Annotated in this window: 120 protein-coding genes and 2 pseudogenes; 72 read left to right on the top strand and 50 right to left on the bottom strand. The window is 58.8% G+C overall.

All coding sequences use genetic code 11. The features are described 5' to 3' along the window. Positions 1–156: 156 nt before the first annotated feature. Positions 157–399 carry a hypothetical protein gene (locus AAE029_RS00005; protein WP_371070731.1) on the bottom strand — a complete coding sequence of 81 codons (243 nt, stop codon included), beginning with the start codon at positions 397–399 and terminating at the stop codon, positions 157–159. Between the two features lie 813 nt (positions 400–1,212). On the opposite strand from AAE029_RS00005, the gene AAE029_RS00010 reads away from it, so the two are divergent. From AAE029_RS00010 to AAE029_RS00025, 4 genes are read left to right on the top strand one after another with little or no spacing between them, the layout of a single operon-like run. Further along, a complete protein-coding gene (locus AAE029_RS00010) occupies positions 1,213–2,805 on the top strand; it encodes a hypothetical protein (protein WP_371070732.1) in 1,593 nt (530 codons plus the stop codon). Positions 2,806–2,851: 46 nt separating this feature from the next. Next, a complete protein-coding gene (locus AAE029_RS00015) occupies positions 2,852–3,070 on the top strand; it encodes a hypothetical protein (protein ID WP_371070733.1) in 219 nt (72 codons plus the stop codon). A 14-nt stretch (positions 3,071–3,084) separates the two neighbouring features. Continuing rightward, positions 3,085–4,269, top strand: a complete 1,185-nt coding sequence (locus tag AAE029_RS00020) for a YcaO-like family protein (protein ID WP_371070734.1) — start codon at positions 3,085–3,087, stop codon at positions 4,267–4,269. Further along, positions 4,266–5,006 (top strand): TfuA-like protein, encoded by a 741-nt coding sequence (locus tag AAE029_RS00025; RefSeq protein ID WP_371070735.1) that lies wholly within the window; start codon positions 4,266–4,268, stop codon positions 5,004–5,006. The genes AAE029_RS00020 and AAE029_RS00025 overlap by 4 nt, the downstream gene beginning before the upstream one ends. Before the next feature lie 86 nt (positions 5,007–5,092). Here AAE029_RS00025 and AAE029_RS00030 read toward each other — a convergent pair whose 3' ends face one another. From AAE029_RS00030 to AAE029_RS00045, 4 genes are all read right to left on the bottom strand, one after another. Continuing rightward, positions 5,093–5,878: a sugar phosphate isomerase/epimerase family protein gene (locus tag AAE029_RS00030; protein ID WP_371070736.1), complete on the bottom strand. Its 786-nt coding sequence runs from the start codon at positions 5,876–5,878 to the stop codon at positions 5,093–5,095. Then, entirely contained in the window at positions 5,875–6,885 is a 1,011-nt protein-coding gene (locus AAE029_RS00035; RefSeq protein WP_371070737.1) for a hydroxyacid dehydrogenase, read from the bottom strand. The genes AAE029_RS00030 and AAE029_RS00035 overlap by 4 nt, the downstream gene beginning before the upstream one ends. After that, positions 6,882–8,738, bottom strand: a complete 1,857-nt coding sequence (locus AAE029_RS00040; protein WP_371070738.1) for a DUF2264 domain-containing protein — start codon at positions 8,736–8,738, stop codon at positions 6,882–6,884. Before AAE029_RS00040 ends, AAE029_RS00035 begins: the two co-directional genes overlap by 4 nt. 131 nt (positions 8,739–8,869) lie before the next feature. After that, a complete protein-coding gene (locus AAE029_RS00045) occupies positions 8,870–9,892 on the bottom strand; it encodes a LacI family DNA-binding transcriptional regulator (RefSeq protein WP_371070739.1) in 1,023 nt (340 codons plus the stop codon). A gap of 152 nt (positions 9,893–10,044) precedes the next feature. On the opposite strand from AAE029_RS00045, the gene AAE029_RS00050 reads away from it, so the two are divergent. Next, complete coding sequence (locus AAE029_RS00050; RefSeq protein ID WP_371070740.1) at positions 10,045–11,340, top strand: ABC transporter substrate-binding protein; 1,296 nt, start codon at positions 10,045–10,047, stop codon at positions 11,338–11,340. A 125-nt stretch (positions 11,341–11,465) separates the two neighbouring features. Here the strand turns inward: AAE029_RS00050 and AAE029_RS00055 are convergent, their stop codons facing one another. Beyond that, positions 11,466–12,164: a BON domain-containing protein gene (locus AAE029_RS00055; protein WP_371070741.1), complete on the bottom strand. Its 699-nt coding sequence runs from the start codon at positions 12,162–12,164 to the stop codon at positions 11,466–11,468. A 531-nt stretch (positions 12,165–12,695) separates the two neighbouring features. Here AAE029_RS00055 and AAE029_RS00060 point away from each other — a divergent pair. The 5 genes from AAE029_RS00060 (at position 12,696) to AAE029_RS00080 (ending at position 15,640) form a co-directional block, all read left to right on the top strand. Continuing rightward, positions 12,696–12,884 carry a hypothetical protein gene (locus AAE029_RS00060; protein ID WP_371070742.1) on the top strand — a complete coding sequence of 63 codons (189 nt, stop codon included), beginning with the start codon at positions 12,696–12,698 and terminating at the stop codon, positions 12,882–12,884. A 153-nt stretch (positions 12,885–13,037) separates the two neighbouring features. Beyond that, the gene (locus AAE029_RS00065; protein ID WP_371070743.1) at positions 13,038–13,202 is read left to right on the top strand and encodes a hypothetical protein; all 165 of its coding nucleotides are present in this window, start codon (positions 13,038–13,040) and stop codon (positions 13,200–13,202) included. Between the two features lie 434 nt (positions 13,203–13,636). After that, complete coding sequence (locus AAE029_RS00070; RefSeq protein WP_371070744.1) at positions 13,637–14,215, top strand: nutrient deprivation-induced protein; 579 nt, start codon at positions 13,637–13,639, stop codon at positions 14,213–14,215. After that, entirely contained in the window at positions 14,208–14,627 is a 420-nt protein-coding gene (locus AAE029_RS00075) for a phage holin family protein (protein ID WP_371070745.1), read from the top strand. Before AAE029_RS00070 ends, AAE029_RS00075 begins: the two co-directional genes overlap by 8 nt. After that, the gene (locus AAE029_RS00080; RefSeq protein ID WP_371070746.1) at positions 14,624–15,640 is read left to right on the top strand and encodes a nutrient deprivation-induced protein; all 1,017 of its coding nucleotides are present in this window, start codon (positions 14,624–14,626) and stop codon (positions 15,638–15,640) included. The genes AAE029_RS00075 and AAE029_RS00080 overlap by 4 nt, the downstream gene beginning before the upstream one ends. 202 nt (positions 15,641–15,842) lie before the next feature. Here the strand turns inward: AAE029_RS00080 and AAE029_RS00085 are convergent, their stop codons facing one another. Both AAE029_RS00085 and AAE029_RS00090 read right to left on the bottom strand, forming a co-directional pair. After that, the gene (locus tag AAE029_RS00085; protein WP_371070747.1) at positions 15,843–16,046 is read right to left on the bottom strand and encodes a hypothetical protein; all 204 of its coding nucleotides are present in this window, start codon (positions 16,044–16,046) and stop codon (positions 15,843–15,845) included. Positions 16,047–16,055: 9 nt separating this feature from the next. After that, positions 16,056–16,238, bottom strand: coding sequence for a hypothetical protein (locus AAE029_RS00090; RefSeq protein ID WP_371070748.1), 183 nt, complete (start codon positions 16,236–16,238; stop codon positions 16,056–16,058). 577 nt (positions 16,239–16,815) lie between these two features. Between AAE029_RS00090 and AAE029_RS00095 the strand changes: the two genes are divergently transcribed. Together AAE029_RS00095 and AAE029_RS00100 are read left to right on the top strand one after the other, a co-directional pair. Beyond that, positions 16,816–18,108: an SDR family oxidoreductase gene (locus AAE029_RS00095; protein ID WP_371071512.1), complete on the top strand. Its 1,293-nt coding sequence runs from the start codon at positions 16,816–16,818 to the stop codon at positions 18,106–18,108. Beyond that, positions 18,108–18,575: a DUF2269 family protein gene (locus tag AAE029_RS00100; RefSeq protein WP_371070749.1), complete on the top strand. Its 468-nt coding sequence runs from the start codon at positions 18,108–18,110 to the stop codon at positions 18,573–18,575. The genes AAE029_RS00095 and AAE029_RS00100 overlap by 1 nt, the downstream gene beginning before the upstream one ends. Positions 18,576–18,619: 44 nt before the next feature. On the opposite strand, the gene AAE029_RS00105 is transcribed toward AAE029_RS00100, so the two are convergent. The 3 genes from AAE029_RS00105 to AAE029_RS00115 all read right to left on the bottom strand — a co-directional run bounded on the left by AAE029_RS00105 (position 18,620) and on the right by AAE029_RS00115 (position 19,892). After that, the gene (locus AAE029_RS00105) at positions 18,620–19,072 is read right to left on the bottom strand and encodes a hypothetical protein (RefSeq protein ID WP_371070750.1); all 453 of its coding nucleotides are present in this window, start codon (positions 19,070–19,072) and stop codon (positions 18,620–18,622) included. Between the two features lie 270 nt (positions 19,073–19,342). Next, positions 19,343–19,645 (bottom strand): hypothetical protein, encoded by a 303-nt coding sequence (locus AAE029_RS00110; RefSeq protein WP_371070751.1) that lies wholly within the window; start codon positions 19,643–19,645, stop codon positions 19,343–19,345. 115 nt (positions 19,646–19,760) lie between these two features. Continuing rightward, entirely contained in the window at positions 19,761–19,892 is a 132-nt protein-coding gene (locus tag AAE029_RS00115; protein WP_371070752.1) for a hypothetical protein, read from the bottom strand. Positions 19,893–20,297: 405 nt separating this feature from the next. Here AAE029_RS00115 and AAE029_RS00120 point away from each other — a divergent pair, with 405 nt between their 5' ends. The 8 genes from AAE029_RS00120 (at position 20,298) to AAE029_RS00155 (ending at position 28,389) form a co-directional block, all read left to right on the top strand. Next, positions 20,298–22,700, top strand: coding sequence for an FdhF/YdeP family oxidoreductase (locus AAE029_RS00120; RefSeq protein ID WP_371070753.1), 2,403 nt, complete (start codon positions 20,298–20,300; stop codon positions 22,698–22,700). A gap of 86 nt (positions 22,701–22,786) precedes the next feature. Beyond that, positions 22,787–23,329, top strand: coding sequence for a cytochrome c (locus AAE029_RS00125; protein ID WP_371071513.1), 543 nt, complete (start codon positions 22,787–22,789; stop codon positions 23,327–23,329). Then, the gene (gene coxB / locus AAE029_RS00130; protein WP_371070754.1) at positions 23,326–24,312 is read left to right on the top strand and encodes a cytochrome c oxidase subunit II; all 987 of its coding nucleotides are present in this window, start codon (positions 23,326–23,328) and stop codon (positions 24,310–24,312) included. Before AAE029_RS00125 ends, coxB (AAE029_RS00130) begins: the two co-directional genes overlap by 4 nt. 23 nt (positions 24,313–24,335) lie before the next feature. Beyond that, positions 24,336–26,219, top strand: a complete 1,884-nt coding sequence (gene ctaD, locus AAE029_RS00135; protein WP_371071514.1) for a cytochrome c oxidase subunit I — start codon at positions 24,336–24,338, stop codon at positions 26,217–26,219. Beyond that, positions 26,216–26,818, top strand: coding sequence for a heme-copper oxidase subunit III (locus tag AAE029_RS00140; RefSeq protein ID WP_371070755.1), 603 nt, complete (start codon positions 26,216–26,218; stop codon positions 26,816–26,818). Before ctaD ends, AAE029_RS00140 begins: the two co-directional genes overlap by 4 nt. Next, positions 26,815–27,123, top strand: a complete 309-nt coding sequence (locus AAE029_RS00145; protein ID WP_371070756.1) for a hypothetical protein — start codon at positions 26,815–26,817, stop codon at positions 27,121–27,123. Before AAE029_RS00140 ends, AAE029_RS00145 begins: the two co-directional genes overlap by 4 nt. Beyond that, positions 27,111–28,004, top strand: a complete 894-nt coding sequence (locus AAE029_RS00150) for a cytochrome c oxidase assembly protein (protein WP_371070757.1) — start codon at positions 27,111–27,113, stop codon at positions 28,002–28,004. Before AAE029_RS00145 ends, AAE029_RS00150 begins: the two co-directional genes overlap by 13 nt. Further along, on the top strand, positions 27,979–28,389 hold the full coding sequence (locus tag AAE029_RS00155) for a cytochrome c family protein (RefSeq protein WP_371070758.1): 411 nt from the start codon (positions 27,979–27,981) through the stop codon (positions 28,387–28,389). The genes AAE029_RS00150 and AAE029_RS00155 overlap by 26 nt, the downstream gene beginning before the upstream one ends. 106 nt (positions 28,390–28,495) lie before the next feature. Here the strand turns inward: AAE029_RS00155 and AAE029_RS00160 are convergent, their stop codons facing one another. Beyond that, positions 28,496–29,404 (bottom strand): c-type cytochrome, encoded by a 909-nt coding sequence (locus tag AAE029_RS00160; RefSeq protein ID WP_371071515.1) that lies wholly within the window; start codon positions 29,402–29,404, stop codon positions 28,496–28,498. A 61-nt stretch (positions 29,405–29,465) separates the two neighbouring features. Here AAE029_RS00160 and AAE029_RS00165 point away from each other — a divergent pair, with 61 nt between their 5' ends. Further along, the gene (locus AAE029_RS00165; RefSeq protein WP_371070759.1) at positions 29,466–29,762 is read left to right on the top strand and encodes a hypothetical protein; all 297 of its coding nucleotides are present in this window, start codon (positions 29,466–29,468) and stop codon (positions 29,760–29,762) included. A gap of 526 nt (positions 29,763–30,288) precedes the next feature. On the opposite strand, the gene AAE029_RS00170 is transcribed toward AAE029_RS00165, so the two are convergent. Next, entirely contained in the window at positions 30,289–30,705 is a 417-nt protein-coding gene (locus AAE029_RS00170) for a hypothetical protein (RefSeq protein ID WP_371070760.1), read from the bottom strand. Between the two features lie 253 nt (positions 30,706–30,958). Here AAE029_RS00170 and AAE029_RS00175 point away from each other — a divergent pair, with 253 nt between their 5' ends. Further along, positions 30,959–31,840 carry an MBL fold metallo-hydrolase gene (locus tag AAE029_RS00175; protein WP_371070761.1) on the top strand — a complete coding sequence of 294 codons (882 nt, stop codon included), beginning with the start codon at positions 30,959–30,961 and terminating at the stop codon, positions 31,838–31,840. Positions 31,841–32,104: 264 nt separating this feature from the next. Continuing rightward, positions 32,105–32,611 (top strand): NUDIX hydrolase, encoded by a 507-nt coding sequence (locus AAE029_RS00180; protein WP_371070762.1) that lies wholly within the window; start codon positions 32,105–32,107, stop codon positions 32,609–32,611. Between the two features lie 23 nt (positions 32,612–32,634). Here AAE029_RS00180 and AAE029_RS00185 read toward each other — a convergent pair whose 3' ends face one another. Both AAE029_RS00185 and AAE029_RS00190 read right to left on the bottom strand, forming a co-directional pair. Next, positions 32,635–32,838, bottom strand: coding sequence for a hypothetical protein (locus tag AAE029_RS00185; protein WP_371070763.1), 204 nt, complete (start codon positions 32,836–32,838; stop codon positions 32,635–32,637). Between the two features lie 131 nt (positions 32,839–32,969). After that, a complete protein-coding gene (locus AAE029_RS00190; protein WP_371070764.1) occupies positions 32,970–33,143 on the bottom strand; it encodes a hypothetical protein in 174 nt (57 codons plus the stop codon). Between the two features lie 733 nt (positions 33,144–33,876). On the opposite strand from AAE029_RS00190, the gene AAE029_RS00195 reads away from it, so the two are divergent. Beyond that, entirely contained in the window at positions 33,877–34,920 is a 1,044-nt protein-coding gene (locus AAE029_RS00195; RefSeq protein WP_371070765.1) for a cytochrome P450, read from the top strand. A gap of 101 nt (positions 34,921–35,021) precedes the next feature. On the opposite strand, the gene AAE029_RS00200 is transcribed toward AAE029_RS00195, so the two are convergent. Together AAE029_RS00200 and AAE029_RS00205 are read right to left on the bottom strand one after the other, a co-directional pair. Next, on the bottom strand, positions 35,022–35,879 hold the full coding sequence (locus AAE029_RS00200) for an SDR family oxidoreductase (RefSeq protein WP_371070766.1): 858 nt from the start codon (positions 35,877–35,879) through the stop codon (positions 35,022–35,024). A 17-nt stretch (positions 35,880–35,896) separates the two neighbouring features. Beyond that, the gene (locus AAE029_RS00205) at positions 35,897–36,424 is read right to left on the bottom strand and encodes a DUF4142 domain-containing protein (protein ID WP_371070767.1); all 528 of its coding nucleotides are present in this window, start codon (positions 36,422–36,424) and stop codon (positions 35,897–35,899) included. A 204-nt stretch (positions 36,425–36,628) separates the two neighbouring features. Here AAE029_RS00205 and AAE029_RS00210 point away from each other — a divergent pair, with 204 nt between their 5' ends. Then, positions 36,629–37,153, top strand: a complete 525-nt coding sequence (locus AAE029_RS00210) for a sigma-70 family RNA polymerase sigma factor (RefSeq protein ID WP_371070768.1) — start codon at positions 36,629–36,631, stop codon at positions 37,151–37,153. Between the two features lie 180 nt (positions 37,154–37,333). On the opposite strand, the gene AAE029_RS00215 is transcribed toward AAE029_RS00210, so the two are convergent. The 4 genes from AAE029_RS00215 to AAE029_RS00230 all read right to left on the bottom strand — a co-directional run bounded on the left by AAE029_RS00215 (position 37,334) and on the right by AAE029_RS00230 (position 40,731). Beyond that, positions 37,334–37,729 carry a response regulator gene (locus AAE029_RS00215; protein ID WP_371070769.1) on the bottom strand — a complete coding sequence of 132 codons (396 nt, stop codon included), beginning with the start codon at positions 37,727–37,729 and terminating at the stop codon, positions 37,334–37,336. 411 nt (positions 37,730–38,140) lie between these two features. Then, positions 38,141–38,374, bottom strand: a complete 234-nt coding sequence (locus AAE029_RS00220; RefSeq protein ID WP_371070770.1) for a DUF2934 domain-containing protein — start codon at positions 38,372–38,374, stop codon at positions 38,141–38,143. Between the two features lie 279 nt (positions 38,375–38,653). Next, positions 38,654–39,745: a Gfo/Idh/MocA family protein gene (locus AAE029_RS00225; RefSeq protein WP_371070771.1), complete on the bottom strand. Its 1,092-nt coding sequence runs from the start codon at positions 39,743–39,745 to the stop codon at positions 38,654–38,656. Then, entirely contained in the window at positions 39,742–40,731 is a 990-nt protein-coding gene (locus AAE029_RS00230; RefSeq protein WP_371070772.1) for a zinc-binding dehydrogenase, read from the bottom strand. The genes AAE029_RS00225 and AAE029_RS00230 overlap by 4 nt, the downstream gene beginning before the upstream one ends. Before the next feature lie 188 nt (positions 40,732–40,919). On the opposite strand from AAE029_RS00230, the gene AAE029_RS00235 reads away from it, so the two are divergent. The 11 genes from AAE029_RS00235 (at position 40,920) to AAE029_RS00285 (ending at position 53,150) form a co-directional block, all read left to right on the top strand. After that, positions 40,920–42,026, top strand: a complete 1,107-nt coding sequence (locus AAE029_RS00235; protein ID WP_371070773.1) for an NAD-dependent epimerase/dehydratase family protein — start codon at positions 40,920–40,922, stop codon at positions 42,024–42,026. Then, positions 42,023–44,050: an NAD-dependent epimerase/dehydratase family protein gene (locus AAE029_RS00240; protein WP_371070774.1), complete on the top strand. Its 2,028-nt coding sequence runs from the start codon at positions 42,023–42,025 to the stop codon at positions 44,048–44,050. Before AAE029_RS00235 ends, AAE029_RS00240 begins: the two co-directional genes overlap by 4 nt. Then, entirely contained in the window at positions 44,047–45,213 is a 1,167-nt protein-coding gene (locus AAE029_RS00245) for a glycosyltransferase family 4 protein (protein WP_371070775.1), read from the top strand. Before AAE029_RS00240 ends, AAE029_RS00245 begins: the two co-directional genes overlap by 4 nt. A gap of 3 nt (positions 45,214–45,216) precedes the next feature. Then, a complete protein-coding gene (locus AAE029_RS00250) occupies positions 45,217–46,329 on the top strand; it encodes a glycosyltransferase (RefSeq protein WP_371070776.1) in 1,113 nt (370 codons plus the stop codon). Further along, positions 46,326–47,414, top strand: a complete 1,089-nt coding sequence (locus tag AAE029_RS00255) for a glycosyltransferase (protein WP_371070777.1) — start codon at positions 46,326–46,328, stop codon at positions 47,412–47,414. Before AAE029_RS00250 ends, AAE029_RS00255 begins: the two co-directional genes overlap by 4 nt. Next, positions 47,411–48,514, top strand: a complete 1,104-nt coding sequence (locus AAE029_RS00260; RefSeq protein WP_371070778.1) for a glycosyltransferase — start codon at positions 47,411–47,413, stop codon at positions 48,512–48,514. Before AAE029_RS00255 ends, AAE029_RS00260 begins: the two co-directional genes overlap by 4 nt. Before the next feature lie 21 nt (positions 48,515–48,535). Beyond that, positions 48,536–49,564: a UDP-glucuronic acid decarboxylase family protein gene (locus AAE029_RS00265; protein ID WP_371070779.1), complete on the top strand. Its 1,029-nt coding sequence runs from the start codon at positions 48,536–48,538 to the stop codon at positions 49,562–49,564. Beyond that, positions 49,561–50,319 carry a TIGR04290 family methyltransferase gene (locus tag AAE029_RS00270; protein ID WP_371070780.1) on the top strand — a complete coding sequence of 253 codons (759 nt, stop codon included), beginning with the start codon at positions 49,561–49,563 and terminating at the stop codon, positions 50,317–50,319. Before AAE029_RS00265 ends, AAE029_RS00270 begins: the two co-directional genes overlap by 4 nt. 33 nt (positions 50,320–50,352) lie before the next feature. After that, positions 50,353–51,642 (top strand): Nramp family divalent metal transporter, encoded by a 1,290-nt coding sequence (locus tag AAE029_RS00275; RefSeq protein WP_371070781.1) that lies wholly within the window; start codon positions 50,353–50,355, stop codon positions 51,640–51,642. Between the two features lie 299 nt (positions 51,643–51,941). Then, positions 51,942–52,151, top strand: coding sequence for a DUF982 domain-containing protein (locus AAE029_RS00280; protein WP_371071516.1), 210 nt, complete (start codon positions 51,942–51,944; stop codon positions 52,149–52,151). Between the two features lie 138 nt (positions 52,152–52,289). Further along, entirely contained in the window at positions 52,290–53,150 is an 861-nt protein-coding gene (locus tag AAE029_RS00285) for a sigma-70 family RNA polymerase sigma factor (RefSeq protein WP_371071517.1), read from the top strand. A 168-nt stretch (positions 53,151–53,318) separates the two neighbouring features. Here the strand turns inward: AAE029_RS00285 and AAE029_RS00290 are convergent, their stop codons facing one another. Continuing rightward, positions 53,319–54,308 (bottom strand): alpha/beta fold hydrolase, encoded by a 990-nt coding sequence (locus tag AAE029_RS00290; protein ID WP_371070782.1) that lies wholly within the window; start codon positions 54,306–54,308, stop codon positions 53,319–53,321. Positions 54,309–54,522: 214 nt separating this feature from the next. Here AAE029_RS00290 and AAE029_RS00295 point away from each other — a divergent pair, with 214 nt between their 5' ends. Both AAE029_RS00295 and AAE029_RS00300 read left to right on the top strand, forming a co-directional pair. After that, entirely contained in the window at positions 54,523–55,404 is an 882-nt protein-coding gene (locus AAE029_RS00295; RefSeq protein WP_371070783.1) for an alpha/beta fold hydrolase, read from the top strand. A gap of 211 nt (positions 55,405–55,615) precedes the next feature. Then, a complete protein-coding gene (locus AAE029_RS00300) occupies positions 55,616–55,942 on the top strand; it encodes a DUF5335 family protein (RefSeq protein WP_371070784.1) in 327 nt (108 codons plus the stop codon). Here the strand turns inward: AAE029_RS00300 and AAE029_RS00305 are convergent. After that, positions 55,923–56,063 carry a DUF3775 domain-containing protein gene (locus tag AAE029_RS00305; RefSeq protein WP_371070785.1) on the bottom strand — a complete coding sequence of 47 codons (141 nt, stop codon included), beginning with the start codon at positions 56,061–56,063 and terminating at the stop codon, positions 55,923–55,925. The two genes, AAE029_RS00300 and AAE029_RS00305, sit on opposite strands and share 20 nt — an antisense overlap. Here AAE029_RS00305 and AAE029_RS00310 point away from each other — a divergent pair. Further along, complete coding sequence (locus AAE029_RS00310; protein ID WP_371070786.1) at positions 56,034–57,272, top strand: CapA family protein; 1,239 nt, start codon at positions 56,034–56,036, stop codon at positions 57,270–57,272. The genes AAE029_RS00305 and AAE029_RS00310 overlap by 30 nt on opposite strands. A gap of 110 nt (positions 57,273–57,382) precedes the next feature. Here AAE029_RS00310 and AAE029_RS00315 read toward each other — a convergent pair whose 3' ends face one another. After that, entirely contained in the window at positions 57,383–57,874 is a 492-nt protein-coding gene (locus tag AAE029_RS00315) for a DUF305 domain-containing protein (protein WP_371070787.1), read from the bottom strand. Positions 57,875–57,998: 124 nt separating this feature from the next. After that, a pseudogene (locus AAE029_RS00320) lies at positions 57,999–58,196 on the bottom strand (hypothetical protein); the annotation flags it as partial. Between the two features lie 406 nt (positions 58,197–58,602). On the opposite strand from AAE029_RS00320, the gene AAE029_RS00325 reads away from it, so the two are divergent. From AAE029_RS00325 to AAE029_RS00345, 5 genes are all read left to right on the top strand, one after another. Then, on the top strand, positions 58,603–59,160 hold the full coding sequence (locus tag AAE029_RS00325; RefSeq protein WP_371070788.1) for a hypothetical protein: 558 nt from the start codon (positions 58,603–58,605) through the stop codon (positions 59,158–59,160). A 95-nt stretch (positions 59,161–59,255) separates the two neighbouring features. Beyond that, entirely contained in the window at positions 59,256–59,774 is a 519-nt protein-coding gene (locus AAE029_RS00330; RefSeq protein ID WP_371070789.1) for a DUF6790 family protein, read from the top strand. Between the two features lie 10 nt (positions 59,775–59,784). Further along, positions 59,785–60,150 (top strand): hypothetical protein, encoded by a 366-nt coding sequence (locus AAE029_RS00335; RefSeq protein ID WP_371070790.1) that lies wholly within the window; start codon positions 59,785–59,787, stop codon positions 60,148–60,150. A gap of 109 nt (positions 60,151–60,259) precedes the next feature. After that, the gene (locus tag AAE029_RS00340; protein ID WP_371070791.1) at positions 60,260–60,415 is read left to right on the top strand and encodes a hypothetical protein; all 156 of its coding nucleotides are present in this window, start codon (positions 60,260–60,262) and stop codon (positions 60,413–60,415) included. 135 nt (positions 60,416–60,550) lie between these two features. Then, on the top strand, positions 60,551–62,071 hold the full coding sequence (locus tag AAE029_RS00345; protein WP_371070792.1) for an FAD-dependent monooxygenase: 1,521 nt from the start codon (positions 60,551–60,553) through the stop codon (positions 62,069–62,071). Between the two features lie 308 nt (positions 62,072–62,379). Here AAE029_RS00345 and AAE029_RS00350 read toward each other — a convergent pair whose 3' ends face one another. From AAE029_RS00350 to AAE029_RS00365, 4 genes are all read right to left on the bottom strand, one after another. Next, entirely contained in the window at positions 62,380–62,661 is a 282-nt protein-coding gene (locus tag AAE029_RS00350) for a hypothetical protein (RefSeq protein WP_371070793.1), read from the bottom strand. 150 nt (positions 62,662–62,811) lie between these two features. Then, positions 62,812–63,372 carry a 4-oxalocrotonate tautomerase gene (locus AAE029_RS00355; RefSeq protein ID WP_371070794.1) on the bottom strand — a complete coding sequence of 187 codons (561 nt, stop codon included), beginning with the start codon at positions 63,370–63,372 and terminating at the stop codon, positions 62,812–62,814. Between the two features lie 185 nt (positions 63,373–63,557). After that, the gene (locus AAE029_RS00360) at positions 63,558–64,367 is read right to left on the bottom strand and encodes a pirin family protein (RefSeq protein WP_371070795.1); all 810 of its coding nucleotides are present in this window, start codon (positions 64,365–64,367) and stop codon (positions 63,558–63,560) included. Positions 64,368–64,393: 26 nt separating this feature from the next. Then, positions 64,394–64,612, bottom strand: coding sequence for a rubredoxin (locus tag AAE029_RS00365; RefSeq protein ID WP_371070796.1), 219 nt, complete (start codon positions 64,610–64,612; stop codon positions 64,394–64,396). A gap of 507 nt (positions 64,613–65,119) precedes the next feature. Between AAE029_RS00365 and AAE029_RS00370 the strand changes: the two genes are divergently transcribed. Continuing rightward, positions 65,120–65,650, top strand: a complete 531-nt coding sequence (locus tag AAE029_RS00370; RefSeq protein WP_371070797.1) for a dihydrofolate reductase family protein — start codon at positions 65,120–65,122, stop codon at positions 65,648–65,650. Positions 65,651–65,729: 79 nt separating this feature from the next. Here AAE029_RS00370 and AAE029_RS00375 read toward each other — a convergent pair whose 3' ends face one another. The 3 genes from AAE029_RS00375 to AAE029_RS00385 form a co-directional block, all read right to left on the bottom strand. Next, positions 65,730–66,707: a L,D-transpeptidase gene (locus AAE029_RS00375; RefSeq protein ID WP_371070798.1), complete on the bottom strand. Its 978-nt coding sequence runs from the start codon at positions 66,705–66,707 to the stop codon at positions 65,730–65,732. A gap of 131 nt (positions 66,708–66,838) precedes the next feature. Beyond that, entirely contained in the window at positions 66,839–68,044 is a 1,206-nt protein-coding gene (locus AAE029_RS00380) for an MFS transporter (RefSeq protein ID WP_371070799.1), read from the bottom strand. Positions 68,045–68,259: 215 nt separating this feature from the next. Further along, positions 68,260–68,706 (bottom strand): CBS domain-containing protein, encoded by a 447-nt coding sequence (locus AAE029_RS00385; protein ID WP_371070800.1) that lies wholly within the window; start codon positions 68,704–68,706, stop codon positions 68,260–68,262. Between the two features lie 407 nt (positions 68,707–69,113). Between AAE029_RS00385 and AAE029_RS00390 the strand changes: the two genes are divergently transcribed. Both AAE029_RS00390 and AAE029_RS00395 read left to right on the top strand, forming a co-directional pair. Then, positions 69,114–70,163 carry a YihY/virulence factor BrkB family protein gene (locus tag AAE029_RS00390; RefSeq protein WP_371070801.1) on the top strand — a complete coding sequence of 350 codons (1,050 nt, stop codon included), beginning with the start codon at positions 69,114–69,116 and terminating at the stop codon, positions 70,161–70,163. A gap of 42 nt (positions 70,164–70,205) precedes the next feature. Continuing rightward, on the top strand, positions 70,206–71,063 hold the full coding sequence (locus AAE029_RS00395) for a hypothetical protein (RefSeq protein ID WP_371070802.1): 858 nt from the start codon (positions 70,206–70,208) through the stop codon (positions 71,061–71,063). A 43-nt stretch (positions 71,064–71,106) separates the two neighbouring features. On the opposite strand, the gene AAE029_RS00400 is transcribed toward AAE029_RS00395, so the two are convergent. The 4 genes from AAE029_RS00400 to AAE029_RS00415 form a co-directional block, all read right to left on the bottom strand. Next, positions 71,107–72,207: a flavodoxin family protein gene (locus AAE029_RS00400; RefSeq protein ID WP_371070803.1), complete on the bottom strand. Its 1,101-nt coding sequence runs from the start codon at positions 72,205–72,207 to the stop codon at positions 71,107–71,109. Between the two features lie 152 nt (positions 72,208–72,359). After that, on the bottom strand, positions 72,360–74,621 hold the full coding sequence (locus tag AAE029_RS00405) for a xanthine dehydrogenase family protein molybdopterin-binding subunit (protein WP_371070804.1): 2,262 nt from the start codon (positions 74,619–74,621) through the stop codon (positions 72,360–72,362). An 18-nt stretch (positions 74,622–74,639) separates the two neighbouring features. Further along, positions 74,640–75,656 (bottom strand): xanthine dehydrogenase family protein subunit M, encoded by a 1,017-nt coding sequence (locus tag AAE029_RS00410; protein WP_371070805.1) that lies wholly within the window; start codon positions 75,654–75,656, stop codon positions 74,640–74,642. Continuing rightward, the gene (locus AAE029_RS00415; RefSeq protein WP_371070806.1) at positions 75,653–76,168 is read right to left on the bottom strand and encodes a (2Fe-2S)-binding protein; all 516 of its coding nucleotides are present in this window, start codon (positions 76,166–76,168) and stop codon (positions 75,653–75,655) included. Before AAE029_RS00415 ends, AAE029_RS00410 begins: the two co-directional genes overlap by 4 nt. 330 nt (positions 76,169–76,498) lie before the next feature. On the opposite strand from AAE029_RS00415, the gene AAE029_RS00420 reads away from it, so the two are divergent. The 16 genes from AAE029_RS00420 to AAE029_RS00495 all read left to right on the top strand — a co-directional run bounded on the left by AAE029_RS00420 (position 76,499) and on the right by AAE029_RS00495 (position 91,197). After that, positions 76,499–77,167, top strand: a complete 669-nt coding sequence (locus tag AAE029_RS00420; protein WP_371070807.1) for a cytochrome c3 family protein — start codon at positions 76,499–76,501, stop codon at positions 77,165–77,167. Between the two features lie 4 nt (positions 77,168–77,171). Then, entirely contained in the window at positions 77,172–80,123 is a 2,952-nt protein-coding gene (locus AAE029_RS00425) for a TAT-variant-translocated molybdopterin oxidoreductase (protein WP_371070808.1), read from the top strand. Then, entirely contained in the window at positions 80,120–81,457 is a 1,338-nt protein-coding gene (gene nrfD, locus AAE029_RS00430; RefSeq protein WP_371070809.1) for an NrfD/PsrC family molybdoenzyme membrane anchor subunit, read from the top strand. Before AAE029_RS00425 ends, nrfD begins: the two co-directional genes overlap by 4 nt. Beyond that, positions 81,450–82,010: a DUF3341 domain-containing protein gene (locus AAE029_RS00435; RefSeq protein ID WP_371070810.1), complete on the top strand. Its 561-nt coding sequence runs from the start codon at positions 81,450–81,452 to the stop codon at positions 82,008–82,010. The genes nrfD and AAE029_RS00435 overlap by 8 nt, the downstream gene beginning before the upstream one ends. Next, positions 82,007–82,540: a cytochrome c gene (locus AAE029_RS00440; RefSeq protein ID WP_371070811.1), complete on the top strand. Its 534-nt coding sequence runs from the start codon at positions 82,007–82,009 to the stop codon at positions 82,538–82,540. The genes AAE029_RS00435 and AAE029_RS00440 overlap by 4 nt, the downstream gene beginning before the upstream one ends. After that, complete coding sequence (locus tag AAE029_RS00445) at positions 82,537–83,601, top strand: hypothetical protein (RefSeq protein WP_371070812.1); 1,065 nt, start codon at positions 82,537–82,539, stop codon at positions 83,599–83,601. The genes AAE029_RS00440 and AAE029_RS00445 overlap by 4 nt, the downstream gene beginning before the upstream one ends. A 53-nt stretch (positions 83,602–83,654) precedes the next feature. Beyond that, entirely contained in the window at positions 83,655–83,999 is a 345-nt protein-coding gene (locus AAE029_RS00450; RefSeq protein ID WP_371070813.1) for a hypothetical protein, read from the top strand. Further along, positions 83,996–84,805 (top strand): SCO family protein, encoded by an 810-nt coding sequence (locus AAE029_RS00455; RefSeq protein ID WP_371070814.1) that lies wholly within the window; start codon positions 83,996–83,998, stop codon positions 84,803–84,805. The genes AAE029_RS00450 and AAE029_RS00455 overlap by 4 nt, the downstream gene beginning before the upstream one ends. Next, positions 84,802–85,746 (top strand): cytochrome c oxidase subunit II, encoded by a 945-nt coding sequence (coxB, locus tag AAE029_RS00460; RefSeq protein ID WP_371070815.1) that lies wholly within the window; start codon positions 84,802–84,804, stop codon positions 85,744–85,746. Before AAE029_RS00455 ends, coxB (AAE029_RS00460) begins: the two co-directional genes overlap by 4 nt. Further along, positions 85,743–87,404, top strand: a complete 1,662-nt coding sequence (locus AAE029_RS00465) for a cbb3-type cytochrome c oxidase subunit I (protein WP_371070816.1) — start codon at positions 85,743–85,745, stop codon at positions 87,402–87,404. The genes coxB (AAE029_RS00460) and AAE029_RS00465 overlap by 4 nt, the downstream gene beginning before the upstream one ends. Next, complete coding sequence (locus AAE029_RS00470; protein ID WP_371070817.1) at positions 87,397–88,032, top strand: cytochrome c oxidase subunit 3; 636 nt, start codon at positions 87,397–87,399, stop codon at positions 88,030–88,032. Before AAE029_RS00465 ends, AAE029_RS00470 begins: the two co-directional genes overlap by 8 nt. Positions 88,033–88,035: 3 nt before the next feature. Further along, positions 88,036–88,299, top strand: a complete 264-nt coding sequence (locus AAE029_RS00475) for a cytochrome C oxidase subunit IV family protein (RefSeq protein WP_371070818.1) — start codon at positions 88,036–88,038, stop codon at positions 88,297–88,299. 71 nt (positions 88,300–88,370) lie between these two features. Then, positions 88,371–88,817 carry a DUF2231 domain-containing protein gene (locus tag AAE029_RS00480; RefSeq protein ID WP_371070819.1) on the top strand — a complete coding sequence of 149 codons (447 nt, stop codon included), beginning with the start codon at positions 88,371–88,373 and terminating at the stop codon, positions 88,815–88,817. Next, a complete protein-coding gene (locus AAE029_RS00485) occupies positions 88,814–90,160 on the top strand; it encodes a sorbosone dehydrogenase family protein (RefSeq protein ID WP_371070820.1) in 1,347 nt (448 codons plus the stop codon). The genes AAE029_RS00480 and AAE029_RS00485 overlap by 4 nt, the downstream gene beginning before the upstream one ends. Before the next feature lie 146 nt (positions 90,161–90,306). After that, entirely contained in the window at positions 90,307–90,468 is a 162-nt protein-coding gene (locus AAE029_RS00490) for a hypothetical protein (RefSeq protein ID WP_371070821.1), read from the top strand. A 66-nt stretch (positions 90,469–90,534) separates the two neighbouring features. Beyond that, complete coding sequence (locus tag AAE029_RS00495) at positions 90,535–91,197, top strand: hypothetical protein (RefSeq protein ID WP_371070822.1); 663 nt, start codon at positions 90,535–90,537, stop codon at positions 91,195–91,197. 189 nt (positions 91,198–91,386) lie between these two features. Here AAE029_RS00495 and vapC read toward each other — a convergent pair. Continuing rightward, a pseudogene (gene vapC / locus AAE029_RS00500) lies at positions 91,387–91,784 on the bottom strand (tRNA(fMet)-specific endonuclease VapC). Beyond that, positions 91,784–92,017 (bottom strand): type II toxin-antitoxin system VapB family antitoxin, encoded by a 234-nt coding sequence (gene vapB / locus AAE029_RS00505; RefSeq protein ID WP_371070823.1) that lies wholly within the window; start codon positions 92,015–92,017, stop codon positions 91,784–91,786. The pseudogene vapC and the gene vapB overlap by 1 nt, the downstream one beginning before the upstream one ends. Before the next feature lie 134 nt (positions 92,018–92,151). Here vapB and AAE029_RS00510 point away from each other — a divergent pair, with 134 nt between their 5' ends. Then, positions 92,152–92,919, top strand: a complete 768-nt coding sequence (locus AAE029_RS00510) for a sugar phosphate isomerase/epimerase family protein (protein ID WP_371070824.1) — start codon at positions 92,152–92,154, stop codon at positions 92,917–92,919. Positions 92,920–92,976: 57 nt separating this feature from the next. Here the strand turns inward: AAE029_RS00510 and AAE029_RS00515 are convergent, their stop codons facing one another. After that, positions 92,977–93,789 carry an SDR family NAD(P)-dependent oxidoreductase gene (locus AAE029_RS00515; RefSeq protein ID WP_371070825.1) on the bottom strand — a complete coding sequence of 271 codons (813 nt, stop codon included), beginning with the start codon at positions 93,787–93,789 and terminating at the stop codon, positions 92,977–92,979. A 575-nt stretch (positions 93,790–94,364) separates the two neighbouring features. Here AAE029_RS00515 and AAE029_RS00520 point away from each other — a divergent pair. After that, positions 94,365–95,594, top strand: a complete 1,230-nt coding sequence (locus tag AAE029_RS00520) for a flavin-dependent oxidoreductase (protein ID WP_371070826.1) — start codon at positions 94,365–94,367, stop codon at positions 95,592–95,594. A 339-nt stretch (positions 95,595–95,933) separates the two neighbouring features. After that, the gene (locus tag AAE029_RS00525) at positions 95,934–98,051 is read left to right on the top strand and encodes a carboxy terminal-processing peptidase (RefSeq protein ID WP_371070827.1); all 2,118 of its coding nucleotides are present in this window, start codon (positions 95,934–95,936) and stop codon (positions 98,049–98,051) included. A gap of 248 nt (positions 98,052–98,299) precedes the next feature. On the opposite strand, the gene AAE029_RS00530 is transcribed toward AAE029_RS00525, so the two are convergent. From AAE029_RS00530 to AAE029_RS00545, 4 genes are all read right to left on the bottom strand, one after another. After that, a complete protein-coding gene (locus AAE029_RS00530; RefSeq protein ID WP_371070828.1) occupies positions 98,300–98,515 on the bottom strand; it encodes a hypothetical protein in 216 nt (71 codons plus the stop codon). A 218-nt stretch (positions 98,516–98,733) separates the two neighbouring features. After that, positions 98,734–99,183: a DUF2267 domain-containing protein gene (locus AAE029_RS00535; protein WP_371070829.1), complete on the bottom strand. Its 450-nt coding sequence runs from the start codon at positions 99,181–99,183 to the stop codon at positions 98,734–98,736. Between the two features lie 414 nt (positions 99,184–99,597). Then, a complete protein-coding gene (locus AAE029_RS00540; protein WP_371070830.1) occupies positions 99,598–99,867 on the bottom strand; it encodes a hypothetical protein in 270 nt (89 codons plus the stop codon). A gap of 72 nt (positions 99,868–99,939) precedes the next feature. After that, entirely contained in the window at positions 99,940–101,727 is a 1,788-nt protein-coding gene (locus AAE029_RS00545) for a thiamine pyrophosphate-requiring protein (protein WP_371070831.1), read from the bottom strand. A gap of 214 nt (positions 101,728–101,941) precedes the next feature. On the opposite strand from AAE029_RS00545, the gene AAE029_RS00550 reads away from it, so the two are divergent. The 3 genes from AAE029_RS00550 (at position 101,942) to AAE029_RS00560 (ending at position 104,082) form a co-directional block, all read left to right on the top strand. Continuing rightward, positions 101,942–102,148: a hypothetical protein gene (locus AAE029_RS00550; RefSeq protein WP_371070832.1), complete on the top strand. Its 207-nt coding sequence runs from the start codon at positions 101,942–101,944 to the stop codon at positions 102,146–102,148. A gap of 157 nt (positions 102,149–102,305) precedes the next feature. Continuing rightward, positions 102,306–103,379, top strand: a complete 1,074-nt coding sequence (locus AAE029_RS00555) for an ROK family protein (RefSeq protein WP_371070833.1) — start codon at positions 102,306–102,308, stop codon at positions 103,377–103,379. A gap of 46 nt (positions 103,380–103,425) precedes the next feature. Further along, on the top strand, positions 103,426–104,082 hold the full coding sequence (locus AAE029_RS00560) for a LysE family translocator (RefSeq protein WP_371070834.1): 657 nt from the start codon (positions 103,426–103,428) through the stop codon (positions 104,080–104,082). 47 nt (positions 104,083–104,129) lie between these two features. Here the strand turns inward: AAE029_RS00560 and AAE029_RS00565 are convergent, their stop codons facing one another. From AAE029_RS00565 to AAE029_RS00585, 5 genes are read right to left on the bottom strand one after another with little or no spacing between them, the layout of a single operon-like run. Beyond that, entirely contained in the window at positions 104,130–104,459 is a 330-nt protein-coding gene (locus AAE029_RS00565; RefSeq protein ID WP_371070835.1) for a PRC-barrel domain-containing protein, read from the bottom strand. Then, positions 104,456–104,800, bottom strand: a complete 345-nt coding sequence (locus AAE029_RS00570) for a hypothetical protein (RefSeq protein WP_371070836.1) — start codon at positions 104,798–104,800, stop codon at positions 104,456–104,458. Before AAE029_RS00570 ends, AAE029_RS00565 begins: the two co-directional genes overlap by 4 nt. A gap of 1 nt (position 104,801) precedes the next feature. Beyond that, positions 104,802–106,019, bottom strand: coding sequence for an Nramp family divalent metal transporter (locus AAE029_RS00575; RefSeq protein ID WP_371070837.1), 1,218 nt, complete (start codon positions 106,017–106,019; stop codon positions 104,802–104,804). Further along, positions 106,016–106,387: a hypothetical protein gene (locus AAE029_RS00580; protein ID WP_371070838.1), complete on the bottom strand. Its 372-nt coding sequence runs from the start codon at positions 106,385–106,387 to the stop codon at positions 106,016–106,018. Before AAE029_RS00580 ends, AAE029_RS00575 begins: the two co-directional genes overlap by 4 nt. A 36-nt stretch (positions 106,388–106,423) precedes the next feature. Continuing rightward, on the bottom strand, positions 106,424–106,600 hold the full coding sequence (locus AAE029_RS00585; protein ID WP_371070839.1) for a hypothetical protein: 177 nt from the start codon (positions 106,598–106,600) through the stop codon (positions 106,424–106,426). A 242-nt stretch (positions 106,601–106,842) separates the two neighbouring features. Between AAE029_RS00585 and AAE029_RS00590 the strand changes: the two genes are divergently transcribed. From AAE029_RS00590 to AAE029_RS00600, 3 genes are all read left to right on the top strand, one after another. Next, positions 106,843–108,243, top strand: a complete 1,401-nt coding sequence (locus tag AAE029_RS00590) for a cytochrome B6 (protein ID WP_371070840.1) — start codon at positions 106,843–106,845, stop codon at positions 108,241–108,243. Between the two features lie 19 nt (positions 108,244–108,262). Beyond that, complete coding sequence (locus AAE029_RS00595) at positions 108,263–108,886, top strand: DUF4142 domain-containing protein (RefSeq protein WP_371070841.1); 624 nt, start codon at positions 108,263–108,265, stop codon at positions 108,884–108,886. A 105-nt stretch (positions 108,887–108,991) separates the two neighbouring features. Beyond that, positions 108,992–109,513, top strand: coding sequence for an NADH-quinone oxidoreductase subunit B family protein (locus tag AAE029_RS00600; RefSeq protein ID WP_371070842.1), 522 nt, complete (start codon positions 108,992–108,994; stop codon positions 109,511–109,513). Positions 109,514–109,557: 44 nt separating this feature from the next. Here the strand turns inward: AAE029_RS00600 and AAE029_RS00605 are convergent, their stop codons facing one another. Together AAE029_RS00605 and AAE029_RS00610 are read right to left on the bottom strand one after the other, a co-directional pair. Further along, positions 109,558–110,019 (bottom strand): NUDIX hydrolase, encoded by a 462-nt coding sequence (locus AAE029_RS00605; RefSeq protein ID WP_371070843.1) that lies wholly within the window; start codon positions 110,017–110,019, stop codon positions 109,558–109,560. Between the two features lie 117 nt (positions 110,020–110,136). Next, positions 110,137–111,141 (bottom strand): substrate-binding domain-containing protein, encoded by a 1,005-nt coding sequence (locus AAE029_RS00610; RefSeq protein ID WP_371070844.1) that lies wholly within the window; start codon positions 111,139–111,141, stop codon positions 110,137–110,139. Positions 111,142–111,208 lie beyond the last annotated feature (67 nt).

Below are 111,208 nucleotides of genomic sequence, written 5' to 3' on the forward strand. Positions count from 1 at the left end.
CCGTGCGTCCGCACGGCGAAAAGACTCCTTCATACCGATTGCCTGAAGCCCAATCTATGTGAGCGTGGGATCGGCGGAATGTGCCCTGCATATTCACCTTCACGGAATTCCACCTCGCCATCAATATGGACAACCTCGTGGTCGAGGCGGGGAGGTTCACTCCATATCTGGGTCCAATTTTGGTCGCGCAAACACCTGAGAGGACTCGGGGAACATCGACTTCCAGAAGCTCGTTGCGTTAAAAGCCCAGCTGAATTCAGGGTTAAGGCGGCGATCCGGCATCTTGACGACTGCTTCGATAAGCAGTTCGGCATCACGCAGCTTCAGATTGACGTTGTTCGCGCGCAGGATCTCCAGCACCGCCGATGCGCGATCGGGGGCGTCAATCGAAGACCTCACGATCTGCTTATAGCTGCGGGCCTTGAAAAAGATCGCCTTTGCGGCTGCGTATTGTCCTTGCGGTAGCATTTGAGCCGAAGGAAGGGGCCTCCTCTGTAGGATGTCATGGGATGTAAGTCGCGCGGTCAATTTGTAAGAAATCTATTCATTCCAATCAGCGCCTGAAATCTACCACAACGTTTGTGTGGCACAAGCATAAACGCCGATGTTGAATTTCTGGACATATTCGGACAAACTGCGCTTCGAATTGCACTCAGCAGCTTCTATTATCACGGGCGCGTGTCAGGTCGCAGTTCTGTTGCATGAGTATCTTATGGGCGAGGATGCTGATCGATCTTGTGGGGCACTCAACGGATAAAATGACTTTCTTTCTGGAAACCTTCGGACGCTTGCGGCTAAAGACTCGAAGGTTTGAAAATATTCTGTTCCTCGTCATGTCAATGACTGGCGAGCGGAACACCTATATGAATATGAATAACTGAGGCGGGTGCAGTTTATTAGAGTGACGCCCTTACGGAAGCACTCCCGGCGGAATGGCTGATGACATATAAGTTAATAACTTTCGGACAGTTGAGGCTTGTCGACGAGGTCGGACAGGCTGCGTCCTTTCCGGACAAAGCTCTCCTTATTTTATGCCATGCCCGTGCCAATCGTTGGGTACAAAAATCCAGAGCCGAGATCGCGCGTTTTTTCTGGGGGGACATCGATCAGGCGAGAGCCTATGCCAATCTGCGAAAAGCCGTTACTCGCATTTTGGCGAGACAGGCGGACCTCGGTATATCGTTTTTGCAATTCTCAAGAGACACTATCAGTGTGTCTCCGAACACTTATGCCTCCGATATGGACAATCTGCAGCCAATCGAAAAGGTTGCGCCGCTGGAGCTTTTTCTTCAGATCGCCGGCACGCTGGAAAGCGATTTCCTCGTTGATATGACGTTTGAGAGCCAGGGTCTGGCGAGTTGGGTCGAACATCAGCGCGAGGGACATTTGTTGCTGTTGCGCGACGCCTTGCTGAAGGTAAATGATCTGGACGAGCCAGCTCACAAAACGACTTTCAAATCGGCTGCGTTGAAGATTCTCGATCGGTATCCCGCCGATGAAGCTGTACGGGAAGCTTTCACAAAGGTCTATGGCGATCTGGGTTCCATCCGGAGACGTGCGGCGGCAGCTATTCCGAAGAGGGTTCCCGCAGCAGCCCTTTCGACATTATCCCCCTCCGTAGAGGTTCCGGCATCGATCAATGACGTGACCGATCGGCCACCGCGAATAGTGTTGTTGCCGCCGGCCGCCTCGACCCACCCCGCGGCAATTTATGCGACCGCGTTGATCGAGGATGTAACGGTTGGGCTGTGTGCATTTCGGTCAGTTTCCGTCCTCGCGCCTTACACGGCTGCGCAGATCAGCCAGCGAACGGACAAGCCTCTTGCATACGAGCGCTATTCGATCAGCTATGTTCTTGATACGCGTCTCATGGAGGAAGGTAGCGGGTGCTCGTTGTTTGCGCAGCTCATCTTCTTCGGCAGCGACGAGATCATCTGGGCAGAACGCTTCGACGTTTCAGATGCCTCGCTGATGCATTCACGCCGAGAACTGGCGATCAGGATCGCGTCGGCAATTTCCGACCAGATCATCGGCAATGAATTCCAACGCATCTTTTTCGAAGAAAATGGTACTGCCTACAGGAATTTCCTGCTGGGGCAGCACACACTCAACCGGCTCGATCTTCCTCAGGTACGGCGAGCTCGGAAGCACTTTCGGGAGGCGTTACGAGAAAACGGGCACTTTGCGCCGGCACTCAGTGGCGTCGCCCGCAGCTTCTTCTTCGAATGGCTTTTGACCGCGCGCGGCGACAGTGAACTGCTGACGACGGCAGAGCAGCATGCAAAGGATGCGATTGCAGCCAATACGTCTCTGGCGGCGGGCTATCGGGAGCTCGGCGTCGTCAAGCTCTATCAGCGACGATACGACGAAAGCATCGAATTCCTGCAACAGGCTGAGAGCCTCAGCCCGCACTATGCCAATGTCATCGCCAGTCATGCGGACACGCTTGTGCAGGCGTCCCGCCCAGGAGAGGGTCTCGAGAAGATCAAGCTGGCGCTCGATCTCAACCCATTGGCACCAGACGAATATTTTTGGACCGCGGCCGGAGCCAGTTATTCGCTCGGCGAATATGAGCAGGCGCTGGGCTACATCGATCAAATGAAAGATAAGCTACCGGCAGATCGCTTGGCTGCGGCAAGTTGGGGCATGCTTGGCAACACGCGAAAGGCTAAGCAATTCGTTTCCCGGACATTCGAAGTTCATCCGGGATTTGACCTCGAGAAATGGATGGCGATCGTGCCGTTCAAGGAAGATTGGCAAAAAAAGCATTATTTCGAAGGGCTACGGAAGGCCGGTTTTCGGTAGCAAGGCAGCAAGCCGGCAAATCGCAAAGAAAGGGAATAGAATTATCATGGCTAAGGTTTTGGTTATTGGCATTGCTGGAGAAGATGGTCTTTATCTCGCCGATCTCGACGCCGGGACGATTTCAAAGATCCCCGCTCCAACGCAGGGGGCGCTTGCTTCTGCCGACCAACTTCGGGCTTCCGGCGCTGTCATTACGAAGGGCGTCAACCTCGCAGTCACGGCACAGTCGACCGCATCCGTTTCCGGCGGTTTCATGGACGGCTGACCCGGTCGCGTTCAATGGACGATTATTCAGATCGTTCCTGTCAAGCAGAGGAGACATTCCGCCGGATTGAGCCCTATCTCGCCCAGGCGGGCGTCACCCGCCTGGGCCGGCTGACCGGACTGGATCGGATCGGCATCCCTGTTTGGAATGCGATTTCGCCGAACGCCCGCTCGATCGTGATCAACCAGGGCAAGGGTATCACGGACATTGATGCCAAGGTTTCCGCCGCCATGGAAGCGTTGGAGCGTTCATTTGCATGTTCACCGGCGATCGCTCGACGATCGTCTTCGCTTGGCGAACTTGCGAACGCTGGCGAACGTTCACAAACGCTTACCTGCCTTCTTAGCAGTGGGAAGCAAGAACCCACCGAAGACGAGACCCTAGAGTGGGTCAGCGGCTTTGACATTCTCAACAATGAGCCGGTCTGGGTCCCATTTGACGCGGTAGTCCTGGACCGAACACGCTTGGACAGCCGCTACTGGCAGTCATCCGATGGGCTCGCCTCCGGCAATACCGAAACTGAAGCGATTCTGCACGGATTGCTTGAGCGTATCGAACGCGATGCCTATGTCTTGTGGAGCGTCGCGCCGACAGGTTTTAGAGAGCGGCTATGCGTTAATCCCCGCTCGTTCTCAGACCCCGTCATCGACAGTTTGGCAACGAGGATTGACGATGCAGGGCTTCAATTGAAACTCTTCGACATCACCAGTGATGTTGGCGTTCCGAGCTATTCGGCATTCCTCGCGGCGCACGATATTCTCCAGCGCCCGACACCTCGATTTCACGACATAACGGTCGGACATGGTACACATCCAATCCCGTATCGAGCGGTGATAAGGGCCCTCACAGAAGCGGCACAGTCCCGGCTCACCTATATTAGTGGCGCACGCGATGATGTCTTTCATGAGACGTACAAACGGCCGCTTGCACCCGAGACTCTCGCTCTTTTCAACGCCGCCGCGCAGGATGCCCAGCCTCAGGCCGGTCCCAGATTCCAAAGCTTGCAGCAACTGCTAGCCTTTGTCAGCAATAGACTTGCGGCCCGCGGGATCCGGTCGGCAATTTCCGTTCCTCTCGCGGGAGGCGATGTCCCGTTTTCCGTTGTGAAGATGCTGGTCCCTGATCTCGAAAATCCGGAAGGTCTGCGGAAGTATCGGTTCGGGCAACGCGCTTTGTCGCGCAGTCTGGAGTTTACATGAAGGTCGTCTTTGTCGGGCCAAGCTTACCAGATGCTGCGACCTTCGTCGAAACCGGCATAGAGATTCGGCCGCCCGCAGTACAAGGAGACATTCTGGACGCTGTGAAATCGGGCGTTTGCGCTATTGGTCTGATCGACGGCAATTTCGAGTTTGTCGCTCCCGTCTGGCACAAGGAAATCTTGTTTGCTCTTTCCATGGGCGTTCGAGTGTTGGGTGCGGCGAGTATGGGAGCTCTTCGCGCTTGCGAATGTGCCGCATTTGGAATGGTAGGAGTTGGAAAGATCTACGAGGATTATGTCAGCGGGCGCTTGGTCGACGACGCTGACGTCGCTCTCCTGCATGGGCCACGCGAGCTTGGCTGGATTCCACTGACAATTCCGATCGTCAATGTCACAGCGACCCTTGATTGGCTATGGGCCCGGAATATGCTTACGCCTGACGAGGTCGCCGCTCTGTCTAATGCAGCAGGGCAAATTTTCTACAAGGACCGTACGTGGGCCAACATTGTTGAAAGGGCGGACCTGCCCGCCTCAACCGAACGGATCCATGTGCTCCAAATGCTTCGCTCGGCGGCCGTCAATGCTAAGGCATCCGACGCTCGCCTGCTTCTCGATCACTTGGCTGCGGCACCGTTGCAGCGCTCAACTGTACAGCCAGTCTGGGAATTCCACGCAACCAGCATGTGGCACGCTCTAGGTGTGAGCTCTCAGGAGGTTGTTCATTCGGAGCGGATTTAGGAGACCAGGCGATCTGTCGGCGCAAAAGTGGGCGCGGTCATTGATCTATCTCAAGCACGTGGGCGACGGATATCAAGGGCAATAAACTAGCCCCGCAGGAGCCGCCTTAGCGTGGCAGCGTCGGCCAGGAACGCATCGGGATCGTCGCCGGTGACGAATTCGAGCATGGCGAAACGCGGCCCCTTCCAGCGCGAGTCCGGCATGGCGGCAAGAATGCTCCGCCAGTAGTCGGCGGCGTTTGACAGCGGAAAGCGGTTGCGATTGCCGTCCCAGGCAAAGACGTGGATATGAGAGACGTGCGGACCGACGCGCGCGATTTCCGTGAGTGCTTCGTCGAGCGGCAGGCCAGGACGGGGCTGCCAATAGAGATAGACATTCTCATGCGCGACGGCCTCGATCAGGCTGAGGGCTGAAGAGGTCTCGTCGGTCAGCGAGTTCGGATGATATTCGAGGGATACCGTAATGCCGAACTCTGATGCCGCCTCACCCATCTCACGGATGAGGGAGACAGCGACCCGTCTTTCGGCATCGCTGTAGTCACCGGAATCGCGCCCGCGCGTGCCCGGCCAGATGCGAATGTTCGACGCGCCGAGAAGTTTGGCTGTTGCAAGCGCTTTGGAGAAGACTGCGAGGTCATCGCTCGGTGGCGCCACATATGATCCGTAGGAGATCGCCATGCGAGCGTCACGGGTCAGACGACCAACGTTCTGGGCAGCGACTTCGTCGCCCGGCGGGACGTGAACATCGCCGGCCCATTCGATCGCGGCGAGCCTTGCCTCCAAGGCGAGGGGAACGATCGCCGCCGGCCTCAGGCCACGAAACGTGACGGTGCATAGAGCAGGTTTGAAGGGCGCCGGTCTGGATCCTGTCATGCAATATGCTCCAGATCGTGTCTGCGGATTTCATAGAGCAGGGGCTCACCCGCAACGAAGCGGGCGACTTCATCGACGGCCATCTCGCCGAGACGGGCCCGCTCGAGACCGACGGCGCCGGCGATATGCGGCGTCAGGAACACGTTCGGCAGATCGTAGAAAGGTGACGTCCGCTCTGGAATTTCGGGATCGGTCACATCGAGGATCGCATCGATATGGCCGATCTGGAGGATATCGAGCAGCGCGGCTTCATCCACCAGCGCGCCGCGCGCCGTATTGATCAGGGTTGCTCCCTTCTTCATCCGGGCAAGCCGGCCGGCATTGATCATGTGCCGTGTTGCGGGAAGCGAGGGCGCATGGAGAGAAACTATGTCGGCGCTTCTCATGAGCTGATCGAGATCGGCTTTTTCCGCGCCAAGCGCCTGGGCCTCCCGTCCGTCGACCATCGGGTCGTAAAGCAGGATCCGATAATCGAACGGGCGCAGCAGCTCCATCACGCGCCGCCCGATCCGCGAGGCTCCGACAATGCCGACAGTCCGGTGGTAGTTGCCGATCGCTTCCGCCTGTAGCGGATAGGTGCGGTTACGATCCCGGTCGGCCACATAGAGATCGCGGAAGCGGAAGACCTGCTTGCCGGCAAAGATGATGGCCGCAAGCGTAAATTCGGCAACCGGCAAGGCATTCGCCTGCGCCGCATGGCTCACCCTGATCCCTGCTTCGAAGACGGAATTGTCGAGCAGCTCCTTCACCGTGCCGGCAGCATGGGCCACCAGCTTCAGATGGGGGGCGTGGGCAAGTGTGTCGGACGTGACAGGCGGAGCGCCCCAGCCGGTGACGAGGATTTCCGTCTCGCCGAGCAGTCGCCGCGCGCGCTCATCGTCGAAACGCTCCATCGGGTCCGTATCCAGGACACGCCCGATCGTCTCCAGACGCCTGATAAGCGCTGGCGGCAAGACATGCTGCGTCCGCTCCGGCTGCATGGCAAAGGCGATGGCCGGACCCGTCATGGCATCTGCCCCGGGGCTTGAATGGCGCTGACGGCGACGCCGAATTTTTCCGTCATGACCCTCAGTGAATTGAGATTTGGTGCCGTTGGCGGCTTGGCCCACAGGTCCGACAATGCGGAGGTTCCCCGCAGCGCCAGCACGGCGCAGGAAAGAACAGTCTCTCCCGCCGGTATCCGGCCCCGCAATTGTGGAATCAGCGTCTTGGCCACGATCACATTGGTATTTGGCGGCGCCTTCTGGACGAGCCCGTCCCGTTTGATCGTGGAATCGAGATCAAGAATACCGCTGAAATCCTCCAACCCGACAGCATAGGCCAGCCCCTTCGCCGAGACGAGCGTGTCGGCATCGAGATCGCGTCTGGCGATAGCGAAACCCCCTTCGGCCGTCTGCAGCGGCCTCGGGGTCACGATCCGGTGGACCCGAATGTGCCAGTCGTTCGCAGGAACGAGCCAGGTTTCGATGCTGACATCCGGCCACGGAGACCATTTCGAATAAAGAGTTTCGCCGGCGAGCTTGGCCTCTTCATTCGTTTCCCGGACCCGATAGTGAATGCCGTCATCGCTGAGAGCGAGCATGGAATCGAAAGCGCCGCCCGCAAACCCACGCTCATCGCTCTCGACGCTGAAGCCGTAACGCGCCGAATAGGCGAATTTGGCGTATTTCTCCGAGCCGAAGCGCATCTGCAGGTTTTCCTGGCCCGACGAGAGCGCGATGGCATCGTCCTTCCCTCGTATCACAACCATTCCTGGATGGCGTTGTGCGATAACTGCGCGCTCGTCGCCCAAGTGTTTTTCATCCGCAGTCCAGAAAGGGTGATCCTCTGCGAGGGCGAGCGGAAGGAACGCCTTGAACGCCCAATAGGGCGAGCCGGCCGAATTGTAGCTTTCCGACATCAGGAGGTTCGGATAGCCGAATCCGATCGAGAGAACGCCGTCGCGGTTGGCAATCGGCTTGTCCGCCCACCATCGGAGGTGCCGCAGGCAAAGGCCCTTGATCTCGCCCCAGGGCAGGGCCTCGAGATCTGCGAAGGCGAGCGCCGACCAGAATCCGGCACAGGCGAAGCGATAGGTGAGGCTCCGTCCGAAGGGAATGGTTGCGCCATCCTCGGCAAACCAGTGGCGGAAATCTGCGGCAAAAAGCGCCGCGCGCTCGCGATAGCGTCGCGCATGATCGTCGTCGACAAGCTTCGAATAGATCAGTCCGTAAAAATGCATCGCGAAGGGGATGTAATGGTCGATACGTCGGACATTGCCGTCGCGGTACCAGCCGTCGGCGATATAGAAGCCATCGAGCTCCTTGAGATAGGCTTCAGTCAGGCTGCGATCGAAATCGACACCGAGACGATCAAGCGCGATATCGACGAAGATCCGGAAGAATTTCCAGTTATTGTCCGCATAGTCGAAGCGCCGCGTGTGCTTCAGATAGGCGACAAGATTGTCGCGTGCGCGTCCATCGAGCGGTTCCCAGATCTTTTCCGGCACCAGTGCGAGCGCGAAGCCGAGTGCGGCAAGCTCGACCATGCGCTGGTCGCGCCCGTTGACGGCACCCCAATATTCCGGATGGGTCGGATCAGTGCCGTTGGCGAGCCCCTCGGCGTAACGGTCCCAATGGGCGAAATTGCCGCCGCCGGCGCCAAAGGGTGCCAGGCCCCAGAGCGGACGGGCGAAACCTTCGAGATCGGCGGCCGCGCGGTCGAAATGCGCCGCCGCCGCGTCGAGACGCACACGGGCATTGCCTTGCGAGAAATAGGGCAGGAGAGGATCGAACAGGTCGATCAGCGCCCGCCGCATGTCGGTGCGGCTTTGCAGGGGATTGCCGGCAAGAGGGTTGGCGCTGGCGGGATCATAGGTCATCGACTGGGCTCTTCTCTAGAGCAATTCCAGGAAAACTGCGAAGCGGTTTTCCGTCCGAATTACGTAAAAACAAAGGGTTAGAGCGGTTCTGCGATTCAAAGAAAAGCTGAACCGCTCTACGGGAGGCGGGATCAGCTCTCATTCGGAAGGGTGCCTCCGGGCACGGGCACGACCGCATGGCAGATCTGGCGGGCGGGCGCGCTCCTGTCGCGGAAACGGGAGATCATCAGGCCGACCGCTTCCCGCCCGAGGGCGGCGCGGTCGACGCGCATCGTGGCAAGGCGTGGGTTCGTCATCAGAGCGCAGGGCAGATCATCGAAGCCGACGATCGCAAAATCCTCCGGAACGCGCCGTCCGATCTCGCTGACCGCGTCGAGCACGCCGACCGCTATGAAGTCGTTCATGCAGAAAGCCGCAGTGAAGCCCGGATTCTCGGCGAGCGCTTTCAGGGTCGCGGCGTGTGCTTCCTGGCTGGCGCTGCCGTGAAAGGAGAGGCGCACGAGACGGCCTTCTCCGCCTTCGACGGACGCCACCGCCGTTTCGAAGCCACGTACACGCTCGCGGATCGTATGCCGGTGCGAACCGGTCACATGCAGGATGCGCCGATGGCCTGCGGCGATCAGCCGGTTCGTCGCTTCATAGGCACCGAAGAAATTCGAGGGCGACACGCCGTCGAACCGCAACTTCGGATCTGTGCCGTTGACGAGGACGACAGGAGTGCTGCTCTCCTCCAGCCATGCCCGCAGCTCATCCGACGGATCGATCCCGACGAGGAAGAGGCCATCGGCTTCGGCGGTTCGCAAATAGTCCTGGACGTTTTCTGACGACATCCTGGCTTCGCGGACGAGCCTCACGTCAAACGGCATTCCGCGTTCCACCGAGCCGGTGCGCAAGCCATCCAGGATGCCTTCGTAAAAGACGCTCAGTCCGCCGGTGGCGCTGTCACTTGCGATCAGGGCAAGCGCTCCTGATGTCGCAGCCTGTGCGGATTTCAGCGGATAACCAAGTTCGGCTGCGACCTTGAAGATCTGCTGCCGGATTGCGTCGCTGATTCCCGGCTCGTTTGCGAGAACACGCGAGACCGTCGACACGGAAACTCCGGCTTTGGCGGCAATGTCGGCCTGGCGAAGGCGTTTTGTCGATGTCTCGTTCATGCGGCAAAGATTATGCAAATTATGCAAATTTGCAAGAAAAGAATAATTTGTTGCAAGCGGAAATTTTTGTGCGTAATCTGCCGGCATGTGTCCGCTAAAACGAGACGTGGAGGAGCGTCCCGGACAGGGTCAGCAAGAGGAGGAGGAAACTCATGCGACTGAATCGCCGCTCATTCATGATCGGAACCGCCGGCGCCGCAGCTGGTATCGCCTTTGGAGCAGCCGGTTCGCTACCGGCGTTCGCGGCCGAGACCCAGTTGCGGGCGATGTGGTGGGGATCGAACGACCGCAACAAACGCACGGTCGACGTTGCGAAGCTGTTCCACGAAAAGAACCCGGATATCACTGTTGTCGGCGAGACCATCAGTGGCGACGGCTACTGGACGAAGCTTGCCACGCAGATGGCGAGCCGGGATATTTCCGACGTCTTCCAGCTCGAGCCGAGCACGATATCGGATTATTCGAAGCGGGGTGCATGCCTTCAGCTCGACCAGTTCGTTCCGTCGACGCTCAAGGTCGATTCTTTCGGCAAGGACATGCTCAAGCTGACGACGGTCGGTGACCATCTCTGGGGCGTGGGCCTTGGGCTGAATTCGTTCACGCTCTTCCTCGACACGACCGTCTTTGACAAGCTGGGCATCAAGGTGCCCGGCCCGGACATGACCTGGCAGGAATATGCCGATTTGGCCGTCGAATTGACCAAGGCGTCGGGCAGAAACAACTATTGGGGCGGGCCCTATGGGGCACGCTACAATTATGTCTTCGATGCCTGGCTGCGCCAGCGCGGCAAGAGCCTTTATTCGGCCGAGGGCGGCCTCGGATTCGGCGTCGACGACGCCAAGGAATGGTTTACCTTCTGGGAGGACCTGCGCCAGCGTGGCGGCACCGTTCCGGCCGATGTCCAGACGGTCGACCAGAACACGATCGAAAGCAATTGCTTTGCGATGGGCAAATCTGCCATGGGCATGGCCTACTCGAATCAGTTGATCGGCTATCAGCTTCTGTCGAAGAACAAGCTCGCGATCACCATGCTTCCGCGTGCGCAAAAAGGCGGGCCTTCCGGCCACTACTATCGCCCGGCGCTGATCTGGAGTATCGGGGCGACGACTGAAAACGGAGAGGCCGCCGCCAAGTTCATCGACTTCTTCGTCAATGATGTTGATGCCGGCAAGATTCTGGGGGTCGAGCGCGGCGTGCCGATGTCGCCGAAAGTGCGCGAAGCAATTCTGCCCACGCTCAACCCGACGGAACAGGCAACGATTGAGTATATCAACCTGCTCAAGAACCAGGTTGGCGACTATCCCTCTCCGGCTCCTGTTGGCTCCACCGAGTTCGATCAGAAGGTCCTGCGGCCGACCGCCGATGAACTCGCCTTCGGACGCACGAAGGTTGCCGAAGCTGCGGAAAAGCTGGTCGAGCAGGGCAAGGCAAAGCTGCGGAAGGGCTGAGGGACGGCTGTGCGGAGCATGATGTCGGGTTAATGACAGCTGAAGCCCCTGGCTGATAACTGACGGCCAGGGGCCATATGCCTGAGCCGAGTTGCCCGGCAGGCCGAGCCGAAGCTCCTCCAGATTTAAGTAGCAAGATCTCCGACGTTCTCAGTGCCGGACCTTACCCGCAGATTGTTCTGCACGTGCGAGACGCCGAAGACGTCATCGACAATGTCTTCGGCACGCCGTTTGTCCTGGCGGCTGGACACAAAGCCGCCGAGCGTGACTTCACCGCCGGTGACCGAGACTTCGATGTCGGACGCATCCAGGAAGGGGGCGTCGGTCAGGCGATCATTAACGTCTTCGAGAATCCGCTCATCCGCGCGCTTATAGCCTTTTGGGCCTTTGCCCCGGAATTTGTCCATCTCGCGGCGGCGGGCCGCCTGGTCGTCGCCAAACCAGGACGAGACTTCATCGCTGGCCCGATCCATAAAATCTCGCTGCGAACGTTGGCCGCGGTAGGGGCGGTCAAAATTGTACTGACGCGCATATCCGCGCTCCCGATCATCGAACGAATTATCGGCATAGGCGCGACGATAACCGCGATCCGAATAGCCATAGTCTGAATATCCCAGGTCATCGGTCGTCCAGTCATCGCGATCGTTGGCGAAGTAGCGATCTGGCTCATCATAGCGCGAACGACCGATATCGCGATTGGAGCCGTAGCGGTCCCAGTCCGCATATCCGCGCTCACGGCCGCCATAGCCGCGATAGTCTCGGTCCGTGTTGCGGCCACTACCGCTTCCATATCGGTTATTGCGGGTTTCATAGCCGTTTGTCATCGGTATTCCTCCTTTGTCTCTCGTTACTCTTGAGATGCTGGATCTTGGACATTGGCCGAACATCATGGACCGCCTGGGCCGCAAAGTGCTCCAACCTGCCCGATCGAAAAAAGTAGCTTCCTGCGGGGCGATCAGAACGCAGTTTAAGGCCTGTGCACCGCTGTTCTAGTGGTGCTTGCTTTGTTGACCGACGCCCGTGAGGATCGACCGTCATGGCTCGCCTCGTCCGTTCGAGGAAATGAAAATCGAACCAGGAGCGGATGCAAAAGTTCCGTGTCTGGACAGCAGTCTTTTGATTTTTCACTTCATCGGGAAGGCGGCGGTGGAACCGTGTTGCAGTGCTGGAGCGAGCCAACCGTAGTTGCAAAGGAGATGGAGACTGAAACTTTCGCCCGGGAGGATAGTTCGCTTCCAAAGTAGTAGATGAAAAGGCTCTCAAACGAGCTATGTCAGAGGATCGAGACCCCGAAACAGAAGCCGAGTTTTACGCCGAAGCGCGCGCATCCTCGGGAGTGCCCAGAACTATTCGCCGTGGCCTTTGACCAGCCAAACCGCTGGAACAACCGCAAGCCCGGCAAGGGTAGATTTCCGGGATACGGTATCGTGCGGATGTTTGGTCCGCACCTGATCCAGCTCGCGTTGCATGATCCCAAGCTCAGTTCGACTTTTCATTCGACGGATGCCGCCTTGGCAGCACTTCGCTCGGTACAGAAGCAGTAGTGCGTTTCCTTGACCAATCGGTCCGGATTTCGTGAGCCGGTGAAAACTCGGCCGATCGCGGTGGAAGCAGTGCGTTGCCCTGGAACTTTGATGGAGGACGCTGGTTTGGATAAGCCGTCGCGTTGATGGTTCCAGTCCAAGGAGCGAAAATCCATGGCAGCGAAAGCAGGAGAAAAGGCCCAAGCCACCGGCGACTTCCGATGTGCGAAATGTCACCATCAGACACACGTCGCCAGGGGTGAGACCATTCCCAAATGCCCCAACTGCGGCAACGACACATTCGACACCCGATATCACGAGCCGGGTAACAGGAGCTGATTGGAGATCGGAGCGACTCCACCTCGGGAGCAGCGGCGATACGACTCCGCTCTTCAAGCCTCATTCAGCGGGTATGGCATGAGTGATGCCGCAACCCGGTCAGCGCGCCAGTCCCAATCGGTATGCGGGTTACAGCAGACGTTTGCAGTTTGCCCTTTGATCTCGAACACGACGCCGGCTGGGACCTGCTCATCTTAGTGCATTTCCCGTGGAACCCGCGTCTTTACGCTAACCGTTCGGACGCCGCTGGAAACGGCTGTACCGCAGGCGAGCCCCAACCGTCGGCGACAGAAGTTCTCGTGAGGGCGGCAGGCAAAAACGATGACTGCCACGCCGGGAACAAAGAGTTTCATCCTGAGTTTGATCACTGATCTGCAGAGCATCGCTGCGATGCGGGATCCAAACACGAGAACCACAAAAAGGGGAGAACGACGATGAGCGAAACAGATGTCGGCCACAATATGGGACCGCAAACGGGAAGCGGAAGCGACCGTCCTGGGGGCGACAGCCAGACGTCGAGCACCGAAAGCCGCAACATCAAGGAGCTTCTGCAGGAGGACTTCAGTGATCTGAAACAGGCGGCCGAGGACAAGACGACGGAGATTTCACAAGCTGCGACGCGTGCCGCGGCCGAGCAGAAGAATTTTGCCGCCCGCCACGTCAGCAATGTTGCCGTCGCAATGAAAAAAATCGGCACGGAACTCGAACAGTCCGACGAGGCGGAGATCGGTCGATACGCTCGCCAAATGGGTGATTCCGTCGAGCGATTCGCCCGCGACATCAAGGATCGAAAAATCGGGGAAATCGCCAGCATGGCAGAGGATTTCGGGCGCAGGCAACCCGTTGCATTCCTTGGCATCGCGGCGATGGCCGGCTTTGCCGCAAGCCGCTTTCTCGGCGCATCGGCCGGGCGGGCGCGTCGCGCAACGACTTCCGAAACGGCATCGATCGAATCGAACACGTCGCTTGCCAGCTCATCGGACTATAGCTTGGAGGATCGCAACAATGGCTAATCATCGTGATGACCGCCCGCTTTCCGACCTGGTCGCAGGGTTGGTCTCGGATATTTCCGGCCTTTTCCGCAAGGAGATCGAGCTCGCCAAAACTGAGGCATCGGAAAAGATGTCCCATGCCATTGGGGGGATCGAAATGCTGCTGATTGGTCTCGTTTTCGCAATCGGCGCGATCGGCGTTCTCCTGGCCGCTGCGGTCAGCGGACTGTCTGCCTTTCTCATCGCTCGGGGGATTGTGGAGCCGACTGCCGACGCGTTGTCGTCGATCCTCATCGGCGCTCTCGTCGCCATTCTGGCAGGGGCCTTGATCTCGCGCGGTCTGACAATCTTGCGCGGCAGCAATCTGAAGCTTGATCGTACCGTAACGTCGTTGCGTCAAGACGCCAATGTTATCAGGGAGACGAAACCATGACTCGCGAAAACCAGACTTCGACAGATCTGCAGCGCGAGATCGACGCGGATCGTGTCCGTATCGAAGAAAAGCTCCACGCGATACAGGAACGCATGTCGGCGGGACAGATGATCGATGAGCTGATCGCCTACGCCCGCGACAGCGGTGGCGCCGACTATCTCCGGAATCTTGGCTCGGCACTGAAGACGAACCCCATCCCCGTCGCTCTCATGGGCGTCAGCATGGCATGGTTAATGGCAAATCCGGGCAAGGGCTCCGCCGGCGGTGAACCGAGCGCTGCCGACAAAGCGGAGGAATATCCACTCGCAACCATCACCGGCTCGGTTCGCCGCGTGTCTCCGGTGCAGGAAGATTTCGGCCAGCGCTACAGCCATTTTACTGACGAAGCGGGCTCTCGCTTCCGCGCGCTGACGGATGAGATGGGACGTCGTGCCGGCCATTTCGTCGACCAGAGCGGCAAGATCTACCGAGGCTTCGCCGATACCACAGGGAAACAAGTCCAAGACATTCGTGACGAGGCAGGCACCTTGTTCGACGAAGCCTCAGGCTGGGCCGCGGCATCCTGGCGTCAGCTAAGCAGCTCGGCGGATAAGCTACAGACTACCGTCGCCGATACCGGGCGAAAACTGGCGGAAGGATCAATGACGGCAGGCCGGACCGTACGTGACCAGAGTGTAAGGCTGAACGAGACGCTTTCGAAGCTGTTCCATGATCAGCCGCTGGTGGGTGGCGCGCTCGCATTCGCAGCTGGTGCTGCGGTCGGCGCCACCCTGCCCCATACCCCATCCGAGGATGAGGCCATGGGCGAGGCCTCGGACGCGATCCGCGGCAGTGTCGCCGCAAAGGCCGGTGAAGCGGTCGACCAAGCCAGCAGCGTGGCGGCGGACGTTTACGAGAAAGCTGGCGCCGTGGTGTCGGATGTCCACGACGCCGCCAAGGAGCGCATCGTGGAGGAAGCGCAAACCTATCAGCGCACTGACGATAGCAAGCAACCCACATCGCGGCAACATTAACCGATCCGGCTTGCACCTTCGGGAGCGGCACAATCCTGTGCCATTCCCCAGAAAACATGGTTCCGGCGGCCGAAGACAGATAGTGAGAGGCTGCGCGGGGCAGATCGGCCCTATTGATGATGAACAGCTGAACGCGGCATTTCGCCAGCGATGGGGTTGCGATCTCGATGGCGAACAGCGAATGGGATTGCAGGCAGTTATCTCAAGGCAATTGGCCGCCCTTTTTGCCCGGACTGTGGGTATGATGACTACCGCGCTCGCCGCCGCCCCCAGACACGCGGCTTTTCGTTCGGGCATTGTCATCGCCAGGCGGCTTTTTGATTTCGAGCGGGGCCTTGGCATTCTCATGTGAGGCGCCAGGTCCTCCTTGGCGGATACTTGCTGGCGTCTTGCCAGAGGTAGACATGGAGCTCTCCTATCGGTCCTGCTGATAACCTTGGTTGATGGTGTTGACCTTTGTGTTGCCCTGCTGGCCTTGTTTATCGGGGTTCGATTTGCTGCGGGCCGATGCGTCATTCTCATCGGTGTCATGGCGTTGCTCGCCAGGACCCTTGTGGCTGCGATTATCTGGGGGAGTTGGTGGAACTTTGCTGTTCATGGTAAGTGACTCCTCACTGATGCTGATCTATCCAACTGCGCATCATGTCTTAAGTTCCCGAGAATTAATTCGAGCTTCGCTGCGACGAACGTAGACGTCCCATGCCGCGTGCCTCGCAAGGGATGAGCATAGGGTGAAGCTGGTGTCTCCTGGTTGTGTGCAATCAACGACCGTCACTGCAAGCGCCGGCTTCGGGTCACGGACAGCACCGCATCGCGGCAGGTTATATGGCTTCATGGAACTGTGTGTCCTTGCAGCGGTTTAAGTTCGAACCTTCCGCTTAGATGGGCAGTGCGGAGAGGAGGAATAGATGGGCCGCACAGACATTTTGACAGGAGTCGCGCAACGACGATTCTGATCATCTCAATGCGTGGCCGCGCAAAGATTTGGCGACCAGCAATCGGTTTCGCTCGTAGCGAAGATGCGAAAACCGCAGAAAGCGGCCCGACTGAATGTTCGGATACTTACTGCTAACCGGATTGCCTGTACTGCCGTGGTTGCTTCCGCGAGGAGCCTGAAATGGCGGCGTGTCATATGCGGGAGGGCCCAAGCAGGCAGTCGAAGCAAGAGGCCGCTTCTGATGAGAATTCTTGTAGCCGGCGCAACAGGGTTGATCGGTTCTTCAATCTGTAGCCGCCTTATCACTGAAGGATATGACGTCACTGCTCTTGTTCGGCCAGGCGGCGGCCCTTTGCCAATGGGTGTCGCCACGATCGTCCGCCTCGACGTCTCTTCTGCTGTCGAGATCAGCGACTGGACCGTGATCCTCGAAGGCATTGATGCCGTGGTCAATTGCGTCGGCGCTCTCCAAGAAAGCTACCAGGACCGCATTACGGGTATCCATGTTTCCGGACCTGCGGCGCTCTTCCAAGCTTGCGAGCAGCTGGGCATCAGGCGAGTCATTCATTTTTCAGCCATCGGCGTCGATCGGGAGCAACCGACGGCATTCTCCGATACAAAAATTCGGGGGGACGATATTTTGATGGCTCGGGACTTGGATTGGGTAATCTTAAGACCCTCCGTCGTTTTAGGCTACCCTGCGTTCGGCGCAAGCGCGCTCATGAGAGGGTTGGCTGCAGTGCCGCTGATGCCTGCAATGCCTGAAACCGGTCCTCTCCAGGCCGTTCAACTTGATGACGTGGTGGCGACAGTCCTGAGGCTGCTTGCGCCGGAAGCACCTTCGAAACTTGTCCTTGAACTGGCGGGCCCTCAACAATTACAGTTCGAAGAAATCATTGACATGTTCCGTCAATGGCTCGGTTGGCCGCGAGCGCGGATAGTTGTTTTGCCTGCACCCCTTGCCTCCTTCCTCTATTTCCTGGGGGACCTCGCCGGCCGCCTAGGCTGGCGCCCGCCCATTCGAACGACGGCAAAACGCGAGATCATCCGCGGTGCGGTTGGCGATCCGCTACCGTGGCGTCAGGTGACCGGGATAGAGCCTCGTTCGCTGCATGAGGCGCTGCAGTCAAGACCACCAAGCGTGCAGGAGAGATGGTTCTCGAAGCTCTATTTCCTGAAGCCGCTGATCTTCGTGATCCTGGCCCTGTTCTGGATCATAACCGGCGTCATATCAATCACGGTGGGTTACGACCAGGGACTGGCCTTGATGAACGAGGCCGAGGCAACAATGTACGCCGCTCCAGTTGTTATTGCAGGCGGGCTAGCTGACATTGCCATCGGTGCGGCGATAGCTGTGCGCAGAACGAGCCGTTGGGGCCTATGGGGCGCGGTCATTCTTTCACTCTTTTACGCGGCTGCGGGCACATTTTTGCTTCCCAAGCTTTGGATTGAGCCCCTCGGTCCGCTTATGAAGATCTGGCCAATCCTAGTTCTTCACCTCGTTGCGCTGGCAATCCTCCAGGAGCGGTGATGATCTATTTCCTGTTGAAGTTCATCCATATCATAGGTGCTTGTGTTTTACTTGGAACGGGGGCCGGGATTGCGTTCTTTCTGCTTGTGGCGCATCGCACTGGAAAAGCTTCGACGGTCGCGCCTGTCGCGCGCATTGTCGTCTTGGCCGATTTTGTCTTCACGGCTACCGCAGTCGTACTTCAGCCGGTTTCGGGTCTCGCGCTCGCTTGGCATGTCGGCTATTCCTTGACCGAAAGTTGGATTGTGGTCTCGATCTTGCTTTATGTGCTGACTGGTGCCTTCTGGCTCCCGGTCGTCTGGATGCAGCTCGCGATGAGGGACCTGGCAATCGCGGCGGCTGAATCAGGGGAGGCCTTGCCTCAACGATACCACGACCTCTTCCGGCGCTGGTTCCTTTTTGGGTTTCCTGCCTTCGCCGCGGTTCTTGCCATAGTGTGGTTGATGATCACGCGGCCCAGCTGGTGATCAGTCTGAATGAAACAGGAAGCTGTAAAACAACCCGCGTTTAGCTAATCGATCTGGACAGGCAGGATCGTATTTACAGCCACTGTCCCCTCGATCACACCGCGTTCCAAATCGCGGCGGCCGTGTTCGATTTCAGTCACCTTGTAAAGTTTGTCATCTCGGAACGAGCTTGCATTCAACGTGGTCACGTCCTCCGCCGGAGCGGCGTCCACCTCCATGAAATCAAGTTCGCGGCCCGCCGCCACGATCCGGGCGTCTCCGGCTGTCCGTGCTGCCACGATAATGACACCATGGTTCTGGGCATTGTCCCAACGAGGGTCGTCGGCACGCGCGATCGGTTCCAGGCGGTAGACGTTCAGAGATTCGCCTGAAGCTATGGGTGCCGCTTCAGCTGCGGCATCCGCAGTCTGAGCCGCACTTTCAACCGAACGCCCAAAGGTGGTGGAGCTCGTCGCATTGTTGGGATCGTGACCACCATTTCTAACGACATTTGACATTGTTTTCGTCCTCCTTAAGCATCCAACGAGGGTCTTGCGTTCCGGTTCCATTCTAATTACCGGTGCGCCGCCATCTGAGGACGGCATCGCTTAGTGATTGCAGTGCCGGTCCACGTCGAATCCTCTTACAGCCTTATGGGGAGCTGCTGTGGCGCGAGCAATCCAGGCGGCGCTAAGCTGCAAGCCGATGATGAGCAATGCCATCACCGGCGATTGTGAGTCGTTTGAAAAGTGTCCAATGTGGTATTGGAGCCCGCACCAAGCCGACGGCTACTTGCAGCCCTGTCCTTGGGTTTCGTGGGAGCCGGTGGAGCCCTGAGCATTGGTTTGAGCCTGATCCATGCATTTCGTCGAATCGGGGGCTGTGCCACCCGTCGTGCTACCGGTCGTGTTCGGATCGGCCTTCATCGGGGAATTGCCGTCTGTTGAATTGCCCATCGGCATTTGCGTTCCGGTGCTGCTGTTGTTGCCCGGATCGTTCGGCTGTTTGGTGGTGTCTGAGGATGTTTGAGCAAGGGCACCGGCGGCCAAGCCCAACGTCAGAACGGCAGTTGCAAGAGTTCGGGAAAACATGAGCTTCTCCTGTTTGGATGTTTCAACACGTTGCAAACCTTGCGGCTAACTCATTGTTCCCAACAAAACTGGGTTCCCAACAAATCTGGCTGGTATTCGATTTGATCGAAGCTCCCTACTTGGACTGATCGATCGCATGGGGAGATGATTGGCCTGACCACTGATCAGCGGAGGGATGGGTTCCGACGAGCAACATCAAAGCGATCACCAGGACGACTGCTGCGACCACGACATAGCGCATCTTCATATCCGAGCTCCTTTCGGCCGCCTAACCGAATGTCAGACGCAAAGTTCCTGTAGCGGCGCCATGATCCCCGAAATGAATTGCGTCGGCGAGTTCGTCATCCCCGTGCGGGCCGCCAGAGGAAGCCGACTGCGTTGCCGTTCGATTTCTTGTCGGAGGGAGCTGTCCAGACCCATTGCTTTTCGCGCCAGCCTCCTTGAATTTATATCGGATCACGACAGATACGAGCGTAGGGCACGTGATAAGCCCCGAGTTGTCACTCATGGCCGAACAAGACGGCTTCCGAAATCTCAGGCCAAGAACTTCAGAAAACTGACGACATGACTATTCGGCGATTTCTTCGTCGAGAGGCTTTACATGAACCGGAAGGCCGGTTCCGCGTTATCCGCAAAACAGGCGGACAATCCCATGACATCAAGTAGACATCAAAACCCAACGGAAGGAGTTCGCGGCGGACCCGCCGGGGGATGGAGTTCGGCGAGGTCGGTCGGCAAGGTGCTCCTGCGCGAGCATGTCCCCTTATCCGGTCCCTCTCTCTTGGCCCACCAGAACAAGCCGGATGGATACATGTGCGTCAGCTGCGCATGGGCCAAACCCGCCAAGACGCACCCGCTGGAATTCTGTGAGAACGGAGCTAAGGCCACGGCTTGGGAGATCACCAATCGCCGCGCCGACCGTCCTTTCTTCGAAGCTCATACGCTATCCGAGCTCGAGGGTTGGAGTGACCATGACCTTGAAGAGCAGGGACGCCTGACGCATCCCATGCGCTGGGATCCCAATTCCGACAAATATCAGCCGGTGAGCTGGGCCGTCGCTTTCGAGGAAATCGGCCGCGAATTGCGCGCCATGACACCCGAAACGGTGGAATTCTACACGTCAGGCCGCGCCTCGCTCGAAGCTTCCTATATGTACCAGCTTTTCGCACGGATCTTCGGCAGCAACAATCTTCCTGATTCATCCAACATGTGCCACGAGAGCTCTTCGGTTGCTCTGCCGGAAAGCATCGGCGCATCCGTCGGAACGGCGATCCTCTCAGATTTCGAGAACTGCGACTGTATCTTTTATATGGCCCAGAATGTAGCGACCTCGGCGCCGCGGATGCTTCATGATCTCCAGGACGCAGTCGATCGCGGCGTGAAGATCGTGACCTTCAATCCGCTTCGCGAGCCGGGGCTGGAAAGATTCGTCAATCCTCAGGCACCGAGCCAGATGCTGACCGGTAGGGAGACAAAGATCTCCTCCAACTACTATCAAGTTCGCAACGGCGGGGATGTCGCCGCCCTGTTCGGGATCTGCAAGGCGCTCATCGAGGCTGACGATATCCTTCGCAGCGCCCATATCAGCAAGGTTTCTGGAAATGACGCAGAGCCGGAAAATCCATCGGACGCCGCTACGGTCGCCTTCGCAGCCTCGATTGCGGCCGCGGACAAGAAACATGTTCTCGATCACGATTTCATTGCCGAGCATACAAAGGGCTTTGAGACATTCGCACAGGCGGCGCGAGGACACAAATGGGATGAACTGGAGCGTGTGTCGGGACTAAGCCGTCAACAGATGATGGAAGCGGCTGGCATCTATGCTAACGCCAATGCGGTCCTCATGGTTTATGGGATGGGTTTGACCCAGCATCTGATGGGCGTTGAGAACGTCCATATGGTCGTCAATCTCGCCCTTCTGCGAGGCAATATCGGAAAACCGGGCGCCAATATCTGCGCGGTCAGGGGGCACTCGAACGTCCAAGGTCAGCGCACGGTCGGCATCACCGAAAAGCCCGGGCTGGTGCCGCTCGACAAACTGGCCGAGCTTTATCATTTCGAGCCGCCACGCTGGCAGGGTCACACGACAGTCGATAGCTGTCAGGCGATCATCGAGGGAAAAACGCAGGCCTTTATCAGCCTTGGAGGAAATTTCCTCAGAGCGGCGCCGGAAACGGTTGCGATGGAAGCCGCGTGGCGCAAGCTCCGTCTCACGGTGCAGATCGCCACCAAGCTCAATCGCAGCCATCTGATCCATGGGCAGGTTGCCTATCTGCTTCCCTGCCTGGGCCGTATCGAGATCGACCAGCAGGCAACCGGCCCACAGGCCGTCTCCATGGAAAGTTCGGTTGCCCATTTTCATGGTTCGCGCGGGAGGGCGAAGCCGGCAAGTGCGGAACTCCTGTCGGAGCCGGCGATCATTGCCGGAATGGCAAAGGCAACCCTGACCAGGGGCAGCGTGCCCTGGGACAGCTGGGTCGACGACTACTCGCAGATTCGCGAGGCGATCGAGCAAACCCATCCGGAAACATTCAAGGATTTGAACAAGCGGATGTTTTCGCCAGGCGGCATACCGCGTCCCTTGCCGGCCAGAGAGAGGAAATGGGTCACGACCAGCGGCAAGGCGAATTTCATAACTCCAGACCGCCTGTTTCCGGAGTTTCCCGCCGATGCCATGAGCGAGGGCGTTCTCCATCTGGCAACCTTTCGGTCGAACGATCAGTTCAATACGACCATCTACGGATACAATGACCGCTACCGCGGGATCGACGGGACCCGGAAGGTCCTGTTCATGAATGCTGCCGATATCGGGCGGCTCGGCTTTGCAGCCGGAGACGTGGTGGACTTGATCACGGCGATCGATCCGCAAACGCCGCGGACCGTACGTGGCTTGAAGATCGTCGCCTACAACATTCCGACGGGATGTTGCGGCGCCTATTACCCGGAGACCAACCCGCTGTTTCCGCTGAATCACCATAGCCCACAGGCAAAAACGCCATCCTATAAGCTCCTGCCGGTTCGTCTCGCCCGATCGAGCCAGATGCATGTCACCTGAAAAGCGTCGGGAGGGATGGACCGATGTCGCCGACTGGCTCAGGTAAAGGTTCCACGCTGGTCCCCCTGATCGGCTCCGTCGCAGTAATGGTCGGCGCCGCGGCCGTCATCGGTCTTTCACGCCAGCCCCGCCAATATCGCACCGATCCGCCGGTCTCAGCGGCTCTCGAGGAACTGAGATTGATGCCGAACGGCATCGGCGGCGCTCCGCCGGAAGTCTATTTCGCGCTCGATATGCCTTACGAAAGGACTGCCTATGACCTCGGCCAAGGCAAGCGCCTCTACTCGTGGTTCGGCTGCCCGTCCTGTCATGGCGACGGGCAAGGTGGTAAAGGGCCATCCTTTCTGGACGGATGGTGGCTCTACGGACCTTCGATGGTCTCCATCGCCGCTTCTATTCGCGACGGGCGCCCCCATGGGATGCCGGCATTCGGCGGCAGGATGACCATCGATCAGATCTGGCAGCTCGCAGGTTATGTCAAAGCCATGGGAGCCTATTCGCCAAGGACGACAGCGCCAAGCAGAAACGACGACCGCCACACCCGGCCGGCGGAAAATCGGGCGCCGGCTTCGATCCTCTTCGAGGAGGGACCGGTTCCTCTTCATCCGGAGCAGGGGCCTTCGCCTTGAGCAGAGCCTCGATCCTGTTCCCGGTCCTGATCGCGCTGTTCGGATGCAGCAGCAGCCAGTCCGTGCTGAATGCACAAGGCCAATCCGCCATTCTCCTCAAAGATCTCATTCTATGGATCGTTGCGATCTGCGCGGCTGTCTGGATCGCCGTGATGGTCGCCCTCATCTGGCCTCTTGTCCGTCGCAGGCAGGGCGTCGATGCTGAAGTCTTGGATCGAAGAATGCGGCTCGCGGTTTCAGGAGCCGTCGCTCTCACAGTGTGCATTATCACCGGCATGACAATCATGAGCTTCTATGCGACACGCGGCCTCGACCAGGCCCAGGACGCCGACCTGACGGTCCATGTCCGCGCCCAGCAATGGTGGTGGCAGTTCATCTATGTGAATCCGGACCAGGCGCCGTCTTTCCAGACCGCCAACGAGCTCCATATTCCTGTCGGAAAAAACGTGCGGGTGCGGCTTGAAAGCACCGATGTCATTCATTCCTTCTGGGTGCCGAGCCTTGCGGGCAAACAGGATCTGATCCCTGGGCGAATGAATACGCTCGTCTTTCGTGCGGAGCGGCCGGGCGTCTATCGGGGTCAATGCGCCGAATTCTGCGGTCTCCAGCACAGTCACATGGCTTTTTTCGTCATCGCGGAGGACGAGGAAAGCTACCTGGAATGGGCGGATGCGCAGCGCAAAGCGGGGTTAGAGCCACAGGACCCGGACGCGGTCGCAGGCAAGGCGGTATTCATGACGAGACAATGTGCGGCCTGTCACACGATCCGTGGTACCGAAGCCTCCGGCACGACCGGTCCCGACCTTACCCATATCGGCAGCCGTCGGACAATTGCAGCAGGACTGCTGGAGAACACGCGTGGTTCGATCTCCGCATGGATTGCTGACCCGCAAACGCTCAAGCCCGGAAACAACATGCCTCTCGTTGCGCTCTCCGGTGACGAATTGCGGCAGCTTTCGGCTTATATGGAAAGTCTTAAATGACGATCGAGCAGAGATCGAGAGCGATGGATGTCGATCTGGACGATGCGGGACTTGACCGGCAACTGGCGCGGACATGGTCCTCCCGGCGAGGTTTCTGGGGCGCCGTCGCGACGGTCGATCACAAGGTGATTGCGCGACGCTATATTATCACGGCGTTTGTATTTTTCATTCTCGGCGGCGTTCTCGCGATTGCAATGCGCCTTCAGCTGGCGCAGCCGGAATCGCGCTTCATAGGCCCTGATCGCTATAACCAGGTTTTCACGATGCACGGCTCGAACATGATGTTCCTGTTCGCGGTGCCGGTGATGGAGGCGATGGCCGTCTATCTTGTGCCTTTGATGGTTGGCACGCGAAACATCGCCTTTCCGCGGCTGAACGCTTTCTCCTATTGGATATTTCTGGCCGGCGGCCTGTTGCTTTGGGTTTCCTTTGTGCTCGACACGGCGCCGGATGTCGGCTGGTTCGCCTATGTGCCACTCTCGGGACCCGAATATGGTTCCGGCAAGCGTGCAGATCTTTGGGCCCAGATGATCACTTTCACCGAATTGTCGGCCCTGGCGGTCGCAGTCGAGATCGTGGTGACCGTCTTCAAGCAGCGCGCGCCGGGCATGTCGCTCGACCGGATACCTCTCCTGGTCTGGTCCATGCTGGTCATGGCCTTCCTCGTCATCATGGCGATGCCGGCGATCATGGTGGCCAGCTCGACCCTCATCATGGATCGCCTTGTGGAGACACAGTTCTACAATCCGGCAGAGGGCGGTGATGCGCTTTTGTGGCAGCACCTGTTCTGGTTCTTCGGTCATCCGGAGGTTTACATCATATTCCTGCCAGCAGTCGGCATGGTTTCGACGATCCTTCCGACCTTCGTCCAGCGTCCGGTCTTCGGCTATCTGCCGCTGGTGATGGCGCTGATCGCCACGGGCGTGCTGTCCTTCGGGCTATGGGTGCATCACATGTTTGTGGTCGGGCTGCCACGGCTCGGAGAAAGCTTCTTTACCGCTTCCAGCATGTCGATCGCGGTTCCGGCGGGCATTCAGATCTTCTGCTGGCTTGCAACGTTGTGGGCGGGGCGGCCAATATTCAAGACGCCTCTTTTGTTCGTCATCGGCTTCATTGTCACATTTGTGATTGGCGGCCTCACGGGGGTCATGGTCGCCTCGGTTCCATTCGACACACAGGTGCATGACACTTATTTCGTCGTGGCACATTTTCATTACGTGCTGATCGGCGGGGCCGTCTTCCCGCTGGTGGGGGCCGTCTACTATTGGTTTCCCAAAATGACGGGGAAGATGATGAGCGAAAGGCTGGGCCGGTGGGCATTTTGGCTCATCTTCTCCGGCTTTCACCTCACGTTCTTCCCGATGCACATCCTTGGCCTGCTGGGCATGCCGCGGCGCATCTACACCTATCAACCGGATCTGCCCTGGAGCGGCCTCAACCTTTTTGTCAGCCTGAGTGCGCTCATTCTGGCGTCCGGCTTTGTTGTTTTCTTCGTCGACGCCGTTCGCAGTTGGCGCTCCGGGCAGGCTGCAGGGCAAAATCCGTGGAATGCTGCGACGCTCGAATGGGCGACGTGCTCGCCGCCACCTCCATACAACTTCCGCCGGATTCCGGTCGTTGGTGCCTCTGATCCACTCTGGTCGGAGGAGGATGCCCTCCCGGTGGCGTCGGGGCTGCGAACCGATCGCCGCGAAATCTTGATCACGAGCGTTGTCGAGGCCTTGCCGGAGGCGCGCGAGTCATCGCCGCGGGACTCGGTCTGGCCGTTCTGGGCAGCCTTGGCGACGTCAGCGATGCTCATCTGGTCCATCTTTTCGCCATGGGCTGTGGTGTGGGGCCCGATCCCCATCGCGATCGCCTTGATCGGATGGTTCTGGCCAAAGGGTGAGGCGGAGGACGAGTCATGAAGGAACGTATGGTCCTCGACGTTTCAAAACTGCCCTTGCACGGCATGGGGATCAAAAGTCCGACCTGGTGGGGCACCTGTGCCTTCATGCTCATCGAAGGAACGGGCTTTGCCTTGGCGATCGCCGTTTATTTCTACCTGATGAGCCTTGCACCGCATTGGCCGATCGACGCGCCTCCTCCGGATCTGGCGGCGGGAGCGATACTGACGGTGCTGCTGATTGGGAGCGTCGTGCCGAACATGCTGCTGGTTCACTGGGCACAGCAGCGAAACCTGAAGCGCGTAAGGATAGGGCTGATCGTGATGTCGCTCCTGGGAGCCGCGCCCTTGGTGATACGCATTTTCGAGTTTTCCGCCTTGCACGTGCGCTGGGACGAAAGTGCCTATGGCTCCATTGTCTGGACAATGCTCGGGCTACACACAACGCATCTCATCACCGATCTGATAGACACGGTCGTCCTGGCCTGCCTGATGTTCTCCCGCCATGGCGACAACACCCGTCGCTATGGTGATGTGGAAGATAACGGCCTTTATTGGAACTTTGTCGTCCTCACCTGGCTTCCAATATATGCCTGCATCTATTGGGTACCACGGCTATGAAACCTGATGCGACCAAATCTGGCGGATTGTTTGTCGCGCCGGCCATTTGGGCAATCAACACGCAGCTCGGTCTGATGCTTCCCTATGCCGATTGCGGCTCGGCGACGTACGGCTCGATTATCTCCACATTCACCGCATTCCTCATGGCAGCCGCCTCCGCATCGATCTCCTTCCGAGGTCACGCCCATGCATCGCGTACAAGCCTGTTCATCATGCGGCTGAGTGTTCTTGTCGGGCTGGCATTCGCATTCGCACTTATACTTCAGGGGGCGGCAACGCTGCTGATAAGCCCATGCGAACACTAAGTGTCATCATGCTGCTTTTGATGAGCGTGGATCAAGCGGCGGCGCACGAAGCAAGGCTGCATATCGGCGTCTCCCCATGGACCTTCGATCCCTGGATTGTCGTACCCATTGCCATTGCCGGCGCTCTTTTCGCCATTGGTTCGATGAGGCTGTTGCCACGGTTGAACAATCACCGCTTTCTTGTCCACTCCGGCATCGCCTATTGGACGGGATGGCTCGTGCTCGTGGCAGCGCTGATCTCGCCCCTGCACTTTTTGGGCGAGCATCTGTTCACGTTTCATATGATCGAGCATGAGCTCGTCATGGCCGTTTCCGCTCCTTTGCTTGTGGTGGCACGTCCAATCGCGGTGCTGCTCTGGGGCCTGCCGCGGTCGATGCGACAGCTGGTGCACAGAACCATGAAAACGGCGTTCGTCGCCAGGACATGGGCAACCGTCAGCGCCGCGTCCACCGCAACGATCCTGCATGGAGTTGCAATATGGGCCTGGCATGCGCCAGTCCTGTTCGATGCAACGGTGACAGACATCCTGCTTCACCGCCTGCAGCACCTGAGCTTCTTCCTGACGGCGGTTGTGTTCTGGTGGGCGATGATCTGGCGAAGCGATCGGGGTGTGGCAGCCTGGCACCTGTTTCTTACCATGCTTCATACCAGTCTTCTCGGCGCTTTGATCGCATTGTCTCCCGAGGTCGCCTACGTTTCCCAGACGCACGCTGCGCCCGACTGGCATCTGACGCCGCTTGAGGATCAGCAATTGGCCGGGCTTGTGATGTGGGTGCCGGGAGGCATCATCTATGCCGGTGCTGCGCTGTTGATGCTGACCCTGTGGATTGCCCACTCGAGCAGGGGAGGTCTCCATGCAAGCCGCTATCCCGCGCCTTAGAATTTCAGCCAGTCTGTTGCTTGCAACTTTGGCCTTGCTGGTCGGGGTCGGAACGAGTGTCCTCAAGGACAGACAGCAGCGCCACGCGGTGGCGATAGCGATGACAGGCGGTGATCCATCATTGGCGCCGGCGATCTTCCGCAGATATGGATGCGGAGGATGCCACATGATCGCGGGAATTCCAGGTGCGGACGGGAAGGTCGGCCCACCACTCGTCAATCTACGTCAGCGGGTCTATGTCGGCGGAGTGATCAACAATACGCCGCAGAACCTCATCGGCTGGATCGTCTCGCCGCAACATTTCTCACCGAAGACCGCCATGCCGCCAACGGGAATTTCCGAACAGGAGGCGCGGCATCTGGCGGCCTATCTCTACGCGCAGTGATGCTGAAGCCTGTCGCGTGAAGGTAGGCTCACGCGATAGGCTTCAGCTTGTTGTTTTCATGCATGTCGTTGCCGCAAAACCGCTGCGCACTTTTGCGCGACATGCATTAAGGGTGCGGCGTTGGCCGAGGCGGAAGCAACTTGATGTAGCGCGCCACAGCGTCGCGATCGCTTTGCGGCAGCAATGCGAAATTTGCCACGACATCCGCCATTGATGACCCGACGCGACCGTGCTGCGGCGTCGCACCGGTCTTCAGCATCGTTGCGATTTCCGCCTCGGACCAGTCGCCTATGCCAGCGGGCGTGATGTTGGGAACGAAGCCCGACCCCTCGGGATCCGGTCCTCCCGCAAAACGTGTCCCGCGTCTTATAGCGCCAAACAGATTACGGGTCGAATGGCACTCGGCGCAATGTCCGAGCGTCTCAACCAGATAGGCGCCGCGATCGTGAACGGGATCGCCGTTGAGGGCGGCCTCGGACCGTCCCTCGTCGAAGAACAACAGCTTCCACAGGCCGAGGAGCCGCCGAAAGCGAAACAGCAGCGGCAGATCGTGCGGCGGGGGTCGACCGGAAACGGCCGGCAATGTCCGCAGATAGGCATAGAGATCCTCGATGTCTTCGAGGCGCATTGCGGTATAGCTGGGATAGGGAAAGGCCGGATAGTAGTGCCGGCCCGCGGGAGATATCCCGGAGATCAGCGCATTTGCCAGGTCGATGGCAGACCATTTGCCTATTCCGTCGACGGGGTCGGGCGAGATATTTGGGACCCTCATCGTTCCAAAAGGTGATTCAAGCGCCAGCCCTCCGCCGAGTTTCAGCCTGTCAGGCTGGCCAGGCGTCGCGTGACAGGAGGCGCAGTCTGCGGCAGCGAAGACGAGTTGGCCACGGGCCGCATCGCCTGCCCGCAATGCAGCGCTACTGCTTTCATATCGCGGAAAAGGCTGGGTGACATACCAGAAGGTCAAGATCAACAGGCAAGCCACGGCGAATGCAATCAGCCAAACGCGTTTTTGCAAAACCAGGCCAAAATGGTGAAGTACGGTTGCCAGAAAATCGCGGTCGGATGAAAGCAGGTTCATGGTGCCTTCCGATCGATGGCGGCGTTCGCAAACGAAGTCGGCGGTGTTTTCAATACGGCAAATTTCTCAAATCGAACATAAGGTGGCACTGCAAGAGCAGTTTTCCTGGCAGCGTGCTATGATGGCGTTAGTGAAAGCGCGGCAGGTCGGGAAGCGAAGCAAATTCACGTTCGACGATCTCAGCCAGGGCTACAATTATTTCCTTGCGGCTAAAGCCGGCCACTTCGTACTGCTCGATGACGACGAGAAGTTCGAGGTCCAGTTCCTGACGGCAGCAATCGACGCGCTCGCGTGATACAAGAAGAAATTCTTCAGGGGTCATTTTTACGCTCCACCCATTTTTACCGGACTCGCGGGCACCTTGCGGTTTCGGCTTTAGTTCCATCCGGACTCACGCCTGTCGAATGCCTCTTATGATGATCAATCATGCCTTTCCCGGATGCAGGACCTATCCCCCGAACTATCGGCAGCGAAGAAAGTTTCATGTCGGACGAAGGACTCTGTAAGCGGATGCCTTGTCACAGGCGGTCGATGTATGCCGATCCACGGCATCCAGGTCGTCATGGCTCGGCAATGGCGTGCGCGGCTGTGATCGGTCGTGCCTGTCGTGCATCCAAGTGAGGCGATCTCGTGTCACATCCCATAAAAAATCCCGCAGGCTGCGGGAAACGATACGTCATCAAGATTAAGGTGGACCGTCGCTCCGCTGCTAAACCTGGAGGGCATCATGGAGCCACGGTGGTGTCAGCCGTGACTAATGCGGCGGTCCGAGACCATAACGCTCTTACGACGGGATTTGTTCCCTTGAGTTCAGCCTGCGTTTAACGCGTCGCTCCCCACATATAGGCGAGCGCAGCGACGACGCCGAGCACAACCAGAGGCCTTTGCCGGATCCAGTTCTCGATGTCGCGTGTAAACTCGCTCTCATCCGCCTTGGCCATCTCTGAGCGCGGGCCCTTAATCTCGGCACGGTTGAGCCGCCGCGCACGGAGGGCATCGTCGACAAGCGGGTACTCCTCGTCGAGCGTCTGAAGATCCGGCTGAACTTTTACCTGTTCAGCCGCCCGGGCGTCGGCTCTTCCGGACGGAATCGCAGTATGTGTCATGGAAACGGGATCGGACGCAGGAAAGGTGTCTTCAAGTCCCTTATCTAGTTCGTCCTTTGAAGGACGGTTGCTCCGGGCGGCCTGCTCGCGTTTCATCGACTGGACGGCCGGTGATTCATGTGGTCGCGGCATGTTGGGAATCCTCCTTTTCCTTGCAATAATCCTGAACGTCACCGGAAGTTCCATCGGCCGCGATCGTTCAACATCCACAAAGCCCAGCGGTTTTCTTCGAGAGTATTGACGATCGTCCACTGCCGCGTGGAACCATGTGCGCACGGGCTATTTTGACGCCAGCACAATCTTCCAAAAAAGTGGAACGGCACCTGCGAATAAGGAACTTTGAAATCGCATCGAAGTTTGCTGCATGTCGTTCAAGGAGACTGCCATGACCGTTCAGCTCGCGCTCTCAGATGAGGATTTGGCCGAAACCACAGAGGCCGGTTCCGAAACACTGGTGTTTGCACCGGATCTTGCCTATCGCCGGTTTTCGATCGTCAATGCGATCTTTTACGGTGCCCCGGCGCAGGGCCGTCACTGGGTGCTGATCGACACCGGCCTTCCGACATCGGCCAACGCTATTATCGAGTCCGCGACGCACCGTTTCGGGCGGGATATGCGTCCTTTGGCGATTATCGTGACCCACGGTCATTTCGACCATGCGGGATCACTGGAGACTTTGGTGCGGCGCTGGGACGTGCCGGTCTATGCGCATCCTCTGGAGTTTCCGTATCTCAATGGCCAAGCCTCATATCCACCTGCCGATCCTTTCGTCGGCGGCGGCGCGATGGCGCTTCTGTCGCCGCTTTTCCCACGCTCACCGATCGACGTCAGTCCATGGCTCGAAGCGCTTCCGCCTGATCAAACGGTGCCTGGGATGCCGGACTGGAGATGGCTGCATACGCCGGGGCACGCGCCCGGTCATATCTCGCTTTGGCATGAAAGCGACCGGACGCTGATCGCTGGCGATGCCATCATCACGACAGGGCAGGAGTCGATCTACGAGGTCATTACGCAGAAGCCGGAGATGCACGGTCCGCCGCGTTACCTGACTCCGGACTGGGAAGAGGCCGAGCGATCCGTCGCTTTGTTGGCCGCGCTGGAGCCCGATCTCGTCATAACCGGGCACGGCAGGCCGGTGAAAGGGCCTCACATGGGCGCACAACTTCATCGGCTCGCCAAGGACTTCCGATCGATCGCCGTTCCGGAAGGCCAGCATTACAACCTTAACGCAGCCAAGCCTGATAAGAACAACAGTGCCCACAGGTAATGGCTGTGATGCGGGACAGGGTGATTGCAGTGCCAATTTGGCTCGTCGGCAATTGCCGGAGCAACGCGGAAACACGACCGATTTGTGTGAGGCGCCGGCGGTACGTCAAAGCAGCTACTAGGTGTGTCCTTGCTGAGCAACCGGCGAGATCAAACCCGCTCGGCATCGGCTGCCTTCGCGAAGCCGCCTAGGCCACTGGCGGGCATGGAACAAGCTTCCTGATCTGCGGTTAGACGGGAGTGATCGAACGCACGGAATAAACCCATGACGGCAAAGATAGTTGTGCCGGAAGTGAATGCTGTAGAAGCAAAAAGAGGGCCGGTAGCGGACGAGGAGGCTGTCGCAGCCGACGAGTCCGTGCAGCAGTTTGGGGCCCTTTGCGTTCGGGCCGGTCCGGAGGGATCAGATCAGGTGTTGATCATTACAACGCGGCAGACACGCCGCTGGACGATACCCAAGGGTTGGCCAATCAAGGGAGTCCACGCCCATCGGGTCGCAGAACGGGAAGCCTGGGAGGAGGCGGGGGTAAAGGGCAGGGCGAAGAAAAAGCCCGTTGGGCACTTCACCTATCGGAAAATCCTGGCGGACGGACGAGCGGTCGTCGCTCGGGTGATGGTCCATCCTGTCACGGTCAACAAGGTCCGTGCGAAGTTCCCGGAGCACAAGGAGCGCAAAACCGCATGGGTCTCTCCCGAAGAGGCGGCATTGCGCGTTTTGGAGCCCGAGCTGAAGGGACTTCTCGAGCGTCTGATCAAGCCCTCCGAGGACTGAACCGTTTGTCAAGAGCGTGCTATTCAGTCGTCTCCCTTCTGTTTCAAGGCATCGGAAACTCTTCTGACCTTTGGGTCATTCAGGTTTTCCGAATTCGCGTCGCGGCTTTTCTCGACATCGTCCTTGGCACGCAAGTAGCCAGCCGGCTTGGAGCCCTGCGGTCCCTCCCAGCGCGGCCACTGATCCGTGGTGCCGGGAGCGCCATCTTTGGGTTGCTTATGCTTCATTGGTCTTTACTCCTTTGTCGAAGATGGACGAGAATGTGTCTCGGGCCTTCCTGTTATCGGTGCCACTCGGCTTGACGTGTAGCGGTCCGGCATGGGCTTAAAGGTGTCCCAACTCGGGAGCTCTGATCGTCTCACCCGCTATGCGCGGTCATGAACACGTTCAAGATCAGGTAGAGACTGAATGCGGTCACGGCGACAATCACCAACAGCACAATGATCAGCCGGCCGGCGTTCAATCGCTTCCTGCGCTCCGGTTGCGACGTTGCCTGCGCCTGGATTGGATCTTTCCTGGAATCACTGGTCATTATGGCTCATCAAGATGTCGCAAACCGTCGTTTGCGATGTTCGTTCGTAATGGTGGTGGCACAAATCCGTACCAGGGCTTAACTCATCCCGCTTTCGGTTGTTCCAGAAGTCAGGGAACTTTCGGGACCCTGGCCAAGGCAGGAAATTCATGCGGAACTTTCATTTGGGTGATTGCGAAAGCTGCACCGCACGGCGCCGAGGCGTTGTGCCCCACCTTAACCGCTTAATCCGGCATGGAAGACGATGATGCCACTGCGGCCGCGGGTCCTTCAACCGATAAGTGCTTGGCCTTAGGTTGTTCCATTCCAGATCGCAGCTGATCACGGGGATTCTTGAAGTCTGCAATCGGTTCTGCGAGGGCCATGCCCGGTGGAACCAATATCTCGACAGCGAGTTCGGGCTTCAGGACGGCACGCCTGCTCGGCTACCGGAAGCACGGATCTCGGCCGAGCGTCCAGGTGCGACGGCCGGCATCCGCCAAGCCGGTGATGGAGCCTGACAATGTGGAAAGTAGGATCAAACCGCCCAACGAGCGACGGTATACCTCATGCCGCGTTCGACAGTTCCCTTTTGTTTCTTCGGGAAGGCTACACCTTCATCTCCAGCGTCTGTGACCGGCTCGGTGTGGATGCGTTCAGCACCCGAATAATGCTTTCACCCGTCATTTGCATGCGCGGGGCCGACGCGGCAGAGGTCTTCTACGGAGGCAGCCGCTTTTCACGCAAGAATGCAATGCCGAGATCTGTCCTTCATCTCCTGCAGGATGAGGGTAGCGTTCAGGCCCTTGATGGTGCCGAACACCGCAAGCGCAAACTGATGTTCATGAGGATGATGGGTGCAGCTTCCTTGCAGCGAGCGGTTGAGATCTTCTCCCATCAATTCGAAGCTGCGGCGGACGCCTGGAAGACAGTTCCCCAGATCCGTTTCCACGACGAAATCCGAAGGGTGCTGACCCGGACCGCTCTTGCCTGGGCGGGTGTGCCGCTTCCCGAGAACGAGATCGGCGATCGAACCCTTGAATTTGCAGCAATGGTCGATGACGCGAGAAGCTTGGGGCCGGCCAACTGGCGGGCGCGACGTCTTCGTAACCGGAGCGAAGCCTGGGCGCGTTCAGTTGTGAAACAGGCGAGGGAGGGTCAGCCTTCCGCTCAGGAAGCCAGCCCTTTATCGATCATCGCTCACCATCGCGATATTGATGGAAAGGAGCTCGATCTTGCCGAGGCCGCCGTTGAGCTTCTGAATGTCCTGCGACCGACCGTGGCGATCGACCGGTTCGCTGTCTTTGCGGCCCTTGCTCTCCATCAGCAGCCCGCCTGGGTCGAGCGGATCCGCGCCGGCGATGCGGAAGATGTCGAAAGTTTCGTGTTAGAGGTCCGTCGCTTCTATCCGTTTTTTCCGGTTATCGGCGGCAGGGTCGCGGAGGAATTCGACTGGAAGGCTCACCACTTCAAGATTGGCCAATGGGTGATCCTTGATCTGTATGGGACAAACCATCACGCCGCAAGCTGGGAAAACCCGGATGAATTCAGGCCGGAGCGCTTCCTTTCCTGGAAAGGTGATCCCTATGAGTACGTCGCGCAGGGAGCTGGCAGCTTTGAGGACAATCATCGTTGTCCCGGCGAATGGCTGACGATCGCCCTTCTCAAGGAAACGGTCCGACTGCTGTGCACCAGGCTGCGTTATGACGTTCCGTTGCAGGACTTGAGCATCGATCTCAGCCGAATGCCTGCACTGCCAGAAAGCGGAATGGTCATGCGCGACATCCGGTCTGGTTGAATGACCCTGTGCACGTCGCATAAAGAGATTTCAGGTCGATTCGACCTGAAATCATCCGGCTCTAAAGCGGATCGCGTCAATCGCTGTTCATGCAAAAAGCTTTAGAGCAATGGTTTGCCTCCCGTAACCGCGATCATCGTGCCGGAGACATAGCTCGACAGCGGGTCGGCGAGCATGACGTAGACGGTAGCAAGCTCCGCGGGCTGGCCCGGCCGCTTCATTGGAACCTGCTTACCGAAGTTGGTGACGGAATCTTCAGGTAAAGTCGACGGGATGAGAGGCGTCCAGATCGGTCCCGGAGCGACAGCGTTTGCACGAATCCCCTTTTCAGCAAGAAGCTGGGCAAGGCCCGCCGTGAAATTCTGTATAGCGCCCTTCGTCGTTGCGTAGGCAAGCAGCGTCGGATTGGGATTGTCGGAATTGATCGATGCCGTGTTTATGATTGCGCTGCCTGGTTTCATATGTGGCACCGCCGCCTTGGTAAGGTAAAACATCGCGTGGATGTTGACCTTGAACGTCAGTTCCCATTCCTCATCGGTGATCTCGTCGATGCTATTGAAAACTGCCTGATGGGCGGCATTGTTGACGAGAATGTCTATTCCGCCGAATTCCTTGACAGCAGTATCGACGATCGCCCGGCAATGCGTCGGATCCTGGATGTCGCCGCTGATGAGGACCGCCCTTCTGCCGGCTTCCTCGATCAGCCGTTTCGTATCCTCGGCGTCTTCATCTTCATTCAGATAGGAGATGACAATATCGGCGCCTTCACGGGCATAAGCGATGGCAACAGCGCGACCGATGCCACTGTCGGCTCCGGTAATGATGGCGCACTTGCCGTCCAGTCTTCCCGATCCGCGGTAGCTGTCTTCACCATGATCGGGAAGCGGATCCATCTTGGCCGTATGTCCGGGCATCGGCTGCTTCTGTGACGGGAAGGGCGGAGAAGGATAGTCGCTCATGGCTTCTCTCCTTGCGTTTATTTGTTGAGCTCTTCGGCCATCTGCAGATGATGCTCGAGCGCAGGCCGCGTCGATGCCGCCCAGGCCTTGAGATCAGCGTTCTCTCCCTCCTCGCCATAGCGCTTGAAGAGATCGACAGCATCCTCATGTGCCTCCTCCTGATCCGAGCGATATTGCTTGGTGAAATCATCACCTTTTAGGCCCTGCAGCTTCTTGAGCATGTCTTGCTGCGAGGACGTCATGTCGGTCGGCAATGTCGCCTGCACCTTGCCGTTGTCGACGAGCCCTTTCAGTTCCTCGCTGGTTTTCTGATGATCGGTAATCATCTGCTGGGCAAAGGTTTTGGTCGCATCGTCCGAACGCTCGAGGGCAAGCTTGCTCGATGCGATTTCGAACATGTCGCTGGTAGCAGCCTCCTGAACAAAGTCCTGCGTCTTGGGCGCAGCACCGATCAGAGAATTCACGCCTGATTTTTCTGCCGCGGACTGGCCGAACGCTGGGGTTGCGAGCATCAGGGCAATGGAAGCTATGGCGAGGTGTCTCATTGGTTGTCTCCTTGGTCGCTCCGCTCCGTAGAACTTCGCATCGTAGAACTACGCATCGGATGATGTGTTCCCAAACAGCCGCCAGAATCAGATCTTTCGGCGACGCGTCCGGTCCTGTGGCGCCGAATTATTTCCCGTCTTCATTTTCCCGGCGGAACATTTGCGGTCGCCGGGAGTCAGGCACTGACATCTCAGGAGAAGATCATGTCCGATCAATTGTCCGGTCGATCGTGCCTTGCCGATGAAATAACAGCACATATACCCGCATTGCGAACTTTCGCGCGCCGGTTCGAACGAAATGAAGCGGATGCCGATGACCTGGTTCAGGAGACGGTCGTCAAGGCACTCAGCCACCTCGATCAGTTCCAAGAGGGCACGAGGCTGAAATCCTGGCTTTTCACCATACTGCGCAATACTTTCATCACCAGCTACCAGCGTCGCAAACGCGAGGCTATCAGTATGCTCGTCGATACCGGATCGTTCGATATTCCTGTTCGATCGACACAGATGACATCATTGCATGCCCAAGACGTCGAGGTTGCGGTGCGTCATCTTTCGCCGACGCACCGTATCGCGATCGAGCTTGTTGCCACCGGCAGCAGCTACGAAGAAATCGCCGAAATCTGCTGTTGTGAGATAGGAACCGTGAAGAGTCGAATCAGTCGGGCTCGCGCCCACCTTCTGGAACTGCTGCAGGAGGACCATGAAGCCGAGGCGAGCCGAAGCTAAAGCAACTCCGGGCAAAGCGCACAGCGCTTTTCCGTTCAAGCCGAATTGACCTGAAATCTGAACCGCCTCTAAATCAAAGAGTTAGAGTGGGATGTCGCCCGAAAACCGCGCACGCTTTTCGGCATGCATGAAACAACAATCTAAAGCCTGTCGCGTGAATCTCTTTTCACGCGACAGGCTTTAGTGGCTCTTCCTTTCGCTTCGCCCAAAGAGCGCCTCCGCGATGTGTTCAAGATCGATCGGCTTTTCACTAAGAATGAAACCGGAAAAATGCGCCGGAACGACCGAGGGATCGTACCCGGTCGCAAACACATAGGGGATAGCCAGTTCCTCGAGCTTTTCCGCCACAGGAAACACAAGTTCGCCATCAAGAAAAATGTCGAGAATGGCTGCATCCACCTTCTGATCGATGATCAAAGCCATTGCCTCCTGGACGTCGCCGGCCGGACCGAGAACCATGGCACCAAGGCGCTGCAACTGGCGTCGTGTCTCATCGGCAAGAAGATATTCGTCCTCCACGACAAGCACGCGCTTGCCTGAAAAGTGAGCGGAGAATGTTTGGTTCTTCTTGATCATGATAGGCCCTGGCCACACAGCCTTATACCAAACTCCTGAACATGGCCTGAACATCTTGCTTAGCCTATAGTTTCGCCATACCCCGGATCGTCATGCGGGGCGCTACGCGGTCACACGCGACTTAAGGAGCGCGCGCAGGCGGATCACGTAATCATACGGCCGGATGCCGACCGACCCTGGCACCGTCAGCCCACATTGGTTGCTGTCGCCGCCGTGGCGGTCATCGGCGTCGTCTTACTGCCGGCAGGCAGCCTCGCCTGCATCGGCGATCCCGGTATGGATCTTGGAAGTTGGGCACAGATGGGGTGAGAGGCCAAAGGCCATTCTGAGCGCGAGGCAGCTAGGCTGTCCATGATCGCGCCCTGACGGACCGGAAAGGGCCTGTGCCCACGCCCCGCGAAAGAAATTCGGTCAGGCAATCTTTCGCCGACTTCCATAGACTGTGCCAACAGGGGCAGATCGTTGTCTGCCGGGGAAGCGCAGCAGCACCTCGCTGCCGTCAAGGGATGCGCGTGTGCGCTCCATCAGCTCGCGCTCGACTGATGCCTCAAACCAGTGTTGCTGGTCGCACCCATCCGGACGCCCTGCCGCCTCCCAAAGAGCATAGGCGCGCATCCTGATCCATTCGGTCCGCTCGTCTTTCATGGTGATCCTCCCGTAAGCGAGCATCTAACACGGGACGGGGCCTTCCGGTTCCCAAGGCCGAAAGATATTTTCGTTCATTATGCTCACAGACAAGAGGAGGTGTGTCGGTCTCGCGTGCTTCCACTTTGTGCTGGTTGCGGAAGGTCGGCTTGAGACCGCGCAGGTGGAAATCTGGCCGGTAATATGCCTTGTGGTGCTGGTGGCTTCTCCACATTGCCTATCTGCGGCTGTTTATCCTTTTGCCATGGGTGTGGTCACTGCAACACAGGGTGGGAGATATCATCGGCCGCTCGTGGACTGCGAGATTCTGACCAACTTCGGCGCTTGCGGGTCGAGTCCTTCAAGGGTGCGCCCGTAGATGCCATCGAGGACCGCCGCCGTGGCAAGGAGCTTTTCGCTTTGGTGGTCGTAGGTTTGGCCGGTGGCAACGCGCGCCGCCCAGTCGACTGCCGCCCGCCCGCCCCACGCATCGGGCGGCTCGGCCAGCATCTGCGTCCGTGTTCCAAGGTAGTGCTCGGCGACAAAGTCATAGAAGGATCCGTTCACATTGCGTAGCGCCGCTCCGCCGAGATCGCCGTAGAAGCTTGCCGCGATGATGGCGTCACAGCCCGCCTGCAGCTGCCAGGAACAACTGAGCCGGACCACTGTACCCGTTGAAAGCGTGAGTGTCGCAACGGCGAAATCCTCGACCTCGGAACTGCCGCGCTGCAGCGCACGGCCTTCCCGGAACAAGTTAGCGTCGATCGATCGAACCTCAGGAAAGCCGAGCGTCCAGAGCGCAAGGTCGACCAGATGAACACCGAGATCGATGACACAGCCACCACCGGACAGAGCCTTCTTATAGAACCAGGATTTGTCCGGTCCGTACGCGTTGTGGAACAGGAGATCGACTGCGAAAATCCGGCCGAGTTGGCTCTCGCCGATAAGATCCCGGATACGGCGCATGCCGGTGGTGTGGCGATAGGACAGGTCAACGCTGAGCAGCCTGTCGGCCCTTCTTGCTGCCTCGATAACCGTTGCGGCTTCTTCCATCGTCCTGCCAAGCGGCTTTTGGCAGAAGACTGCAAGTCCGGCATCGAGAGCGGCGACTGCTTGCTGCGCGTGCAGGGCACTCGGCGTGGCAATGACGATGCCGTCGAGCTCCTCGCGCAGGAGATCATCGAGCGATGGAACCAGAACGGCATTGGGAGCAAGCTTCAATGCCTCATCGGCCATGCCTGGGGAAGGATCGCAGATTGCCGTCGCCTCGGCGATTCCGGATTGAAGAATCGCATCCATTCGATTTCTTCCGATCCAGCCCACACCGAGGAAGCCGAGTTTCAGACGTCGGAAATCCTTTGGCGTCATGCCATCAATTCTTGCGTCGTTCATGGATATATAACCAATGCCTTGAGGAATCCCTCGGGACGGTCGCGCGTCATGTTCAGCGCTTCGTCCAGTTTCTCGAGCGGAAAATGATGGGTATAGAGGCGCCAAGGCTGCAGACGTCCGTCGCGAACCGCGTGTATGGCGCTTCGCATCCCATGGATATACATGGCCGGATCGCGCTCATGTGCGTTGATGACGTCTAGACCGCGCCAGTTCCACAGCTGCATGTTGATTTGGCGCGGGCCATCCTGATGGTAGCCGGCGATGATCAGGCGACCTCGCTCGCCGGTCAATTCTGCCGCAAGGTCGAGTGGCCATTGCTTGCCGGTGGCCTCGATCACACACTGGCACAATCGACCGTTCGTCAATCCCTTGACCTGATCGATGATGCGCCAATGATCCTCCATGGCGATTGTTTGACTGGCGCCCGCCGATTGCGCGAATTGGAGCGCTGAGGCCCGCCGCGATAAAGCGATCGTATGCGCTCCGGCTGCCCGGCAAAGCTGAACAAGGAGTGCCCCCAGAAAGCCGATGCCGACAATAGCGACGGTTTCGTCCGCTCTTATGCCGCTGCGCTGGAAGATGTTCATGGCGCAACCGAGGGGCTCTCCGGGAAACGGCTTTCCATCCAAGTCCTCCGGTAGGCGCAGGACGGCCGACGCATCCGCTACGTCATGCGTGGCATAGGCATTGTAACTCAAGGCTGCTACACGATCACCGATCGAGAGCCGGTCAACGTTCGCACCGACGCAGTCGACGACGCCCCACCCCTCGTGGCCCAGCGCGCCCGGCGCCGTAGGAAATTCCATCCAGTCGGGCCCCGCCCACGGCGTAAGGTTCGAAGCGCAGACGCCGCAGCCCTCCAGCCTAATGCGGACCTGCCCCGGACCGGGTGAGGGGATCGGCACCTGGTCGATACGCAGCTTGCCTGCGCCGGTAAGCACGGCTGCCTGCATGGTACGGGTCTGTGCCCACGTGTCTGCTTCCATGGCATCCTCCAGAAACTGCGCCCACTTTCGAGTGGGAGCCTCTCCTAACCGCGGATCAGCGGACTTGTTCCGGATGAAGTCATTGATGAAGTCAAAGATGATAAAGATGTCATTGATGAAGGAACAAACCTTGCAACGCGTTGTTCGGGAGCCGCTGATACATTCCAACCTACAGCCATAGGTGAGATATGTCGCGAGTTCTTGTAACCGGTGGTTGCGGATTCATTGGACGGCAGGTTACCGCCGAACTTCTCCGCAACGGATACGAAGTCAGGATCATCGACGCGATGATCGATCAGGTTCACGGCGATGTCGAGGCTGAGATGTCTGATGCTGCGGAAATCATACGCGCGGATATCAGGGAAAAGTCGACTGTTCGGCGTTCCCTTGAAGGGATCGACGGGGTCATTCATCTGGCCGCGGAAGTGGGCGTCGGCCAATCCATGTACGAGATCGCCCGCTATGTCGGATGCAACGATCTCGGAACGGCGATCCTGCTGGAGTCGATGATTGGCTTGCCAGTCAGGCGGCTCGTCGTTGCCTCATCAATGAGCGTCTATGGCGAGGGCCTTTATGCAACGGCATCCGGAGAACGGTTTGGCTCGGTCAGGCGAAAAACGGCCGAGATCAAGACGGGGCAATGGGATCCGCTTGGACCGAACGGCGAAGCCCTCGTTCCGGTACCGACCGACGAACAGAAGCCGGTCGACTTAGCCTCCATTTATGCACTGACAAAATTTGCGCAGGAGCGGCAGGTGCTGATCTTCGGTCAGGCCTATGGCGTGGAGGCCGTTGCGCTCAGGCTCTTCAACGTCTTCGGATCGGGGCAGGCGCTCTCCAATCCCTATACCGGTGTGCTGGCGAACTTCGCCTCGCGGCTTGCGAACGGCGAGGCGCCGTTGATCTTCGAGGACGGCCATCAGCAGCGCGACTTCGTGCATGTGCAAGACGTGGCCCGCGCCTTTCGGCTGGCTCTCGAGCGGGAAGGGGCAAGCGGCCATGTCATTAACATCGGCAGCGGCCAAGCCTACGAGATCTGCGAGGTGGCCACGCTGCTCGCGCAGGCCATGAGCGTACCTGAAATCCTTCCTGACATTACTGGCAAGACGCGCTCGGGCGACATTCGCCACTGCTTTGCCGACATCGCCAAAGCACGAGAATTGCTGGGTTTCGAACCGCGGTACAGGCTCGAGAGCTCCATAGGGGAATTCGCGCAGTGGGTTCGAGGCACCATCGCGATCGACAGAAGTGCGCAGATGAAACGGCTGTTGGAGGAACGGGGGCTGGTATCATGAAGCCAAGAGATCTTTCGCCGGCCAACAGCCGTTATGGCTTTGTTGAATGGTTTCGCCGGGGCGAATACGAGGCCGTCGAAGCGATCCTGCCGGACATCGTTGCTGCCGGCGCAAGCTGCCTGCGCACTCACCTTTCGTGGGCGGAATATCTCGCACCCGACGGACAACAGTGGTTCGACTGGTTGCTGCCGAAACTTGGTGAGCAGATCGATCTCTTGCCCTGCATCCACTATACGCCGCCATCACTGTCGCGAACTGGCCGTTCGTCCGGAGCGCCCGTCGTTCTCAAGGACTATGCGGATTTCGTCGATCACGTTCTATCACGCTACGGTCGCCACTTCCGTCATGTCGAACTGTGGAACGAGCCGAATAACCTGCTGGACTGGGACTGGCGTGAGGACAGCGATTTCAAGTTGTTCTGCGAGATGGTCGGAGGGGCTGCCTACTGGGCGAGGCATCGCGGCTGGCCGCCCGTTCTCGGCGGACCCTGTCCGTTCGATCCCTATTGGCTCAACCTGATGGGGGAGCGCGGCTTGCTGGACCTCGTGCATGCGGTCGGCTTTCACGGCTTTCCGGGAACCTGGGATAGTGAGAATTCTACCTGGGGCGGATGGGATCTGCATCTGGGCGAGATGCGTCGCATCCTCGATCGATATAATGCCAGCGCAGAAATCTGGATCACTGAGACCGGCTATTCCACCTGGCGCAACGACGAGATGGAACAGGTGCACCGCTTCGTCAAGGCACTGAGCGTGCCGGCCGAGCGCATGTACTGGTACGGCTGGAGAGACGTGGCGCCAGATGTTCCCGTGCAGGAAGGCCTTTGGTTCGATCCGAGGCACTATCACCTTGGCGTCGTCACGTCAGATAATCAGCCCAAGCTGCTCGCCAGACTGCTGATGGAGGGCGGATTGAAACAGGTTGCCGAAGTAACGGGCCTCGCAACCCCGTCACTGGCGGCCGGTCACGCGCCTATTGTGGTTGTCGGCGGGAGCGGCTTTATCGGTTGCAACCTCGCGCACAACTATCTGACGGATGGCGAGGACGTCATCGTCCTCGACAATTTGAGCCGGCCCGGGGTCGAGGAGAACCTGCGCTGGCTGAAACAGGAGCATGGTGATCGCGTCCATCCCGTATTGGCCGATATCCGTGATTCTCGCAGCATCGACAATATCTTTGCCGACGCGCGCGCAGTTTTCCATTTCGCAGCGCAAACCGCGGTCACCACCAGCCTGGCGCGCCCCATGGACGATTTCGAGGTCAATGCCAGAGGCACGATCAATGTCCTTGAAGCCCTTAGAAGAACAGGGCGGGAAATTCCTCTCGTCTTCGCCAGCACGAACAAGGTCTATGGCAACCTTCAGGACATCGCGATGGCCGAGCTTGGCGATCGCTATGTCCCAGTGGATGACGAGGTACGCGCACATGGCATTGGCGAAAAGCGCGGCCTCGAATTCTGTACGCCCTATGGTTGCTCGAAGGGCGTGGCCGATCAATATGTCCTCGATTATGCGAAGACCTTTGGCGTTCCAACCGCCGTGCTGCGCATGAGCTGCATCTACGGACCGCGGCAATTCGGAACCGAGGATCAGGGCTGGGTCGCCCATTTCCTTCTCCGGGCGCTCCAAGACGAACCGATCTCCATCTATGGCGACGGAAAGCAGGTCCGCGACATCCTGCATGTGAGGGACGCCGTCAGCGCGTACCGCGCAGTGTTGAGGAACATCGGAGCCGTCAGCGGCAAGGCATTCAATCTCGGCGGCGGAGCGCACAACGCCGTCAGCATTCGGCTTGTCTTGAGAGAGATCGAGCGGCTTGTCGCCCGGTCCGTAAGAACGACTCGTGAAGAGTGGCGGCCGGGCGATCAACTCTTTTTCGTGGCTGATACGCGACGCCTGCAGGGCGAGGTCGGCTGGCACGGCACAGTGCCCTGGCGCCAGGGTCTGCGCGACCTTCACGACTGGCTTGTCGTGCACCGGTTCTCGCAAGTTGACGCACTTCGGGCGAGGAGGGCAACGGCATGAACAACTCACAACAGTACCGGCCGCTGCCCTTTGTCGACCGTGGCAAACATCGTCGCGGCGATGCAGTCGAAGGTCCGAGCCGCATCCTGATGAGCGTTGACGCGGTCGGCGGGGTCTGGCGCTACGCCATGGACCTTGCAGAACAGTTTCGGCTGCACGGAATCGAGACCATCTTTGCCGGTTTCGGTCCACCGCCTTCTGAGGCCCAATCCCTGGAGGCCGGCAAGATCGGCGTATTGATGTGGTCGGATCTACCCCTCGACTGGATGGTGGATGATGAGCATCAGTTGCGGGCAGTTCCGGATTTCTTGAAGCAGTCGGCGGCCGAATACGGCATTGACCTGCTGCACCTCAATCTACCGTCTCAAGCAGTTGGTCTCGACATCAACCTGCCGGTCGTCGTGGTCTCGCATTCCTGCGTGGTGACATGGTTCGAAGCGGTACACGGGTGCGCCGTTCCAGCCCGATGGCTTTGGCAGGACCGCAGAAACAGGACCGGCTTCGACCGTGCGGATGCGGTACTGGCGCCCAGCCGTAGCCATGCTCAAGCGCTCCAGCGCTGCTACGGTCCGATAGCCAATCTCGCGCTGGTATTCAACGCAAGCAAGCATGAGCCGGTCCCATCGGCAAAGGAAGATTTCGTCTTCGCCGCTGGCCGCTGGTGGGACGAAGGCAAGAACGCCCGCCTGCTGGACGAGGCAGCGAGAGAGTCGAGCTGGACGGTGATCATGGCGGGAGCAACCGACGGACCGGCAGGTCAACATGTCCATCTCCATCATGCTCTGCGTCTCGGCGAGGTTTCGCATGGCCACGTCATGGCGCTGATGGCAAGAGCCGCCATCGTCGCATCGCCTTCCCTTTACGAACCCTTCGGACTTGCGGTCCTTGAGGCGGCCCATGCCGGCGCCGCGCTCGTCCTGGCGGATATACCGACCTATCGCGAGCTTTGGTCCGATGCGGCGCTCTTTGCCGATGCCCGCGATGCCGGCCGCTTTTGTGACGCGATCAATCGGCTCGCCGATGACGAGTCAGCAAGGCTCGAGCTCGCCACATGCGCGAAACGTCGGGCGCAGAGTTTTTCCGCCGAGCGCCAGTGCCTGCGGCTGCTCGACGTCTATCGTCGCGCGATGCGACGTTCGTGCAAGCTCACGGCGGCGGGGTAAATCATGAAGTTTTTATTCTACACTCATTCCCTGGTATCGGACTGGAACCATGGCAACGCCCATTTTCTTCGCGGCGTGATGCGCGAGCTCGTCAGGCGCGGCCATCAAGCCACCGCACTCGAGCCGGCGGATTCCTGGAGCTATCGAAATCTCGTCTCGCAAAGGGGACAAGCGGCGGTGAGAGCTTTCCATCGCGCTTTTCCGGATCTTGTCGTATTGCGTTATACCGGCACATTCGATCACGAGACGGCCGTAGACGGAGCCGACGTGGTCATTGTCCACGAATGGACCGAGCCGGCGCTCGTCGGACGAATTGGCCGCGCAAGACGCCGCGGCGGTCGGTTTACGCTTGTCTTTCACGATACGCATCACCGCGCGGTTTCTGCCGCCACGCAAATCTCCGATCTTCAGCTTGCCGATTACGACATCATTCTGGCTTTCGGCGAAACCCTCAGGGAGCATTACCTCAAGGCCGGCTGGGGCCGCAACGTCGTTACCTGGCACGAGGCGGCCGACACGACGGTCTTTCAGCCGTTGCCGAACGTTCAAAAGAGTGGCGACGTCGTATGGATCGGCAACTGGGGAGACGACGAGCGCAGCGACGAGATCCGATCGTTTTTCATCCGGCCGGTCGATCGGCTGGGGCTGAGCGCGACCGTCCACGGAGTGCGCTATCCTGAACATGCCTTGGAGTCTCTCCTGGCGGCGCGCATTGATTACCGCGGCTGGATCGCCAATGCCGCCGTGCCTTATGCCTTCGCGCAGAATCGGCTCACGGTGCATATTCCGCGGCGACCCTATGTCAAGGCGCTGCCGGGTATCCCGACCATCAGGATGTTCGAGGCGCTCGCCTGCGGCATTCCACTGCTCTCGGCCCCCTGGAGTGATGTCGAGGACCTGTTTCGAGCAGGACAGGATTTTCTGTTTGCACGCGACGGTGACGAGATGACGCGACTGCTGCGCGACGTGCTTTGCGATCGTTCGCTCGCCGAAAGCCTGTCGTCTTCAGGGCTCGAGACCATCCGGGCGCGCCACACGTGCCGTCATAGGGTCGATGACCTTCTTGCGATCCTGGCCCGGGCAGGTCGAAACGCGATAATGGAGGTAGCGCAATGAAGATCGCCTTTTATGGGTCCAGCCTGCTTTCGACCTATTGGAATGGCGCCGCCACATATTATCGCGGTCTCCTGAGAGCGCTTGCAGGCAGGGGCTTCGACATCACCTTCTACGAGCCCGACGTCTATGATCGGCAGAAGAACCGTGATCTGGAACCGCCATCGTGGTGCAACGTCGTAGTTTATGAGGGCACGATCGACGCCATGAAAAGGGTGGCGGTTGAGGCCGGCGCTGCTGATATCGTGGTAAAGGCTAGCGGCGTCGGCTTCGAAGACGATCTTCTCCTTCAGGAGGTCATGAGCTCGGCTTCCGCACATGCCTTGAAAATTTTCTGGGACGTCGACGCTCCGGCAACGCTTGCCGAGTTGCGGGAAGATCCAGGCTGCCCGCTCAGACAGGCGCTACCAGCGCTCGACATTGTGCTGACCTATGGAGGCGGCGATCCTGTCGTATCCTCCTATCGCGCCCTCGGTGCGCGCCAATGTGCTCCGATCTACAATGCGCTCGACCCGCAAACGCATTATCCCGTCGCTCCCGATACCCGTTTTTCAGCCGATCTCGGCTTTCTCGGCAATCGGCTTCCGGATCGAGAAGCGCGAGTCGAGACGTTCTTCCTTGAGCCGGCTGCAAGGTTGGCGAGGCAGCGTTTCCTGCTTGGTGGCTCCGGCTGGCATGACAAGCCGCTCACCGATAACGTCAACTATGTCGGCCATGTCGCAGAGCGCGACCACAATGCGTTCAACGTGAGCCCGAGAGCAGTTCTCAACATTTCCCGCGCGAGCATGGCAGAGAACGGTTTTTCCCCGGCCACGCGGGTTTTCGAGGCAGCCGGCGCCGGTGCCTGCCTGATCACCGATTACTGGGAAGGGATCGAACGGTTCCTGGAGCCGGGCAGGGAGGTCGTCGTCGCCCGTGATGGAAAAGACGTGGCCGACGCGCTGCTTGCCCTCACACGCGATGATGCGGCGGCTATCGGAACACGGGCGCGCGAAAGGCTGCTGCGCGAGCATACCTATGTGCATCGTGCCGTCGAAGCCGAAGCTGCCTTTTGCGCAGCAATCACCCGTCGAAAGGCTGCTGCATGACCGGCTCTCTCGATATCGTCATTATCGGACTTTCGCTTTCCTCATCGTGGGGCAATGGCCACGCGACGACCTTTCGCGCGCTTGTGCGGGGATTGCATGAGGAAGGTCACAGAGTTCTGTTTCTTGAGCGTGATGTCCCCTGGTATGCGAACCATCGCGACCTGAAGGATCCGGATTTCTGCGAGCTTGCCTATTTCCAGGACACGGAGGAATTGTTTTCCCGCTTTTGCGAGCCGCTGAGGTCGGCCGACGCGGTGATCATCGGATCCTACGTTCCGGACGGTATTGCGATCGTCGATCGCCTTTGCGTTGTCGGACCCCGACTTCTGTGTTTTTACGACATCGATACGCCGGTGACGCTTGCACGGCTTGCGCGCGGTGACGAGGAATATCTCGCCGTGCGCCAGATACCGCTCTTCGACATCTACTTTTCGTTTTCGGGAGGCGATGTGCTCGACCGCCTCGAAAGGCACTATGGCGCCAGGCGGGCAATGCCGCTCTATTGCGCCGTCGATGCCGAGCGTTACCGCTGCACGCAAGAGGCGCCGCAATGGGATCTGGGCTACCTTGGCACCTATAGCGAGGACCGCCAGCAGACGCTTGAGGAGCTGCTGATCGAGCCGGCGCGTCAACTCCGTCAGATGCGGTTCGTCGTCGCCGGGCCCGGTTACCCGGACGAGATCGAATGGCCAGCCAATGTCGATCGAATCGATCATATCGCTCCCGGCCAGCACGCATCCTTCTATAGCCGCCAGCGCTTCACGCTCAATGTCACACGCAGCGACATGCGCGCCGCCGGATGGTCGCCGAGTGTTCGCCTTTTTGAGGCAGCTGCCTGTCGCACGCCTGTTATCAGTGACGAATGGCAGGGCTTGAGTAGCCTCTTTCCCGAGGAGCAGGCCATCGTGATTGCTCGCGAAAGCGCCGATGTCGTCGAGGCTTTGGTGCAATACGGGCCTGAGAAGAGACGCCTTCTGTCGGAGATTGCCTATGACATCGTAGCCGGAGCGCATACGGGGCGCTTTCGCGCCCGAGAACTGGCTGCGGCTCTTGAGACCGCCGCTCAAGAAGCCGCAGACCAGTGGCTTAAGACCGTATAGAGCAAGAAAGGAACAAGTCGGATGAGGAAAGACCCAAAAACCATTCTGGTCGCCGGCGGGGCGGGCTTTGTTGGTTCGCATCTGTGCGATGAATTGCTTTCGCGCGGCAACAGAGTGATCTGCGTCGACAGCTATCTGACGGGCTCACCACTTAACATCCTCCCGCTGGAAAACCATCCATCTTTCCATGCGATCGAACATGACATATGTGAAGAACTCGAGATCGGCGAGAGCGTTGACCAGGTCTACAATCTCGCATGTCCTGCCTCGCCGCCGCTTTACCAGGCAGACCCGATACACACGATGATGACAAGCGTCGCGGGAACGGGAAATCTGCTGCGTCTGGCGGCACGCCACGGCGCGCGCTTCCTGCAGGCATCCACGAGTGAAGTCTACGGTGATCCGGAAGAGCATCCGCAGCGGGAGGACTACTGGGGGCATGTCAATTGTACAGGCCCGCGTGCCTGCTACGACGAAGGCAAGCGGGCAGCCGAAGCACTGTGCTTTGACAGTCTTCGCGCCGGCGACGTTGACGCCCGGGTCGTACGCATCTTCAACACCTATGGCCCGAGAATGCAGCCGAATGACGGACGTATCGTCTCCAATCTCATCGTGCAGGCCCTGCGAAACAAACCGCTGACGATCTACGGAAATGGTGAACAGACACGCTCGTTCTGCTACGTCTCGGATCTGGTCGACGGACTGACAAGACTGATGAACGTCAGCCCCAATCCGGGCCTTCCCGTCAACCTGGGCAATCCGCAGGAGTTTACGATCGCCGAACTGGCCGAATTGGTGCTTGCCATGGTGCCGACACGCTCGCGGATCATCCACAAGCCGCTGCCGCCGGACGATCCCCAGCGCCGCCGCCCGGACATCTCGCGAGCAAAGGAGCTGCTTCAGTGGGAGCCGCAGGTGGCACTGGAGGCGGGGCTTACGCACACAATCGGCTGGTTTAGCGCAACGATTGGAGAAAGGTCCCTTGGGCGGCGAGTCAACCGCCGCGCGGCGATCAGAGCGACGACGGGCTTATCTGTCGGAGGCCGATGATGGAACCTGACACAAGAACGCAGGACGAACTCCGGCGACAGATCGCGGAACTCCGGCCATGGTTCCACAATCTTCGCATTGGTGGAATCGAAACCGCCCCCGATCATTTCCTGGGCGATTATCCGAGCTTCAAATGGAAGGGCTTCCGGCATGTCGTGCCGGAAGACCTTGATGGCTGCAGCGTCCTGGATATCGGCTGCAATGCCGGTTTCTATTCCTTTGAGATGAAACGGCGAAATGCCGGCCGTGTCGTCGGTATCGATACCGATCTCCACTACCTGCGGCAGGCGAAATTCGCGGCACGTCACCAGAATCTCGAGATCGAGTTCTACCAGATGTCGGTCTATGAGGTGGAAAAGCTCGAGACGACTTTCGACTTCGTGCTATTTATGGGCGTGCTCTATCATCTGCGCTACCCGCTGCTCGCTCTAGACCTGCTGCGAGAGCATGTCGTGGGGCACCGCATGCTGTTTCAGTGCATGCAGCGTGGCGATCGCAGCGTGACGCCCGTTCAGGAAAATTACGACTTCGCGGAGAACAAAGTTTTCGACTGCACGGACTTTCCGAAACTTTACTTCATCGAAAACCGATATGCGGACGATCCCACGAACTGGTTCATACCGAACAAGGCGGCGATGGAGGCGATGCTTCGCAGCGCCGGGTTCGAAATTCTCCAGAATCCAGATCCTGAAGTCTATCTTGTGGCATGCACGGAGCGCCACTATGCCGTCGAGCCGCCTCCGTCACTGCGCTAGTTCCAGCAAAATGACTGGCTCACGGAGGCTGTCGTGACCACGGGCCATCAAGACAGCCAAAGACGAGGATCGAGAAACAGGGGTCTAACAGGCGCAATCGGACGAGGTGTTATATCCGGTGCGGCGGATGACGATCCGTCGGCAATAGGAACCTATGCGAGCGCCGGCGCGCGCTTCGGTCTCGACATCCTATGGACGGCACCAGTCACGCTGCCGATGATGTTCACCGTCGTTTACCTGTCCTCGAAGCTGGGCCAGGTTGCGGGCAGGGGACTATTCCATGCCATCCGTGACTTTTATCCCCGCTGGCTGCTTTGGAGCGTCCTGGTCGGCGTACTCATTGGCAACACGATCGAGGCCGCAGCCGATCTTGGAGGCATGGCGGCGGCAATCAACCTTTTCGTTCCGCTGCCGATCCCAGCGATCGTCGCAGCGGTCGCAACAGTAGTCTTCCTTCTGCAAGTGTTCGGCTCCTATGTCCTGATCCGGACGATTTTCCGCTGGCTTGCCTTGCTGCTGCTTGCTTACGCGGGGTCGGCTCTGCTGGCCGGTCCCGATCCCATGGCCGTCCTGCGGGGTACGTTCATGCCTTCGATCGCGTTCGACCGCGAATTTCTTTCGATCCTCGTTGCGATCATCGGTACGACCCTGTCAGCCTATCTCTATACCTGGCAATCGAATGAGGAGGTTGAAGAGCAGATCGCCGAGGGAAAGACAACACTTGCCGAGCGCGAGGGCGCCTCCGATCAGGAGCTCCGCCAGTCCCGGCGCGAAATTCTCATTGGCATGCTGTTTTCCAATCTGGTCATGTACTTCATTATCATGTCGACCGGTACGACCCTGCACCCCCAGGGGCGCACGCAGATAGAAAGCGCGGCCCAGGCGGCCGAAGCACTGAAACCGCTGGCAGGCGATGCTGCCGGATATCTTTTTGCCGCCGGAGTAATCGCAGTGGGCTTCCTCGCCGTTCCGGTGATGACGACGGGAGCGGCATATGATCTGGCGCAATCGATCGGAATAAAGGGAAGCCTGAACGCGACGGCGCGCCAGGCGCCAAAGTTCTACTTCATCATCGGAGCGATCACGCTCATAGCCGTCGGGCTGAACTTTCTAGGCTTTAATCCGATGAAAGCGCTGGTGTGGTCAGGCATCGTGCAGGGCTTTTCCACGCCTCCCCTTCTGTTGCTTATGCTGCTGATGACCAATAATCGCGCGCTCATGGGCGACCAGGTCAACAGTCGCGGCATGAACATCGTTGGCGGGGTGACGACAATGGCGGTCTTTGCCGCAAGTTTCGCACTGATTGCAACTTGGTTCATTTGAAGAAAATCCGACTGGAATTGTTGGCTTACCCGCGGCAGGCTGAAGCGCCCTCCCAGCCCGTCAAGCCTTCGATCAAGAAGTTAGAGCGGGATGTTGGCCGAAAACCGCGCACCCCGCTCTGGAGCGCGGGTCTCCTTGCGCTGCGGTTCCATCAAAATATTCCTCCTGCTTTTCGATTTCCTCGGGAACCCGACTGCCTCCGAATTGTTTGGCGCGGCAGCGATGCAAGGAGGAGGCGGCAGCGGTGAAAGGAGGAGATTGCGGTGACATACGAGCAATGGCGCGAACCGATTTGCGTCATGTTGAACCGAGACGAACTGCGAACGGTTTCGGGCCCATCTGACGCTCTCATCTGCCTCATGGATCGATGGCCCGCCATGAGCGGACTTCGGTTTATCAAGGCCCGTAGTGCCTGCCGCGCTGCACTGGCGGGACGGGCAAGCGCGGAAGTGGCGCGAATGGAATTTCTTGCCGCTGTCAAGGAAGCAGGTCTCGTGCTCAGGACGTAATACAAGGCTGACTTCATTCTTCAAAAAGGAGCCGCGGGCGGGAACGAGAGATGGTCTCGAACGTTCCTTATCGATGGGTCCGATGAGGAGGATTGCCTTGTGACCGGAATCCAAAGGGACGAGCAGAGAAAACGCGCGATGGTCGCATGCATGCCCGCTCTCTACGCGTTTTCGCAACGGTTTTGCCGGAAGCGCAATGACGCCGACGACCTCGTTCAGGAAACTTTGATCAAGGCGCTTGCGAACCTTCATCAAGTGAAGGATGTCGGTCAGGTGAAATCCTGGCTATTTACAATCATGCGCAACACATTCTGCACGCGCTTCAAAATCGCTCGGAGAGAAGCACCAGCGCAGTACGACGGTGACACTCAGAGCTTCCCAGCTCCGCAGGAATGGCGCGTCCAGGTGCGAGAGCTGCAACTCGCTATCGGCAAACTCCCTGCAAACCAACGCGACGTTGTCGAGCTGATCGTACTGGAGGGCGAAAGCTACGAAAGGGCGGCGCAGAGGCTTGGTTGCACCATCGGCACCGTCAAAAGCCGTCTTAATCGCGCGCGTGCTCATCTTGCGGCGGACCTTGGAATTGTGAAGGAGGCGGCGACGGATCCGAAAAGAGTAGAAAGGAAAACGGCTCGGGATAGAAGCGGCATTCCTGTCGTGCTGATCGTGGAGGACGAATATCTGATGGGGGCAGATCTTGCCAATCTGGTTAAGAGAAACGGTGCATCCGTCCTCGGGCCTGCTTCGACGATCCCGTCCGCTTTGGCTCTTGTCTCCAAGACGAAGAAGATCGACGCCGCTGTGCTAGACGTCAATATTCAAAACGAAATGGTATTTGAGGTCGCGGACGTGCTGGGCAAGAGGGGTGTACCGTTCCTGTTCACTTCGGCCTACGACTTCTCCGTCGTACCCGAGCGGTTTCGAAAGATCCGTCAGTATCAGAAGCCAATCGACTATGATGATTTTGTCCGGAACCTTGCCGGTCTCATTGTCGCTTAAGTTCGTGCGGATTTGTGCAGGCCCTTTGCAGGCGCCAAAACACAAGGGCGCTCCCTTGTGGCCGCGCTTTAAGGGCTGCCTTTTGCCGCTTGCAAAGGCCGATCTTCGCCTTCGGTGACGATCGCTCGCGCAAGAGATGGCGCAGCGCCACTTATTCTCTTCTGGCGATCATTTCGTGCTGCCGGTTTCGCCGCCACCAAGAAAGTAAAGGAGCTGCTGCGAGACAAACGCCGGATTTTCGTCCGGCAACCAGTGTCCGGTGTCCGGCGCGACGGCACCCTGTACGTTCGTGGCAACTTCCTTCGCCATTTCCGTTTCCTTCCAGCCGTTGCTGTTTTCGCCCGCCAGCGCCAGCACCGGCATTGCGAGCTTTGTTTGCATGAACTGCTTGAAGCGCTCCTCATCCTGCGGGAAAGCCCGGTAGAGTTCGAATCCTGCCCTGAGGCCGCCGGGCGCAGCGTAGGCGCGCGCATAGACCGCAATGTCCTCGTCCGCGATAGGCACTGCCTCGCGCTTTTTATAGAAGTCGGAGATGTAAGCGGACTCGTGACCGGTCACCAGCATCTCGGCAATGTCGCGCTGCTGATGCAGGCCGAAATGCCAAAGCTCGGGGTCCGGTTTGTGCTTGGCCTCCTCCCAAACGCGGGTGCCGGGCACGGGCACGTCCAGCATGACAAGCTTGGCGACCTCGTCCGGCCACTGGGCGGCATAGGCATAGGCGACCATTACCCCGATGTCACGGCCGACGAGGTTGACCCGGGTCGCGCCAAGCTGGTGGACGAGCGCCCGGATGTCCGCAGCCATCGTCGCCTTGTCATAGCCGCCCTGCGGCCTTTCGGAATCGCCGGCACCGCGGTAGTCCACCGCGACCACGCGATACCCACCCTTTGCAAGCGCAGGCATGACATTTCGCCATGTATACCACGTCTGGGGCCAACCATGCAGGAGAACAACGAGCTCGCCATCAGTCGGACCACCGATAACGTAGTGCAGCCGCACGTTGTTGGCTTCAGCAAAGTGATCTGCGAACACTCGGCCGAAGTCCGCCGGCAGTCCCGCATGCGGGGCGTTGGGTGGGACCTCCTGGGTCGACGCGCCACCGGCAACAAAAAGAGCCATAACAATAGCCGAAAGCATGGATATCAGCGGATGTTTCATTCGCGGTGCCTCCATCTCCAGGAACTTCAGGAGCTCACCGCCACGAATTGACACGGGCTCCACGCGATCCAGCCCGAACAGCAAAGACCTTTGATAGTTCCCAAGATGCCTTGCGATTTCGGTACCCGCTTTGACCGTATGCGCGGCATGGTTGGAACTATCCTTGCAGTGGCAGGTTCGGTCAGCGACAGCAACTTTGGCGGAGGAGACGCCGATGCATCACATGGTCGAGACGCCCTTTTTGCGGGTCGCCTACGAAGAGACGGGCCGGAGCGATGGCCGACCGATCGTGCTCGTCCATGGCTGGCCGGACGACGTGCGCTGCTGGGACAACATCACATCCACGCTGACGGACAAAGGATATCGTGTCCTTGCGCCGTATCTGCGCGGCAGCGGTCCCACGACCTTCCTCTCAGCCGATACGATGAGGAGTGGCGCTATCGCGGCGCTCACCCAGGACCTTGTCGATTTTCTCGATGCCCTCGACCTGAGTGACGTGGTAATTGGCGGCTATGATTGGGGTGCGCGCGCCGGCTACGGCGTAGCGGCGCTCTTTCCCGGGCGTTTGCGTGGTCTTGTGGCGATGGCCGCCGGATACGCTACCTCCCAGCCCATTAAAGAAATGGACTACGAGCTGGCGAAAGCCTATTGGTACGAATGGGTGATCGCTCTCGAACAAGGGCGGGAAGCGATGGACAAGGACCGGTTGCGTCTTGCGAAGTTCCTGTGGAAGACGTGGTCACCGGAATGGTCTACGAAATGGCGGGATTTCGATGCGATGGCGCCCTCCCTTGGCAATGATGACTGGCCGCGGATCAGCATTCACGCATACCTGCAGCGCTGGAAGGAGACGGTTGGCGCACCGGAGCACGAGGATGTTGAACGCAGGCTCGCCGAGACTCCGATAATCGGAGTTCCGACCCTTGTGCTGCACGGAGCCCTCGACGGCTGCAATCTCGTGGAAACATCGGCAGGCAAGGACGAGTATTTCAACGGGGAATATGAACGCATCGTTCTCGACGCAATCGGCCACTTCATTCCTCAGGAAGCGCCGAAACAGACGGTCGAAGCGATCCTTCGGCTCGCTTCCAACTGAGGACGCTCACCGGCAGTCCGCAGGACATCTTGCTGCGACTGCGGTAATCGATCGTCGAAAAGTCGTGCCCACCGAATGCGGTCGACTTAGAGATGGCAGGAGCATTGTGTGCTTTTCAACCGACGCGCGGTTGCCTCCTTGATCCATATCATGGCTGACCATGAGGCACGGCATTAGGCTTAGTGGCATCGGAGAAATGGAGGAAGGTGACATGGCAAGCAGAACCTTGCCACCGACGGAGTGGCAATCCTATTTCGCCCGCCTCAGCGAAACCGCTTACGGCAGGCAGGCTCGTATTGAAGTTCTGGGGTCCGCCCTTGGGGCTCAGGTTATCGCGCAATCGTCGTCATTGGTGGGCATTACCTATGAACCCAAGCGGAATACGCTTGAAATCCTCGTGGAGGGGCTCGACCACATCATCGAAAAGCCAAAGGCGATCTCCGTGCTGGAGGATGATGAAGGGCTACGGGCTTTGGAAATCCTCGATCGCGACGACCGGCATCAAATCCTGACCCTGGTCAGATCTGCGTCCGAGTGAACGCGATTTTCGGGGCTATCTCGCGGATTTCGGCCCAGTCTTGGGCCGCACCATCTCCGCGACCTAGCCACGCCAGCGCGACGAGATCAATTTGTTCGTCGTCACGGAGCGCCCAGATCAAGCTTCGAAGCTCTTCCTGAACAGGGTCATCGGCCGAGTTGTAACAGTTGCCGCCGCCGCGCCTGTGGTCGGGCCCTCATCAGAGCTGAGGAACGAACGGATGAGATTCTTTCTTTGCGGTGATGTTATGGTTGGCAGGGGGATTGACCAGATATTGCCGAATCCAAGTAATCCGCTACTCCACGAACCATTCATGCGGTCGGCGGAGGACTATGTCGAGCTGGCTGAGCAGAAATCGGGACCGATCGTGAGAGGTGTTTCTTTCGATTATATCTGGGGGGATGCTCTCGCGGAAATCGATCGAAGGTCCCCCGATCTGCGGATCATCAATTTGGAAACCAGCATTACGACGTCAGAGGCCTTCGAGCGCAAGGGCATAAATTACCGGATGCACCCGAAGAACATCGGCTGCATATCGGCTGCAAGGATTGATTGTTGTGTTCTGGCCAATAACCACATTGCCGATTGGGGCATGGGGGGAGCAGTCGACACGGTTGAGACACTCGAGGGAGAAGGAATTGCGACGGCGGGCTTTGGGCCGGATTCGGGTACGGCACGAAGCGCCGCTGTTTTGACGACCAAGGCAGGACGGCGCGTTCTGGTTTTTGCCTTCGCTTGTTCTTCCAGCGGTGTTCCATCTGAGTGGGCCGCCGAAGCCAACAGGCGGGGTGTGAATTTCCTTGCCCATCTGGACGAAGCGTCCTTTCCATCGGTGGTAGACCACATCGCGAAATCACGACGGCCGGACGATATCGTCGTCGCATCGATCCATTGGGGCGGCAACTGGGGTTACAAAATTCCAACTGAGCATTGGCGTTTTGCCCATGCGTTGATCGATATGGCCGGTGTTGATATCGTGCACGGCCATTCATCGCACCATGCGATGCCGATAGAGGTCCATGCGGGACGCCCGATCTTGTATGGCTGTGGCGATTTCATCAACGACTACGAAGGTATCAAAGGATACGAGATATTTCGTCCTGAGCTCGTGCTTGGATATTTTCTTGACTTGCACGAGCATACTCATGTCTTGCAACGCCTTGAGATGGTCCCTTTCCGGATGCGGTCGTTCAGTCTGCATCGGGCATCTCAAGAAGAGGCCGTATGGTTGCGCTCACGTCTTGATCCCGGTTGCCGCCGGATGGGCGGTCGCATTGATGCCCTGCCAGACGGAGTGCTTTGCTTCTCGTCCTGTGATGAGTCTGCCTAGGGCGCATGAGCAGCATGCTGACCTCATGGATCACAGGCATATGTTTTCGCCCGTAGCGTCTAACTCCACCCCGACATCCAGACGGCCGCCTGGAGCCGCACTAAAGGCAATCAATCGAGATCTTTAAGGCGAGCTTGGATTGCATTCATTTGCTCGATCTCCTCGCGCTGGCCACGCGAAATTTCCGAGCAGAGTGCGACAAGTTCCGGATCCTTGAGGTTCGCCTCTCCGCACATGAGGATCGCGCCTGAATGATGAGGGACCATTGAAGCGATGAACTGCCTGTCGCCTATGAGAGCCTGGGTGCGCGTGCCTGCGAAGGCGGTCACGAACACAATGGCGAGGCCAACATATATGAAAATGTTCAGCCTCTTGTTCCCGTACATTGGCCCCATCGTCGCAAGCATGATCATGCCCATCGGAGCAACCATCGTTAGTGCCATATAGAGCATGTTGAGGTTATTCCGAAAATCGCCCCAGCCGTCGATCATAGAGAACATCACCAAGTACATGACAATGAGGCTCAGGATCATGTTGGCAGCGAACATGACATAGGGATGCCCACTCATACCTCGATGTCCCTCATGGTCGTAGTTGCGCATGACTGGCTTCCTTCGAATTCTGATACTTGACGGGCTGGTGACAAACGTCTCGCCGGCAACACTGATCTCTGTGAGAGTGCCGCATCGCCTAACCTGAAGCGCCTAGCTTCGTTCCCGTCAACCGACCCCGTTGATCGATGAACAGGGCGGCTGGTCCCGTGCCGGTGAGGTTTCCTTCCAGGACGCTGACGTCGAAAGTAAGGGTCGTTCCATCGAGCTTCGGCGACCTGAGCGTCACAACGGCATCGCTGGGTTCGAAGCCGGCGTTCAGCACCGAGATCGTTGCGTTCGGCGGATCCGTGTCGAAGCTGTCCGGCCCGTCGCCCGGTGGATGGCCTGCAGAGTCGCCAGTTGACGAGCCGACCGAGCACCAGACGTGATGCGATCGATAGAAAAAAGACTGGAAGACCCGCATCCTCAGAACTGGTGAAGGCGTTGAAATCGGAAAGTCGAACACGCCCATTCGGACGGTTCGCGGTCCGTCACCTATGACTGCAGAGTGGCTTGCAGTCTGACAATGCCGATCTATTTTTCCGCCGTGTCCTTTGTTCCCGGGAGCGCCGGGTTTTGGCCGCAGCAATCGACAATGCACCAAAAGGTGTATCATCAATTTCCAGTGGTGCTCACGGTCCTCAGGAAGACTTGGCCAGTGCCGCCAACAAGAGCAGAAGAATGCGTTCTGACCACTGCAACTGAATGCGTGTTTCACGCTTGAGGGGCGAGCGCGGATGTCCGGGACAGACATCTTCTCCGTTATCGGCGGACTTTACGATGCAAGCGCAGGCGGCGGGGACTGGTTCGCCGCCGGGCAGGAGCTTTTCCAGTTCATCGGTGTCGACTCGGGTTCGCTGCGCCTGCGCCGGACCCACGGGCACGTCGTGAACGTATTGCAGCCGACCTTGCCGGCAGAGGAGCAATATTCCACACGCTTTGCGCCGAGCGATCCGGTGCGTGGGGCGGCTCTGCGCGAAATCCCGGCGAGAGACTGGGGCTCCGCCGTCAGGATCGGCGAGGAACTGTTGCCTGCCGACACATTTTTTCGATCCGACTTCTACCAGAACTTCGCAAGACCACTGGGCAGGAACCACCTCCTTCTCGGGGCCCTCGGGGATGCCGAAAGGACCTTGATCCTGTTGTTCAGGGAGAAGACGCCTTTCACCGAGCGGGATAAGCAGAACCTCGTATCCATACTGCCGCACATTCAGCGCGCCGTACAGCCGCGGCTCGCATGTGTCGCCCGACCAATCACCAGTTCTGAGGATGCAGCCAGACCTGCCTTTGCGTAGAGGTGGAGCACGTCGCCGTCAGCGCCGATTGCGGACGCCGATCCGCGGACAGGCCATGCGGCCGCTTCCTAAAACAGCCTCGCATGGAAACAACCATGATCGCCGATACCATCCGTCTCTTGCTATCAAACCTTCCGGTCGTGTTTTGTCTTGGCGCCCTCCTTGCCGGCGCGACGCTCGGCAGGCCGGAGCCATGGCCGGACCGCTATCTCTCTTGGCTCCTCCTGCTGGCGGTTGGGGCCGACGGCGTCTGGGCGGGTTTCTTCCACGTCTTTCTTCCCGAAATTGCCTCGCGGCAGATCGGCTGGCAACCGAGCCCTTTCGAATTCGAGGTCGGTATTGCGGATCTTTCGCTGGGCATGGTTGCCATCCTGTCTTTCTGGCGGAGGTTCGAATTCAAGGCGGCGATAGCCGTCTACGCGATCCTGTTCCACGCCGGCGTCTCCATAGGACACGTCATCCAGGCATTCGGGGATGGCGACGTCGCCCCCGACAATTTCGGGACCCTGCTGATCCTGACGATTTTGCGTGCCGGTGCGTTGACATGGCTTCTCCTTGCCTGCAGCCGCAATCATGCCACCGAATCCGCACGTCAAAAGCGGCTCGCCGCGTGACGGACTGCCAATGACGTCCCCGAAACACCGCATCACCTTCGCGCCGGCGTGGATCAGCTCCATCGTTGGAGGCTCGGTCCTGGTTCTGATAGGCGCGACGATGTTCGCAGACGAACTCGGCTATCAACTGCCTCATCGCTGGATGGCCCTGATCCTGCTCGTTCCCGCTATCGCAGCCATCGCCGACAGTATTGTACTTGGACTGCGGCTGAGGCGTGCTGACATCCCTGTGGTGTCCCGCGGTATCGTTGGCGTTCTCTTCGGCGCGATCGGCATTCTCCTGTTCCTGCGGATCAGCACCGGGGTGCTTCTGCCAATCCTGATCGTGGCGCTGGGAGCGGGGGCGATCGTGCGCGCCTTTTTCTTGGAAAATTGATGCCGGCACACCGGCGGTTCACCGAAAGGATCTGACACATGGCTGCCAATTCACGATCGGATTTACGGTACCGGTCGTCGCTGCGGCAAGCCTCATCACCGGCAGCGAGTTGACGCTGGGCCTGGGTGCTGGTGATACGGTCCTGTTGGTGCTTGCTCTTGCGATCAGCACGATCAGCTTTGGGACCGGACGTACCACGGTGCTGACCGGGGCGGTTCATCTTGTGGTCTTCGTAGCTTACGTGATGCTAATCGCCGTTCCCTAACTAGGCTTAGGACCTGTTAAATTGCTTGCAGATGCATGTCGTTGCCGCAAACCCGCTGCACACTTTTGCGCGACATGCATTAGAACTCTGAGATATTGCGTTGGGACAGTCGGAACTGCCAGGGGGAGTTTGCGGATGACAGAACATGCAGTCGTGATTGCCGGAGGAGGTCCGACGGGCCTAATGCTGGCAGGCGAGTTGGCGTTGGCGGGCGTCGACGTAGCCATTGTCGAACGCCGCCCTAACCAAGAGCTTGCCGGCTCGCGTGCTGGCGGTCTGAGCTCACGCACTCTCGAAGTTCTCGATCAGCGCGGAATCGTGGACCGGTTCCTCGCGGAAGGACAAATAGCCCAAGTCACGGGATTCGCGGTCATGCGTTTGGACATCAGCGATTTTCCGACCCGGCACAACTACGGTCTGGCGCTGAGGCAGAAGCACATCGAGCGCATTCTCGCTGGCTGGGTCAGCGAGCTGGCGGTGCCGATCTATCGCGGCCGTGAATTGACGTCTTTCGCGCAGGACGTCATGGGCGTCACGATCGAACTGTCCGATGGTGCGTCGCTGCGGGCAAGCTATCTCGTCGGGTGCGATGGAGGCCGCAGTCTGGTCCGCAAAGCTGCCGACATCGAGTTTCCAGGATGGGATGCGACGACCAGCAGCATCCTCGCCGAGGCCGAGATGGCGCAGGAGCCGCCATTGGGCATTCATCGCACGGCCCTTGGTATCCATGCCTTCGGCAGGGAGGAGTATGAAATTCGCGACGGCAAGATCATCTTTGCGAGTGAAGGTCCGATCGGCATCATGGTGACTGAAAAGAATGCCGGCGCATCGAGCGAGCCCACGTTCAGCGATCTGAGAGAAGCACTTATCGCGGCATGCGGAACAGATTACGGAATCCACAACCTAAAGTGGATTTCCAGGTTCACCGACATGTCGCGGCAGGCGGCGGCTTACCGCAAGGGCCGGGTTCTCCTGGCCGGCGATGCCGCACATGTGCATTCTCCGGTGGGCGGACAAGGCCTTAATACTGGTGTGCAGGATGCGGTGAATCTGGGTTGGAAGTTGGCCCAAGTCGTGAAAGGAGCATCGCCTGAAGTCTTGCTCGACACTTATCACGCCGAACGGCATCCGGTTGCGGCCCGCGTATTGCGCACGACGATGGCACAGGTCGCATTGCAACGGACTGGTGATCGCACTGAGGCCTTGCGTGAAATCGTAACAGAGCTCCTTGGCATGGAGGAGCCTCGCAAACGGATTGCTGCCGAGATGTCCGGACTTGGTATCCATTACGACCTCGGCGAGGGGCATCCGCTGGTCGGCCGCCGCATGCCTGACCTCGACCTGGTCACGCCTGATGGTCCGATACGTATCTTTACGCTCCTCCAAAATGCGCTGCCAGTGCTGTTGAATCTCGGCGCGCTTGGCAGCTTTGACATCACGCCGTGGTCAGATCGCATTAAGTTGGTTTACGCCAAATATGACGGTCCATGGGAACTGCCTGCGTTGGGCTTGGTCTCCGCTCCAACCGCGGTGTTGATCCGGCCCGATGGATATGTGGCGTGGGTGGGCGACAGGACGCAGGCTGGTCTTCAAGACGCGATGAACACCTGGTTCGGACCACCTGGCTGGAAAACCGAAAAATTAGTTAGCTCTTGACCTACAGCGCCGTGCGTCTTTTCAGACGCACAAAGGACGCTGTAGCGCTTTGAATTGCAGCATGTTTCCTTAAATCAAATTGGTTCCGATTTGAGGAAACATGCAGCAGGCCCAGCACCTATTTAGCTTGCGGAGCGGATGTTTGGCTGAGTCAATGGCGGCGCGGGGAGGGTTGCACGCGTAGCGGGCTTCTGCCGCAAAGGCGCTTCCTGTCGCGAAGCTCAACACGGCAAGTGCCGCGTGTGGGATGTTGCAGACAGCCACGACCGTGACTCCTTTTCGATTGGGCGAGGCTCCGCTCGCCATGGTCAGTTGCCGCCGCCACCGTGTTCGTCGGCGAAGTCGATGCCGTCACGTACTTCGCCAATCGCCTGTTCGATGAGCTGGATGGCGGCGGCCTTGTGCCCGCCCTTGTTAGGGGTGGCTTCGCGCAGCGATGCCAGCGCATCATACAGAGACGACAAGGCACGCTCCATGTTGCCCTGATAGGCGAGCGCTTCACCTGCTGTCGCTGCAACCGCGGAGGCCGCGACCGCGCCTGCGGCGGCGATGAGAAAGAAGTCGCGGCGGGAGGTGTCTACGGTGTTCATTGGTTTGACCCTTTTTATGGTAGATCGTTTGTCGGTTTGAATTTGATGGAAGATCCTGACGGGACAGGTAGCCCCGTCAGGAGTGCGTTTTCCTGTTTCGATCCGGCCTCGCGGCCGCCGATCAGGTTGCAGTTGGCGTTTCGGTTTGGCTCAGCGAGCTTGGCTTGGTGGCAGTCCGCCGAGATCTTTCGGATAGGCGGATACGGTGAGCATCCGCGATTTCGCCGCGAAGTAGGACTGCACCCAGGCGAAACGTTCGCTCGTCTTAGGCAGCCCAACCGAGTCGGCGATGCTTTCGAGGCTGATCGAGCGTCCCGCGCAGCCCCAGTTGCCTTCAGGCACCTCGTTGATCACGACGAGGATGCTTGCGCCCGCGCCTGCTTTGCCGGTGGCCCCGGTGACGGCGAGAATCGCGTCGTTTACCCAGCCATGCACCTCACTCTTGTGGGCCTGGTTCATGTAGCCCTCGGGGATGGTGACGTGGACGAGAAAGCGTCCGGGCGGCGATACGAAGCTGCCGTCGGTCGCGCCGCCGACCCACCAGTCGCCATGCGGCAGCTCGCTGAAGAGCACCCAGCCGAAGGCGCGGCCGCCATGCGTGTCGGCCCCGCCCTCCATGCGGATCAGCACCTCGGTGAGCAGCGTCGCGAGCTTCGCCTTGGCGGCGGCGTCAAGGCCACCCGCCTGGTAGCGTACATCTATGATCGGCATGTCACTGTCCTTTTCTGATGGCGAGCCTGCTGCCCGGGCAGTCTGGATTGCTCCAGTCGCCACGGCAGATCGGCGATCTGCAAATATGGCGGAAGGGGCAGGGCGTAGCTGCCCCATACGTCCCGGCCGCCTCGCATGCTGAGGTCCGCGGCGGCCTAGCCGGCTTGGGAGCCGCGCCGGAATGATCAATGGCCGGCATGGTCGTGCTCCCAGGCCTTGATCACGTCGTCGTCGATCATGATCGTTTCGATGATCATGATGTCGCTGTCGTCCTCGCCGACATCGATCTTGATGGTCAGGTCATCGCGTTCCGAGAAGCCTGCGCTGTCGCGGCGTCCAAGCGCGATGCCGCCGATATTGGCCGAGCCCTCGCGGATGAAGACGTAGGCGCCGTGTCCCTTGGAGCGGAGCTCATAGGTGAAGGTCCCGCCACCGTCGGCCATGAGGCGCGAGACGCGCAGATCCTGCGAGATCGGCAGCGCGCTGTCGGCGTCGCCGACGAGCTGTACGATCTCATTGCGCCGGCGGCGGTAGTCGAAATGCGCTCGGTGGTAGGTCGGCGGCAGGTAGAGCTGCTTCGGCATCAGCCACAGGTAGATGGAGTGCATGTCCTCGGAGGTGACACTGAGCTCGGAGTGCTTGCCACCCGAGCCTGCCGAGAAGACGTAATAGTCGCCTGCCCTCAGATTATCGACCATGCCCTCGCCAGCGGTGTTGAGATGGGTAAGTTGACCCTCGAAGACGAAGGCACAGATGACGAAGTTATGGTGCGGATGCATATTGTAGCCGCAGCCGGCGCCGTGGAACACCTCGTCGCCGAAGACTCGGATCGGCCCGAAGCCGGGGCGTCCGCTTTGATAGTCGTGGAAATTGAAGCTGGAAGCCCGCGTAACGAATCCGTCCGGATGCCCTGCGATATAGGACGAACGGGTGCCGTCCGACCGAACCGTGTCGTGACCACGCTCATGGTCGCGGATGATGAAAGACTTGCTCATGATGGCTTACTCCTGGTTACGCTGCGTTAGGCGGCGCTGGCGAGATCCGGTCCGCCCTCGGCGTAGCCGATGAAGACCATCTCGAACATGTGCTTGGGCGTGCCGCAGTCCGGGCAGACCCAGGTGTCGGGGATATCGTCCCAGCGTGTGCCGGGAGCGATGCCGTGCTCGGGTAGGCCGAGCGCTTCGTCATAGGAAAATCCGCAGCCGAGACACATCAGCCGCTTCAGTGGTTCGGTGTTCATGTCAGTCTCCGCATTTCGGGTCGCCCTGCGCGTGGCTGGTGAAGGTCACGCTCAAATCCGAGCGGTGCCTCGACGCCGCAACTGGGTCGATCGCTTTGTCGTCCTTGCTGGTTGCTGAATGTGGGAACCTATGGCTCCCGCTGCTTGTCGCCGGCGAGCAAGGTGAGCGCCGAGGACATTGCGTTCCAATAACCGCGGCTGCTGTCGACCCGCATCCTCAGAACTGGGGATCTGAAATGGCGACGGGATATGCGAGGGCGAGCTCCCCCCAACCTCGAGGAGGAGCAGCACGAATCCTCAATCGTCGACGAAGGATGGTACGAAAGGGGCGACCGGTCGAGGGTGTGTGAAGCGGGCGAGGGGCCCCTGGTGACGGCGTCCACGAGCCACCTCCGACGCACCAAACGGGTCTATGCCGCGAAGCGGCCCGCAGTTTGCGCCTAACGTCACTTTCTGTGCCACGCTGGTCGTACTATCTTGAAGGCCTTGGAGTGGAGATTTGGTAGCATGGCAAAGCTTGTCTTCGGAATGAACCAGTCCTTGGACGGTTACGTCGACCATCTGGAACTGCGGACAGATCCGGCGCTCTTTCGTCACTGGACAGAGCACGTGCGCGACCTGACCGGCAGCGTGTACGGTCGCCGCATGTACGAGACCATGCGTTATTGGGACGAAGACCGTCCTGAGTGGAGTGGGGAGCAACACGAGTTCGCGGGGGCGTGGCGGCGCCAACCTAAGTGGGTCGTGTCGCGCTCGTTGAAGTCAGTCGGCCCCAACGCCACACTTGTCGAGGACGATGTCGAGGCGGTGATACGTGGTCTTAAGGCTCGGCTCGTTGGGGAGATTGCAGTTTCCGGACCAGAGCTAGCACGAAGCCTAACCGACCTTGGTCTTATCGATGAGTACCGACTCTACTTCCAACCTATCGTGCTTGGCCGCGGCAAGCCATTCTTTGCCGGCCCGCGGCCGCCGCTCCGCCTTGTTTCCACCGAGCCCGTTGGCGAGGAGACGATTAGGCTGACGTACGTTCCTGCTTAATCGCACGACTCGCCCAACGGGACTGCGCCGGCTGAGCAGGTTTACCTTTCTCTCAGTTCCAAACAAAACCAGCAGACGGTCAGTCGGTGAACTCGACGATGACCCCTGGCTTGACCATCCCTGCCAATTCCTCGGCGTCCCAGTTGGTCAAGCGAACGCATCCGTGTGACTGAGATTTATCAATGAGTGAGGGTTCCGGTGTGCCGTGGATCCCGTAGGTTGGCTCCGTCAGATCGATCCAAACGCTTCCCACGGGGCCGTTAGGGCCACTAGGCAGCCTTAGAATCTTGCGATTGTGGCCCTGCTGGAAGTTGACCTTGGGATTATAGATGTAGGGGGGCATTCGAGCGACGCCCTTGACCTTGTGCGTGCCGGAGGGCGAAGGCGACTCTTCGCTGCCGATCGTGGCGGGATATGCAGCAAGCAGCGAACCATCTTCCGCAAACGCCAGGACCTGCCCCGCTCGCTTGCGCGCCTCGATCCGTTTGGCCGTGCCCTGCTTCGCGACGCCCGGCATCGCAACCGACACCGTCTCACCGACGGCAAATCTTGAGCCCGAATTGAGCGCCTTGAGAAGATCGATGTCCATGTGAAACCGCTCGGACAGTTTCTCCGCTATGCTCGTATATCCGAGGTGCTCCATCCTGGCTTGTTTGGCGTAGTCTTTGGGGATGCTCGCCACGAGACCCTCGGCATCTTCCTTGGAGATGACATAGGCTTGGATGACGGGCATATCGTCCGCAAGTCGGCCGATGACCTCAGGGTCCAGCTTTCCGTCAGCAGGAAGAGCTTGCATCGTCTCAAATGCGGCAATCGCTTTGGTGACGTTCTCCCCATAATAGCCGTCGATCACCCCAGGAGATGAACCCGCGCGATCCAGAAGAATTTGGAGATGAACGATGGCGGGCTCGGGTCGAGGCGAGGGGTTGGATGGTGGCTCTGACGGGATCGAGGCGATCGGAGCGTTGTTGATGGCTTCCGCCTGAAGCTCCTGAGCACCGGCGGCGCCACACAGGACCCATGTCAGTGATGCTGCGAGCAAAGTCATGTTTTTCATGAATATCAAATCTACGGCGACCGAACTTGTTCCGCGCTCCTGATTTTGGAACGCGATGCCGAACAGTGTGTGGAGATTTCAGGCGCGGAGGGAATTCGGGCAAAAGCCTTCGCTTTGTCAGCGGGCGAGCATCAGCTTCGGTAGATGAGGCCGAAGATCAGCGCGATCACAGCGAATGCGGTGATCACACAGGCAAACGTGATGTCGGCGACGGTCATACTGGTAAGGCTCGACAGCACGCCGGTGCCGATCACCGGAAGCGCATTGCCCATGAAGCAGAAAAGGAAATAGCTCGACACCACGGCGGCTCGCTTGTCCGTTGGTGCGATCTGGTTCACCACCTGCAGACTTCCCCTGTAGCCAAGCCCGGCGGAGACACCGACAAGAGCCGTTGTTGCCACCACTATCCAGAGCATTCCAAAAGCTTGCGCGGCGACCACAGCACCGGCTGCCGGGATCATGAGCGCCAGCGACAATATCATGGAAGTGCGGCTTGCCAGCGCTTGTGTCACAACGATCACGACTGCAACCACCATCGCAAGTTCGAAGAACAGTGCGCCAGCCGCGGCGTGGCTTGTGATGTGGAGGTCGTGCAGCAGAATTGAGGGCATCAGGGCCGCATAAAAGCCGACCAGCGCCATCAGACCAAAGCCTGTAATAGCGGGAGCGACGAATTGCGTGCGGATTTGCTGTGGTAGCGCCAATTGCGGGTGCATTTCGAGACCGCCGGGTTCCGGATGCCGGAGAGTCTCTCGGGTGAACGAAACCAGGATCGCCGTTGCGCAAAGGACGAAAAGGTAGATGATGAACGACAGGTGCAGTGGCCATGGGGCATATTGCGCAAGCAGGCCAGACAACAAGGCCGCCAGGCCGAGACCAAGAAAGTTAGCAGTCGTCCCGATGATGGCAGCCCGTTTCTTTTCCTCTTTGGCGATCAGTTCGGCGAGCCAGGCATTACCGGTGCCACTGGCAATACCGACGCCGAGACCGCTGAGAACGCGCGCAATGTAAAGCGCCGTGATGCCATTGGCGAATAGAAAGACGAGCGCGGCGATGATCAAGGTCGCAATCGCGACCATCGCGATGAGGCGTCGGCCGACGCGGTCCGAGATCCGGCCGAAATATAAAAGCGCGGCGACGTTGCCGACGGCGTAAGCGGCGTAGATAAGCGTCAGGGTGATCTGCGAAAAACCAAATCGCTGCTGGTATATGAGGTAGAGCGGCGTGATTAGGGTGCTCAGACCGAAAGCGGTCCCGATCAGCATCGCAACTGCGGCAAGGGCCGCAGCTCCGTGAAGTTCTACCCACTGGATGCGCGTGGCGCCAGACTGCACCATGGGAATCAACCTCCAAGATTGCTGTTCTGGCGCAACGTAGTGGCTCAGAACTCGTCCCGCTCCCGCGTTGGCAACACTGCAAAGGCAGGGAGCTGATGCGGGCAGGGCGGTCATTTGCGGGTGCGCTGCTCAGGAACGAGAAGGCTGCGTCCCCGGTAGTTAGCACACCGGTCACGATCACGCGTCCTTGCCTGACTGACCGTCCGCCTGAAAACTCAGGTTCTCGCGCCGCCAGTCTCAGAATGTTCACCCCCTGGGCGTGATATGTCAGCGAGTGTCGATCCCGCCGCACCATCACCAGATGTCATGGCGATGTCTCCCAGCGAAAGAATGCCAACGAGGCGCTTGTCGCGATTGACGACAGGAAGCCGTCGGATCTGCTGGTCGGCGAGGTTCTGCAACACGTCGTCGACGTCTTCGTCTTCGAAGCAGTATTTCACCTCGGCAGTCATCACGTCTGCGATCTTCGCATCGGGGCCTTTGCCACGGGCGATAGCTCGTATCGCAATGTCTCTGTCCGTGATCAACCCAACCAGACGGTCATTTTCACCGACGGGGACTGCGCCGGCATCGATTTCTGCCATGATGGCTGCGGCATCCCGGATTGACTGTTCGGGGCGAGCAATGCGCACGTCTCGAGTCATAGCTTCACTGACTTGCATGATGAATTCTCCATTTGTCCGCTAGAGCGGGATGCCGAAAAGTATGCGTGGTGGGCGACGTCCCACTCTAACTCTTTGATGTAGAGACGGATTCAGATTTCCGGTCAATTCGACCTGAAATCATCCGGCTCTAAGGGATAATCGCTCGGTCCCTGATAGTTGTTGTCCCGAAGGACGCGCCGCCCGCGACGGAGGTCCTGAACCGATCGTTCGGCCTGTCTGCCATATCGATCGTATCCGGCCTAACCGCTAAGGATGCGTGTTGTTCCACGGAATCTGCTGTTTGCGGCGCGGCAAAATTGTTTTGGCCCAAGTGCATCTTTGATCGGAACCGGGCGTTATCGGAGTATGCAAGTCTTCGGAGGAGCCCCATGTTGACACGATCTGGCACCGTGAGATCGCCCGCAATGTCAACAATGATCTTTGCGGTCATCGGCATGGCAGCGTTCATCACCGCCTTTCCGAGACGTGATCGGCTCCCTGTCAGCGCCGATGTCCCCGCAGAAGAACCACAGGGCCGCGGCCGCGGCGCCGATGTACCCGAGGAGATCTCTGTCAGCGGACTTCGCGACGTCTTCTGGCGTGTCGTCCACGAGGTCTCCGACGACCGTGTCACGCTGATTGCGGCCGGCGTCACGTTCTACCTCCTGCTCGCAGTGTTCCCGGCTCTGGCAGCGCTGGTCGCACTCTATGGCTTGGTCGCAGATCCAATCACCATATCGGACCACCTCCGCGAAATGGCGGGCGTGCTTCCACCTGGCGCTTTTGACATCTTTGCGGAGCAAATTCAGGCTCTTGTCCAACGGCGCGAGAGCACACTTGGCATCGCGTTCTTCATCGGCCTCGTGGTCGCGCTGTGGAGCACCCATAGCGGGACCCTTGCGATCTTCGACGCCATGAATGTCGCATACGAGGAACGCGAAAAGCGGAGTTTCATCCGGCTCAATCTCATCGCCCTATGCTTCACGCTTTGCACTATGCTCTGCGCGGCCGTCATGGCAATACTTGTCGCCGCAATCCCGGTCGTTCTGTCCTACCTTTGGCTCGGCGAGTGGAAAGAACAACTGGCCCTTATCCTGCGCTGGCCCATTCTGCTGGTGATCGTCGCTGCGGCCGTCACGGCCGTCTACCGCTTCGGTCCAAGCCGGAAACCCGCAAAATTCAGGTGGCTGACATGGGGCGCGGCGCTGACGACCGCGGCGTGGATTGCGATGTCGTTGGGCTTCTCGTTCTACCTGGAGAATTTTGCGAATTACAACGCCACCTATGGCACCCTTGGCGCCTTGGTCGGATTCCTGATGTGGACTTGGTTGTCGGTCCTCATCCTGATCGTTGGGGCCGAAATAAATTCAGAACTTGAACATCAGACCGCCAGGGATACGACGACCGGTCCTTCGCGACCGATGGGCGCACGCGGCGCCTATGTTGCAGACACGCTTGGCGAAACTGCCGATTAGGCGTTAGATCCGTTCGCTTCGCCGATAGACAAAGTGTCCGCGATGACGAAAGATCCAGAAATCAATTCCATCGGTGCAACGGCGGAGTTCCCATACGACCGCATGACCGTCGAGCGTTTCCGCGCGGCCTTTCCCCGTGCCCGCTGGAACGACGATCTTCAGGCTTGGTTCGTCCCCGGTACGACGGCTTCGAAACGGATTGGCCGGTGGCTCGCCCACGAGGCCGCGCAGTCAGATGCCTACGTCGACGCCAAGGGCAGGGACGCCTACGAATTCGACCCGATAGCCAGCTCTTATTTCGAGGTCACGGAGACTGGCTTTCGTGTCCGAACACCGTACTCCAAGACGGTGGTCGAGCAGCTTCGCGAGATTCCCTTCGCAAGTTGGGACAGGGACCTGCGGATCTGGCATGTGCCTTTCCGATCCTATGAGGAGCTTCGGCGACGGTGGAAGACGATCGAGGCGGCGGCCAGGCGATACGAACCGGAAGAAGTCAGGAAGCGCCGCGAGACCGAGAAAAACACGGACAAGGCCAGAGAGGCGAGGGCGCGTAGCGCGGAGCGGCGACGGCGGCGCTATCCGGTTTCAATGTACGATATGCCCCCACCCGGCCGCCCTGTCGCTACGATTCTAGGCCTTGTCGTCTTCACAGGGACGGACGGGGAACTCGCGGACGAGGAGACGGTTACTCGGTTCTATCCGACCATCCGCGAGGAAGGACTCGTCTGGGCAAAATGGCGTCCCGCCAGGCTCGAAGAACTCGTGAAGACGTGGCCAGCTCGCAGTCCCGCCTCGACGGAAGACCGCAGACGAGGCTGGTGGCAGCCAACGCTTGACGAGTTGCGGCATGCGCGACGGGCGGCTCGATCGAGGGAGCGTAGGCGTCTCGCTCAGCAATGATGGTCGACCTGCAGCTTGCAGCAGGTGCGGCGTATGTCGCCCGCTACTTTTCACGCGGCTGGCGGAGCTTGGTGCCCGCGGCAGCGAAGTTGCCTTCACGCTGCGCGATTATTCCCTCCAGCAGAGTTCGTGCGGCGTTTCTGACTTCTTCCTGCATGCTGATATCACTTTCGAAGGCCGCATGGCTCGTTGCGTAGGGCTCCCAATAGCCGACGTAGCGGTCGACTTCCGCCAAAGTGCCGGCCGGCATGAGCTCCATTGACCTTAGCCAGTCTGAAACGCTTCGCCTGACGTTTTCTGTCCCTTCAGTGTCGCCGTGAACGACCACTGAGAAGAGACGGCCCGCCAGGTGACGCTGATAATCCCACCCCTTCATCTCCAGTTCCTTCGCTTCCCCGGCGTGCTTGCCGTGGGTCGTCGTCGGATCGGGATTGCCGCCGTCGGCACAGACAAGCCGGTCGATCATGAGCTTGAGCGGCGATGAGGTCTGGTACCAGTGTACGGGCGTCACGATCATGATGCCATGTGCCTCGACCCACAGCGGATAGATCTCGTTCATCCAGTCATGAACCTGCCCGAGAGAATAGTTGGGATAGCAGGAACATGGCCAATGGCAGAGGGCTGCCGAGGTTGAAAAACATGCCTTGCAGGGGTGAATCCTCCGGCCGTATTCGGATGCCAGGCGGCTGAGATCGAGGATGTGGACCTTGACGTCGGCCCGGCTTCCAAAAACATCGCTGGCGATCTCGACCATCCTGTAGCTTTTCGACACTTCTCCGGGACAGGTGTGTTCACTGCGCGAGGATCCGTTGATCAGCAGCACTCTGAGTGGGCTCTTCTCGTCATGCCGCCGTTGGGCTGCGTGGATCGCGTCGCGGGCATCGAGCCAATCGACCGCCAGGTCATATTCCGGATCGGCGAATTCCGGTCCCGCTTTCCGAGTGATCGGGCTCTTACGGGAGTTGAGGTAGGCATCCCATGCTGCGCTCGCGATTTTTCGAAGCTCTTCCTGCAGCGGCCGGTAAGCCGGATCCTTGAATTGATCCAGAAACCGCTTCTTGAAATTGCCCTCGCTGAGCCGAGGGCTCGGGCTCCCCTTGCGCGGTTCTAGTTCCCCTGGGGATGGAACGGGTGTGTTAGGCATGGCGGTTCCGAGCGACAACCTCTTCTTTTAGCGTCGAGCCGCCGCCGGGCGAGCGGGGGGAGGTGCGAGACGGACGCGATTGCGCAAATCGAACAACCGATCTCAATGTCAAACCTCCTCTGCTTTATCGAGTCGAGCCCGGCGCGCGTCGTTCATTGCAATGTCATGCCGTCGTCAGCAGACAGGATCTTGTCGAGCGTTATTGGCAGGGAACGGATGCGCTTCCCTGTCGCATGGAACACAGCATTGGCGATTGCCGGAGCAACGCCCACGATGCCGATTTCGCCAAGCCCTTTGACGCCAATGGGACTTGCCTTGTCATCCTGCTCTTCGACGAAGATGACTTCGATGTTCCGGATATCCGCATGGGTCGGGATATGATACTCGGCAAGATTGTGGTTCATGATCCGACCGGTCCGGTCGTCCAGCATTGCTTCTTCGTGCAAGGCCGCCCCGATGCCCATCACGACGCCGCCCAGGATCTGGCTGCGAGCGGTCTTGGGATTAAGGATGCGGCCCGCCGCGATCGCGGTGACCACCCGGGAAATTCGCACGACGCCGAGCTCCTCGTCGACGCGGGCTTCGGCAAAGACGGCGGAATGCGTGTAACTGGCGAATGTCTTTTTCTGCTCTTCGTCTGGGGCAGCCTTGCCGAGCTCTTCGATGAAAGAAACCTTGCACGCCTCCATGATGTCGGAAATGGCTATGCCAATCTGGTTGTTGCTGGCCAGAACCAGCCGGTGGTCTCGAATTGCGACATCATCGGGCGTCGCTCCTTTGAGCGCAGAATTATCCATTGCGAGGGCATGCCGGAGCAACGTTTTCCTGACTGCGGTGCTGGCGGCCTCAACGGCAGATCCTGAAGATGCTGCTGTCCACGAGCCGCCCTCTACGCTGGTTGTCGGAAGGCTGGAGTCTCCGATCAATACGGTCACATCGGCTGCCTCCACCCCGAATTCCTCTGCGGCGAGTTGAGCAAGGATCGTATAGGTTCCCGTGCCGATGTCGGTCGCGGCCGCAGAGACCGTCACGCTCCCATCCGAGGAGAGGCGCACTTTGGCCTCCGCTGCCATGAGCGATGCGTCCCAGACGCCCGTCGCGACACCCCAACCGACAAGCTCCTTGCCATCACGCATCGAGCGCGGCGGCATCGTACGCCTGTCCCATCCGAACGCTTTCGCGCCCTCCTCATAACAGGCTTTCAGAGCATTCGAGGTCAACTGCTTGTCATCGTTCTGGTCGCGATCGACAAAGTTTTGGATACGAAGTTCGAGCGGGTCGATGTCAGCGGCATAGGCAAGTTCGTCCATCGCGCATTCCAGGGCAAACACGCCCGTGACCGCTCCGGGAGCGCGCATATCGCCGGGCGTCGACATATCCAGCTTGGCGAGTTTATAGCTGAGCTTGACGTTGTCGCACCGGTAGGCAAGCCCTGACCAGTTGACGATGACCTCTTGATAGTCCTCGTAGGTGGATGTCGCCGAAACGGCATCATGCATCACCGACTGCAGATTGCCGCCGCGATCGCAGGCGAGCGACACTGTTTGAACCGAGGCTGGCCGCCAGGTCAGGTAGAACATGTCGCGGCGGTTCATTTCGACCTTTACGGACCGTTTGAGATCGAGACTTGCCATGACCGCGAGAAAGAGCTGAGGCTTCGGACGCAGCGCGGATCCGAAGGCCCCGCCGACGAAGGCATTCACGACCTTCACACGATCCGGATCCAGCCCGAAAACCTTGCAGACATATTCGTGGGTGGGCTGCGAACCCTGGGTCTTCTCATAGATGGTGAGCTGACCTTCACTTTGCCAAAGAACGGTGCTGGCAAAGAGCTCCATCGGGTTGTGATGTTCGCCTGCCATCCCGTAATCTGCCGAAACCTTGATCGACGCGGCGTCAAACGCTCCCTGCGCATCGCCCCGCGGCTTGGGCGTGGGCGGAATTCCGGACCTTTTCTCTGCGGACGTGTAGCTTCCCGGATATTCTTCAACAATGTCAGTGTGGGCGGGTTTTGCGGCATAGGTGACGCGCACCAGCGCTGCGGCGTCGCGCGCCTGCTCGAAAGATTCAGCGACGACCAGCGCCACCGGTTGGCCATCAAACTGAATTTCGCGCCGTTCAAGCGGACGGAATGGGTTTCCGGGCGGAGCCACCTTGTCCCGCCACTCGCTATCGAAAGTTGCGGCCGGGGGCCTGTTTTCATGCGTGTAGATCTTCACGACGCCTGGAAATCGCTCTGCCTCGGCGACGTCAATGGATGCGATTTGTCCCGAGGCGATCGTGGCAGGGACGATGTAGCCATGGAGCATGTCGGATTCATAATACTCCGCGGCATAGTGCGCCTTGCCTGCCACCTTAAGCGGACCATCGACACGCGAGACGGGATGACCAACGACTTTCGGTTCGTTTAGCATTGTCTTTCCTCCTCGCGATTAGCGTACTGCCTTCTCGGACTGGATCTGAGGCGTGCCATTTGCCGCCTGAGTGAGGGCTCTCACGACAGTTCTGCGAGCAAGCGGGACCTTGAAATCGTTGTCACCCTGGCCCTTGGCTCCCGCGAGCAGTCGCTCCGCCAGAGCCTCGAACGTCGCCTTGTTTGGCGCCGCCCCGGAAAACTCGGCTTCGGCGAGCGGATCGCGCCAAGGCTTGTGCGCCACGCCTCCGAGCGCCACGCGGACGTCGATAATCTTATCATCGCGGATATCGATGGCTGCCGCTGTCGAGACCAAGGCAAAGGCGTAGGACAGACGATCGCGGATCTTCAGATAGCTGTAGTGGGCGGCGAAACTGTCCTCTTCGATCCGCACGGCGACAACGATTTCACCGGGCTGCAAAGTGTTGTCGCGCGAGGGATCATCGCCGGGAAGACGATGGAACTCCAGGAATGGAATATCTCGGTGGCCGGACGGGCCTTCCACCTCGACAATAGCCCCAAGGGCGGCGAGAGCCACGCACATGTCCGAGGGATGAACTGCGATGCAATGATCGCTGGCGCCGAGGATCGCATGAATTCGGTTGACGCCGCCGATTGCTCCGCAACCGCTGCCGCGTTCGCGCTTGTTGCAGGGTGTCGATGGATCGTAGAAATAGTAGCAGCGTGTCCGCTGCAACAGATTCCCGCCCGTCGTTGCAGCGTTGCGCAGCTGCGGGGAGGCGCCGGCGAGGATGGCGCTCGAAAGCAGAGGAAAATGTTCCTCGACCCGTGGATCGTAGGCGACATCGGAGTTGCTGACCAGTGCGCCTATGCGCAGTCCGCCTTCCGGCGGCTCCTCGATCTCGCGCAGTGTCAGCCGGTTGATGTCAATGATCCTGCCGGGCCGTGCGACGTCGTATTTCATGAGATCGACGAGGTTGGTCCCGCCGGCGAGGACTTCGGCGTCGGGATCGTTCGCAAGTGCGGCGATCGCCTGCTGCAGGTTTTCGGCGCGGAAATAGGAGAACTGTCTCATTCTGCGGCCTCCAGTCGATTGGCGCCCATGGTCTTGTGCTGCATGACGCCTTCGATCGCATCGGCTATGTTCGTATAGGCTCCACAGCGACAGAGATTACCGCTCATCAGCTCCCGGATTTCCGAGCGATTATGCGCATGGCCTTCATGGATGAGGCCGACGGCGGAACAGATCTGGCCCGGCGTACAGTATCCACATTGGAATGCATCGTGTTCGACGAAGGCTTGCTGCAGCGGATGCATGTCTTCTTCGCTGCCAATGCCTTCGATGGTCGTCACGGACGACCCATCGAGGGATACGGCGAGGAGCAGGCAGGAATTCTTGCGTATGTCGTCGACTAGGACGGTGCAGGCGCCGCATTGGCCATGATCGCAGCCCTTTTTTGTCCCGCTCAACTGCAGGGGACCCCGCAAGAGATCGAGCAGGGTTATCCATGGCCGGACCTGAAGCGTCTGCGGCCCGCCGTTCAGAGTGAATGTGATGGTTACAGTATCTGTGGAAACTGGCTGCATCGCGAATCTCCCATTCTTGTCAAAAGGGAGAACTATGCGTTCCGTGCATGGTTCCCAAAAGTTTGTGAGCACCTGCGGTTTTGGTCTGCACATTGCAAGCGATAGCGACAACGTGAACATCGTGGAGGTCAGGCTGACACAAGACCGGGCAGGCAGAGCGGGCGCATATTGCTTCCGACATCTCATCACCTATCGGCCCCGCGTTCGCGCGAGGCTTTTTTCATTCGAGGAACCGAATGCTGCGGCGCAGCCTGTAAACGGACCGCATCGGAACATTTGCGAGCGCGTGGCGTTCGGCACCTGTCTGATTGAGCAATCAGGAGGGAATGGGTGGCGCAGATTTTCACCGCGTCGGCTGACACGCGTTTGCGGGCCACCCTGCTCGGTGCCTTTTTGGTTGTTTTCCTGGTCGTGCTTTTTGCCGGCGGCTACGCCGACTCCACTTACGGCACTCTGGTCGGCTGGGTTCAGGATCAGCCGGTTCCCTTCAGCCATGAACACCACGTGTCAGGCCTGGGCATTGACTGCCGCTACTGTCACACCTCGGTAGAAACCAGCGCCCGCGCCGGACTGCCGGCAACTGAGATCTGCATGAGCTGCCATTCGCAGATCTGGACTGGAGCAGCGATGCTTGAACCTGTGCGCCGCAGCCTTGCTCAAAACATGCCGCTCGCCTGGAACCGTGTCAGCAGGCTGCCGGACTACGTCTACTTCAACCACTCGGCCCACGTGACACACGGCGTACCTTGCGTCACGTGCCATGGCCGCGTCGACCAGATGCCGCTCATGTCCAGGGCAAGACCTTTCCAAATGCAATGGTGCCTCGATTGTCATCGCAATCCCGGCCCCAATCTGCGTCCCGTCGCCGAAGCCACGCGAATGGATTGGAGCGACTGGGACACCCATCCGCAGATGCACAAGGCCTATGGCGAACTGATGGTCAAAACCTACGGCGTCGAGCCGGCAAAACTCACGCAATGCAACATCTGTCACAGGTAATGCGATGACGACTGCTCCACAGGTGAAAAGGGAACTGGCCCGGTATCTGGGCGGTAAGACAGGGCGCAGGTTCTGGCGCAGCCTCGAGGAGCTTTCTGGGACACCGGCATTCCGAGCGTTCGTGGAAAGCGAGTTTCCCGCGCTGGGATCCAACGGGCCTTCCCTTGATCGTCGCTCGATGCTGAAGATCATGGCGGCTTCGCTCGCATTTGCGGGGTTGTCTGCCTGCCGAGGCGAGGAAGACGAGGCTGCCTATCCCTATGTCACCGCACCTGACAACCTGACGGTTGGTCAGGCGAAATGGTACGCGACAGCCGTCAATTTCGCCGGCTTCGCCCAGCCTGTGCTGGGAAAGACATTTGCCGGGCGGCCGGTGAAGCTGGAAGGCAATCCAGATCATCCCACGTCGCGAGGGACGACAGACGCCTTCACCCAGGCTGCTCTCCTCGGGCTCTACGATCCCGCGCGCTCGCAAGGGCCGCGACATGACGGCAAGCCGGCCGACTGGAACGCGTTCGACGTTGCGATGGCGCGTCGCGCGCGCGACCTCGATGCCAGCCGCGGAAAGGGTTTTCGCATACTGACAGGCCCATTCGCGTCTCCGACGCTGCTGCGCCAGATCTCGCTGCTGACACAGCGTTGGCCGGAAGCCCGTTGGCATATGTGCAATACCGTTCCGGACGCCTTTCAACGGGCAGCGACAGCAAGGGTCTTCGGACGGCCTCTCGACCTCCAGCTACACCTCGACCGAGCTGAAACCATCGTGTGCCTCGATGATGATTTCCTCGGGCCCGGCCCCCGTCAGACGCCCAACGCAGGCGCCTTTGCTGAACGGCGTCGGATGCGGCAGACGGGGGCGGGCGATTGCCGCCTTTTCGTCGCCGAGCCGCTGCCGACAGCGACCGGCGCGGTTGCGGATGAGCGCCTTGCCATTTCTGCCTTTGAGATCGACGGGATTCTGCGCGCAGTTGCAGTGGGTCTCGGCTTTTCTGGGATCGAAGCAGTGCCTGTTTCCGAATTGCAGCGAAAGTGGGCCGATAACGCGGTTGCTGCTCTGAAGTTATCGCGAGGAAAGGCTCTGCTTCTCGTCGGGTCCATGCATGCCCCGGAAACTCAAATGCTCGGACTCTTGATCAACGAAGCGCTTGGCAGCTTCGGCACGACCCTCAGTTTTCGCGAACCCGTTCTCGCGGGGCCGCCGGATGGTGATGAGTCCCTGAAACATCTCGTGGAGGACATGCAGGCAGGGCTTGTTTCGACCCTGGCTGTGGTCGACGCCAACCCGGCCTACAGCACGGCCGGAGCTCTCGATTTCGCCGGCGCTATGAAGAAGGTCGAGTTGCGCGTCCACGCGGGACTCTATGTCGACGAGACTGCCGAGCTCAGCCAATGGCATGTTCCCCTGCAGCATGATCTCGAGAGCTGGAGCGACGGCCGGGCGAGCGATGGATCGGTCTGCATCCTCCAGCCGCTCGTCCGTCCTTTTTTCGATGTCCGTTCAGTCCACGCCGTACTCGAAAACCTGCAGGGGCGGCAAGCTCATGATCGCGACCTGGTCCAGCAGACCTGGATGGCGGCCTGGGGGTCTGACTTTGATGCACGCTGGCGTGAGAGCCTGGTGAAGGGAATGGTGGATGGCAGTGCCGCCGCAGACGTGGCGGCGTCGGTGATCGACCGGAGCTTGCCGGCGCCGCCGCCTGTTCCTGACCACAGGTTCGCGCTCTGTATCCGCCCTGACGCCGGGATCTGGGATGGGGTCCTTTCATCAAACGCGTGGGCACAGGAAACGCCGCGTCCGCTCAGCAAGATTACCTGGGGCAATGTCGTTCAGGTCAGTCCGAAGCTCGCCAGCGAGCAGGGATTGGAAAACGGCGACGAGGTCCGGATTTCGACCGATACCGCCACTATCATAGGTGCCGCATGGGTCATGCCCGGCCAGGAACACCGTTCGATCGGCGTGACGCTCGGCTACGGACGGCGGGCACGGGATTCGATTGCGCACGATCTCGGTTACGACGCCTATGCGTTGCGACGGTTCGACCGACCGTGGCATCTCGCTTGTACTTCTGTCGAGAAGACCGGCAACCGGTCGACGGTCGCCACGACACAGATGCACCAGGCCATCGACGGCTACAATTTCATCCGCACTGTTTCCCTGTCCGAGCTGCGGCAACATTTGGAGCGCGACGAGCGCGGGGACCCGCCTTCGTTCTATCCCAAGCGGCCTCAGCAGGATCCGTCCTGGGGCATGTCGATCGATCTTGATCTCTGTATCGGCTGCAATGCCTGTGTCACGGCGTGCCAGGCCGAGAACAACATCCCGGTGGTGGGCAAGGAACTCGTGGCCGAGGGGCGCGAAATGCATTGGCTGCGCATCGATCACTATTACGAAGGAGAGGTCGATAACCCTCGATCCTATTTTCAACCGGTGCCATGCATGCATTGCGAGCAGGCGCCGTGTGAAATGGGCTGTCCGGTAAACGCTGCGGTGCATAGCATCGACGGGCTGAACCTGCAGGTCTACAATCGTTGCATCGGGACGCGGACCTGCTCTTCCTACTGCCCCTACAAGGTTCGCCGTTTCAACTGGTTCGACTTCACCCAGGACGATCCGGAGTCGATCAAGGCGATGCGCAATCCTGATGTCACCGTACGCAGCCGCGGCGTCATGGAAAAATGTACTTATTGCGTCCAGCGCATCGCGGAAGCCCGCATCGTCGCGGACAAGGAGGGGCGCACGATCCGCGATGGAGAGATCGTGACGGCATGCCAGCAGGCCTGTCCGACACAAGCGATCGTCTTCGGCAACGTCGCCGATCCGCGCTCCCGCGTCAGCCGCCGGAAGGCTGAGAAACGTGACTATGCCTTGCTTGAGGAAGTCAACACCAGGCCGCGGACCACTTATCTCGCCCGCATCGAGGACAACCGCGGCGGGGGGAAGGAAGTCGCAGGATGATCGACGCGCCTACAGTCGACAACGCGGCGATAACCGCTCGGATCACACGAATACCGCTCCGCTATCCGGCGCCACGGGCCTGGTGGATCTGCTTTTGCGCATCGCTCCTGCTGCTTGCAAGCTTTGTCGTCTCGGCAACCGTGCTTCTGATTTATGGCGTGGGTGTTTGGGGCAACAACATTCCGATCAACTGGGGCCTGGCGATCGCCAATTACATCTGGTTTCTCGGGATCGGTCATGCGGGCACGCTGATCTCGGCAATGTTGCTCCTTCTTAACGCCCATTGGCGCAATTCGCTCAATCGCTTTGCCGAGGCAATGACGTTGTTCGCCGTGGTCTGCGCCGGTCTCTATCCGATCCTTCACATTGGTCGCCCCTGGTTCTTCTACTGGATCGCCCCCTATCCGAACACCATGACGCTTTCGCCGCAGTTCAAAAGCCCGCTGAGCTGGGACTTCTTTGCGGTGCTCACCTATTTGACCGTGTCCATCCTCTTCTGGTACGTCGGCATCGTTCCCGATCTGGTGTCCGTGCGCGACCGGGCGAAAAAGCGCTGGCAGCAAGTCCTCTATGGTCTTGGCGCGCTCGGCTGGCGTGGGTCGGCAAGGCATTGGGCGCGCTGGAACCAGGCCTATCGCCTGACAGCGGCTATCGCGGTTCCGCTCGTCGTGTCGGTGCATTCCGAAGTCTCGCTGCTTTTCGCTGCAGGACCGATCCCCGGCTGGAATTCGACGGTCTTTCCACCTTACTTCGTCCTGGGAGCGGCCTTTTCCGGCTTCGCGGTGGTATTGATGATCGCCGTTGTGCTGCGGCACGCGCTCGGTCTTGGCGATTTTGTCACGGATCGGCATCTCGACCTTCTTGCACGGTTTCTGCTCGCCACCGGCCTTATGACGGCGTACGGCTATCTGGCCGAGGTCTTCGATGCTCTTTACGGCGGGGAGATGCAGGATGTCGCGACCTTGATGGACCGGTTGTCGGGAAGCTACGCCCTCACCTACTGGGCAGCGGTGGGGCTCAATTTCCTGCCGCTGCAGCTTCTCTGGCTGGAAAGCATTCGCAGACGGCCCGCTGCCCTGTTCCTGATCGGCCTGTCGGTCACGATCGGGATGTGGTTCGAGCGTTACATGCTGCTCGTGACATCGCTTTATCGTGATTACCTCGTCTCGTCCTGGGGCGAATATCATCCGAGCGTTTGGGAATGGACACTCTACGCCGGGATGCTGGGGGTCTTTTTTACGCCGTTCCTGCTGTTTGTGCGCTTCCTGCCTGTCATCTCGGCTTTCGAGGTGAAGGAAGCGCTGCGCGAGACGGGAGACCTGAGCCATGCGTGAGCCGGCGCCAGGCAGCGAAGTCTTCGGAATCCTGGCTGAATTCGACAGCGCGGAGCGTCTGATCGAAGCTGTCAGGCTTGCTCGAACGGCGGGCTTTCGCTTCCTGGAAGCCTATTCGCCCTTTCCGATCAAGGAACTGACGGAGACATTTGGCTTCCGGGAAAACATCGTACCGGGGCTCACTCTGATTGGCGGGTTTGTCGGCGCAGCCGTTGGATACGGTCTTCAGCTCTATACGAACTACGCCTATCAAATCGAAATCGGCGGCCGGCCGCTCTACGCCTGGCAATCCTTCATGCCGATTACCTTCGAACTGGGCGTGCTCTTTTCGGTGTTGTTCGCAATCTTCGGCATGTTGTTCCTCAATCGGCTGCCACGCCTCCATCATCCCCTTTTCGACGATCCGGAATTCCATCTCGCCAGTTCCGACAAATTCTTCCTGGTAATCTTCAGCAACGATCCCCAGTTCAAGCGCCGAAGCACCCGGAAATTCCTGGAGAAACTGCATCCTGTTCGGGTGAATACGATCACTCATACGGAGCAGCCCGAATGAGATACGGTCTTCTGTCCCTGCTTCCGCTTCTGCTTCTTTCCGCCTGTGACGACATGAACCATCAGCCGCGCTACGATTCCTACGAGCGCAGCAGTCTTTTCGCCGACGGCAAGGCGCTCCAGGCTCCACCCGATGGAACCGTCGCACGGGACGATCCGGAACTGGAGGCGGCGCTTGCCCGACGACCGCCGATGACGGTGGGCTTGCTCAAGCGCGGGCAGGAGCGGTTCGGCATATATTGCGTGCCGTGCCACGATGCTGGAGGCTACGGCGAGGGTACGGTCCCGGCCCGCGGGTTTCCTCGCCCGCCAAGCCTTCATATCGCCCGGCTGCGCGAGGCACCTTCGCGTTATTTCGTTGAAGTCATCACCAAGGGCCACGGCGCGATGTACTCCTATGCCGATCGTGTTGCTCCCGCGGACCGCTGGGCGATCGCCGCCTATATTCGCGCCTTGCAGCTCAGCCAGAATGCGCCCGTTGCAGATCTGTCGCCGGAAGATCGCGCCAGGCTTCGGGAGGCGGGTTCATGACCTGGGTCGAAGTGTTGCCAGCCCGCATGCTTTTCGTCGTCGGCTTGATCTTCTGCCTGGCAGCGCTCGCGCTCGCATTTCTTTTTGCTCAGGCGGCGCTAATGGGCTGGCTTGCGGCCTTTGTCTTCGTGAGCGCTCTGCCTCTTGGCGCTCTGTGCCTGACGATGATGATGACGATCATACCAGGCGTCTGGCGCGAGGCTCTCGCTGGAGAGACAGAATCGGCATTGCTTCTGCTCCCTCTCGTGTTACTGGCTTCGCTGCCGGTCCTGGCCGGGATTCCATGGATATATGGCTGGGCGGGTGCTGCTCACGCGGCAGCTTTCAAAGGCATATTCCTGACGCCCGGCTTTTTTGCCCTTCGCACTCTGTTGATACTTGCCGCAGCGTGCGTGCTTGCAGGCATTCTGATTGTTCGGCGCGATAGCCGCATGTCTGCCGCGCTCATCGGAATTATCGCCTTCGTGCCACTGCATGGACTGCTTGCGACAGACTGGCTGGTGTCGCTGGATACGCAATTCCATTCGTCTGGTTTCGGTCTCTATTTCCTTGCCGGTCAAATGCTGAACGCGCTCGCGACACTGATTGTCATGAGAGCAGCGGCGGGAGCCACGAAGCAGCTTCTGGCGGTCCTTGGTGCCCTTTTTCTGACGGCGATCCTGCTCTGGGTTTACCTCGCATTCATGCAGTATTTCATCGTCTGGTCTGGAAACCTGCCGCAAGGGGTTGCGTGGTTTCAAAGACGTGGCGCCGGCCTCTGGGCCGGGATCGAGCATCTCATCGCCATCCTACGCCTTCTGCCCCTCTTCCTGCTGGTCTTCCCACCCGTCCGCCGCAGCGGTCGGTGGCTGGTCTGCCTCAGCATCTGCGTTCTTGCCGGCGGATTGCTGGAGAATATCTGGCTGACGCTACCTGCCCTCCAGACGCATCTGGGGCTTGCCGTCACAGCCTGCCTGACGGCGGTAATCGGACTGACACTCCTCGGTCTGGCGATCCTTTCCCGATCCGCGGCGATGCTTGCCCGTCTGCGGCCGACGCCGAGCATAGAGGTGCGGTCATGAGCCGTTTTCACCGAAGCCGTTCACAAGACCGGAAACGATCGCTTGACTACGAAATGCGGGATGTCGCACCGCGCGACGTCTTGTTCGCCGGAATCATGCTTTTTGGCGGCATAGCCCTTTCCGTGCTTGTTACCTTCGGCATTCTCCATTTCGTGTCTCCCGCGGGGCAGCTCCGACCCCCCGGCTTTACGCAGCACGACGCCTCCGCTGCACCTTTTCTCGAGGTGTCGCCGTCGGCCAACCGGGCGGAGCTACAAAACCGCGCGCAAGCGCGCATCACCGCATATGGCCGCATCGACGAAGGCGGACAGACCGCGCGAATTCCGATTGATCGGGCCATCGACATCCTCGCCGCGCGAGGCTGGCCGGACCCTGATCGGCAGGGAGGCGAGCCATGATACGGGGCATCCTGCTGTTGATAAGCCTTGTATGGGCGTTCATCGTTCCGGGGACGGCTTTCGCTGATTATTTCAGGCCGTTCGACGTTGTCGGCATCGATCCGAGGCCTGGTGCGGCCGTTCCGCTCGACGGCCAGTTCATCGACGAGGCCGGACGCCCGGTCACGCTCAGAAAACTCGCGCAAGGCCGACCGATTCTGTTGGCGCCCGTCTTGCACGATTGTCCGAACATTTGCGGTCTCACACTCTCCGGCCTGATGGAGGCGATCGAAGCGCAACCTTTCCGGCCATCGAAAGAATTCGTCGTCGTTGCGTTCGGGATCGACCCGCATGAGGGGCCGAGGGAGGCACAAGAGTCGCTCGGCCAGTTGCGTCAACGTTTTTCAAAACTCACCGGCGGCGTCCATGCGTTAACCGGCTCTGAAACCAACATTCGCGCGGTGACGGACGCGCTGGGATATCGCTATGCCTGGGATGCTGATACGAAACAATATGCTCACGAGGCGGCTGTAGCATTGCTGACGCCACAGGGCACCCTCAGTCGTTGGCTGTACGGACTCGCGCCGGACGCAGGCGATCTCAAGCTGGCACTCACCGAGGCGGGACAAGGACGGCTGGGAAACTGGGGCGATCGGCTTCTTTTGCTGTGCTACCACTATGATCCCGCGATGGGCCGCTATTCCCCGGCCATTAAGACTGCATTGAGTGTGGGCGGCGGCGCGACCGTCGTAGCCGGTGCGGGCTGGATCACGGTGATGCTTCTGCGCGAGCGTAAGCGCGGCCGAGCAGGGGAGCGGGGCCGATGAGCCGCTTCCTTCCACTCTGGCCTGACAGCATTTCGGCCTATAGCCATCAGATGGATTTGCTGGTCATCGCATTTACCGCGCTGATCGTCCTGCTGTCAGGCCCAGTCTTCATCCTGATAGTCATTTTCGCGGTCAAGTATCGCCGGGGGCGACCGGCAAACCGCAGGCACCCCGTCAATCGAAACGTCGGCGTCGAGATTTCATGGGCAATCGTCCCGTTCCTGGCGCTTATCGGCTTCTACGTCTGGTCTACGGCGCTCTTTGCGAAGCTCTACAATCCGCCGCCGGAAGCGCTGGAGATCGATGTCGTAGGCAAGCAGTGGATGTGGAAGTTCCGGCATCCTGAAGGCCAGGCGGAAATCGACGAACTGCACGTGCCGACGGGCCAGCCCGTAAGGCTTATGATGGCATCGCAGGACGTGATTCACAGCCTCTTCATCCCGGCACTTCGCATCAAGCAGGACGTCGTGCCCGGCCGCTATTCGACCACCTGGTTCACGGCCGACAAGCCGGGCACCTACCGTATCGCCTGCTCGCAGTTTTGCGGAACCAACCATTCGGAAATGACCGGCAGCCTCGTCGTAATGTCGCCTGGCGATTATTCGAAGTGGCTCGAATTGTCCTCGAACGATCCGTCTCTGGCTGCCGAAGGTGCGGCACTTTTCCGCGGGCGCGGATGCAGCGGCTGCCATGAGCCGACATCGACGGTGCGAGCGCCGTCGCTCGTCGGAATCTATGGCAGGCCGGTGGCGCTCCAGTCAGGCGAGACGGTAATCGCGGACGACCAATACATCCGCGACAGCATTCTCCTGCCGCAATCGCAAGTCGCCGCCGGCTATCCCGCGATCATGCCGACATTTCAGAATGTGCTGAGTGAGGAGGAGGTGCTGCAGATCACAGCCTACATCAAGTCGCTGCAGCCTGGGAGCAAAATGCCATGACGATTGTCGACCGGCGCCCGGATCGCACGAACCTCAACGATCGCGGTCTGTCGGAAACCAATACAGAGCGAGTGAGTTACCTGCGTGCCGGCCATACTCTGAGCTCCTGGCTCGTCACCACCGACCACAAGCGGATCGCCATTCTCTATCTGCTGTCGATCTCGTTTTTCTTCGCGATCGGGGCAGTTGCGGCGGCCCTGATCCGTCTCGACCTGCTGACGCCTGCGGGAGATCTTCTGACCAACGAGGGATACAATCGTGCTTTCACGATCCATGGCGTGGTCATGGTCTGGTTCTTCCTTATCCCGTCGATCCCGAACACCTTCGGCAACTTCCTCATTCCCTTGATGATCGGGGCCCGCGACCTGGCCTTTCCGCGTCTGAACCTGTTGAGCTGGTACATATACGTGATCGCCGGCCTGTTTACGGTGATCGTGCTGGTGGCGGGGGGAGTCGATACCGGCTGGACCTTCTACACGCCGCTTTCGACCATGTATGCCAACGGAAATGTCGTCCTGGCCGCGGTGGCGGTGTTCGTGGTCGGGTTTTCATCTATCCTGACAGGGCTGAACTTCATCGTGACGGTCCACAAGCTTCGCTGTCCCGGCATGACATGGGGACGGTTGCCGCTGTTCGTCTGGTCGATCTATGCGACATCCATGATCCTGGTGCTCGCGACACCGGTCCTGTCGATAACGCTTCTGTTGATATCGGCCGAGCGCCTTTTCGGGCTTGGTATTTTCAATCCCGCACTTGGCGGCGATCCGCTGCTGTTTCAGCATCTATTCTGGTTTTACAGCCATCCGGCCGTCTACATCATGATTCTGCCGGCCCTCGGTGTCGTCAGCGAGCTGGTCGCGGCCGGCGCGCACAAGCCGATATTCGGTTATCAGTTCGTTGCCGGATCCTCTATTGCGATTGCGCTCCTCGGTTTTTTCGTCTGGGGGCATCACATGTTCGTTGCCGGACAGTCGATGTATGCGAGCGCGGTTTTTTCCTTCCTGAGCATCGCAGTGGCAGTTCCGTCTGGTATCAAGGTCTATAATTGGACGGCGACGCTGTTTAAGGGCCAGATCTCGCTCGACGCGCCATTTCTCTTCGCGATGGCGTTCATCGGACTTTTCGTCTTCGGCGGATTGACGGGACTGATGCTGGCCATGCTGGCGATCGATGTCCATGTTCACGACACCTATTTCGTCATCGCGCACTTCCACTACATCATGGTCGGTGGAACGGTGTCGGCATTCTTCGGCGCCCTGCATTACTGGTGGCCGAAGATCATCGGACGCATGTATTCGCTGGTGTGGGGGCGGCTCGCGGCGATTTTCATCTATCTTGGCTTCAATCTGACGTTTTTTCCGCAGTTCCTGCTCGGTTATCTTGGAATGCCGCGGCGCTATCATGTCTATCCGCCGGAGTTCCAGGTACTGAACGACCTCTCGTCGGTCGGCGCGAGCCTGCTTGGCGTCGCCTATCTGATGCCGCTCATCTACCTCGTCTACTCGATGCGCTATGGCGACCCCGCGGGAAACAATCCCTGGGAGGCGACGGGCTTGGAGTGGTCGACGCCATCACCGCCGCCGAAGCACAATTTCGACAAGACGCCCGTTGTCGATACCGACCCCTATGACTACGAGATGGAGGCAGGAGATGGCTGAAACGTCATCGGTCACCGAACCGTACAGTGACCTCGGCCAACAGCGCCAGGCCGCTATGATGGGCATGTATATCTTCCTCGGCAGCGAGATCATGCTCTTCGGCGGCATCTTCGCAGTCGCCGCGACAATCCGCATTCTGCACTCCGCGGAAATCGTTCAGGCGTCCAAGGCACTTCATTATCTGCTTGGGGCGCTGAATACGGCGATCCTTCTGACGTCAAGCTTCTTCGTCGCTCTTGCCGTCGAAGAGGCGCGGGGCGGCAGACGGCACTCGACGAGCGCCTGGCTCTGCGGCGTCATCGGTCTCGGCGTCTGCTTTCTATTGTTGAAGGGCTATGAGTATTCTCTTGAATATGCAGAAAAGCTGCTGCCGTTCCCCGGAGCGGAGGTGCGGTTCACGGGCGCCACCCAGCACCTGTTCATGAACCTTTATTTCGTGGCGACCGCTCTGCACGCCATTCATCTTCTCGTCGGTCTTGGTCTTTTCCTTCTCCTGCTGGGGCGTGTCCTTCGCGGCGGCCTGGTTCTGCCCGAGAGGAGCATCGTTCTGGTCGTCGCCGGCCTCTATTGGCATCTCGTCGATGTCATCTGGGTCTTCCTCTATCCGGTCTTTTATCTCGCGAGGTAGGCCATGCTCTCCAGTTCATTATTTCGTTCCTGGATTGCCCTGATGCTGCTTTTGGCTGCGACCGTGGTAAGCAGTTTTGTCCTGACGGGACTGCCGGGGTTGACCGTCAACCTCATGGTTGCCTTCGCCAAAACGGGCATCATTTTCTGGATCTACATGCATCTCAACGAGGAGCCGGGCCTCTCTCGTATCGCCGCCCTTGGCGCCGGATGCTGGTTTTTCGTCCTGCTTGCTTTTTTGTCGCTCGACTATCTGACACGACCGTGATCGTCCAGCGGGAACAATTCCCGAAGACTGTGGTTGTGCGACTGCCGGGCAACAGCAATCGGGACGATAAAATGACCTATTCGAGTACCCAGCCAATTCTGCTGTCGAAACCGCCCTTGCGGGCAATACCGATGCACTTTGCTGCCGCATGTTTCGCGGGAGTACTGCTGACCGACATAGCCTACTGGATGACAGCCGAGATGACGTGGACGAATTTCTCCGCCTGGCTGTTGACCGCCGGGCTTCTGCTGAGCGGCGTGGCTGGCGTTGCGGGCATCGTTGATATCGCGAGAGGCCGCCTTGTTCTCAGGACGGGTGTCGGATGGCTCTACATGCTTTGCAGCGTCGCCATCTTTGTACTCGCATTTCTAAACGCTCTCTTTCACAGCCGCGATGCCTGGACTTCGGTGGTACCGACGGGTCTGACGCTTTCCGCCATTGTCGTCGTTTTGATGCTGGTAAATGCCGTGCTTGGCCGGCTGGTCGAGCGGCGGCGCGTAGGAGGGCGAGTGCAATGATCAGATACGCTCTTCCCAAAGGTCTGCTTCCCTTGCCTGCGATACTGTTCGGTATCGTCGCTCTCACGCTGACGGCGTGCAGCGAAAAGGAACCCGATCCTGGCGAGGAAGTCGGCCCGAATCCGAAGCTGCCCAAACTGGCGCAGTACTTGTTCCCACCCATGCACGTCGCCTCCATCATCGGATGGAAGGAAGGTGAAAAGCCGGTCGTACCTCAGGGCCTGCAGATCAAGGCGCTTGCGACGGGGTTGAAGCATCCCCGCTCGGTCTACGTGCTACCGAACGGCGACGTGCTGGTCGTTGAATCCATCGCGCCCAAAGAAGCCTCGATCAAGCGTCCCAAGGATCTTGTCATGGATTGGATCGAGTCGATGGCAACGTCGGGGGGCGATTCGAGCACGCAAGACAGCAATCGTATAACCTTGCTTCGGGATGCCGATGGAGATGGCGTGGCCGAGGTCAAGGAGACCTTCCTCGATAACCTCAATTCGCCTTTCGGCGTCGCACTGGTCGGCAACGATCTGTATGTTGCAAATACCGATGCGATCGTGCGCTATCACTATGAGGAAGGCCAAACCAAGATCACTGATCCTGGGACGGTGTTGACCGAACTTCCGGGCGGACCGATCGACCACCATTGGACGAAGAGCCTGGTCGCCAGCGAAGATGGAAAACTGCTCTACGTCGGTGTAGGTTCCAACAGCAATATCACCGAAAACGGTATCCAGGCCGAGAAGGATCGCGCATCCATATGGGAGGTGGACAGGGAAACGGGTCGTCATCGCATTTTCGCCGACGGCCTGCGCAATCCAAACGGCCTGACCTTTGAGCCCCAATCCCATGCTCTGTGGACCGTCGTCAACGAACGGGACGAGCTAGGTCCCAATCTTGTTCCCGACTATATGACCTCGGTCAAGGACGGCGCCTTCTACGGCTGGCCCTATAGCTATTTCGGACAGAACGTCGATCCCCGCGTCCAGCCGCCGCGGCCGGATCTCGTTGCCAAGGCCGTCGTTCCCGATTATTCGCTCAGTTCGCATGTCGCGCCGTTGGGCTTGGTTTTCTACACAGCCACCAACTTGCCCGCCCAGTACCAAGGGGGTGCGTTCGTCGGCGAGCACGGGAGCTGGAACCGCTACCAGTTCAATGGCTACAAGGTCGTCTACGTCCCCTTCAAGGACGGGAAACCCAGCGGCATGCCACAGGATTTCGTGACCGGCTTTCTCGAAGGCGACGACCAAACCCACGGCCGCCCGGTCGGCCTGGCGGTGGATAAATCAGGCGGCCTGCTGATTGCGGACGACGTCGGCAACACAATTTGGCGGGTCAGTGCTGCGCAATGACCAGAAGATCGTTGGACAGAAATCGCCGGTCTGGGTTCACCAGGGTTCCTTATCTTCGGCGTTGTGTTAGTCTGTTCTAATATGACGCCTGCCTTAACTCACCTGAGGCAAGGCCATCCGAGGAGTACCAGATCGGGGAGTTCCAAATGTCCAAGCCATTGAACCAGGACGACGGCATAGAAGACCGGCAGAAGATGGTGCCGCCTGAGATGGAATTTGAACCAATCCGAGAACTCACACGCATGAACAAGGGCGCGCGAAAGCCAGACAAGCGCGCCTCGGATGAGCAAGTCCATCGCAAACCATGAATCGTTGTCGCTTCATCGTCGATTCGACCTGAAATCATCCGGGTCCAAGGCGAAAGGAAGCTCATCATGCCCGAAAAACCTGACGGTGGTGCCGGAGAGGAAATCCGGCAGTTCATGACCACAGAGCATTTCGTTTTGCAAACCGCACGGGCGGCGACAATCCAGGAGGCCAATCAGCGCGCCAACCTGTTCATTACGACCGTCTCAAGCGGAACGATCGCGCTCGCATTCGTCGCACAGGTGACACAGATGGGTACGGCTTTCGTGCTGTTCAGTCTGATCCTGCTGCCTTGTCTTTATTTTCTGGGCTTTGTCACCTTCGTCCGAGCCGTCCAGGTTGCCATTGAAGACATGGTGCATGCCCGTGGCATGGCTAGGATCCGCCATTACTACATCGAGGTCGCACCCCTTATGGAGCGCTATCTTGTCCACGCCACACATGACGACGATCTTGCCGTTCGTTCCGACAAGGGTTTGAGGCCCTCCTATTGGCAATCGTTCATGAGTACTGCCGGCATGGTGAGCATGATTGACGGAGCGATCGCCGGCGTCTTCGCCGGCATCATCGCAAAGGCAGTCAGCGGATGGCCCATGGGATTTGCCGTGGTCGCCGGAATCGTGGTCTTCACCGCGAGCACTGTTCTGTTGCGGCGTTATCATGTTCGTGCATGGAAAGCTGCCGAAAGTGAACTTCCCGTGCTCTTTCCAAGCTCTCTAGGCAAAAGCTGAAAGGAAACTGATCCGCAGTTCGATGCTCAGGGGGCCATCGACGCGCTGGAGGTTGCGGGGCCGGTCGGATTGGACTTCTTTGCTGGGGCGGTCAGCGTGGATATGAATAGTTACGACTTCGAAGAAGCGCGAGTGAACCCCTATGGCCGGAACTATCATGGTCCGGCCTCTTCTCAACAGCACCGCCGATCACACCCAATTCTCTGCTCTGAGACCGGGCATCCGGCCGAACTCCCTCGTATTATTGGTGACAACGATCAGCCCTTCGCTGCGGGCATGGCCGCCGATCTGCATGTCGTGCGGGCGGCAAAGCGTGCCCGCCCCTTCTAATTCCGCCGCACCTGTCCGTAATGGGCCGCCGCCTTGTCGCCGAACGGCAGCACCTCCAGCCGGGCTACGAAATGCTCGATTGCCGTCAGGTTCTCGACGCGGCAGGCAGACTTCTCCGCTCCGTAATGCAATTCCCCAAGCGTGATGCTCGATATGCAAAGTTGTTCGGCAAGCGCATTGAACTTCTCACGCAGTTCCTGTGGATAGCTCTTCATTACATAGATGCAGATATTGGTATCGAGCATATAGGTGAGCATCAGAAGGATTCGCGTTCTTCGGCCGCCAGCTGTTCACGCTCGCTCATGAAGTCCTCGCTGACACGCGGCCCGCTCAGAAACAGATCGTCCCAACGCTTGCCCTGCGGCACGATCACGCGGCTGCGGCCAATCTTGAGAATATCGACCTGATGCACGTCTTCTGGAAAGGCGACAGGTTTGGGAAGCCGCACTGCCTGACTGCGATTGCTTATAAAAACCGTGGAACTGGTCATGATGTGCCTCTTGCATATCCCGTTGGGATATACGTCACTTTGCAGGCATCAGAATACAGGGGCATTTCCCTTGGGGCCGCCGCGTTCCTGAGGTTCTATGCTGCGAACTGCCTCCGAAACTTCGAGGTTCAGTAATGATCGAGCCGATATTATCGCTGCAGCTCTTTTCGATGCGGGCTCTGGGTGACTTGGACACGCAGCTCTCGGAAGCTGCCCGTGCAGGGTTTCGAGCAGTCGAACCTCTGGAAATCCACTTGCGCGACGCCGACACTTTAAGGGAAGCGCTTCAGCGGCACGGACTGAGCGCGCCTTCAGCCCACGTCGGCCTCGATGCGTTGCGAGGTGAGCCGATGAGGTTCGTCGACGCATGCCGTGAGTGCGGCATCGAACACCTGTTTGCTCTCCATCCTGCCAACGCATTCAAGACAGAGACATCAAACGCTTGGCAGCGACTGGGCCACGAGCTGGGAACTCTGGCAGAGCGCTTTGAGGTGGACGGTGTCGTCGTCGGATATCATAATAAGACGACTGGCTTTGATCGCCTGCTCGGCGGCCGTTACGGCTTCGAATTGATGTTTGATGCCGCAAAGGGAAGCCCATTGGTATGGCAAGCAGACATTGCGTGGTTGGCCCGAGCCCAAAACAATCCAGCCGAATGGCTCAAGCGTTATCGAAACGTACTGGTTTCCGCTCACATCAAAGATCAAGCGCCAGATGGCGTATCTCCGCCTGAGGAAGAGGGATGGACGGATGTCGGTTCGGGCATCCTTGTATGGCCTGCCCTATGGCGCATCGCGATAACAAGTGGTGCACGATTGCTTGTCGTGGAGCACGATAATCCGCTGAAGCCCTTCGAGTTTGCGCAACGAAGCCTCACCTATCTCAGGCGCTTCACTTCATAGAAGAACGGGCAACCTCATCGTTCCGCTGTCGATGTTATCTCGTCATCCAATGCAAGGTCAGCTCGATTTCACGAGGTCGAGGCTCAGCCGACGCAGCTGCGCTCGGGCTGTGGCGTCATAGGCCTGGGGATTGGCCTGGGATTCACGAAGCCCATCGAAGTAAAGGCCGCTGCGTCCTTTCATTGCAGGAGAAACGGCAAGGTTGAGGATGGCATCCGCACCCTGATCGACCGTGCTCATAGGCTGGACGCCCGACTGCCGCACCATGGTCGTATCCATATAGGTGGCAGGATGCAGGCAATTGGCCGTGATGAGCATGCTGTCGAATTCCAGGGCGAGATCGAAGGTGAACATGATCTGCGCCAGCTTGCTCTGGCGATAGGCCCTCACGCCGCTATAGCCATGCTCGAGCATGACATCGGAAAAATCGATGGCCTGCTGCCCAGCGGACGCGACGTTGACAATGCGGGCGCTCCGGCTTTTCTGCAACAGGGGCAACAGCATCCGCGTGAGCAGAAAGCCGGCGAGGTAGTTGACGGCGAAGCGCAACTCGTAGCCGTCACGGCTCATTTGTCTGCCTTCGCCGCGGCTGCCGGTGCCGATGCCGGCATTGTTGATCAGCAGGTCAAGATGGTTGTGGCCGCCGGTTATGGCACCTGCAAGGGCGCGGACATCGTCAAGCGAGGCAAGGTCGGCTCGGTAGAAGATCGCCTTGCCGCCGGCTTTTTCGATATCGGCGACCAGGCTTTCGCCGCGGCCGTGGTCGCGGCCATGTACGAGAAGCGTCACCCCCTCGGCTGCAAGCCTCTGGGCAACCCTGCGGCCGACGCCGTCGGTCGAGCCGGTAATCAATATGGTTCGGTTTGTCATGGGCCCTATCCATGTCTCTGTAATGATATGTGGCAGAGGTCGGCGGACTCCAAGTGCCGCTTTGAGCTGGAGGCCTGCCGTTGATGCCTGCGGCTGAAGCTTGCCCTCCTTCCGCTCTTCGCGCGACAAGAATTCGATTGCAGGTGTGGGCATACCAACACTAGATTTCTCCGTCAGTGTATGGAGGGGAATTTCATGGGCAGCCAAATGGACTGCTTACAGAGAGCATTCCCTCTGCCCGCGAAGGAACTCGCGGCGAACGAAACCCTCTCGTCATTTGCACTATGTCTGGTTGCATGATATCCCGAAATGCCATGGATAAGAGCTACCGATTGATCGATCCGACGGTTGTACGGAAGGCAAGTAGCATGGGAAGGGTCCCAGCGGGATGGTCTCGAGCTTGGGGCGAAAGAAGGAACCGCGTGCGCATCAGCGGACGATAGATCGTCCCAATGCCCGCTTAAAAGCCGGATAGTCGGATAATCTGAAAACGACCAGACGCTGGGCGACATCCCCGCTCCTACGACCATTCCTTCCGGGTGACTCGTCTCGCAAAAGGGAGAGAGGAAACCACTATGAAAGCTCTCATCGCGGGTGCCGGCATCGGCGGCCTCACAGCTGCGCTCTGCCTTCATAAAGCTGGGATAGACGTTGACATCTTCGAACGTTCCGACGAGGTTCGCGAACTGGGCGTCGGCATCAACATGCTGCCACATGCCGTGATCGTGCTGACGGAGCTCGGGCTCCTCGATGACCTGGATGCGGCAGGGATACGCACCCGGGAACTGATCTATACGAACCGCTTCGGCCAGGTCATTTGGCAGGAATTGCGAGGTTTGGAGGCCGGCCACGACGCCCCGCAGATCAGCATTCACCGCGGCAGGCTGCTCGGTGTCATTCACAAAGCGGTTGTCGCTCGTTTTGGACCTGAAAGCATCAGGACCGGTTGCAGGGTAGAGGGCTTCGAACAATCTGAGGACGGAGTCGTGGTTCATTTCTGTAGAACGGACGGATCGCGCGACGCAGTTCACGGCGATCTCCTCATCGCCGCCGACGGCATCCATTCCACGATTCGAACGCAGCTTTATCCTTCAGAGGGGCGCCCGATCTGGAGTGGGATCATGCTCTGGCGCGGTGCGACATGGTGGCCGACCTGGCGCGATGGGCGAACAATGACGATCGCCGGCGGTAATTTCGCGAAATTCGTCTACTATCCGATTAAAGCCGATCCGGCGGAGCCCGAAAAGCGGCTAACCAATTGGGCGGTGATGGCCAAAGTTGGCGACGTGGGCACCCCGCCGAAACGCCGCGAAAACTGGACCCTTTCCGGCATTCCGGAAGAAGCGCTGCCCTTTGTTTCCGACAGTTTCCGCCTCGATTTCGTCGATCCGTCCGCGATCATCATGGCGACTGAGAATTTCTACGAATACCCGAACTGCGATCGCGATCCTCTGCCCCGCTGGTCGTTCGGGCGGGTCACTCTTTTGGGGGATGCGGCTCATCCCATGTATCCGGTCGGCTCGAACGGCGCGAGCCAGGCCATTCTCGACTCAAGATGTCTGGCGCGGGAGCTGCAGAGAGGAGACGGCATTGAGGCTGCACTCTCCCGATATGATGCCGAGCGGCGGCCGGCCACATCGGAAATCGTTCTCGCCAACCGCCTTGGTGGACCCGAAGGAGTCATCGACATGGTCGAGGACCGTGCGCCCGACGGTTTCGACGATATTGAGAAAGTCTTACCGATTGAAGAGCGCCGCGCAATTGTACGTGGATATGCATCACTGGCTCGTGGGCGGAGCCGATGAGGGCTGGTTAGCTGCTGATCGCGGGACTTGTTGGTTGCTGGTCATGAGCCGCGCACCAGAACCTACGCTGCGAACCGTCTGCTTAAAAATGTGGGTGGCGAGCACGACCGTTCGATCGGCCACATCCTCATTTTCTCCATTGGCACCGCGAGATTTGCTTCAAGCACGGACTTCTTGCGATAGGCTCAGTCCCAGGCTATTCGAGGCTGGCGACTTACGCGCTTTCATTGTCGCCAATGAGGACGGGAAGAATTGGCGTGCACCTGCTTGCCAAAAAACCATAATTGCTTCACCTAGATCGCACACCGACAACAGGCATATGAATTGGATCAACGCTGAATGCGGATACTATACGTTTTTCTGGGTGCATTTCTTGCAATCGTACAGTCCGCATATGCTGAAGTCGCGTCAGCGCCTGTTCTGGCGCCGCTAAAGCAACAGGCGCAAGCCGCTCAGTTGAGTACACAAATTCTCACGCGTTACAGCTACAAGCCCATCCCACTGGACGACGCCTTGTCGGCGGGAATCATGGATCGGTTCATTAAATCACTTGATCCAGACCGTGTGCTCTTCCTTCAAGCGGACATCGACAGGATCATGTCTGACCGCAGCGAGATCGACGACGCCATCGAACGGGGGGACCTGAAGATCCCGTTTGCGATCTTCAACGTGTATGAACAGCGCGTCGTCGACCGCATGAACTACGCGCGCAGCTTACTCAAGCAGGGCTTCGATTTCGGTGCGCAGGAAAATTATTCCATGCTGCGCGATAAAGAGCCTTGGCCGCAGTCGGAAACCGAGAGCAATGAGCTTTGGCGCAAGCGCGTGAAAAGCGACTGGTTGCGCTTGAAGCTGGGCGGTAAACCCGAGGCAGCTATCCGCGAAACGCTCGACAAACGGTATGAAAATGCTCTCGAGCGCGTTTACAAATATAAAAGCGACGACGTTTTCCAATCGTTCATGGACGCCTATGCAACGTCGATCGACCCGCACACGGACTATTTCGGCGCGAGCGCTTCAGCCAACTTCAATATCTCGATGAAGCTTTCGTTGTTTGGTATCGGTGCGGTACTGCAGGAACGCGACGACTACACGACGATCCGTGAGCTCGTACCTGGCGGGCCAGCGCAGTTGTCCGGCAAGCTCTCGGTCGGAGACCGCATTATCGGCGTTGGTCAAGGCAAGGATGGGGCGATAAAAGAGGTGGTGGGCACGCGCCTTGATGAAGTCGTGCAGATGATACGAGGAAAAAAAGGCTCCGTCGTGCGCTTGGACGTCCTGCCGGCGGATGCCGGAGCAGATGGCACGCATCGCGTTGTCAGCCTGGTGCGCGATAAAATCAGTCTCGAAAAGCAGGCCGCCAGGAAGGCTGTGCTGTCCGTGAGCGTGGGCGATGCCACGCGTAAAATCGGGGTGATTACCCTGCCGGCATTCTATGAGGATTTTGAGGCCCGGCACAAAGGAGACAGCGACTACAGAAGCGCAAGCCGCGATGTCGCCAAGCTTCTGCGCGAACTGAAGCAAGAAAAGGTGGACGGCGTTCTCATTGACGTGCGCAACAATGGCGGCGGTTCATTGGACGAGGCGATTGATTTGACCGGTCTGTTCATCGGCAAAGGCCCGGTCGTTCAGCAACGCGGCAGCGACGGCAAGGTAGAAGTCAGAAGCTCGGATTTTGCAGCGCCTGTCTGGACAGGCCCGATGGGTGTACTGATCAATCGCGGGTCGGCCTCGGCTTCGGAAATTTTTGCCGCGGCAATCCAGGATTACGGTCGAGGCGTAATTATCGGCGAACCAAGCTTCGGGAAAGGTACTGTTCAGACCGTCGTCGATCTTGATCAGATGGTCCACAGCAGCAAATCGGAATTCGGGGAGCTGAAAGTGACGATTGCGCAGTTTTTCCGGGTCAACGGTGGTACGACGCAGCTGCGCGGCGTGACGCCTGATATCAGTCTGCCTGGACTTTCCGATCCGACGAGCTTCGGCGAGACCAGTTATGACAATGCCCTACCGTGGGCGCAGATCAAGCCCGCGAATTACGCCGCCGCCGACACTGTCACGACGTTGCTGCCGACATTGCAAAGCCGCCATGATGCGCGGGTTGGGAACAATCCGGACTTCCAGCGCCTGTTAGACAGCATTGCCGACCTGAAGGCGCAGCGCGAGAAAGGGGTTATTTCCCTCAATGAAGCCGAACGTCGCAGGGAAGCGACTGCTCGAGAAAATCGACTGAAGTCTCTAGCGCAAGGAAGCGATGGCGAAGATCCTGGTGGAGATGATGGCCTGGAGGCAGACGAGCGCAGCCTGAGTGCTGATATTGCCATCGAGGATGCCCGAAAGAAGGCAAAGGACGTCTTGCTGGACGAGGCCGCTGCCGTTCTTGCCGACGAGGCGGATCTGCAGGAAGGCGTCCTAAAGGCAGCCACAAAACAATCCGGAAACACGGACGGAAAATAGTCATACCAACCGCCGCATCCACGGCATTGCGCGCGGCGATGCCCGCGTGAAGCGGTTTGGCGGTCGTACCGAATGCCCTTTTCCGATCCTGTCTGTTCGTCGAAACGGAGCAGGCGAGAAAGACCGCCGAAAGCACGTAACGCCAACTTCGGCCGCGTGCTGACTGATGAGGCATCGGCGCTGATCGGCGAGTATTGCTCGCGGCTCTGCATGCTTGAAAACTTCGTGGGCCATGCAGAGCAGGCTAGCTAATCGCGGGACTTGTTGGCTGCGTGGTCGTGATACTGCTCCGTCTGCACGTTTTTGGAGTCGAGCCCGCGCTCCTTCGTATGCTGCGCCTTATCCCGATTTGACAGCACCTTGTTCTCTTCGACCAGTTCACGGTCCAATGTGGATCGGGCCCCGCTCGCATCGCCCTTTCCCTGTGCACCTGCACCCATGTGTTTCTTTCCAGCACGCGCCATTGGATCTTCCTCCTGTTTCTTGGGTGTTTGCCGGGCTGTGACCGACACCGACCACGCTCATCCGGCAGTTAGGATAGTAAGTCGGTCGCGCGGCAATCAGGCTGTTCGGAGTGAGCTCGCCCATTCGGGACGGGCCGCTGCTATCCTTCGCAGGGTTGAACTATGTTGGCGGCCGAATGTTCCAGCTCTTGGTTGGCGCGTCACTTTGCCTCCGTCGCCTATGCCGGCCCTTTAACTCCGACACTCTCGGGCCACAGCACTTGAATCTCTTTGGGAAGTGCGTCGCGGACTTTTGCCGATTGGCCGAGGTCGACATGCCGAGCCAGAACCCGGAACACGGATTTCGCGGCCTCGGTCGAATTCACCGGACGAACTGATTTCAGTCCTTCCGCAATATTGCCGAGGAACTCATCGAGTGAACGCTGCTTGTGTGGTAGCTGGGAGGGACGGTATTGGTCGTAATAGGCGCCGCGCACGAGGAGTGGTAGCTCTGCTCCGAGGTGGGCTCCGAGATCAGGCGGTAGCCTGTCACGCAAGGTCCGCAAGACCGAACATAGGATATCCCATGCCAATTTGCGGTCGGGGCCATGGTCGGCCATGATTTCGTTCAGCCACTGATTTGTGATTTGCAGCGTCTTATCGAACACGTCGAGACTCGTCGTACTCATCGTCATACCTCCTCTTAAACCCGCTCGATGCCGGAGCGATTTCGCCAAGCAAAGTGCAAATCGGGCGGCGCTCGCCTTGTCATTGCGGAAAAAGTTGGCGGTTAGGAGTCCTTGCCAAGCGACGCGTCGCTGAAATCTGCGGTTGCCACTGACCTCGATCAGCCTGGCGCTTCGGCTGCTCCGCTTTTAAGCGTGTTCCCAGAAAACTCTCTGTTGGCTCAGGCATCCGTATTCTTGCCAACATGAGGCGAACCCGGAAAGCATCAGTTTGTTCCCCATGGTTCCCGCGATCCTCGAACGCTTCCGGCAATCGCATGGACCGAAATGGAGAGCGAAGAGGATATGAGGCTTTAAACTATTGTTTTCATGCATGTCGTTGTCGCAAAAGCGCTGCGCACTTTTGCGCGACATGCATTAGATCAATCTGCCCCAGGCAGGATCCCAGCGCACGCCTTCCGTGAGTTCGACGAAGATGGGGTTATCTGGCGCCTCCGTATGTTTGTTTTCAGCCATGAGAAAGGCATCGTCGACCTGTAGTTCCTCGCTTGGGAACACGGTGTCGTCCTGATCGGATTCCGTTACCTTCCGGATGAAACCCCGGATCTGATCGCCGGAGTGATAGAACCTGATGACGATCGAGCCGACATCGGCTTTTCCTTTCTCATACCGTCGATAAGTTCGCATTCCGATACTCCTTGCATTAACATGGGAACCGAATTCGGCTCTGCCTGTTTCAACCGCCTTGTTTTCATCGCGTCACTTCTTCGATGGCATCAGCGCGCTTACGAGCTGGCGTACCGTACCGCCGATCACACCGCTTTCATGGGGATCTCCTTTGAGCAGAGCGGACGATATGTTGCGCATCTGCTCGAACGTAATGTGCGGCGGCAGCGGCGGTACCTCCGGATCCGTTTTGACTTCCAGCAAGACCGGTCGATCCGAACTCAGTGCTTCATCCCATGCGCCTGCAAGTCCGTCCGGACGGTCGACATAAATGCCCTTCAGCCCGATCAATTCTGCAAAGCGATGATAGGGGACGTCCGGAATGCGCTGAGAGGCGTCGAACTTGGGATCACCCTCCATCACACGCTGCTCCCAGGTCACCTGGGCGAGGTCCTCGTTGTTGAACACGCAGATGACGAACCGGTGGTCCGCCCATTGCCGCCAATATTTGGTGACAGTGATCAACTCCGCCATATTGTTCATCTGCATGGCGCCGTCGCCGACGAGGCCAATCACCGGCCGGTCCGGATGCGCAAACTTTGCCGCGATCGCATAGGGGACCGCCGCACCCATTGAAGCGAGGCCACCCGACAGCGAGCCCATCATGCCGCGTCTCATCTTCAGATCACGGGCATACCAGTTTGCACAGGTGCCGGAATCGCTGGTCACCACCACTCTCTCCGGCAGCCGCGGAGACAGTTCCCAAACGACTCGTTGTGGGTTGACGGGATTTGCTTCCGCCAGCGCGCGCGCTTCGAGCGTCTTCCACCATTCGCCCACATTCGCCTCGACCGTCTTGCGCCATGAGTTGTCCTCATTGCCTTTCAGCAGCGGCAGCAACACCCGTAAAGTCTCGGCGGCATCGCCAACGAGATTGACATCCATCGGATAGCGCAGCGAAAGCATGTCGGGCCTCATGTCGATCTGAACGCCGCGAGCCTGGCCTTCCTCCGGCAGGAATTCCGAGTAGGGAAAACCGGAACCGATCATCAGAAGCGTGTCGCAGTCCCGCATGAGTTCCCAGGAGGGGCCGGTGCCGAGAAGACCGATGGAGCCGGTTACCCAAGGCAGTTCGTCGGGAAGGGCGGCCTTGCCGAGCAAGGCCTTTGCCGCGCCGGCCTGGAGGCGATCGGCAACGGCGATGACTTCGTCGGTGGCATGGAGCGCGCCGGCGCCGACCAGGATGGCAATCTTTTTGCCTGCATTCAGGATCTCCGCTGCGGCCTTCAGGTCATCGGTGTGTGGAACCGTTCTCGGAGCGCGGTAGCCGATGCCGGAATGCACCGTACCGTGCTTGCGATCGGGCTCCGCGTAATTCATCTCCTGCAGATCATTCGGCAGGATGATCGCCGTCACAGTCCTGTTGGCAAGCGCAATACGAACAGCCCGGTCCACAAGATGCCGGACTTGAGCTGGCGCCGAAGCCTGATGGACGAAGTCGCCAGCAACGTCCTTGAACAACGCGGCAAGATCGAGCTCCTGCTGGTAATGTCCGCCAAGCGCGCGACGCGCCTGCTGGCCGACGATTGCCAGAACCGGCTGATGATCGAGCCGGGCATCGTAAAGCCCGGTGACGAGATGGGATGCGCCGGGACCAGAGGTCGCGATGCAGACACCGAGGTCGCCCGAGAATTTCGCATAGGCCGAAGCCATGAAGGCTGCCATTTCCTCATGCCGAGCCTGGATGAATTTCATCCTGTCGCTCGCTCGGTTAAGGGCTCCGAAGACGCCGTTGATACCGTCGCCGGGATATCCGAACATCTGCCTTACACCCCATTCACAGAGGCGCGAGACGATGAAATCGCCAACGGTGTTAGCCATGAAAAATCTCCTCGGGATTGATTGGAGCTGCGACGCTGTCGCTCCCCCAAACTAAACGGGGACTTCAAGGTTCCTTCGACGGGTAGATTGAGCGAGGCGGGCGGAACTATCCCAGCCGGTGAAAGTTAGCATTTCCAATGGATCGCGAATGAAGGTCCACCTGAAGATGTCGGGTAGGAGAGCGGACCGATAACACGAGCCGAAGGAGTTGATCATGACTTCAGCCAAGCACCGCAAGACGACAAAGCCGAGCGATCGCGACCTGACCGATGATCCGGGCATCGGCCGTTCGAAAGGGACCGTGGAGCCATCGGATGACGAGCTGCTGCAGGGCGAAAGCACGGTCGAGGGCGATGTAGCAAACGATACGACCCCGCAGGGCGGTGTCGATCCGAGACAAAGGGGAAGGACGAACAAATAGCGATCGGACCACACCCTCATCAGTCAGACAGCGACAGGGCGGTCTCAGCTGCGGAACTGGCGGGAGCTGCGCTATCAACGTGAAGCATCGGCAACAGGAGGGAACGTTTACGCGCTGAAAATGTTGAGGAAGGGCCTTGAAACGTGGGTAAGCCGATATGGCGAAGCGAACCACCAGTCCCCAGATCAACCATGGCGCAGCGAACCTGCCGTCCGTCAAAGTGGACTGTTACAACATCGAAATCCGCGACAGGAACGGGTTCATCGGCGATCGCGCCCGAACGGATGCTTTCCGCCAGAAACTCGAAGATTGGCGTCAACGCGTTCGCAAGGGGGGCGAGGATCCGCTTGGCGAAATTGCGACGGAGGACCTGACGAAGAAGGAGATTGACGCCTTGCTGGACGGCAAGGACAAGGAAGCCGCTGCCTTGGTCTTGGGGGCGGTTGAGGACTTTGCTGCGGAAATTGCGTTTGTGCTGCAACGATTTCTCGAAGATGACTGCTGGGCGGACACGCAGCGCATCGCTGTAGGAGGAGGTCTTATAGAGAGCACCTTCTGCGAGTTGGCGATCGCGCGCGCCATGGTTCAATTGAAGAGCGACGGACTGGCGATTGATTTGGTACCCATCGCCCACGATCCCGACGAAGCAGGGTTGCTCGGTTCCGCGCATCTGATGCATTCTTGGATGCTCGACGGGTACGACGGTATCCTCGCAGTGGATATCGGCGGCTCGAATATTCGAGCAGGTGTCGTCGAAACCAGGCTCTCCGATAGCTCAGATCTATCGAAAGCCCGTATTTGGAAATCCTGCCAGTGGCATCACGACCAAGAGTGCAAGAGTCGCAAAGCCGCGATCGAGAAATTGGTGGGAATGCTGATCAAACTGATCAAGAGCACCGAAAAGCATGACTTCACTTTGGCGCCGATCATTGGCGTGGCGTGTCCGGGAATCATCGAAGCGGACGGGTCGATCGCGCGGGGTGGCCAGAACCTCCCTGGTAATTGGGAGAGCGAAGGGTTCAATGTGCCAGATGAACTCATCGAAGCAATTCCCAAGATCGGTAAACACGACACGCTGGTTTTGATGCACAATGACGGCGTCGTGCAGGGCCTGTCCCAGGTTCCGTTCATGCAGGACCTCACACATTGGGGAATCGTTACAATCGGAACTGGATTCGGTAACGCCCGATTTACGAACCGTACGCCAGCCCGAGACGCGAAGACGAATTGAGACAGCCAGTTCGGGAACTTCAGTGTGATTGCGCAGTTTCAGAAGAATGCCCGATCCGACCACCTACATCGCATTTCTAGGCGCCGTACTTGCCTACCAACTCTCCGGTATAGGTCCGGACATGATGCTCGTCATCAGCCGCGGCATCAGCCAGGGCAGGCCCGCTGCGCTTTCGACAGCTTGCGGATGCGTCGCGGCGGGTGTTATCCAGATACCTCTGCTTGCGGCGGGCCTTGCCACGGTCGTCGTTTCCTCGCCGCTGCTCTATAAGGCCATGCAAGCAATCGGAGCAGTTTATTTGATCTATGTCGGAATGCGTTTCCTATTTGCCGATGGTGAAACGCGTAGCGGCACTGCGCAGAGCCATGCCAGATCGGGATCGCTTGTCGGCCCCTTCAAGCACGGTATGATCTGCAACCTGACAAATCCCGCAGTTCTTTCCTTTATGCTTGCGGTTCTTCCGCAGTTCGTCCAGCCGTCTGTCGGATCGCCTGCGCTGCAATTTTTCATCCTTGGATGCACCATGAAATTGACGGGACTGCTGATCCTTGGCGCGGTGGCTCTGACCTCAGGAACCTTCAGCGGCTTTCTGTCACGCAACAAATCCTTCTTGGTCTGGCAGCAGCGTGTTGCAGGCAGCATTATGCTGGCGCTCGGCATAAGGCTGCTGCTTTTGGTTGCTGTGCCCGCCTCTCGGCGCTGAACCGCTACGGCGCAACGGATGACCTCGCATGCGATAGCGATGACCGTTCAAAATGCCTCTTTCCTCTCGGGGCGAGGTGGCCGCAGATCACTCGGGTCGCAAAGCAACTTCGGCGACGATGGGTCGGAGAGGTCGAGCTGGTCCCAGCGGACGGCGAGGCCCTCGCCCGAACGGCCTCCGACCGCCCGCAGGACCGCACGCGCGAACGAGGACGAGGTGAATCGCTCAAGGAGGGCGAAGGTTCCGACATGATATTCAACGACGACGAGATCGTCGCCATCCGCTTGCGCAACGACTTCCTCGATTCGGCCGATCACTTCGCCGTTCTGCCCCAGCACATTCGTGCCAAGTAGCTCCTGGAGATAGAGCTCGGTCACGACAGCCCTCCCGGGATCCGCCGCATGACGTTCCGGCGAAGCCACTCTTCCCACTGTTCCAGCGGTGTTTCTCGGTGATCGACATCGACCGTCACGTCGACGCCCACGTCGGTCACCTTGGACCAGGAGATCCGATATCCCCGGTTTGGATGGTGAGCGGGCGTGCGCAGACCCATCCCGACGAGCAGCCGCCTAATCAACGTTGATCTTCCGAGCTCTATTGCTTCAACCTTTGGCGGGCGGCCTACTTCGGCTCGCAGGATGATGCCGTCCGCTCTTCCGATGCGGACTTGGGTCTTATCGACGAGTTGCTTGTCCAAAACGTCTCGTATGAGCTGCATCTCAGCCTCCCCAGATTTGAAGCGGTATGGTGATGATCGCAAACAGGAACGCCATTCCAATGACGAAGAGAACGACGACGTTCCCAATCCAGCCATTCGTGTGCTCGCCGACGTAAATCCTGTCGTTCATCAAAAAAAGGAACGGTACCACGCCGAAGGGAAGGCAGATGGCGGTAATTGCCATCGAGAACACCGTGAGTTGCAACGGATCAAGGCCGGCGGCGATCGGTAAGAGGGCGATGACAATAGAGATTGTGTATACCAGGCTGAAGGCCGGGTTGGCTCTCGGTCTTGCGTTCTCCGACCAATTCCAGCCAAAACCTTGGGCGACGAGGTAGGCCTGAGCCAGGCTGACCTCCAAGGCTGCGCCGAAGCAAGTGATCAGAAGCGAAATGGAAAAAAGATAGATTCCCCATCCGCCAAAGGCCGGCGTCAGGATCATGGCGATCTGCTCATAGGCTCCCACATCTTCGATGCCGCGCGGCTGGTAAACCATTGCAGCAAGGGCGATGATGGCAACCGAAATGACCGCTCCAAAGGTCATGCCAAATGTCGCGATCGCTTTGTTTGCGCCGAAGTAGGACTTGTCCCATTGCTCCTCAATAGCGCCCGACGAGTAGAAGAAAAAAAGATAAGGCGAGATAACGGCTCCAAGAATGCTGACCGCGATAAAAGCATAGTGGAGACTGTCTTTCTCAGGCAATGATGGGATCGCCCCCTTCGCCATATCGAGCCATGGCGGTCCCATGACGAACATGGCGACCACGAATGAGAGCGCAAGCAATCCGAGGATGGAAATGCCGTTCTCGATCATTCCGAACGTGCCGCGCCATAGCAGCAGCCAGACTGCGATGGCGGCAGGCATCGCCCACCATTGGAAACTCCAGCCGGTCAGAAACTGAAGGGCCAATGCCACGCCCCCTATTTCCGCCGCCAGCACCATGAGATTCACCAGGAAGGTGACAACAAGCGTCAGGAGGAAGAGATTGGAGCCGAACCGGTCCCTGATGCCGTCGGCAATCGTATAGTGGCTCGCGATAGCAAAGCGACCTGACATTTCCACGAGAAAAATAAGGCAGACCGTGCCCAGAATGACGGACCAGATGAGACTGAAACCATAGGCGGCGCCCGCCTGAGTTGAGGTTGCGATCAGACCCGTTTCCAGAAAGCCGCCAATGCTTGTGACGATCCCGAGAGAAACCTGGAGAAGCTTCTTCATGGCGTCTCCGGTGCGGCAAGAAGCTCATCCCTCGTTTGCCTGAGCGCTTCCAGCGTGCGCTCCGCTTCGGAACGGTCATTTTTCGATGCGGCTTCCGCTGCTTTCGCGAGAAGAGGATCGAACCGGTCGAGCACCGACCTCTGTCTCGGGGAGAGCGTGGTATTTTTCAATTGATCGAGGAGCGAAGACACTTCGTTGCGGCATCGGTCGACAGCAAGGCTGCTGAACGTTTCAGGAACCTGGCCACTGCTGCGCGCATGGATGATCATCTCTGCGCTTGCGATCCAGGAGGTTGTCTGCTGCAAAAGTTGCCTCTGCTGATCCCCCTCGTCAGAGCATGACGTCAGGACGACTATTGTAAAAAGCATGCATGCTTTCGATACCAGCGACTGCAGATGAGCCTCCTAGCTTTCCTTGCTATTCCGCCTGAGCGAAGGCAGGACATCCCGTCCGAAGGCGGTGATGAACTCATGCTGATTGCGACCGACGTTGTGAACATGGATCTGCTCGAGCCCATGGCGGCATCGGCTTCCATCGACGATCACTGCTTCTTCATACCAACTGACACTGGGGTCCCTCACTCCCATGGCTCCTGTCACAGATCTCTGTCGCGATCCTAACGGCTGAATGATTTGCAAGTTCCGCGAGCCAACAAACTCGATCGGCGAGCCTGTTGTCGAGGGAGAGGTTCCATGAAGCACCGCTGCCATCGGAAACTGGCCATTCCCAGAAGCGTCGTCTCCCATGCGAATTAACTCGGAACATTCTGCGTTACGCATGGTTCGGCGTCGCGGCTTGGTCCACAAGTGGAGAGGAGAGGGACATGCGGAAATCTTTTGGCCTGTTTTGTGGTGCCTCACTTGCCGGTGTTGGCGTTCTGACGGTCGGCGCCTTATCCGATCCGTTGCCGCCCGATACGACATACCGGCCATTGCCGACCATGCCATTTTCCGAAGCAAGGAAGATTGACGAGGCGCAGAAACCTGACGTGATGCAACGGCAGCGTAATCTTCTGGAACGCCGCTATGACCTGTCCGACAGACCCTTGCCTGGTGTCATGATGTCTGCAGGCATGAAACCGGTCCAGGACGGAGTCCGGGTAAAGCTTCCCGCCGATACCACATGGGACCAACTTGCAACGATGACACCGGCGCAGATTAGGGACAGAAACCTGCTGCCGGAAGGTTTCCTACCGCTGCCGCATGTGAAACAGCCGACTGGAGGGCAGGTCTTTCCAAATCGTCAGATCGATGAGATCCACGCACAGGAAATGCGCGATCTGCGCCGGTTCGACGTTGATTTCGACCTTCCTGACAACCTCACTCCCGAATTCCCGCCTCCCATCTTCCTGACGACGCATCCGGAACTCGGTGACGTTTCCCGGGGCCAATTGCTGACCATCAAGAACTTCTACGAGATCATGAACGGCATCATCACCCCGGTTCAGATGGAGGGTCTGCGCCTGCTTCTGACGCCGTTCCCCCAGGAGGAATTCAATCAGACCGAAGATCGCAAGGTTGCCGATCAAAGCATAGGTGTCGCCTGTCTCGACTGTCACTCCAATTTCCACACCAATGCCGCCTTTCATTTGACGCCGGATGTGCGTCCGCAGGCAGACCGCTTCCGACTGGACACGACGAGCCTGCGCGGCCTTTTCAACCAGCAGATTCATGGATCAAAGCGATCGCTGCGGTCGGTCGAAGATTTCACCGAATTCGAGCAGCGAACGGCTTATTTCAACGGCGACCACGTCAGCGCGACGCGTAAGGGCGTCAACCTCCCTGACCGGCCAAACCAGGTGGCAATGATGGCGCAAATGCAGAACATCATCGACTTTCCGCCCGCCCCGAAGCTCGATCCGTTCGGCCGGCTGGATCCGGCGCTCGCCACGGAGCAGGAATTGTCCGGCGAACGTATCTTCATGGGCAAGGGACGCTGTGCCGACTGTCACGTGCCGCAGACGGAGTTCATGGACAACAACATGCACGACCTGAAACTCGAGCGCTTCTACAAGATCGGCCAGGTCTTCAACGATTTCGTCACACTGCCCGACGGCCTCATCAAGACCTTCACGCTGCGCGGCATCAAGGATTCGCCGCCCTATCTGCATGATGGGCGCCTGATGACGCTCGCCGACACCGTCGAGTTCTTCAACCTTGTCCTTGGGGTCAAGTTGAGCGAGCAGGAGAAGAAAGATCTCGTCGCATATCTGCTGACGCTGTGAAGGGATGAAGGAGAAGTCCATGTATCGCCATCCTATCGTTATACTCGGCGCACTTGTGCTGTTGAGCGGCACCGCTGCCGCCCAGATCGGCAATCCGGCCGGCATGGGTGTCGACACCAGGATGTCCAAGCCGGGCGTTCCGGCTCCCCATCAGACGAACAACCAGGACCGGCTGTTCGCTAAGCTCGCTGCTGCCGGTGGACTGGCGGAGGTGGAATTGGGCAAGATGGCCGGCGGCAAGGCGAAGGCCGACGCCGTGAAGCAGTTCGCCGATATGATGGTTCGTGACCACACCGATGCCAACACCAAACTAAAGGATCTGGCTGACGCGGCGAAGATCCCGCTTCCGAGCGAGCTCGATCCGGATCATCAGTTGGTCCGCGATCGGTTGAACAAGCTGAATGATGAGGCTTTCGATGCCGCCTACATCAAGGCACAGATCGTTGACCATCAGAAGGCGGCGCAGTTGCTGGCATGGGAGCTTTCCTTCGGCGAAGATGCCGAGATGCAACGTCTGGCCGCGGCCATTTTGCCGGTCGTCCTCGATCATCTCCGACGCGCACAGGAAATCAATGCCATGTTGACCGGTGCCGCGGTCCGCACACTGCCGGAGGCCATGGTGATGAATGAACGAAAGCCATAGCAAAGGCTGCGTGACTGGTCTCCAAGGGCGTTGCGACGCCGACGCAGAAAATATGGAACATTCGATATCGAACTTGGTTGGGGGCGTTTGGCGAAAGGAGCTGTCATGTCGATCCCCGCCAACGACGCCACGCCATTCCGCAACTTCGACCACTTTAATTCGGAGCTCGCCGATCGCGGGTTTCTTGTCACATCCGCCGACGATCTCATCACTTGGGCTCGGACAGGCTCTCTGATGTGGATGACCTTCGGTCTCGCTTGCTGCGCAATCGAGATGATGCAGGTTTCCATGCCTCGCTACGACATGGAACGCTTCGGCGTCGCGCCACGTGCAAGCCCCCGTCAGTCCGATCTGATGATCGTCGCCGGCACCCTGTGCAACAAGATGGCTCCGGCACTTCGGAAGGTCTACGATCAGATGCCTGAGCCTCGCTACGTGATCTCCATGGGGTCCTGTGCCAATGGCGGCGGGTATTATCACTACTCATATTCGGTGGTGCGGGGCTGTGATCGGATAATTCCCGTCGACATCTATGTTCCAGGCTGCCCGCCGACCGCCGAGGCTTTGCTTTACGGCGTAATGCTCCTCCAGAAGAAAATCCGCAGGACGGGGACAATCGAACGTTGATAAGCGTGAGGCAAAGCTGCCGAAGGGATTGACCTTGTGAAAGGCTATTTTCGCGGAGCTCCGTCGAGCTTGCGTCGCAGCAGGAGGAATAGACCTTTCAATTCCGGCTCCTTCACACGTAGGGCTGCCTCGAGGCAAGAAACCCACTCGAGCGTTCGTTGATCCTTCTCTGGGAAATCCTCCTCCATCGATTCCACCTTCAGCAGGTGCACCTGTACCAGACAGGGCACGCGCTGTCCGCTATCCAATTCCTTGAGATAGGTAAAATACCCGAAAGGTTTTTTCTTTGCCTTGCCTCTGACACCTGCTTCCTCAAGCGCCTCTTGCGCGGCGACCTGGTGCGGCTTTTTGCCGTCCATCGGCCAGCCTTTGGGTATGATCCATCTGCCACTCTCACGCGATGTCAGGATGAGAACCTGAACACCGTCGGCGGCGTGCCGGTAACACAGGGCGGCACATTGCTCAAAATGAGGCCCGAAGAAAAGTGCGTCGGTGCGCTTCGCCAATTCTCCGAGGAATATGCGATCTTTCTTTCCTATCAACTTTTTATGCGAATTGATGGTGCCGCTCCGATCGCTGTTTGTGGTTCCCGCCCAAGCCTATTCCGAACATGCGTTCCTTTTTCAGCCTCCTCTTACCGAGCCACGCCAAACGAGGTCCGCGTGCAGCCTTATGGACTGACCGTTCATCTGGCTGTCATCTTTTCCTAACCAGCCGATAGCTTCCCGCGCGATCGCTTCCACCGGCTGGGAAAAGGTCGTCAAATCATAGGAAGACCACGACGCCTGCTCGATATCGTCAAAACCTACAACGCAGAGCTGGCTTGGTATCGCAACGGAGAACTGATGTCTGGCAGTATCCATGAAGCCACAGGCCAGAAGATCGCTGGCGCAGAACACGGCATCCGGCCGTTGTTCTCTTGTCAGCAGGCGTTGCGCGAGAACCCTGCCTGCAGCATATCCCGTCCAGCCATGACGCTCGACGACGACCTCGAGCCCCAGAGCCTTGGCAGCAGCGACGAATCCTCGCTCCCGCGCCATCAGGCTCGGCGTACCGGCCTCGGAATTTGCAAAAGCGAGCCTCCTGCATCCGGCGCGAACGAAGGCGGTCACGACTCGTCCTGCGGCTTCGTGGTCATCGAGATTGATACGCAGCGGGCCCGGTTGGTCGTCATCGCGGTTGATCAACACGAGACGCTGACCGTTTCTGAGGCATAGCTGGGTGATGGATTTGTCGGGCAGGCCCGAAAGTATGATCGAGGCATCCGCCCGATACCGAATCGCTTGATGAAGGGCGCGGTCGACACTTCCATCCGAACGATCGGTATTGACCAACATTGCCACCTTGCCAGCCATTTGCAATTGCTGTGTCAGTTCGCGCAGTACCGCCGCGCGATAAGGTGTCGACACCTCCGAGACGATCAGACAGACGATGCCACTCTCGTTGCGCATCAGGCCACGCGCGAGATGGTTGACGTGATAGCCGAGTTCCTCTGCTGCTTCCATGACCTTCCGGCGGGTCTCTGCCGAAACGCTTGCCCCGGGCGTGAAGGCGCGCGAAACGGCGGAGCGCGACACGCCCGCTCTTTTTGCGACCTGGTCGGCACTGACGAAAATCTTGGACGACACGACTTCCCCCAACGAGTCCCTTGCCATTTTGCATGATTTGCAAAGGTGTGCAATGGTAACTCGTGCC

The sequence above is a fragment of the Sinorhizobium sp. CB7 genome, from assembly GCF_041357635.1.
Lineage (GTDB): Bacteria > Pseudomonadota > Alphaproteobacteria > Rhizobiales > Rhizobiaceae > Rhizobium.

Coding starts and splice junctions, on each gene's coding strand:
- AAE029_RS00200 (WP_371070766.1), bottom strand. CDS start 35,879: ATGAGCGACTATCCTTCTCCGCCCTTCCCGTCACAGAAGCAGCCGATG.
- AAE029_RS00250 (WP_371070776.1), top strand. CDS start 45,217: ATGAAGTTTTTATTCTACACTCATTCCCTGGTATCGGACTGGAACCAT.
- AAE029_RS00195 (WP_371070765.1), top strand. CDS start 33,877: ATGCCGAGATCTGTCCTTCATCTCCTGCAGGATGAGGGTAGCGTTCAG.
- AAE029_RS00435 (WP_371070810.1), top strand. CDS start 81,450: ATGCGTGAGCCGGCGCCAGGCAGCGAAGTCTTCGGAATCCTGGCTGAA.
- AAE029_RS00600 (WP_371070842.1), top strand. CDS start 108,992: ATGTCGATCCCCGCCAACGACGCCACGCCATTCCGCAACTTCGACCAC.
- AAE029_RS00385 (WP_371070800.1), bottom strand. CDS start 68,706: ATGCAAGTCAGTGAAGCTATGACTCGAGACGTGCGCATTGCTCGCCCC.
- AAE029_RS00150 (WP_371070757.1), top strand. CDS start 27,111: ATGCGAACACTAAGTGTCATCATGCTGCTTTTGATGAGCGTGGATCAA.
- AAE029_RS00075 (WP_371070745.1), top strand. CDS start 14,208: ATGGCTAATCATCGTGATGACCGCCCGCTTTCCGACCTGGTCGCAGGG.
- AAE029_RS00595 (WP_371070841.1), top strand. CDS start 108,263: ATGTATCGCCATCCTATCGTTATACTCGGCGCACTTGTGCTGTTGAGC.
- AAE029_RS00295 (WP_371070783.1), top strand. CDS start 54,523: ATGCATCACATGGTCGAGACGCCCTTTTTGCGGGTCGCCTACGAAGAG.
- AAE029_RS00450 (WP_371070813.1), top strand. CDS start 83,655: ATGCGGGATGTCGCACCGCGCGACGTCTTGTTCGCCGGAATCATGCTT.
- AAE029_RS00570 (WP_371070836.1), bottom strand. CDS start 104,800: ATGCAGCTCATACGAGACGTTTTGGACAAGCAACTCGTCGATAAGACC.
- AAE029_RS00215 (WP_371070769.1), bottom strand. CDS start 37,729: ATGATCAAGAAGAACCAAACATTCTCCGCTCACTTTTCAGGCAAGCGC.
- AAE029_RS00440 (WP_371070811.1), top strand. CDS start 82,007: ATGAGATACGGTCTTCTGTCCCTGCTTCCGCTTCTGCTTCTTTCCGCC.
- AAE029_RS00380 (WP_371070799.1), bottom strand. CDS start 68,044: ATGGTGCAGTCTGGCGCCACGCGCATCCAGTGGGTAGAACTTCACGGA.
- AAE029_RS00220 (WP_371070770.1), bottom strand. CDS start 38,374: ATGAAAGACGAGCGGACCGAATGGATCAGGATGCGCGCCTATGCTCTT.
- AAE029_RS00390 (WP_371070801.1), top strand. CDS start 69,114: ATGTCAACAATGATCTTTGCGGTCATCGGCATGGCAGCGTTCATCACC.
- AAE029_RS00015 (WP_371070733.1), top strand. CDS start 2,852: ATGGCTAAGGTTTTGGTTATTGGCATTGCTGGAGAAGATGGTCTTTAT.
- AAE029_RS00550 (WP_371070832.1), top strand. CDS start 101,942: ATGACTTCAGCCAAGCACCGCAAGACGACAAAGCCGAGCGATCGCGAC.
- AAE029_RS00360 (WP_371070795.1), bottom strand. CDS start 64,367: ATGAGCAAGTCTTTCATCATCCGCGACCATGAGCGTGGTCACGACACG.
- AAE029_RS00155 (WP_371070758.1), top strand. CDS start 27,979: ATGCAAGCCGCTATCCCGCGCCTTAGAATTTCAGCCAGTCTGTTGCTT.
- AAE029_RS00070 (WP_371070744.1), top strand. CDS start 13,637: ATGAGCGAAACAGATGTCGGCCACAATATGGGACCGCAAACGGGAAGC.
- AAE029_RS00525 (WP_371070827.1), top strand. CDS start 95,934: ATGCGGATACTATACGTTTTTCTGGGTGCATTTCTTGCAATCGTACAG.
- AAE029_RS00445 (WP_371070812.1), top strand. CDS start 82,537: ATGACCTGGGTCGAAGTGTTGCCAGCCCGCATGCTTTTCGTCGTCGGC.
- AAE029_RS00465 (WP_371070816.1), top strand. CDS start 85,743: ATGACGATTGTCGACCGGCGCCCGGATCGCACGAACCTCAACGATCGC.
- AAE029_RS00495 (WP_371070822.1), top strand. CDS start 90,535: ATGCCCGAAAAACCTGACGGTGGTGCCGGAGAGGAAATCCGGCAGTTC.
- AAE029_RS00245 (WP_371070775.1), top strand. CDS start 44,047: ATGAACAACTCACAACAGTACCGGCCGCTGCCCTTTGTCGACCGTGGC.
- AAE029_RS00520 (WP_371070826.1), top strand. CDS start 94,365: ATGAAAGCTCTCATCGCGGGTGCCGGCATCGGCGGCCTCACAGCTGCG.
- AAE029_RS00535 (WP_371070829.1), bottom strand. CDS start 99,183: ATGAGTACGACGAGTCTCGACGTGTTCGATAAGACGCTGCAAATCACA.
- vapB (WP_371070823.1), bottom strand. CDS start 92,017: ATGACCAGTTCCACGGTTTTTATAAGCAATCGCAGTCAGGCAGTGCGG.
- AAE029_RS00065 (WP_371070743.1), top strand. CDS start 13,038: ATGGCAGCGAAAGCAGGAGAAAAGGCCCAAGCCACCGGCGACTTCCGA.
- coxB (WP_371070815.1), top strand. CDS start 84,802: ATGAGCCGCTTCCTTCCACTCTGGCCTGACAGCATTTCGGCCTATAGC.
- AAE029_RS00395 (WP_371070802.1), top strand. CDS start 70,206: ATGACGAAAGATCCAGAAATCAATTCCATCGGTGCAACGGCGGAGTTC.
- ctaD (WP_371071514.1), top strand. CDS start 24,336: ATGGATGTCGATCTGGACGATGCGGGACTTGACCGGCAACTGGCGCGG.
- AAE029_RS00180 (WP_371070762.1), top strand. CDS start 32,105: ATGACGGCAAAGATAGTTGTGCCGGAAGTGAATGCTGTAGAAGCAAAA.
- AAE029_RS00260 (WP_371070778.1), top strand. CDS start 47,411: ATGACCGGCTCTCTCGATATCGTCATTATCGGACTTTCGCTTTCCTCA.
- AAE029_RS00145 (WP_371070756.1), top strand. CDS start 26,815: ATGAAACCTGATGCGACCAAATCTGGCGGATTGTTTGTCGCGCCGGCC.
- AAE029_RS00515 (WP_371070825.1), bottom strand. CDS start 93,789: ATGACAAACCGAACCATATTGATTACCGGCTCGACCGACGGCGTCGGC.
- AAE029_RS00355 (WP_371070794.1), bottom strand. CDS start 63,372: ATGCCGATCATAGATGTACGCTACCAGGCGGGTGGCCTTGACGCCGCC.
- AAE029_RS00115 (WP_371070752.1), bottom strand. CDS start 19,892: ATGAAGATGCGCTATGTCGTGGTCGCAGCAGTCGTCCTGGTGATCGCT.
- AAE029_RS00590 (WP_371070840.1), top strand. CDS start 106,843: ATGCGGAAATCTTTTGGCCTGTTTTGTGGTGCCTCACTTGCCGGTGTT.
- AAE029_RS00140 (WP_371070755.1), top strand. CDS start 26,216: ATGAAGGAACGTATGGTCCTCGACGTTTCAAAACTGCCCTTGCACGGC.
- AAE029_RS00240 (WP_371070774.1), top strand. CDS start 42,023: ATGAAGCCAAGAGATCTTTCGCCGGCCAACAGCCGTTATGGCTTTGTT.
- AAE029_RS00255 (WP_371070777.1), top strand. CDS start 46,326: ATGAAGATCGCCTTTTATGGGTCCAGCCTGCTTTCGACCTATTGGAAT.
- AAE029_RS00080 (WP_371070746.1), top strand. CDS start 14,624: ATGACTCGCGAAAACCAGACTTCGACAGATCTGCAGCGCGAGATCGAC.
- AAE029_RS00165 (WP_371070759.1), top strand. CDS start 29,466: ATGGTGCCTTCCGATCGATGGCGGCGTTCGCAAACGAAGTCGGCGGTG.
- AAE029_RS00270 (WP_371070780.1), top strand. CDS start 49,561: ATGATGGAACCTGACACAAGAACGCAGGACGAACTCCGGCGACAGATC.
- AAE029_RS00285 (WP_371071517.1), top strand. CDS start 52,290: ATGGTCGCATGCATGCCCGCTCTCTACGCGTTTTCGCAACGGTTTTGC.
- AAE029_RS00315 (WP_371070787.1), bottom strand. CDS start 57,874: ATGCGCAACTACGACCATGAGGGACATCGAGGTATGAGTGGGCATCCC.
- AAE029_RS00055 (WP_371070741.1), bottom strand. CDS start 12,164: ATGACAAACGGCTATGAAACCCGCAATAACCGATATGGAAGCGGTAGT.
- AAE029_RS00455 (WP_371070814.1), top strand. CDS start 83,996: ATGATACGGGGCATCCTGCTGTTGATAAGCCTTGTATGGGCGTTCATC.
- AAE029_RS00300 (WP_371070784.1), top strand. CDS start 55,616: ATGGCAAGCAGAACCTTGCCACCGACGGAGTGGCAATCCTATTTCGCC.
- AAE029_RS00020 (WP_371070734.1), top strand. CDS start 3,085: ATGGACGATTATTCAGATCGTTCCTGTCAAGCAGAGGAGACATTCCGC.
- AAE029_RS00050 (WP_371070740.1), top strand. CDS start 10,045: ATGCGACTGAATCGCCGCTCATTCATGATCGGAACCGCCGGCGCCGCA.
- AAE029_RS00345 (WP_371070792.1), top strand. CDS start 60,551: ATGACAGAACATGCAGTCGTGATTGCCGGAGGAGGTCCGACGGGCCTA.
- AAE029_RS00335 (WP_371070790.1), top strand. CDS start 59,785: ATGACGTCCCCGAAACACCGCATCACCTTCGCGCCGGCGTGGATCAGC.
- AAE029_RS00400 (WP_371070803.1), bottom strand. CDS start 72,207: ATGCCTAACACACCCGTTCCATCCCCAGGGGAACTAGAACCGCGCAAG.
- AAE029_RS00365 (WP_371070796.1), bottom strand. CDS start 64,612: ATGAACACCGAACCACTGAAGCGGCTGATGTGTCTCGGCTGCGGATTT.
- AAE029_RS00545 (WP_371070831.1), bottom strand. CDS start 101,727: ATGGCTAACACCGTTGGCGATTTCATCGTCTCGCGCCTCTGTGAATGG.
- AAE029_RS00190 (WP_371070764.1), bottom strand. CDS start 33,143: ATGACCAGTGATTCCAGGAAAGATCCAATCCAGGCGCAGGCAACGTCG.
- AAE029_RS00205 (WP_371070767.1), bottom strand. CDS start 36,424: ATGAGACACCTCGCCATAGCTTCCATTGCCCTGATGCTCGCAACCCCA.
- AAE029_RS00085 (WP_371070747.1), bottom strand. CDS start 16,046: ATGTCTACCTCTGGCAAGACGCCAGCAAGTATCCGCCAAGGAGGACCT.
- AAE029_RS00370 (WP_371070797.1), top strand. CDS start 65,120: ATGGCAAAGCTTGTCTTCGGAATGAACCAGTCCTTGGACGGTTACGTC.
- AAE029_RS00025 (WP_371070735.1), top strand. CDS start 4,266: ATGAAGGTCGTCTTTGTCGGGCCAAGCTTACCAGATGCTGCGACCTTC.
- AAE029_RS00530 (WP_371070828.1), bottom strand. CDS start 98,515: ATGGCGCGTGCTGGAAAGAAACACATGGGTGCAGGTGCACAGGGAAAG.
- AAE029_RS00125 (WP_371071513.1), top strand. CDS start 22,787: ATGGTCGGCGCCGCGGCCGTCATCGGTCTTTCACGCCAGCCCCGCCAA.
- AAE029_RS00575 (WP_371070837.1), bottom strand. CDS start 106,019: ATGAAGAAGCTTCTCCAGGTTTCTCTCGGGATCGTCACAAGCATTGGC.
- AAE029_RS00100 (WP_371070749.1), top strand. CDS start 18,108: ATGATCTATTTCCTGTTGAAGTTCATCCATATCATAGGTGCTTGTGTT.
- AAE029_RS00045 (WP_371070739.1), bottom strand. CDS start 9,892: ATGAACGAGACATCGACAAAACGCCTTCGCCAGGCCGACATTGCCGCC.
- AAE029_RS00475 (WP_371070818.1), top strand. CDS start 88,036: ATGCTCTCCAGTTCATTATTTCGTTCCTGGATTGCCCTGATGCTGCTT.
- AAE029_RS00485 (WP_371070820.1), top strand. CDS start 88,814: ATGATCAGATACGCTCTTCCCAAAGGTCTGCTTCCCTTGCCTGCGATA.
- AAE029_RS00540 (WP_371070830.1), bottom strand. CDS start 99,867: ATGCGAACTTATCGACGGTATGAGAAAGGAAAAGCCGATGTCGGCTCG.
- AAE029_RS00090 (WP_371070748.1), bottom strand. CDS start 16,238: ATGAACAGCAAAGTTCCACCAACTCCCCCAGATAATCGCAGCCACAAG.
- AAE029_RS00185 (WP_371070763.1), bottom strand. CDS start 32,838: ATGAAGCATAAGCAACCCAAAGATGGCGCTCCCGGCACCACGGATCAG.
- AAE029_RS00235 (WP_371070773.1), top strand. CDS start 40,920: ATGTCGCGAGTTCTTGTAACCGGTGGTTGCGGATTCATTGGACGGCAG.
- AAE029_RS00415 (WP_371070806.1), bottom strand. CDS start 76,168: ATGCAGCCAGTTTCCACAGATACTGTAACCATCACATTCACTCTGAAC.
- AAE029_RS00110 (WP_371070751.1), bottom strand. CDS start 19,645: ATGTTTTCCCGAACTCTTGCAACTGCCGTTCTGACGTTGGGCTTGGCC.
- AAE029_RS00410 (WP_371070805.1), bottom strand. CDS start 75,656: ATGAGACAGTTCTCCTATTTCCGCGCCGAAAACCTGCAGCAGGCGATC.
- AAE029_RS00030 (WP_371070736.1), bottom strand. CDS start 5,878: ATGACAGGATCCAGACCGGCGCCCTTCAAACCTGCTCTATGCACCGTC.
- AAE029_RS00480 (WP_371070819.1), top strand. CDS start 88,371: ATGACCTATTCGAGTACCCAGCCAATTCTGCTGTCGAAACCGCCCTTG.
- AAE029_RS00425 (WP_371070808.1), top strand. CDS start 77,172: ATGACGACTGCTCCACAGGTGAAAAGGGAACTGGCCCGGTATCTGGGC.
- AAE029_RS00405 (WP_371070804.1), bottom strand. CDS start 74,621: ATGCTAAACGAACCGAAAGTCGTTGGTCATCCCGTCTCGCGTGTCGAT.
- AAE029_RS00560 (WP_371070834.1), top strand. CDS start 103,426: ATGCCCGATCCGACCACCTACATCGCATTTCTAGGCGCCGTACTTGCC.
- AAE029_RS00225 (WP_371070771.1), bottom strand. CDS start 39,745: ATGAACGACGCAAGAATTGATGGCATGACGCCAAAGGATTTCCGACGT.
- AAE029_RS00265 (WP_371070779.1), top strand. CDS start 48,536: ATGAGGAAAGACCCAAAAACCATTCTGGTCGCCGGCGGGGCGGGCTTT.
- AAE029_RS00470 (WP_371070817.1), top strand. CDS start 87,397: ATGGCTGAAACGTCATCGGTCACCGAACCGTACAGTGACCTCGGCCAA.
- AAE029_RS00375 (WP_371070798.1), bottom strand. CDS start 66,707: ATGAAAAACATGACTTTGCTCGCAGCATCACTGACATGGGTCCTGTGT.
- AAE029_RS00325 (WP_371070788.1), top strand. CDS start 58,603: ATGTCCGGGACAGACATCTTCTCCGTTATCGGCGGACTTTACGATGCA.
- AAE029_RS00210 (WP_371070768.1), top strand. CDS start 36,629: ATGTCCGATCAATTGTCCGGTCGATCGTGCCTTGCCGATGAAATAACA.
- AAE029_RS00330 (WP_371070789.1), top strand. CDS start 59,256: ATGATCGCCGATACCATCCGTCTCTTGCTATCAAACCTTCCGGTCGTG.
- AAE029_RS00105 (WP_371070750.1), bottom strand. CDS start 19,072: ATGTCAAATGTCGTTAGAAATGGTGGTCACGATCCCAACAATGCGACG.
- AAE029_RS00040 (WP_371070738.1), bottom strand. CDS start 8,738: ATGACCTATGATCCCGCCAGCGCCAACCCTCTTGCCGGCAATCCCCTG.
- AAE029_RS00290 (WP_371070782.1), bottom strand. CDS start 54,308: ATGAAACATCCGCTGATATCCATGCTTTCGGCTATTGTTATGGCTCTT.
- AAE029_RS00035 (WP_371070737.1), bottom strand. CDS start 6,885: ATGACGGGTCCGGCCATCGCCTTTGCCATGCAGCCGGAGCGGACGCAG.
- AAE029_RS00175 (WP_371070761.1), top strand. CDS start 30,959: ATGACCGTTCAGCTCGCGCTCTCAGATGAGGATTTGGCCGAAACCACA.
- AAE029_RS00580 (WP_371070838.1), bottom strand. CDS start 106,387: ATGCTTTTTACAATAGTCGTCCTGACGTCATGCTCTGACGAGGGGGAT.
- AAE029_RS00280 (WP_371071516.1), top strand. CDS start 51,942: ATGTTGAACCGAGACGAACTGCGAACGGTTTCGGGCCCATCTGACGCT.
- AAE029_RS00120 (WP_371070753.1), top strand. CDS start 20,298: ATGACATCAAGTAGACATCAAAACCCAACGGAAGGAGTTCGCGGCGGA.
- nrfD (WP_371070809.1), top strand. CDS start 80,120: ATGATCGACGCGCCTACAGTCGACAACGCGGCGATAACCGCTCGGATC.
- AAE029_RS00350 (WP_371070793.1), bottom strand. CDS start 62,661: ATGAACACCGTAGACACCTCCCGCCGCGACTTCTTTCTCATCGCCGCC.
- AAE029_RS00230 (WP_371070772.1), bottom strand. CDS start 40,731: ATGGAAGCAGACACGTGGGCACAGACCCGTACCATGCAGGCAGCCGTG.
- AAE029_RS00170 (WP_371070760.1), bottom strand. CDS start 30,705: ATGCCGCGACCACATGAATCACCGGCCGTCCAGTCGATGAAACGCGAG.
- AAE029_RS00490 (WP_371070821.1), top strand. CDS start 90,307: ATGTCCAAGCCATTGAACCAGGACGACGGCATAGAAGACCGGCAGAAG.
- AAE029_RS00510 (WP_371070824.1), top strand. CDS start 92,152: ATGATCGAGCCGATATTATCGCTGCAGCTCTTTTCGATGCGGGCTCTG.
- AAE029_RS00555 (WP_371070833.1), top strand. CDS start 102,306: ATGGCGAAGCGAACCACCAGTCCCCAGATCAACCATGGCGCAGCGAAC.